The sequence below is a fragment of the Syntrophales bacterium genome (assembly GCA_023229765.1).
Lineage (GTDB): Bacteria > Desulfobacterota > Syntrophia > Syntrophales > UBA5619 > DYTH01.
Window position 1 is genome coordinate 115,343 of sequence record JALNYO010000001.1, and the last position, 111,302, is coordinate 226,644.

General features: G+C 52.8%; 131 protein-coding genes, 2 tRNA genes and 2 pseudogenes (2 of these 135 running past the window's edge). 88 read left to right on the forward strand and 47 right to left on the reverse strand.

From position 1 onward, the window contains the following. The 20 genes from tsf to M0P74_00595 form a co-directional block, all read left to right on the forward strand. A protein-coding gene (gene tsf / locus M0P74_00500; GenBank protein ID MCK9362074.1) for a translation elongation factor Ts crosses the window boundary here: on the forward strand, positions 1-69 show its final stretch. 531 nt of this gene lie to the left of the window's left edge; 69 of the gene's 600 nt are visible here — the last part of the coding sequence; its start codon lies beyond the left edge, outside the window; it ends in the stop codon at positions 67-69. Positions 70-79: 10 nt separating this feature from the next. After that, positions 80-796, forward strand: coding sequence for a UMP kinase (gene pyrH, locus M0P74_00505; GenBank protein ID MCK9362075.1), 717 nt, complete (start codon positions 80-82; stop codon positions 794-796). 4 nt (positions 797-800) lie between these two features. Further along, a complete protein-coding gene (gene frr / locus M0P74_00510; protein ID MCK9362076.1) occupies positions 801-1,358 on the forward strand; it encodes a ribosome recycling factor in 558 nt (185 codons plus the stop codon). Positions 1,359-1,484: 126 nt separating this feature from the next. After that, positions 1,485-2,222 carry an isoprenyl transferase gene (locus M0P74_00515; protein ID MCK9362077.1) on the forward strand — a complete coding sequence of 246 codons (738 nt, stop codon included), beginning with the start codon at positions 1,485-1,487 and terminating at the stop codon, positions 2,220-2,222. Beyond that, positions 2,222-3,070, forward strand: a complete 849-nt coding sequence (locus M0P74_00520; protein MCK9362078.1) for a phosphatidate cytidylyltransferase — start codon at positions 2,222-2,224, stop codon at positions 3,068-3,070. The genes M0P74_00515 and M0P74_00520 overlap by 1 nt, the downstream gene beginning before the upstream one ends. Then, positions 3,067-4,227: a 1-deoxy-D-xylulose-5-phosphate reductoisomerase gene (locus tag M0P74_00525; GenBank protein MCK9362079.1), complete on the forward strand. Its 1,161-nt coding sequence runs from the start codon at positions 3,067-3,069 to the stop codon at positions 4,225-4,227. The genes M0P74_00520 and M0P74_00525 overlap by 4 nt, the downstream gene beginning before the upstream one ends. After that, positions 4,224-5,324, forward strand: a complete 1,101-nt coding sequence (rseP, locus tag M0P74_00530; GenBank protein MCK9362080.1) for an RIP metalloprotease RseP — start codon at positions 4,224-4,226, stop codon at positions 5,322-5,324. The genes M0P74_00525 and rseP overlap by 4 nt, the downstream gene beginning before the upstream one ends. Before the next feature lies 1 nt (position 5,325). Next, positions 5,326-6,018 (forward strand): tRNA (adenosine(37)-N6)-threonylcarbamoyltransferase complex dimerization subunit type 1 TsaB, encoded by a 693-nt coding sequence (tsaB, locus tag M0P74_00535; GenBank protein MCK9362081.1) that lies wholly within the window; start codon positions 5,326-5,328, stop codon positions 6,016-6,018. Positions 6,019-6,284: 266 nt separating this feature from the next. Then, positions 6,285-6,938 carry a phosphatidylserine decarboxylase family protein gene (locus M0P74_00540; protein MCK9362082.1) on the forward strand — a complete coding sequence of 218 codons (654 nt, stop codon included), beginning with the start codon at positions 6,285-6,287 and terminating at the stop codon, positions 6,936-6,938. Continuing rightward, positions 6,935-7,720: a CDP-diacylglycerol--serine O-phosphatidyltransferase gene (gene pssA, locus M0P74_00545; protein MCK9362083.1), complete on the forward strand. Its 786-nt coding sequence runs from the start codon at positions 6,935-6,937 to the stop codon at positions 7,718-7,720. The genes M0P74_00540 and pssA overlap by 4 nt, the downstream gene beginning before the upstream one ends. 116 nt (positions 7,721-7,836) lie before the next feature. Then, on the forward strand, positions 7,837-8,853 hold the full coding sequence (locus tag M0P74_00550; GenBank protein MCK9362084.1) for an aspartate-semialdehyde dehydrogenase: 1,017 nt from the start codon (positions 7,837-7,839) through the stop codon (positions 8,851-8,853). Next, positions 8,850-9,443, forward strand: coding sequence for a 16S rRNA (guanine(966)-N(2))-methyltransferase RsmD (gene rsmD, locus M0P74_00555; GenBank protein ID MCK9362085.1), 594 nt, complete (start codon positions 8,850-8,852; stop codon positions 9,441-9,443). Before M0P74_00550 ends, rsmD begins: the two co-directional genes overlap by 4 nt. Before the next feature lie 64 nt (positions 9,444-9,507). Next, positions 9,508-9,990 (forward strand): pantetheine-phosphate adenylyltransferase, encoded by a 483-nt coding sequence (coaD, locus tag M0P74_00560; protein MCK9362086.1) that lies wholly within the window; start codon positions 9,508-9,510, stop codon positions 9,988-9,990. A gap of 2 nt (positions 9,991-9,992) precedes the next feature. Continuing rightward, a complete protein-coding gene (locus M0P74_00565) occupies positions 9,993-11,204 on the forward strand; it encodes a pyridoxal phosphate-dependent aminotransferase (protein MCK9362087.1) in 1,212 nt (403 codons plus the stop codon). A 44-nt stretch (positions 11,205-11,248) separates the two neighbouring features. After that, positions 11,249-12,382, forward strand: coding sequence for a flavodoxin-dependent (E)-4-hydroxy-3-methylbut-2-enyl-diphosphate synthase (gene ispG, locus M0P74_00570; GenBank protein ID MCK9362088.1), 1,134 nt, complete (start codon positions 11,249-11,251; stop codon positions 12,380-12,382). Positions 12,383-12,397: 15 nt separating this feature from the next. After that, positions 12,398-14,113 (forward strand): proline--tRNA ligase, encoded by a 1,716-nt coding sequence (locus M0P74_00575; GenBank protein ID MCK9362089.1) that lies wholly within the window; start codon positions 12,398-12,400, stop codon positions 14,111-14,113. 141 nt (positions 14,114-14,254) lie between these two features. Then, positions 14,255-16,396, forward strand: a complete 2,142-nt coding sequence (locus M0P74_00580; GenBank protein ID MCK9362090.1) for a bifunctional (p)ppGpp synthetase/guanosine-3',5'-bis(diphosphate) 3'-pyrophosphohydrolase — start codon at positions 14,255-14,257, stop codon at positions 16,394-16,396. A 154-nt stretch (positions 16,397-16,550) separates the two neighbouring features. Then, complete coding sequence (locus tag M0P74_00585; protein MCK9362091.1) at positions 16,551-17,240, forward strand: N-acetylmuramoyl-L-alanine amidase; 690 nt, start codon at positions 16,551-16,553, stop codon at positions 17,238-17,240. A gap of 10 nt (positions 17,241-17,250) precedes the next feature. Next, positions 17,251-17,862, forward strand: coding sequence for an XTP/dITP diphosphatase (locus tag M0P74_00590; GenBank protein ID MCK9362092.1), 612 nt, complete (start codon positions 17,251-17,253; stop codon positions 17,860-17,862). After that, a tRNA-Pro gene (locus tag M0P74_00595) sits at positions 17,853-17,929 on the forward strand. Before M0P74_00590 ends, M0P74_00595 begins: the two co-directional genes overlap by 10 nt. 6 nt (positions 17,930-17,935) lie before the next feature. On the opposite strand, the gene M0P74_00600 is transcribed toward M0P74_00595, so the two are convergent. The 5 genes from M0P74_00600 to M0P74_00620 form a co-directional block, all read right to left on the reverse strand. Continuing rightward, a complete protein-coding gene (locus M0P74_00600) occupies positions 17,936-19,117 on the reverse strand; it encodes a site-specific integrase (protein ID MCK9362093.1) in 1,182 nt (393 codons plus the stop codon). A gap of 9 nt (positions 19,118-19,126) precedes the next feature. Then, positions 19,127-19,750 carry an NYN domain-containing protein gene (locus tag M0P74_00605; GenBank protein ID MCK9362094.1) on the reverse strand — a complete coding sequence of 208 codons (624 nt, stop codon included), beginning with the start codon at positions 19,748-19,750 and terminating at the stop codon, positions 19,127-19,129. A 326-nt stretch (positions 19,751-20,076) separates the two neighbouring features. Continuing rightward, positions 20,077-20,589, reverse strand: coding sequence for an OB-fold putative lipoprotein (locus M0P74_00610; protein MCK9362095.1), 513 nt, complete (start codon positions 20,587-20,589; stop codon positions 20,077-20,079). Positions 20,590-20,592: 3 nt separating this feature from the next. Next, positions 20,593-21,243 carry a BRCT domain-containing protein gene (locus M0P74_00615; protein MCK9362096.1) on the reverse strand — a complete coding sequence of 217 codons (651 nt, stop codon included), beginning with the start codon at positions 21,241-21,243 and terminating at the stop codon, positions 20,593-20,595. Between the two features lie 22 nt (positions 21,244-21,265). Further along, on the reverse strand, positions 21,266-21,820 hold the full coding sequence (locus M0P74_00620) for a helix-turn-helix domain-containing protein (GenBank protein ID MCK9362097.1): 555 nt from the start codon (positions 21,818-21,820) through the stop codon (positions 21,266-21,268). 398 nt (positions 21,821-22,218) lie between these two features. Between M0P74_00620 and M0P74_00625 the strand changes: the two genes are divergently transcribed. The 10 genes from M0P74_00625 to M0P74_00670 all read left to right on the forward strand — a co-directional run bounded on the left by M0P74_00625 (position 22,219) and on the right by M0P74_00670 (position 29,317). Next, a complete protein-coding gene (locus M0P74_00625) occupies positions 22,219-22,545 on the forward strand; it encodes a hypothetical protein (GenBank protein MCK9362098.1) in 327 nt (108 codons plus the stop codon). A 71-nt stretch (positions 22,546-22,616) separates the two neighbouring features. Then, positions 22,617-23,078 (forward strand): hypothetical protein, encoded by a 462-nt coding sequence (locus M0P74_00630; protein ID MCK9362099.1) that lies wholly within the window; start codon positions 22,617-22,619, stop codon positions 23,076-23,078. Positions 23,079-23,106: 28 nt separating this feature from the next. Beyond that, on the forward strand, positions 23,107-23,454 hold the full coding sequence (locus tag M0P74_00635; protein MCK9362100.1) for a helix-turn-helix domain-containing protein: 348 nt from the start codon (positions 23,107-23,109) through the stop codon (positions 23,452-23,454). A 26-nt stretch (positions 23,455-23,480) separates the two neighbouring features. Continuing rightward, the gene (locus M0P74_00640) at positions 23,481-23,687 is read left to right on the forward strand and encodes a hypothetical protein (protein ID MCK9362101.1); all 207 of its coding nucleotides are present in this window, start codon (positions 23,481-23,483) and stop codon (positions 23,685-23,687) included. A 28-nt stretch (positions 23,688-23,715) separates the two neighbouring features. After that, on the forward strand, positions 23,716-23,952 hold the full coding sequence (locus M0P74_00645) for a hypothetical protein (GenBank protein ID MCK9362102.1): 237 nt from the start codon (positions 23,716-23,718) through the stop codon (positions 23,950-23,952). A 1-nt stretch (position 23,953) separates the two neighbouring features. Continuing rightward, entirely contained in the window at positions 23,954-26,377 is a 2,424-nt protein-coding gene (locus tag M0P74_00650) for a phage/plasmid primase, P4 family (GenBank protein ID MCK9362103.1), read from the forward strand. A gap of 458 nt (positions 26,378-26,835) precedes the next feature. Beyond that, positions 26,836-27,219: a hypothetical protein gene (locus M0P74_00655; GenBank protein MCK9362104.1), complete on the forward strand. Its 384-nt coding sequence runs from the start codon at positions 26,836-26,838 to the stop codon at positions 27,217-27,219. 70 nt (positions 27,220-27,289) lie between these two features. Next, positions 27,290-27,742 carry a hypothetical protein gene (locus M0P74_00660; protein MCK9362105.1) on the forward strand — a complete coding sequence of 151 codons (453 nt, stop codon included), beginning with the start codon at positions 27,290-27,292 and terminating at the stop codon, positions 27,740-27,742. Continuing rightward, on the forward strand, positions 27,735-28,439 hold the full coding sequence (locus M0P74_00665) for a ParB N-terminal domain-containing protein (GenBank protein MCK9362106.1): 705 nt from the start codon (positions 27,735-27,737) through the stop codon (positions 28,437-28,439). The genes M0P74_00660 and M0P74_00665 overlap by 8 nt, the downstream gene beginning before the upstream one ends. Before the next feature lie 107 nt (positions 28,440-28,546). Further along, positions 28,547-29,317, forward strand: a complete 771-nt coding sequence (locus tag M0P74_00670) for a phosphoadenosine phosphosulfate reductase family protein (GenBank protein MCK9362107.1) — start codon at positions 28,547-28,549, stop codon at positions 29,315-29,317. A gap of 21 nt (positions 29,318-29,338) precedes the next feature. On the opposite strand, the gene M0P74_00675 is transcribed toward M0P74_00670, so the two are convergent. Further along, on the reverse strand, positions 29,339-29,962 hold the full coding sequence (locus tag M0P74_00675; GenBank protein ID MCK9362108.1) for an NYN domain-containing protein: 624 nt from the start codon (positions 29,960-29,962) through the stop codon (positions 29,339-29,341). 207 nt (positions 29,963-30,169) lie between these two features. Between M0P74_00675 and M0P74_00680 the strand changes: the two genes are divergently transcribed. The 9 genes from M0P74_00680 (at position 30,170) to M0P74_00720 (ending at position 36,681) form a co-directional block, all read left to right on the forward strand. Continuing rightward, positions 30,170-30,466, forward strand: a complete 297-nt coding sequence (locus tag M0P74_00680; protein MCK9362109.1) for a hypothetical protein — start codon at positions 30,170-30,172, stop codon at positions 30,464-30,466. After that, positions 30,463-30,600 carry a hypothetical protein gene (locus M0P74_00685; GenBank protein MCK9362110.1) on the forward strand — a complete coding sequence of 46 codons (138 nt, stop codon included), beginning with the start codon at positions 30,463-30,465 and terminating at the stop codon, positions 30,598-30,600. The genes M0P74_00680 and M0P74_00685 overlap by 4 nt, the downstream gene beginning before the upstream one ends. A 10-nt stretch (positions 30,601-30,610) precedes the next feature. Continuing rightward, positions 30,611-31,972: a site-specific DNA-methyltransferase gene (locus tag M0P74_00690; protein ID MCK9362111.1), complete on the forward strand. Its 1,362-nt coding sequence runs from the start codon at positions 30,611-30,613 to the stop codon at positions 31,970-31,972. 316 nt (positions 31,973-32,288) lie between these two features. After that, entirely contained in the window at positions 32,289-33,176 is an 888-nt protein-coding gene (locus tag M0P74_00695; GenBank protein MCK9362112.1) for a hypothetical protein, read from the forward strand. Beyond that, a complete protein-coding gene (locus M0P74_00700) occupies positions 33,173-35,134 on the forward strand; it encodes a phage terminase large subunit family protein (protein ID MCK9362113.1) in 1,962 nt (653 codons plus the stop codon). The genes M0P74_00695 and M0P74_00700 overlap by 4 nt, the downstream gene beginning before the upstream one ends. Beyond that, complete coding sequence (locus M0P74_00705; protein MCK9362114.1) at positions 35,131-35,415, forward strand: helix-turn-helix domain-containing protein; 285 nt, start codon at positions 35,131-35,133, stop codon at positions 35,413-35,415. Before M0P74_00700 ends, M0P74_00705 begins: the two co-directional genes overlap by 4 nt. A gap of 150 nt (positions 35,416-35,565) precedes the next feature. Next, a complete protein-coding gene (locus M0P74_00710; GenBank protein ID MCK9362115.1) occupies positions 35,566-35,859 on the forward strand; it encodes a DUF4258 domain-containing protein in 294 nt (97 codons plus the stop codon). Further along, entirely contained in the window at positions 35,856-36,404 is a 549-nt protein-coding gene (locus M0P74_00715; protein ID MCK9362116.1) for a hypothetical protein, read from the forward strand. The genes M0P74_00710 and M0P74_00715 overlap by 4 nt, the downstream gene beginning before the upstream one ends. Before the next feature lie 28 nt (positions 36,405-36,432). Beyond that, positions 36,433-36,681, forward strand: coding sequence for a hypothetical protein (locus M0P74_00720; protein MCK9362117.1), 249 nt, complete (start codon positions 36,433-36,435; stop codon positions 36,679-36,681). Positions 36,682-36,888: 207 nt separating this feature from the next. On the opposite strand, the gene M0P74_00725 is transcribed toward M0P74_00720, so the two are convergent. Beyond that, entirely contained in the window at positions 36,889-37,350 is a 462-nt protein-coding gene (locus M0P74_00725) for an IS110 family transposase (protein ID MCK9362118.1), read from the reverse strand. 17 nt (positions 37,351-37,367) lie between these two features. On the opposite strand from M0P74_00725, the gene M0P74_00730 reads away from it, so the two are divergent. The 27 genes from M0P74_00730 (at position 37,368) to M0P74_00860 (ending at position 58,349) form a co-directional block, all read left to right on the forward strand. After that, positions 37,368-38,717, forward strand: a complete 1,350-nt coding sequence (locus M0P74_00730) for a hypothetical protein (GenBank protein ID MCK9362119.1) — start codon at positions 37,368-37,370, stop codon at positions 38,715-38,717. Next, on the forward strand, positions 38,718-40,460 hold the full coding sequence (locus tag M0P74_00735) for a hypothetical protein (protein MCK9362120.1): 1,743 nt from the start codon (positions 38,718-38,720) through the stop codon (positions 40,458-40,460). A gap of 18 nt (positions 40,461-40,478) precedes the next feature. Further along, a complete protein-coding gene (locus M0P74_00740; GenBank protein ID MCK9362121.1) occupies positions 40,479-41,651 on the forward strand; it encodes a hypothetical protein in 1,173 nt (390 codons plus the stop codon). 352 nt (positions 41,652-42,003) lie between these two features. Beyond that, positions 42,004-42,915 carry a TIR domain-containing protein gene (locus M0P74_00745; GenBank protein MCK9362122.1) on the forward strand — a complete coding sequence of 304 codons (912 nt, stop codon included), beginning with the start codon at positions 42,004-42,006 and terminating at the stop codon, positions 42,913-42,915. 194 nt (positions 42,916-43,109) lie between these two features. Next, positions 43,110-43,658 (forward strand): hypothetical protein, encoded by a 549-nt coding sequence (locus tag M0P74_00750; protein MCK9362123.1) that lies wholly within the window; start codon positions 43,110-43,112, stop codon positions 43,656-43,658. Between the two features lie 533 nt (positions 43,659-44,191). After that, positions 44,192-44,404 (forward strand): hypothetical protein, encoded by a 213-nt coding sequence (locus tag M0P74_00755; GenBank protein MCK9362124.1) that lies wholly within the window; start codon positions 44,192-44,194, stop codon positions 44,402-44,404. After that, positions 44,401-45,924 carry a phage portal protein gene (locus M0P74_00760; protein MCK9362125.1) on the forward strand — a complete coding sequence of 508 codons (1,524 nt, stop codon included), beginning with the start codon at positions 44,401-44,403 and terminating at the stop codon, positions 45,922-45,924. Before M0P74_00755 ends, M0P74_00760 begins: the two co-directional genes overlap by 4 nt. A 12-nt stretch (positions 45,925-45,936) precedes the next feature. After that, a complete protein-coding gene (locus tag M0P74_00765) occupies positions 45,937-47,229 on the forward strand; it encodes a S49 family peptidase (GenBank protein MCK9362126.1) in 1,293 nt (430 codons plus the stop codon). 58 nt (positions 47,230-47,287) lie between these two features. Beyond that, a complete protein-coding gene (locus M0P74_00770; protein MCK9362127.1) occupies positions 47,288-48,112 on the forward strand; it encodes a head decoration protein in 825 nt (274 codons plus the stop codon). A gap of 69 nt (positions 48,113-48,181) precedes the next feature. Then, positions 48,182-49,351, forward strand: coding sequence for a major capsid protein (locus M0P74_00775; protein MCK9362128.1), 1,170 nt, complete (start codon positions 48,182-48,184; stop codon positions 49,349-49,351). A gap of 35 nt (positions 49,352-49,386) precedes the next feature. Continuing rightward, positions 49,387-49,701 (forward strand): hypothetical protein, encoded by a 315-nt coding sequence (locus M0P74_00780; protein ID MCK9362129.1) that lies wholly within the window; start codon positions 49,387-49,389, stop codon positions 49,699-49,701. Next, the gene (locus tag M0P74_00785) at positions 49,701-49,853 is read left to right on the forward strand and encodes a hypothetical protein (protein ID MCK9362130.1); all 153 of its coding nucleotides are present in this window, start codon (positions 49,701-49,703) and stop codon (positions 49,851-49,853) included. Before M0P74_00780 ends, M0P74_00785 begins: the two co-directional genes overlap by 1 nt. Then, the gene (locus M0P74_00790; GenBank protein MCK9362131.1) at positions 49,843-50,151 is read left to right on the forward strand and encodes a hypothetical protein; all 309 of its coding nucleotides are present in this window, start codon (positions 49,843-49,845) and stop codon (positions 50,149-50,151) included. Before M0P74_00785 ends, M0P74_00790 begins: the two co-directional genes overlap by 11 nt. Further along, complete coding sequence (locus M0P74_00795; GenBank protein MCK9362132.1) at positions 50,148-50,765, forward strand: hypothetical protein; 618 nt, start codon at positions 50,148-50,150, stop codon at positions 50,763-50,765. The genes M0P74_00790 and M0P74_00795 overlap by 4 nt, the downstream gene beginning before the upstream one ends. 1 nt (position 50,766) lies before the next feature. Then, positions 50,767-51,300: a hypothetical protein gene (locus M0P74_00800; protein MCK9362133.1), complete on the forward strand. Its 534-nt coding sequence runs from the start codon at positions 50,767-50,769 to the stop codon at positions 51,298-51,300. After that, a complete protein-coding gene (locus M0P74_00805; GenBank protein ID MCK9362134.1) occupies positions 51,297-51,830 on the forward strand; it encodes a hypothetical protein in 534 nt (177 codons plus the stop codon). The genes M0P74_00800 and M0P74_00805 overlap by 4 nt, the downstream gene beginning before the upstream one ends. Beyond that, positions 51,818-52,384, forward strand: a complete 567-nt coding sequence (locus M0P74_00810; protein MCK9362135.1) for a hypothetical protein — start codon at positions 51,818-51,820, stop codon at positions 52,382-52,384. Before M0P74_00805 ends, M0P74_00810 begins: the two co-directional genes overlap by 13 nt. Continuing rightward, the gene (locus M0P74_00815) at positions 52,377-52,856 is read left to right on the forward strand and encodes a hypothetical protein (protein ID MCK9362136.1); all 480 of its coding nucleotides are present in this window, start codon (positions 52,377-52,379) and stop codon (positions 52,854-52,856) included. Before M0P74_00810 ends, M0P74_00815 begins: the two co-directional genes overlap by 8 nt. Beyond that, positions 52,853-53,374: a hypothetical protein gene (locus M0P74_00820; GenBank protein MCK9362137.1), complete on the forward strand. Its 522-nt coding sequence runs from the start codon at positions 52,853-52,855 to the stop codon at positions 53,372-53,374. The genes M0P74_00815 and M0P74_00820 overlap by 4 nt, the downstream gene beginning before the upstream one ends. Then, a complete protein-coding gene (locus tag M0P74_00825; protein ID MCK9362138.1) occupies positions 53,371-54,042 on the forward strand; it encodes a hypothetical protein in 672 nt (223 codons plus the stop codon). The genes M0P74_00820 and M0P74_00825 overlap by 4 nt, the downstream gene beginning before the upstream one ends. Before the next feature lie 37 nt (positions 54,043-54,079). Continuing rightward, entirely contained in the window at positions 54,080-54,598 is a 519-nt protein-coding gene (locus tag M0P74_00830) for a class I SAM-dependent methyltransferase (GenBank protein MCK9362139.1), read from the forward strand. A gap of 89 nt (positions 54,599-54,687) precedes the next feature. Continuing rightward, entirely contained in the window at positions 54,688-55,704 is a 1,017-nt protein-coding gene (locus M0P74_00835; GenBank protein MCK9362140.1) for a hypothetical protein, read from the forward strand. Positions 55,705-55,806: 102 nt separating this feature from the next. Further along, on the forward strand, positions 55,807-56,319 hold the full coding sequence (locus M0P74_00840; GenBank protein ID MCK9362141.1) for a hypothetical protein: 513 nt from the start codon (positions 55,807-55,809) through the stop codon (positions 56,317-56,319). A gap of 85 nt (positions 56,320-56,404) precedes the next feature. Next, the gene (locus M0P74_00845; GenBank protein ID MCK9362142.1) at positions 56,405-56,755 is read left to right on the forward strand and encodes a hypothetical protein; all 351 of its coding nucleotides are present in this window, start codon (positions 56,405-56,407) and stop codon (positions 56,753-56,755) included. A gap of 94 nt (positions 56,756-56,849) precedes the next feature. After that, on the forward strand, positions 56,850-57,164 hold the full coding sequence (locus M0P74_00850; GenBank protein ID MCK9362143.1) for a hypothetical protein: 315 nt from the start codon (positions 56,850-56,852) through the stop codon (positions 57,162-57,164). Further along, complete coding sequence (locus M0P74_00855) at positions 57,088-57,696, forward strand: transglycosylase SLT domain-containing protein (GenBank protein ID MCK9362144.1); 609 nt, start codon at positions 57,088-57,090, stop codon at positions 57,694-57,696. Before M0P74_00850 ends, M0P74_00855 begins: the two co-directional genes overlap by 77 nt. Next, entirely contained in the window at positions 57,693-58,349 is a 657-nt protein-coding gene (locus M0P74_00860; protein MCK9362145.1) for a hypothetical protein, read from the forward strand. Before M0P74_00855 ends, M0P74_00860 begins: the two co-directional genes overlap by 4 nt. A 66-nt stretch (positions 58,350-58,415) precedes the next feature. Here the strand turns inward: M0P74_00860 and M0P74_00865 are convergent, their stop codons facing one another. After that, positions 58,416-58,685, reverse strand: a complete 270-nt coding sequence (locus tag M0P74_00865) for a hypothetical protein (protein MCK9362146.1) — start codon at positions 58,683-58,685, stop codon at positions 58,416-58,418. A 23-nt stretch (positions 58,686-58,708) separates the two neighbouring features. Between M0P74_00865 and M0P74_00870 the strand changes: the two genes are divergently transcribed. The 7 genes from M0P74_00870 to M0P74_00900 all read left to right on the forward strand — a co-directional run bounded on the left by M0P74_00870 (position 58,709) and on the right by M0P74_00900 (position 66,315). Continuing rightward, on the forward strand, positions 58,709-61,387 hold the full coding sequence (locus tag M0P74_00870; protein ID MCK9362147.1) for a phage tail tape measure protein: 2,679 nt from the start codon (positions 58,709-58,711) through the stop codon (positions 61,385-61,387). A 1-nt stretch (position 61,388) separates the two neighbouring features. Further along, positions 61,389-61,748, forward strand: a complete 360-nt coding sequence (locus M0P74_00875) for a hypothetical protein (protein MCK9362148.1) — start codon at positions 61,389-61,391, stop codon at positions 61,746-61,748. A 156-nt stretch (positions 61,749-61,904) separates the two neighbouring features. Beyond that, positions 61,905-62,222: a hypothetical protein gene (locus M0P74_00880; protein MCK9362149.1), complete on the forward strand. Its 318-nt coding sequence runs from the start codon at positions 61,905-61,907 to the stop codon at positions 62,220-62,222. Positions 62,223-62,231: 9 nt separating this feature from the next. Then, complete coding sequence (locus M0P74_00885) at positions 62,232-63,476, forward strand: hypothetical protein (GenBank protein MCK9362150.1); 1,245 nt, start codon at positions 62,232-62,234, stop codon at positions 63,474-63,476. Further along, positions 63,477-65,438 carry a transglutaminase-like cysteine peptidase gene (locus M0P74_00890; protein MCK9362151.1) on the forward strand — a complete coding sequence of 654 codons (1,962 nt, stop codon included), beginning with the start codon at positions 63,477-63,479 and terminating at the stop codon, positions 65,436-65,438. It abuts the gene before it with no gap. An 11-nt stretch (positions 65,439-65,449) separates the two neighbouring features. Beyond that, complete coding sequence (locus tag M0P74_00895; protein ID MCK9362152.1) at positions 65,450-65,686, forward strand: hypothetical protein; 237 nt, start codon at positions 65,450-65,452, stop codon at positions 65,684-65,686. Positions 65,687-65,688: 2 nt separating this feature from the next. Further along, positions 65,689-66,315, forward strand: a complete 627-nt coding sequence (locus tag M0P74_00900) for a hypothetical protein (GenBank protein MCK9362153.1) — start codon at positions 65,689-65,691, stop codon at positions 66,313-66,315. Positions 66,316-66,529: 214 nt separating this feature from the next. Here the strand turns inward: M0P74_00900 and M0P74_00905 are convergent, their stop codons facing one another. The 9 genes from M0P74_00905 to M0P74_00945 all read right to left on the reverse strand — a co-directional run bounded on the left by M0P74_00905 (position 66,530) and on the right by M0P74_00945 (position 74,031). Further along, positions 66,530-67,351 carry an IS1 family transposase gene (locus M0P74_00905; protein ID MCK9362154.1) on the reverse strand — a complete coding sequence of 274 codons (822 nt, stop codon included), beginning with the start codon at positions 67,349-67,351 and terminating at the stop codon, positions 66,530-66,532. Positions 67,352-67,429: 78 nt separating this feature from the next. After that, the gene (locus M0P74_00910; protein MCK9362155.1) at positions 67,430-68,536 is read right to left on the reverse strand and encodes an XRE family transcriptional regulator; all 1,107 of its coding nucleotides are present in this window, start codon (positions 68,534-68,536) and stop codon (positions 67,430-67,432) included. Continuing rightward, entirely contained in the window at positions 68,529-69,191 is a 663-nt protein-coding gene (locus M0P74_00915; GenBank protein MCK9362156.1) for a hypothetical protein, read from the reverse strand. The genes M0P74_00910 and M0P74_00915 overlap by 8 nt, the downstream gene beginning before the upstream one ends. 948 nt (positions 69,192-70,139) lie before the next feature. After that, complete coding sequence (locus M0P74_00920) at positions 70,140-70,706, reverse strand: hypothetical protein (protein ID MCK9362157.1); 567 nt, start codon at positions 70,704-70,706, stop codon at positions 70,140-70,142. 254 nt (positions 70,707-70,960) lie between these two features. Beyond that, positions 70,961-71,344: a hypothetical protein gene (locus M0P74_00925; protein ID MCK9362158.1), complete on the reverse strand. Its 384-nt coding sequence runs from the start codon at positions 71,342-71,344 to the stop codon at positions 70,961-70,963. Positions 71,345-71,408: 64 nt separating this feature from the next. Continuing rightward, positions 71,409-71,864 carry a hypothetical protein gene (locus M0P74_00930; protein ID MCK9362159.1) on the reverse strand — a complete coding sequence of 152 codons (456 nt, stop codon included), beginning with the start codon at positions 71,862-71,864 and terminating at the stop codon, positions 71,409-71,411. 243 nt (positions 71,865-72,107) lie between these two features. Further along, positions 72,108-72,611: a hypothetical protein gene (locus M0P74_00935; protein MCK9362160.1), complete on the reverse strand. Its 504-nt coding sequence runs from the start codon at positions 72,609-72,611 to the stop codon at positions 72,108-72,110. 39 nt (positions 72,612-72,650) lie between these two features. Further along, the gene (locus M0P74_00940) at positions 72,651-73,013 is read right to left on the reverse strand and encodes a hypothetical protein (protein MCK9362161.1); all 363 of its coding nucleotides are present in this window, start codon (positions 73,011-73,013) and stop codon (positions 72,651-72,653) included. A 508-nt stretch (positions 73,014-73,521) separates the two neighbouring features. Continuing rightward, positions 73,522-74,031 (reverse strand): hypothetical protein, encoded by a 510-nt coding sequence (locus tag M0P74_00945; GenBank protein MCK9362162.1) that lies wholly within the window; start codon positions 74,029-74,031, stop codon positions 73,522-73,524. Positions 74,032-74,527: 496 nt separating this feature from the next. On the opposite strand from M0P74_00945, the gene M0P74_00950 reads away from it, so the two are divergent. Further along, positions 74,528-74,785, forward strand: coding sequence for a helix-turn-helix domain-containing protein (locus M0P74_00950; protein MCK9362163.1), 258 nt, complete (start codon positions 74,528-74,530; stop codon positions 74,783-74,785). 257 nt (positions 74,786-75,042) lie between these two features. After that, complete coding sequence (locus M0P74_00955; GenBank protein ID MCK9362164.1) at positions 75,043-75,291, forward strand: hypothetical protein; 249 nt, start codon at positions 75,043-75,045, stop codon at positions 75,289-75,291. A 672-nt stretch (positions 75,292-75,963) separates the two neighbouring features. Here M0P74_00955 and M0P74_00960 read toward each other — a convergent pair. From M0P74_00960 to M0P74_01005, 10 genes are all read right to left on the reverse strand, one after another. Then, a complete protein-coding gene (locus M0P74_00960) occupies positions 75,964-76,248 on the reverse strand; it encodes a hypothetical protein (protein MCK9362165.1) in 285 nt (94 codons plus the stop codon). Beyond that, positions 76,235-76,483, reverse strand: coding sequence for a hypothetical protein (locus tag M0P74_00965; GenBank protein MCK9362166.1), 249 nt, complete (start codon positions 76,481-76,483; stop codon positions 76,235-76,237). Before M0P74_00965 ends, M0P74_00960 begins: the two co-directional genes overlap by 14 nt. Before the next feature lie 179 nt (positions 76,484-76,662). Continuing rightward, a complete protein-coding gene (locus M0P74_00970; protein ID MCK9362167.1) occupies positions 76,663-76,971 on the reverse strand; it encodes a P27 family phage terminase small subunit in 309 nt (102 codons plus the stop codon). Between the two features lie 127 nt (positions 76,972-77,098). Continuing rightward, positions 77,099-77,278, reverse strand: a complete 180-nt coding sequence (locus tag M0P74_00975; GenBank protein MCK9362168.1) for a hypothetical protein — start codon at positions 77,276-77,278, stop codon at positions 77,099-77,101. Positions 77,279-77,388: 110 nt separating this feature from the next. Next, complete coding sequence (locus M0P74_00980) at positions 77,389-77,763, reverse strand: hypothetical protein (protein ID MCK9362169.1); 375 nt, start codon at positions 77,761-77,763, stop codon at positions 77,389-77,391. Positions 77,764-77,886: 123 nt separating this feature from the next. After that, positions 77,887-78,090, reverse strand: a complete 204-nt coding sequence (locus tag M0P74_00985) for a hypothetical protein (GenBank protein ID MCK9362170.1) — start codon at positions 78,088-78,090, stop codon at positions 77,887-77,889. A gap of 32 nt (positions 78,091-78,122) precedes the next feature. Beyond that, positions 78,123-78,557, reverse strand: a complete 435-nt coding sequence (locus M0P74_00990) for a hypothetical protein (protein MCK9362171.1) — start codon at positions 78,555-78,557, stop codon at positions 78,123-78,125. Positions 78,558-78,864: 307 nt separating this feature from the next. Further along, on the reverse strand, positions 78,865-80,550 hold the full coding sequence (locus M0P74_00995; protein MCK9362172.1) for a DUF5906 domain-containing protein: 1,686 nt from the start codon (positions 80,548-80,550) through the stop codon (positions 78,865-78,867). Between the two features lie 244 nt (positions 80,551-80,794). After that, on the reverse strand, positions 80,795-81,490 hold the full coding sequence (locus M0P74_01000; protein MCK9362173.1) for a hypothetical protein: 696 nt from the start codon (positions 81,488-81,490) through the stop codon (positions 80,795-80,797). After that, positions 81,483-82,745, reverse strand: a complete 1,263-nt coding sequence (locus tag M0P74_01005) for a tyrosine-type recombinase/integrase (GenBank protein ID MCK9362174.1) — start codon at positions 82,743-82,745, stop codon at positions 81,483-81,485. The genes M0P74_01000 and M0P74_01005 overlap by 8 nt, the downstream gene beginning before the upstream one ends. Before the next feature lie 156 nt (positions 82,746-82,901). Here M0P74_01005 and M0P74_01010 point away from each other — a divergent pair. From M0P74_01010 to M0P74_01035, 6 genes are all read left to right on the forward strand, one after another. Beyond that, positions 82,902-82,981 (forward strand) — tRNA-Pro (locus M0P74_01010). A gap of 217 nt (positions 82,982-83,198) precedes the next feature. Then, positions 83,199-84,173, forward strand: coding sequence for an ABC transporter permease (locus M0P74_01015; protein ID MCK9362175.1), 975 nt, complete (start codon positions 83,199-83,201; stop codon positions 84,171-84,173). Positions 84,174-84,182: 9 nt separating this feature from the next. After that, entirely contained in the window at positions 84,183-85,016 is an 834-nt protein-coding gene (locus M0P74_01020; GenBank protein MCK9362176.1) for an ABC transporter permease, read from the forward strand. Continuing rightward, positions 84,994-86,349: a DUF401 family protein gene (locus M0P74_01025; GenBank protein ID MCK9362177.1), complete on the forward strand. Its 1,356-nt coding sequence runs from the start codon at positions 84,994-84,996 to the stop codon at positions 86,347-86,349. Before M0P74_01020 ends, M0P74_01025 begins: the two co-directional genes overlap by 23 nt. Positions 86,350-86,677: 328 nt before the next feature. Next, positions 86,678-86,998, forward strand: coding sequence for a hypothetical protein (locus tag M0P74_01030; GenBank protein ID MCK9362178.1), 321 nt, complete (start codon positions 86,678-86,680; stop codon positions 86,996-86,998). A 30-nt stretch (positions 86,999-87,028) separates the two neighbouring features. After that, entirely contained in the window at positions 87,029-89,311 is a 2,283-nt protein-coding gene (locus M0P74_01035) for a GAF domain-containing protein (protein ID MCK9362179.1), read from the forward strand. 13 nt (positions 89,312-89,324) lie between these two features. Here M0P74_01035 and M0P74_01040 read toward each other — a convergent pair whose 3' ends face one another. Next, the gene (locus tag M0P74_01040) at positions 89,325-90,686 is read right to left on the reverse strand and encodes a hemolysin family protein (protein MCK9362180.1); all 1,362 of its coding nucleotides are present in this window, start codon (positions 90,684-90,686) and stop codon (positions 89,325-89,327) included. Positions 90,687-90,834: 148 nt separating this feature from the next. Beyond that, entirely contained in the window at positions 90,835-91,509 is a 675-nt protein-coding gene (locus M0P74_01045; GenBank protein ID MCK9362181.1) for a TVP38/TMEM64 family protein, read from the reverse strand. Between the two features lie 337 nt (positions 91,510-91,846). Here M0P74_01045 and M0P74_01050 point away from each other — a divergent pair, with 337 nt between their 5' ends. Continuing rightward, positions 91,847-92,611, forward strand: coding sequence for a sulfite exporter TauE/SafE family protein (locus M0P74_01050; protein MCK9362182.1), 765 nt, complete (start codon positions 91,847-91,849; stop codon positions 92,609-92,611). A gap of 113 nt (positions 92,612-92,724) precedes the next feature. Here the strand turns inward: M0P74_01050 and atpB are convergent, their stop codons facing one another. The 7 genes from atpB to hemL all read right to left on the reverse strand — a co-directional run bounded on the left by atpB (position 92,725) and on the right by hemL (position 98,590). Continuing rightward, positions 92,725-93,390: a F0F1 ATP synthase subunit A gene (gene atpB / locus M0P74_01055; GenBank protein MCK9362183.1), complete on the reverse strand. Its 666-nt coding sequence runs from the start codon at positions 93,388-93,390 to the stop codon at positions 92,725-92,727. A gap of 2 nt (positions 93,391-93,392) precedes the next feature. Continuing rightward, the gene (locus M0P74_01060; protein ID MCK9362184.1) at positions 93,393-93,809 is read right to left on the reverse strand and encodes an ATP synthase subunit I; all 417 of its coding nucleotides are present in this window, start codon (positions 93,807-93,809) and stop codon (positions 93,393-93,395) included. Further along, positions 93,745-94,035 carry an AtpZ/AtpI family protein gene (locus tag M0P74_01065; protein MCK9362185.1) on the reverse strand — a complete coding sequence of 97 codons (291 nt, stop codon included), beginning with the start codon at positions 94,033-94,035 and terminating at the stop codon, positions 93,745-93,747. Before M0P74_01065 ends, M0P74_01060 begins: the two co-directional genes overlap by 65 nt. A 76-nt stretch (positions 94,036-94,111) precedes the next feature. After that, positions 94,112-95,056: a GDP-L-fucose synthase gene (locus M0P74_01070; GenBank protein MCK9362186.1), complete on the reverse strand. Its 945-nt coding sequence runs from the start codon at positions 95,054-95,056 to the stop codon at positions 94,112-94,114. A gap of 75 nt (positions 95,057-95,131) precedes the next feature. Next, complete coding sequence (gene gmd, locus M0P74_01075; GenBank protein ID MCK9362187.1) at positions 95,132-96,160, reverse strand: GDP-mannose 4,6-dehydratase; 1,029 nt, start codon at positions 96,158-96,160, stop codon at positions 95,132-95,134. Between the two features lie 51 nt (positions 96,161-96,211). Then, the gene (locus M0P74_01080; GenBank protein ID MCK9362188.1) at positions 96,212-97,219 is read right to left on the reverse strand and encodes an NAD-dependent epimerase; all 1,008 of its coding nucleotides are present in this window, start codon (positions 97,217-97,219) and stop codon (positions 96,212-96,214) included. Between the two features lie 99 nt (positions 97,220-97,318). Continuing rightward, complete coding sequence (gene hemL / locus M0P74_01085; protein MCK9362189.1) at positions 97,319-98,590, reverse strand: glutamate-1-semialdehyde 2,1-aminomutase; 1,272 nt, start codon at positions 98,588-98,590, stop codon at positions 97,319-97,321. Between the two features lie 264 nt (positions 98,591-98,854). On the opposite strand from hemL, the gene M0P74_01090 reads away from it, so the two are divergent. Then, positions 98,855-99,241, forward strand: coding sequence for an ATP synthase F0 subunit C (locus M0P74_01090; GenBank protein ID MCK9362190.1), 387 nt, complete (start codon positions 98,855-98,857; stop codon positions 99,239-99,241). 61 nt (positions 99,242-99,302) lie between these two features. Here M0P74_01090 and M0P74_01095 read toward each other — a convergent pair. From M0P74_01095 to M0P74_01130, 8 genes and pseudogenes are all read right to left on the reverse strand, one after another. Continuing rightward, positions 99,303-99,623: pseudogene (locus M0P74_01095) on the reverse strand (peptide chain release factor-like protein). 120 nt (positions 99,624-99,743) lie between these two features. Beyond that, the gene (locus M0P74_01100; protein MCK9362191.1) at positions 99,744-100,172 is read right to left on the reverse strand and encodes a hypothetical protein; all 429 of its coding nucleotides are present in this window, start codon (positions 100,170-100,172) and stop codon (positions 99,744-99,746) included. Between the two features lie 45 nt (positions 100,173-100,217). Beyond that, positions 100,218-100,754 carry a 2-oxoacid:acceptor oxidoreductase family protein gene (locus M0P74_01105; GenBank protein ID MCK9362192.1) on the reverse strand — a complete coding sequence of 179 codons (537 nt, stop codon included), beginning with the start codon at positions 100,752-100,754 and terminating at the stop codon, positions 100,218-100,220. A gap of 4 nt (positions 100,755-100,758) precedes the next feature. After that, positions 100,759-101,529: a thiamine pyrophosphate-dependent enzyme gene (locus M0P74_01110; protein ID MCK9362193.1), complete on the reverse strand. Its 771-nt coding sequence runs from the start codon at positions 101,527-101,529 to the stop codon at positions 100,759-100,761. A 39-nt stretch (positions 101,530-101,568) separates the two neighbouring features. Next, positions 101,569-102,648 carry a 3-methyl-2-oxobutanoate dehydrogenase subunit VorB gene (gene vorB, locus M0P74_01115; GenBank protein ID MCK9362194.1) on the reverse strand — a complete coding sequence of 360 codons (1,080 nt, stop codon included), beginning with the start codon at positions 102,646-102,648 and terminating at the stop codon, positions 101,569-101,571. Then, the gene (locus tag M0P74_01120) at positions 102,641-102,853 is read right to left on the reverse strand and encodes a 4Fe-4S binding protein (protein ID MCK9362195.1); all 213 of its coding nucleotides are present in this window, start codon (positions 102,851-102,853) and stop codon (positions 102,641-102,643) included. The genes vorB and M0P74_01120 overlap by 8 nt, the downstream gene beginning before the upstream one ends. Positions 102,854-103,089: 236 nt before the next feature. Continuing rightward, the gene (locus M0P74_01125; GenBank protein MCK9362196.1) at positions 103,090-104,763 is read right to left on the reverse strand and encodes a diguanylate cyclase; all 1,674 of its coding nucleotides are present in this window, start codon (positions 104,761-104,763) and stop codon (positions 103,090-103,092) included. Between the two features lie 72 nt (positions 104,764-104,835). Further along, positions 104,836-105,339 (reverse strand): UpxY family transcription antiterminator, encoded by a 504-nt coding sequence (locus M0P74_01130; protein MCK9362197.1) that lies wholly within the window; start codon positions 105,337-105,339, stop codon positions 104,836-104,838. Between the two features lie 149 nt (positions 105,340-105,488). On the opposite strand from M0P74_01130, the gene M0P74_01135 reads away from it, so the two are divergent. Further along, on the forward strand, positions 105,489-107,117 hold the full coding sequence (locus tag M0P74_01135; protein ID MCK9362198.1) for an FAD-binding protein: 1,629 nt from the start codon (positions 105,489-105,491) through the stop codon (positions 107,115-107,117). Between the two features lie 206 nt (positions 107,118-107,323). Here M0P74_01135 and ribD read toward each other — a convergent pair whose 3' ends face one another. The 3 genes from ribD to M0P74_01150 are packed head-to-tail and all read right to left on the reverse strand — an operon-like array spanning position 107,324 to position 109,459. Then, a complete protein-coding gene (ribD, locus tag M0P74_01140) occupies positions 107,324-108,442 on the reverse strand; it encodes a bifunctional diaminohydroxyphosphoribosylaminopyrimidine deaminase/5-amino-6-(5-phosphoribosylamino)uracil reductase RibD (GenBank protein MCK9362199.1) in 1,119 nt (372 codons plus the stop codon). Between the two features lie 40 nt (positions 108,443-108,482). Beyond that, the gene (locus tag M0P74_01145; protein ID MCK9362200.1) at positions 108,483-109,163 is read right to left on the reverse strand and encodes a nucleotidyl transferase AbiEii/AbiGii toxin family protein; all 681 of its coding nucleotides are present in this window, start codon (positions 109,161-109,163) and stop codon (positions 108,483-108,485) included. Continuing rightward, positions 109,163-109,459, reverse strand: coding sequence for a hypothetical protein (locus tag M0P74_01150; GenBank protein MCK9362201.1), 297 nt, complete (start codon positions 109,457-109,459; stop codon positions 109,163-109,165). Before M0P74_01150 ends, M0P74_01145 begins: the two co-directional genes overlap by 1 nt. A gap of 273 nt (positions 109,460-109,732) precedes the next feature. On the opposite strand from M0P74_01150, the gene M0P74_01155 reads away from it, so the two are divergent. The 4 genes and pseudogenes from M0P74_01155 to M0P74_01170 all read left to right on the forward strand — a co-directional run. Next, positions 109,733-110,515, forward strand: coding sequence for a prepilin peptidase (locus M0P74_01155; protein ID MCK9362202.1), 783 nt, complete (start codon positions 109,733-109,735; stop codon positions 110,513-110,515). 154 nt (positions 110,516-110,669) lie between these two features. Next, positions 110,670-110,789 (forward strand): annotated as a pseudogene (locus tag M0P74_01160) (prepilin-type N-terminal cleavage/methylation domain-containing protein). 51 nt (positions 110,790-110,840) lie between these two features. After that, a complete protein-coding gene (locus M0P74_01165) occupies positions 110,841-111,119 on the forward strand; it encodes a hypothetical protein (protein MCK9362203.1) in 279 nt (92 codons plus the stop codon). A gap of 17 nt (positions 111,120-111,136) precedes the next feature. Further along, on the forward strand, positions 111,137-111,302 hold the start of the coding sequence (locus M0P74_01170; GenBank protein MCK9362204.1) for a prepilin-type N-terminal cleavage/methylation domain-containing protein. The gene runs 263 nt beyond the window's last position; only the first 166 of its 429 coding nucleotides appear in the window; the start codon lies at positions 111,137-111,139; its stop codon lies off the right edge, out of view.

Genomic DNA, 111,302 nt, shown 5'->3' on the forward strand with positions numbered 1-111,302 from the left:
ATTGCCAAGACCGGAGAAAATATTGTGATCCGAAGATTTTCAAGGTTCCAGTTAGGTGAAGAACTGTAATAGGAAGACTATGGAACAGGCTGTTTACAAAAGGGTTTTGCTTAAACTGAGCGGCGAGACCTTCATGGGTAAGCTTTCCGCCGGCATAGACCCTGGTGTTGTTGACGCCCTGGCCGCTGAAATACGAGATGTTGTGGCCCTTGGCGTGCAGTTGGGCATTGTCATTGGGGGCGGCAACATTTTTCGCGGCATGTCGGAAAGCGCCAAGGGGCTGGACAGAACCACGGCGGACTATATGGGGATGCTTGCCACCGTTATCAACGGCCTCGCCCTGCAAAGCGCCCTCGAACATGCGGACGTCATTACCCGCGTGCAGACGGCCATTGAGATGAGGGCCGTCGCCGAACCGTTCATCCAGAGACGCGCCATGCGTCATCTCGAAAAGGGGCGGGTGGTCATTTTTGCCGCCGGGACCGGAAACCCCTATTTCACGACCGACACGGCGGCGGTGCTGCGGGCGGTGGAAATAAAGGCTGATATCATCATGAAGGCCACGAAGGTAGATGGCATTTATGACTGCGATCCGGTAAAAAACCCGGACGCGGTCATGTATAAGAAAATAAGCTATACCGATGTGTTGACAAAAGATCTTAAAGTAATGGATGCAACCGCCATCTCCCTTTGCCGGGCCAACAAATTGCCGCTGAATGTTTTCAACCTGCAGAAACCAGGCAACATCAAAAAAGTGATCTGTGGTCAGACGGTGGGCACAATTGTCGGAGGTTAGGGCTATGAAAGAAGAAATTTTTGGGGAACTTCACGAAAATATGGGCAAGATGATCCAGTCTTTGGAGAAGTCCTTCAGCAAGGTAAGGACGGGCAGGGCGTCATTGTCGCTGCTGGATGGAATTCGCGTTGAATACTACGGCACGGTGACGCCTCTTAATCAGTTGGCTTCTCTTTCCACGCCGGAAAGCCGGATGATCCTTATTTCTCCCTGGGACAGTTCCGTTCTGGGAGCCATAGAAAAGGCGATTCAAAAATCGGATTTGGGGCTGATGCCGAGCAATGACGGCAAGCTTATCCGTCTGGCGATTCCTGTCCTGACCGAGGAGAGACGCAAGGAGCTGGTCAAGGTTGTCCGCAAGGCGGCAGAGGAGTGCAAGATCAAGCAGCGCAACTTGCGGCGGGATGCCAATGAGGAGATTAAAAAGCTGAAAAAAGACAGCGCCATCTCAGAAGACGAGCAATTTGCCATCCAGGAGGAAGTGCAGAAGATTACCGATGGCTACATAGCGCAAACAGACAAGCTCCTGGCCGTAAAAGAAAAAGAGATCATGGAGATATAGGCTGATTCTTCAGTAAAACCTTTACTGGGGAGCCTGCCGGCTCCCCGTTTTATTTGGCGACATATAGACAAACAGGGTTGAATTAAAAAGTTCAATTCTGTTTTGACAATTAGCATCAGGTGGATAATGAGCAGTATTGATTCGGGGAAGCTGCCGCAGCATATCGCGATTATCATGGACGGAAATGGTCGCTGGGCGAAAAGCCACGCGCTGGGAAGGGTTCTGGGGCACCGAAAAGGGGCCGAGTCCGTCCGTGTCGCGGTGAAGACCTGCCGCCGGATTGGGATCAAATTCCTGACGCTGTACGCATTTTCCATGGAAAACTGGTTTCGTCCGCAAGAGGAGGTTAGTGCCCTGATGAAGCTCCTTGAGGAGTATCTGGAGGGCGAAGCCGAGGAGATGATGGAGCAGGATATTCGTCTCATGGCGATTGGCCGCATCGATTCCCTCGATAAAGGGGTTCTCGAAAAACTCCGGGAGACAATGGAGAAAACCGCCGGAAACGGCGGGATGGTCCTTAATCTGGCGTTGAGTTACGGCGGCCGTGAAGAAATTGCAATGGCGGCAAGAAGAATGCTTAATGAAGGTCTGGCGGGGAAGTTCAGGCCGGAGGAGGTAACCGAGCAGCTCTTCCAACGTTATCTCTATACAAGTGAGCTTCCTGATCCTGACCTGCTGATTCGCACCGGGGGAGAGCATCGCATCAGCAACTTTCTGCTGTTTCAGGCGGCATACACGGAGTTCTATTTTTCCAATGTTCTGTGGCCCGATTTTCGCGAGCCGGAACTGCTGGAGGCCATTGCCGAATTCCAGAAAAGGGAACGGCGTTTTGGCCGTATAAGCGAGCAGTTAGAGAAACGGTGATGGCGGAAAAACTGCCGCTGATAACCGATAAAAAGGGAAATATGTTGTCACACGCCAAAAGATGGATAACCGCCCTGATTGCCGTTCCGGTTCTGTTCTGGACGATTGCCTGGGGCGGGATGACTGCCTTTGCCGTTTTAATTATAGCCGCCGCGCTTGCGGGGATGTTTGAATACAACCGGATGGCTTTCAGTCGCGGGTTTTCTGTCGAAAAGATCGTTACAACCGCCTGTGCCCTGTTATTTCCGCTGGCAGCCTGGGGGGGGGACAGGGAACTGCTTTTGGCTCTTGCCGCCCTTTCGGTCATAGCTGTGTTTGTTTTAAACCTGCTTCAGACTAAAAAGGGCAGGCTGGAGATGAATTGCCCCGCCCGCGCCGTTCTGGGAATAATGTACATTCCCCTGTTGCTTTCGCACTTGCTTTTGATCCGCGCGCTGCCTGCCGGCGAATTATGGGTTTTTTATGTCCTCGTTGTTGCCTTTGCCGGTGACGTTGCCGCCTATTATGTCGGGCGATCGCTCGGAAAACGAAAGCTCCTTATCGAGGTTAGCCCCGGCAAGACCGTTGCCGGTACCGTTGGCCTGATTGTCGGCAGCACTATCGGCAGCATTGTTTTTATGAAATATTTTTTCCCCTCTCTGTCGCTCTGGCATGCGGTCTTTCTTGGTTTGACCGGTGGAGTGATCGGCCAACTGGGGGATCTTACCGAATCAGCCTTGAAACGCGAGGCCGGGATCAAGGATTCGAGCGCCCTGCTTCCCGGGCACGGAGGGATTCTCGATCGTCTGGATTGCCTGCTGTTCATTGCCCCGTTCGTATTTTATTACAAGGAGTTCATTATAAAGTGAAGAATATTTCGCTTCTCGGCGCTACGGGCTCGATCGGGGTGAGCACGCTGGATGTGGTCGCTTCCCATCCGGCGGAGTTTGCAGTTTCGGCCTTGGCGGGGGGGCGCAATATCAATTTGCTGAAGGAGCAGATCGAACGCTTCCGGCCGCGGTTGGCGGTAGTTATTGACGAAGAACATGCGGTGGAATTAAAAAACATTTTAAATAATTCCCGCACTGCCATTTTATCAGGGGTGGAAGGCTACCGTGAGGCAGCGTCTTTTTCGGAGGCAGATATCGTTGTCTCCGCGATTGTCGGCGCTGCCGGTCTAATCCCCACGCTGGACGCAATTGACGCCGGTAAGGATGTCGCTTTGGCCAACAAGGAAACGCTGGTTATGGCGGGGGGGCTTGTACTGGGCAAGGCTGCTGTCAAGGGGGTCAGAATTATCCCGGTTGACAGCGAACACAGCGCCATTTTTCAGTGTCTGCAGGGAAACGATCCCCGCTCGGTGCGGCGGATAATCCTGACGGCGTCGGGGGGGCCATTCCTCCACGCAACCCGGAAAGAGCTGGAAGCCGTCACCCCATGGCAGGCGCTGAAGCATCCCAACTGGAAGATGGGGAGGAAGATCTCCATCGATTCGGCGACGATGATGAACAAGGGGCTCGAGGTCATCGAGGCAAGCTGGCTCTTCGGGCTTGCGGCAACGAAAATCGACGTGCTGGTTCACCCGCAAAGCATCGTCCATTCGCTGGTTGAATATTGCGATGGAAGCGTGATTGCCCAGTTGGGGATTCCGGATATGAGGATCCCGATTGCGTACGCCCTGTCCTATCCGCAGCGTCTGAACCGGTACGGAGGCCGTCTTGACCTTGCCGCGGCCGGCGGGCTCACCTTTTTAAAGCCCGATTTCGAGCGATTCCCGGCGCTTGGGCTTTCTTTCCGGGCGGCAGAAGCCGGAGGGACGCTGCCGGCCGTTCTCAACGCGGCCAATGAGATTGCGGTAACGGCTTTTCTGGAAGAGCAGGTCGGCTTTTATGGTATAAGTCGTGTTGTGGAAATGGTTCTTGCCAGGCATGAGCGGAAGGAGGAACCGTCCTTGGCGGAGATTCTGGAAGCTGACCGGTGGGCCAGAGTTGAGGCCTTAAATATTATTAAAGGAATGACAAAGTGATTGGAACAAGTATTGTATCGGTAGTAGTTCTGTTGGGTGCGCTGATCTTCATCCACGAATTTGGCCACTTTTTAGTTGCAAAATGGTCGGGGGTTGGGGTGTTGAAATTTTCCCTGGGCTTTGGCCCTCGCCTGATCGGCAGGAAAGTTGGGGAGACCGAATATATGCTCTCCCTTATTCCGCTCGGCGGCTATGTAAAACTTCTCGGGGAGGAGCAGGGCGAGGAATTGTCGCCCGAGGAAGAAAAAAGATCCTTTGCAGTGCAGAAAGTCTGGAAGCGAATTGCTATTGTGGCGGCGGGGCCGATTTTCAACCTGCTTCTGGCCGTTTTGATCTTCACCGTCGTCAACATATATGGCATGCCGGCGCTGACGTCGGAAGTGGGGACCATCCAGCCTGATTCCGCCGCATTTGAAGCAGGGATGCAGGTAGGCGATAAGATAACCGCAATTGATCAGAGGGCTGTGAAAAAATGGGATGATATTGCTGTCATTGTTACCAAAAGCAACGGGAAGACCCTGCTTGTGGCCGTCCAGAGAGGCTCAGCCCTGCTGAAGATTCCCATTACTCCGAAACGGATGAAGGCCAGCAATATCTTTGGGGAAGCAGTTGAATCCTACAAAATAGGGATATCGCCGGCAGCGAGCACCCAAATTGAGAGACTGAACCCAGCCCTGGCCTTTGTCGAAGGCCTGAAGCAGACTGGACGAATCAGCAAGCTGACTGTTTTGAGCATTGTCAAGATGTTTGAAGGGGTAGTTTCTCCCAAGACCATGGGCGGGCCGATCTTCATTGCGCAGATTGCCGGAGCTCAGGCAAAACAGGGGGTTGCCGCATTTCTGCTTTTTATGGCCCTGCTGAGCATCAATCTGGGGATATTGAATCTGCTGCCGATTCCGGTGCTGGATGGAGGTCATCTCTTTTTTATGACAATCGAACTTATAACCGGCAAAGAGGTAAAGCAGCGCTGGCGGGAAATGGCCCAGCAGGTCGGTTTTACGCTGCTTATTCTGCTGATGATTTTTGTCTTTCTGATGGATATAGAGAGGCTTGACATCAGATTCATAAGCGATTTCATCAGAAAAATTACCGGTTAAGATGATTACTCTGGCAATCGAGTGCGCGACAAAAGCGGCAAGCGCGGCCCTCTTGGCGGATGAAGAGGTGACAGGCGAGGTATATCTGGATGCAAGGAGTCATCATTCCGAGGTTGTGCTTCCGGCCTTAGAGAGCCTTTTGGCGCTAGCAGGGTTGACAATCAAAAATGTCGATCTTTTCGCCTGCACCACAGGGCCGGGTTCCTTTACCGGCGTGCGCATCGGGATCGCCACTGTCAAGGGGCTGGCTCTTGCCACCGGACGACCGATAGTTGGCGTTTCCACCCTCGAAGCGCTGGCCATGAACATCAACTTTTCTAAACGACTGATATGCCCCTTGCTGGATGCCCGGAAAAACCAGGTTTATGCCGGTCTTTACCGCATCGGCGAGGACGGGTTGCTCCAATCCGTAGTTGCCGATTACCTCGGCGATCTGGAAACAGTTCTGAAGAATCTGCCCCGGGAAGATATAGATTTTATTGGCGAGGGGGCCCTCCGGTATCGGGACAATATCCGCGCAGAGTTCCCCGCGGCAAACATCAGCAAGTTTGCGAAGATTAACAACCCCAATGCCGCGTCATTGGGGATTGCCGCAATTGGCCGCTATAAGCGCGATGGCGTGGTGGAGGATGCGCTGTCGCTGCTGCCGACTTATCTGCGCTTATCCGAAGCTGAACAAAAAAAAGGCCTCTGAAAAATTTTGCATGGAAAACTGCGCGCCTTCCCTTAAATCCGGGATTGACATAGCTTCAAAACTGATATAGTTTAACGCCTCGATGGGTTATTCTTCCTGCGGGGCTGTTTTTGGTGGGGGGAGGCTTTTCAAAGGCCTTTATTCCGTTATCTTTTATTTAAAAATGTCCTGCCGCTGTCCCTTCCTCTCAGCGGGAGAGGATAGGGAGGAGTTACATCCTTCCATATTCCCGTTGCGGGTATGGGGTTTATAAAGGGAGGCAGTAATTGTCTAAAGAGGATCAGCACAGCAGTTACATAATCGGGGAAGGGCTCCCCTTTGTCTTTGCTTCATTTCTTGCTGCCATTCTGATCTATTGGGCCGGTTTCCGGTTTGTTTCCCTGTTTTTCTTCTGTCTTGCCTTTTTCATAACCTGGTTTTTTCGTAATCCGGAGAGGGAAACCCCTGAAAAAGAGGGGTTGATCATTTCTCCGGCCGATGGCCTGGTAATAAAGATTGAGGAGGTCCAAAGCGGGGAGATCCCGGGGCAAATCATGCGTAAAGTAAGCATCTTCATGAACGTTTTCAATGTCCATGTCAACAGGTTCCCCTGTTCGGGAGAAATCCGGACGATAAGTTACAGGCCGGGGAAGTTCCTTTCCGCCAACCTGGATAAGGCATCGGAAGCAAATGAAAGAAATACAGTTGTCATCAGAATGGCCGACGGCCGCGAGATCGTAACGATCCAGATTGCCGGTCTTATTGCCAGACGAATCGTCTGGTGGATCAGGGAACATGATACTGCTCAAAAGGGGAAACGGTTCGGAATGATCCGTTTCGGTTCACGGCTCGAGGTTTTCATGCCTTTGAGTTCTGCCGTTCTCGTCAATATTGGCGACAAGGTCAGGGCCGGGGAAACGCCCATAGGAGAATTGACATGAAAAATAACAGACAACACGAGGAGAATAGAAGGAATCTGGTCGTTTATGTGCTTCCCAACCTCTTCACGACGGCCAACCTGTTTTGCGGTTTTTATTCAGTAATTGCTGCCATGAAGGGTATGTATGAAGTTGCGGCTATTGCTATTCTGGTTGCCGTAGTTCTGGACAGCCTGGATGGCCGGATCGCGCGCATGACCCATACGACCAGCCGGTTCGGCGGCGAATATGACTCTTTATGCGACCTTGTGAGTTTCGGCGTGGCGCCGGCGCTCATGATTTACAACTGGTCCTTGTTTTCTTTCGGAAAATGGGGCTGGCTGGTGGCTTTTCTGTTCGTTGTCTGCGGCGCTCTGCGGCTGGCCAGGTTCAATGTGCAGGTGGGGATTATCAACAGTCGGGTCTTCAATGGCTTGCCGATTCCCGGCGGCGCGGCGGTGTTGGCTACGTTCATACTGCTTTTTTATTATCTGGGAGGAGAAGGGCGCTACCCGAGTTTACCGATCATGATTGGTGTGGCCGCGACATCGATTTTTATGGTAAGCAGCATAAAATATTACAGTTTCAAGGACCTTAATTATTTTTCCCGCAAGCCTTTTATGTGTTTTGTGTTGATTGTCTTAATCCTCGTTATCATTGCCGCGGAGCCGCAGATTATGCTCTTTACGTTCGCCTTTGGTTACAGTCTAACCGGCCCGGTATGGGCTTTGCTGAAACTTCTCAGGCGAAAGCAGGAGAATGTTGAGGTGGAGAAGCAGGCTCAATCTCACGACCTCCCCGTTTAATATGAAAAAGATGGATAAAGATATAAGTTTTCGGGTTTGAGTTCTTGTATGTCGTTTAGCGGTGCTGCGGGGCGTGCTTAAAAAAATTACAAAATTACAAATCAAGGAGCGTTTAAATGAGAAGCTACAATGTGGCGGTTGTCGGGGCAACGGGAGCAGTCGGCAACGAGATGATCAAGGTTTTGGAACAGCGCAACTTTCCTGTTAAGGAATTGACGCTTCTTGCCTCGGACCGATCGCTGGGCAAGGAACTCACCTTTCATGGCAAATCCATACCGGTTGAGGTGCTGACGGAAAACTCCTTCAGGGGAATTGAGATAGGGCTTTTTTCCGCCGGGGGGAGTATCAGCGAAAAGTTTGCCCCGCTTGCCGCTGCCGCCGGTTGTGTGGTTATCGACAATACAAGCGCCTTCCGAATGGTCCCGGAGATTCCGCTGGTCGTCCCAGAGGTTAATCCCGAGGCGATCGCCCTGTACAAGAACCGCGGAATTATCGCCAACCCCAACTGTTCCACGATACAGATGGTTGTAGCACTGAAACCGATTCACGACGCGGCGCGGATAAAAAGGATCGTGGTTTCGACCTACCAGGCTGTTTCGGGAACGGGCAAGAGGGCAATCGAGGAACTTTCTCTGCAGACGCAGGCGCTCTTGAGCTTCAATGACCCAGTTGTCAAGGTATATCCGCACCGGATAGCCTTCAACTGTCTGCCGCATATCGACGTCTTTCTGGAAAACGGCTACACGAAAGAAGAGATGAAAATGGTCAATGAGACCAAGAAGATATTTAACGATCAATCGATCAGGGTAACCGCCACAGCCGTGCGGGTTCCCGTTTTTTACAGCCATTCTGAGGCGGTAAATATTGAAACAGAAAAAAAGCTCACGGCCGAACAGGTCCGCGAACTGCTTTCCGGGGCGCCGGGCGTTGTGGTTGTCGATAACCCGGGCTTCAACGAGTATCCGCTGGCAATTGACGCCGCCGGCAGGGATGAAACGTTTGTCGGCAGAATACGGGAAGACGAGTCCATTCCCAATGGAATAAATCTCTGGGTTGTGTCGGATAATATAAGAAAAGGCGCCGCCCTGAACGCCGTCCAGATCGCCGAGATTTTGAGCAGCAAGTATCTATGAGAATAAGCGGAGGGGAGGCGAAGGGAAGGCTGATCCGCATTCCGGCGGGGGGGCATGTCCGGCCTACAACCGATCGCGTCAGGGAATCGCTTTTTAATATACTCTCTACAGTAGCGGAAACATCATTCCTGGATTTATTTGCAGGCAGCGGGATTGTCGGCATAGAGGCGCTGAGCCGCGGCGCTGCTCATGCCGTCTTTGTGGAAAAGGATTTAAAGGTTGCCGACGCTCTGAAGGAAAGGATCAGCGGGTTCGGATTTACAGGCCGGGCCAATGTGATTTCCGCCCCTGTGCATAAGGCGCTGGATATTCTCCGTCGCAGTGGGAAAAGATTTGACATAATTTTTGCAGATCCTCCCTATAACGAAGGTCAGGCTGTTGAAACCATGCATTTTCTGGAGAATGGGGAGTTGATGGCTCCCGCTGGCGTTTTGGTCCTGCAGCATTCCGCAAGAGAAAAAACCGGGGAGCTGAAGGCCGTCTCGCTGTTTTTGACCGACAAGAGACAATATGGGGAGACAGTTTTATCTTTTTTCCGAAAAGAAGATTCCGGCGGGGAGGGCGGACAAGGAGCGCAAGCAGGGGACTGATGGCGGCGCGGTTGGTTAATCCTTAATGGCATAAAAAACGCGAGGGGGAGTAGCTGTGAAAAAAATGGCTGTATATCCAGGCTCTTTTGATCCTATTACCAATGGCCATGTCGATATTATCAGGCGCAGCCTGCATATGTTTGATGAATTGACTGTTTTGATAGCGCATAATCCGACAAAGAAAACGCACTTTTCCCTGGAGGAGCGCCTGGAGATGATCCGGGAGGTCACCCAGGACTGCAAAAATATCCGTGTGGACAGTTTTGACGGACTGCTGGTCGATTATCTAAAGGAAATGGGCGCGGACGTTATTATTCGTGGGCTCCGGGCTCTTTCCGATTTTGAATACGAGTTTCAGCTTGCCCTGATGAACCGTCGGCTGAACCGCGATATCGAGACGTTATTTCTTATGACCGGGTACCAGTGGTTCTACACCAGCTCAACAATTATTAATGAGGCGGCCAGTATGGGCGGTTCCGTCGAGGGGCTGGTCCCGGATATAGTGAACAGGAAGCTGATAGAGAAATATTCAAACAAAGGAGTATAGGTATGGAAAAGAACGTAGCTTTGCATAAACTGGCAAAAAGGATTGGGCTGATCAAGCCCTCGCCGACGTTGGAGATTCAGGCAAAGGCCAACGCCCTGAAAGCGGCAGGACGCGATATCATCAGTTTCGGGGCGGGGGAGCCCGATTTTGACACGCCGGATAACATCAAGGAAGCGGCCATTGCCTCGATAAAGGCGGGGTTTACCAAATACACGCCCGTCGGGGGAATCGATGATCTCAAGGATGCGGTCATCGCCAAGCTGGAGCGGGACAGCCAGTTGCGATACGGGCGTTCCCAGATTGTCGTCTCCTGCGGCGCCAAGCACTCCCTTTTCAACATTGCCCATGTGCTCTTCGAGGAGGGCGACGAGGTGCTTATTCCCTCGCCCTATTGGGTCTCCTACACCGACATCGTCTATCTGACCGGGGCCAAACCGGTGGTGATAAAAACCAGCATTGAAGATGGCTTCAAGCTTCAGCCGGCGCAACTGGAAGCGGCGATAACGCCGCGCACCCGGGCCATGATCATCAACTGCCCGTCAAACCCCGCCGGGGTCTGTTACAGCCGGCAGGAATTGGAGAAACTTGCCGAGATACTTCTTGCCAGGGGCGTCATGATCATATCGGATGACATCTACGAAAAGATAATCTACGACGATAACAGATTTTATTCGCTGGCATCGTTCAGCGAAGAGCTTAAGAACAATACGCTTGTCGTCAATGGCGTATCCAAGAGCTATGCGATGACCGGCTGGCGCATTGGCTACACGGCCGGCCCCGAAGAGATAATTGCGGCGATTACGAAATACCAGAGTCAGAACACCTCCAATCCGACCTCGATAGCTCAGAAGGCGGCGGTGGCAGCGCTCAATGGTCCGCAGGAGGGGGTGCTGGCGATGAGTCGGGCATTCCAGCAGCGCCGGGACGTTATTGTCCGCAGGCTCAACGAGATACCGGGGATCGACTGCCTGAACCCGCAGGGCGCCTTTTATGTGTTTCCCCGTGTCTCGTCTTTCTACGGCAAATCTTTCGGGGGAAGGGTCATCGGCAATTCATCGGAAATGGCGGCTTATCTGCTGGAAGAGGCGAACGTGGCCCTGGTCCCAGGGGTGGATTTTGGCCATGACGACCATCTGCGCCTCTCCTATGCCACATCGCTTGCGAAGATTGAAATGGGGGTTGAGAGAATGCGGGCGGCCCTGCTGAAGAGTTAGCTTAACCTTCAGCAACCTCGCTGATTTTAACTGTTCATAATCAGATGCTGGCAAAGAAGGTGAAGGCGCTCAGTCTGCCGCCGTCAGAAAATAGAGGTCTGAATTTGAGTTTGCCGAGAAAAAAAACAAAGGTTCTCGATGTGGGGGGGGTAAAGATCGGCGGGGACTTTCAGGTAGTTGTCCAGTCCATGACTTCCTGCGATACCCGCGATGTCGCCTCCACGCTGAAACAGATCAAGATTCTGGCAGATGCCGGTTGTGAAATCGTCCGGGTGGCGGTACCGGATGAAACAGCCGCCGCAGCGATCAGAGAAATACGTTCGCAAATAACCATTCCGCTGATTGCCGACATCCATTTCCGCGCCGACCTTGCGGTTATGGCGCTGAATAATGGCGCCGACGCGATCCGTATCAACCCGGGCAATATTCCGGTTGAGGACATTCGCCGGATTGTCAAGGAGGCGAAAAAGAACAAAAAGGTCATCCGGATCGGAGTGAATTCAGGTTCTCTGGAGAAGGACATAGCCTTCCGTCATCGCGGAGCGACGGCCCCCGCCCTCGTGGAAAGCGCCCTGCGGAATATCCGCCTCTTGGAAGAGATGGACTTTACCGACATGAAGCTTTCGCTTAAGTCGTCGGATGTGGCAACCACCATTGAGGCCTATCGTTCGATCTCCGCCTTGACCGACTACCCACTGCATCTCGGCGTTACGGAGGCGGGTACCCTTCTGCAGTCGGCTATAAAATCGGCGCTGGGCATCGGCGCCCTGCTTTATGATGGGATTGGCGATACGATAAGGGTTTCCATCACCGGCGACCCGTTGCAGGAAATCGGGGTTGCCTTCGGCATTCTGCGGGCGCTGAAGTTGCGCAATGTCGGCCCGGAAATCATCTCCTGCCCTACCTGCGGTCGTTGCGAAATAGACCTCGTATCGCTGACTTCGCAGGTGGAAGAGAAACTCAAAGGGATGAAGGCCCCGCTCAAGATAGCGTTGATGGGTTGTGTCGTGAACGGGCCGGGCGAGGCCGGCGAGGCCGATATCGGGATTGCCGGGGGAAAGGGCGCTGGCATGCTGTTTAAAAAGGGAGAGGTGGTTCGAAAACTGCGTGAAGATGAATTCGTCTCGGTGCTGCTGGAAGAGATTCGCCTGATGACCGGGGATTGCGCCGGAAGTTAAAAGTGAGGAGATTTAATGCGTTATTCTGAAATGTTTCTGCCTACGGCGCGGGAGATTCCGTCCGATGCGGAGTTGATCAGCCATCAGTTGATGGTGCGGGCCGGGATGATAAGAAAACTGACCAGCGGGGTCTATTCCTGGCTGCCGCTCGGTTACCGGGTTCTTCGCAAGTTTGAAGAGATAGTTAGAGAGGAGATGAACCGGGCGGGCGCCCAGGAGGTGTTTTTGCCGATGGTGCAGCCGGCGGAGTTATGGCAGGAGTCGGGCCGTTGGGTTCATTATGGCAAGGAGCTCCTGCGTTTTCGGGACCGGCATGACCGTGAGTGTTGCCTCGGCCCGACCCATGAAGAGGTCATCACCGACCTGGTCAGGAACGAAATAAAGACCTACCGGCAGCTTCCGAAAAATCTCTACCAGATCCAGACAAAATTCCGTGACGAAATCAGGCCGCGGTTTGGGGTTATGCGCTCCCGGGAATTTGGGATGAAGGACGCGTACAGCTTTGACGCGGATGAAGCGGGAAGCGAGATCAGCTACAGAAAAATGTTTGAGGCGTATAAACGGATATTTTCCCGCTGCGGATTGAATTTCCGGCCGGTCGAGGCGGATTCTGGCAGTATCGGAGGACATTATTCCCATGAATTCATGGTGATGGCTGATTCAGGGGAGGATGCCGTCTGCTATTGCAGCACCTGCGACTATGCGGCCAATCTGGAAAAGGCGGAGGTTGCGCGTCCTGAAGTTAATGCCCCGGCGACAGAGGTTGCCCCGATTGCCGAGGTTCATACCCCCTCAGTGAGAACTATCGAAGATGTTTGTGTTTTTCTTGAAGTCAAGCCGTCTGATGTTGTAAAAACGCTGATTTTTTCCGCCGATGATATCCCGGTGGCGGTGCTGGTTAGAGGAGACCATGAGGTAAACGAGATCAAGGTTAAGAATTACCTCCACTGCAATTCAATAGCTTTGGCCGATGAGGCGACGATCAGGATGGTTACTGGAGCGGCAAGAGGGTTTGCCGGCGCCGTCGGAATCAAATGCCGGATAATCGCCGATTATTCGCTTTTGGGAAGGAACGACCTGGTTATGGGCGCCAATCGTGATGATTTTCACCTGCGTCACGTCAAGCCCGGCAGGGATTTTCCACTGGAGGAATTTGCCGATCTGCGCCTGATCAGGGAAAATGATTCTTGTCCCCGCTGCGGCGGCGCCATCAACATCGCCCGGGGAATCGAGGTCGGTCATGTCTTCAAATTGGGATTAAAGTACAGCCAGGCGATGAAAGCGGTTTTTCTCGATCGGAACGGCAAGGAACAGTTTATGTTCATGGGGTGCTACGGCATCGGCATCGGCAGGACCGTTGCTGCCGCAATCGAGCAGAATAATGACAAGGATGGGATTGTCTGGCCGCCGGCCCTTGCCCCCTATCAAGTCATTATTACCCCGGTCAACGTCAACGAAAGCGCCCTTGCTGAAGCCGCGGAAAAGCTCTATCAAGCGCTGCTCGCAAGGGGGGTTGAGACCATTCTCGACGATCGCGACGAGCGGGTCGGCGTCAAGTTTAAAGACGCTGATTTGATAGGCATTCCCTGGCGGGTGACAATCGGCCCGAAAAAGCTGGCGGAGGGGAATGTCGAAATCAAAGACAGACGCACCGGTGAGATCAAAATCCTCCCCCTTGCCGAGGCGACGGCTTTTCTGGCTGAAAAAGTTCAGATTAATGTTAATAAATAGTCAATAACAGTGAGGAATAAATTATAATCTTGCACTCCCGGAATCCCTTTTCAATCTTTACCCGGCTGCCATTCCCGCATGTTTCCTGCGGGAAGCAGGCCGGAAGGCCGATAAATTGTTGTGGATAAGGGATCAGTCCCCATGCTTCGCATAAACGACATTCTGGATAAAGTCCAAACCTATCTTTCCGCTGAGCAGATGGGGATGATCGAAAAGGCATATATCTTTTCGGCCTCCGTTCATCAGGGGCAGATCCGTCTCTCCGGCGAGCCCTACCTGACTCACCCGATGGAAGTATGCGGTATTCTTGCCGATATGAAACTCGATACGGCAACGCTTGTCACCGGACTTCTGCACGACACCGTCGAAGACACCCTCACCACGATCGAACAGATTGAAGAATACTTCGGCAAAGAGGTGGCGTTTCTGGTTGCCGGCATGACAAAGATCGGGAAGATCACCTTTGGCAGCAAAGAAAAACGCCAGGCGGAAAATTACCGGAAGATGATCTTGGCGATGTCAACCGATATTCGCATCCTGCTTGTCAAGCTGGCCGACCGGGTCCATAATATGCGGACAATGCAGTTTCAATCCCCCGAGAAGCAGTTGCAGATCTCGCAGGAGACCCTCGATCTGTACGCGCCCCTGGCAAATCGCCTCGGGATAAACTGGATGAAGACGGAACTGGAAGACCTGTCATTCCGCTATATCGATTTTGCCGCTTATAACGAGCTGGCGACAAGGATTGAAAAAAAGCAGGATAAAAGAAGCGAATACACCAATGAGATCAAGCAGGTAATTTCCCGGGAGATGGAGCGGTTCAACATCAAGGGCGAGCTTGAGGGGAGGGCCAAACACCTCTACAGCATCTATAAAAAAATGAAGGAACAGAAGATCGACTTCGACGAGGTGTACGATCTGATCGCCTTCCGCATCATCCTCGATTCCGACGCCGTCAAGGACTGCTACGAGGCGCTCAGCATGGTTCACGCACTCTGGAAGCCGGTTCAGGGAAGGTTCAAGGATTATATCGCGATGCCGAAGGCCAATCATTATCAGTCGCTGCATACGACGGTGATCGGTCCTTACGGGGAGAGGGTGGAAATCCAGATCCGGACGAGGGCGATGCACGAATGGGCGGAAGGGGGAATTGCCGCCCACTGGCGCTACAAAGAGGGGAAGGATGCCTCGAAAGACGATGAGGAGATAAAAAAGCTCCGGGATCTTCTGGAGGCGCAGCAGGAGGTGAAAGATCCCCGTGAGTTTATGTCCAACCTGAGGATCGCCCTTTTCCCCGAGGATGTTTATGTTTTTACTCCCCAGGGGGAGGTAAAGGCCTTTCCGAAAGGCGCCACGCCGATCGATTTTGCCTACAGCGTGCACACGGATGTGGGGCATCAGTGCATCGGCGCCAAGGTTAACAGGAGCATTGTCCCCCTGAAATATCAACTGCAAAATGGCGATACGGTTGAAATTATTACCCAGGCCGGGCACCACCCCGGCAAGGACTGGCTGAAATATGCCGTTACCTCGCGCGCCTTGGCGAAGATTAGAAACTGGGTCAAGGCAGAAGAACGGGAAAAGAGTCTTGCGCTCGGACAGGATCTTCTCGACAAGGAGTTCAGGAAACATAATCTCAAACTCGGGCAGGTGGCTAAATCTCCAGAAATGCAGGAGCTGTTCAAAGAACTGCACGTTGATTCCCTCGACGATCTGCTCTCCTTGATCGGTTTTGGGAGGGTTTCTGCCAAGCATGTCGCTCACAAATTTTTGCCCGAAGAGGAAATAAAAAAAGAGGAACTTCCTGAAAAGAAAAAGAAAAAAGGGGCGGGCAGCGAAGCAATCGGCGTTTCGTTAACCGGAGTGGACGACATCATGGTGAGCTTTGGCAAGTGCTGCCATCCGATACCGGGGGACGAAATCATCGGGTACATCTCCCGCGGACGGGGGATCATTGTCCATACAACGTCGTGTCCCCATGTCCGCGATATGGATCCGGAGCGGTTGGTGAGCGTACACTGGGATGCCGCTGACAAGAAGGAATACCAGGTTGAGATGACGGTTGTCTGCCACGACAGCAAAGGGGTGCTTGCGGAAATCAGCTCGGCAATTTCCGCAATGGATATCAACATTGCCCACGCCGAGGTAAATACGGATACCGGAGGGCGCGTTACCTGCAATTTCGGCGTAAATGTTGAAAGCCTGAAGCAATTTAACGAACTGACGGTTGCAGTTCGGAAGTTGCGGGGGGTGATTTCGGCTGACAGGATAAAGCCCTCATAACTGACTTTGAGGGATAAGAGCGGCTGAAACGATAACAAAACGGCGAAGCTGCCAATTTTAACTTTGACGTTAGCGCCGGTTTGCTGTATGAAGCGTCTGGCTTTCAGGGACTGAGGCCGGAAGGGAAGAGTGAACAATGCGTGGGCATTTGCTGATGTATAGATTATGGTTGTCCTTTGTCGTTGCTGTAATGTTTTTGTTCCCGATGGCCGAAATGGGGATGGCGCAGACAAGAGAATTCGTTGTCCTGCTTGACCCGGCGCATGGGGGTGAAGACAAGGGCGTGGTTAATGATTCCTTCCAGGAGAAGGATCTGACGCTAAAGCTTGCGCTGCTGATTCGCGAAGAGGCGCGGAAGACCCCGGGGCTGCAAATCATCTTGACCCGTTCGCTTGACAAAAAGGAATCTGCGGCCGAAAGGCGCAATGCCATAGGGACGGGAAAGGCCGATTGCCTGTTGAGTCTGCATGTAAACGCAGGATTTGGAAACAAGGCGAGCGGTTATGAAATCTATTTCCCAGGGTTCGATTATATGCAAACGGGAAAAGGAGATTCCAAAGCAATCATCAAGGATATGGTTAAAAACAGGTCTCTCAACGATTCCGTTTTATTTTCGCAGTATATGCAGGCCGCCCTGGAGACGGTTTTTCCGAGAAAAGGCCGCGGCCTTCGGGATGCCCCTTATCCTTTGTTAACAGGGTTGGACATTCCCGGTTTGGCGCTCGAGTTAGGTTTTGCCACAAATCCGGATGAGCGCAAACTTGTAACCGACGAGGGCAAGCAGCAGGCCATAGCGAAGGCTGTAGTCAAGGGACTCAGGGAATATTCCCTGAAGGCAAGATAGGAAACCCTCGGTGAGAAGGATCGTAATTGCTTCGAAAAACAGCGGCAAGATAAGGGAGCTTCAGGCCATGTTTGCCGGTGCGGAGATGCAGATACTTTCCCTTAATGATTTTCCTGATTTGCCCGAGATCATTGAAGACGGAAAGAGCTTTTACGAAAACGCCCTTAAAAAGGCCCAAGCGGTAGCGGCGGCGACCGGAGAAACGGTGCTTGCCGATGATTCCGGACTGGAAGTGGCAGCGCTGGGAGGCGCCCCGGGGATATATTCAGCCCGTTACGGGGGCGAAGGCGCAAATGACCGGCAAAACGTATTGAAGCTTTTGGGCGAAATGAGGGGGGTGCCGGCTGAAAAAAGGGCCGCCGCCTTCCGGTGCGTTTTGGTGCTTTATCACAAGGACAATCGCCACGAGGTTTTTGAAGGCCGCTGGGAAGGCGTAATTGCGGAGAATTGTGCAGGCTTGGGGGGATTCGGGTATGATCCAGTTTTTTATCTGCCGGAGCAGGGGATGACCGTCGCCCAACTATCGCCGGAGTTAAAGAACAGGATCAGCCACCGCGCCCAGGCCTTTATAAAACTTAAAGAAAGACTGGAGCAGAAAATCGATAAATCAAACGGGGCGTAGCGCAGCTCGGTAGCGCGCCTGCTTTGGGAGCAGGATGTCGTGTGTTCAAATCACACCGCCCCGACCAATAATATCAAGATATTAGCGAAGCATCGTTAGCCTCTTTTTTTGTCTGGTCAATACGGTTGGTCAATATGTTTGAGTTGTCAACAGCGCCATCAACTGAGTTCTCAACATATAATGAGGGCAGCGCCAAGGCATTTTTGCTTTTCATTTCGTCCACCAGGTGAGAATAAACATTGACGATCATGTTGGCGTTTTTGTGGCCTACCCGGTGGGCGAGATCTTGCATGTCCGCCCCGTTGGCCAGGGCGTGGCTGATGTAGTAGTGCCGCAAGTCGTACAGGCGCAGCCTCTTTTCTATCCCGGCCTTGGCTTTTGCCTCCTTCCAGCTCTTGGCGACCTGGCTTGTGATCCGTTCTCCCTGGAAGGAAATCACATAAGGGCACTCGGGCAGCACCTTTCCCCGGCGGCCAGCCAATCTTTGCGCCTCCTGGCGATACCATTTTCGTTTTTTTTTCAGCCGGTCAATAAATTCCGGGCTGACATATTGAACATGGGCGCTGTCCGTTTTGGATGAGTACACGCGGATCGCGCCGGTCTCGAAGTCGATATCATCCCATTTCATGTTGAAGAGTTCCGTTTTTCCGGGCCTCAATCCGGTGTGATATTCCACCTCTATCGCCCATTGCAGATGTTCCGGGGCATGTTCGATAATGTTCCGCAGATCATCGAGCGAGGGCAGCTCCACCCGAAAACGCTTGACGATCCGGAGCGGTTCCCGGCGCGTCCAGGGATGGGGCATGGCGCCGAGCTCGTCGAGGTTATTTATCCCCCAGGCCAAGACCTTCGAGATGTACTGAAAGTATTTATTCACCGATCGGTTGGAGATTTTGCGGTCCGTCATGGCCTTCTGGATGGCGTTCCAGTCGTTCATCGTGATGCTGTGGCACATTCTCTGGCCGATCACCGGCAGGGCGTAGAGGGCGACCGTGGCGCAGATCTCGTCAACGGTTTTGTCGGAAAGCTCAACGTTCCGGGCGGCGATGTACTGCTGGAAAAGTTCGGCGAAGGTCAGATCGTCCGAATGGAAGTGATGCACCCGGCCCTGGCGCTTCTCGTTCTTGATCCAGACATCCCGCTCCGTGGCCTTCAACAGGGCGTCCCGGCCCCGCCCAAACGGTTCCCTGACCTGTTTGCCGGCGATCCAGTAGATGCACTCCACGCGGCCATCTTTGCGAGTGTGAACGGACATGCGGCATCCTTAAATGAAAGATTCTATAAAATCTACATGCTCTGATAATTCCGGTCGAATATGGTTTTTTAATGGGTCAAGGCATACTTGCATACCTTCACGGCGCGCAAATTTTAGAGCAGGAACAATATCCGCGTCTCCGGTTATAATAATTAATAAATCTGCCAAGTGTTTTGTAGCGATGTATGAAATGTCTAGGCCGAGCTTCATATCGACAGCTTTCTGCTCAATTAACGGCTTAAAGTCATCTTCCTTGAGATCATCTATAGTAATTTTTTTCTTTATCAATCCTTCGAGTTTTTCCGGGGATAATATCCACTCATTATTTCTCCAAACAGTCTTTCCCAGGCGGAGCGCGAAATTAGGCGTTGATTTTATGCTGTCAAGAAGTTCTCTCTGTGCAATAGCCACGCTTGTAGTGTTAAAATCAATAGATTTTTTTGTCAAAGGATTATGTCCTTTTTTATCAAGAGGCTCAGTGTCGTAATAAAATATCCTGTATAAATAATCTTCGCTCCTGAGATGCCGGCAACAATACTTTCTGATTTCCTTGCCGCAGTAATAGAAATTCTTTGATCTATAAATGGCTTTCCTCATGAACCAACCATCAATCATAAAAACAACCTTACGCATGATTATTCCCTTCCCTGAAACAGCAAAGCCCCTTGGTCGGCTTCAGCGTTTTTATATGTGTGCTGAAACGTTGCAAGGGGCGCTTTTTATTTCTCTCATGCACAAACCCGCATCCATTACGAACGTGTGCGTCAATACACTGCGGTTGATTAGTGAACTACAGGAGGCAATTTTATTTGTCAAGATATTTTTTTTACACCGCCCTTACTCTTTTCATGAAAAACGGAAAAGCTTTTTCTATTGTTCTGAATGTATTTACGATATTGATACGGTAGTCATCCACTCTCCAGGGACGTTCGCGACATTTGACGATCAGAGCCAAAGCGTCATTGCCTCAAACTAATGCCTACCATGCCCAATGTTTTGCCTGTACATGTTCCCGTGACTTCAATCGCATCCCCTTTTTTATAGGCCGCCAACTGATTGTTATATGTGTCGGCCGGAAACATCACCATGACCTGGTGCGAGAAAGGCCCCGTCGACAGGTTCACGTATGGCTTATCGCCAATGGTTTTGCCAATGGCCCTTATAGTTCCGCTTACCTTGAGCGTCTTGTCCTTGTATTTCGGATCGGCGGCGACCTCATTTGCTTCATATTCCTTGTAGAGCTGTTCGGATGTAATGGATATGATCTCTGTGGGTTTTGCAGCGGGCTTTGGCGCTTGCGGTGTCTCCCTGCTGTTTTTCCCCATAAATGAACCGATCACTCCGAGAACGATAAGTCCCACAACGATCTTCACCGGCCATGTCCATCCGAACTTCTTTCTGCAATGAGGGCAAATCTTGGCATCCTTCGGGATCATCATCGCGCAATAGCGGCATTTTTTTTCCATGGCCATCGTTTATACCCCGCGACCATTAACGGCAAACTTAACGAAATCGAGTTCTGAAACTATAAAGGTTTTTGCTTCCCCTCTGGATTTTGCGTTCATACATGCCTCAATTTTTGTTCCATATCTACCATATTTCCATGAATCCTGGCCCAATTCTCCCACGACGAGATAATCCACCTTGGATGAATAACTACTGCAGCAATATCCCCCATTCTCGGTAACCACCCTTTCCGCCTTGTTGCGCTTTCCGAATTGCAGAATTCCGGTGAACAGGAACGATCGGTTTGAGAATTGAATAACCGGATTTGCATCAAAGATCGACGTCGCGACCTCTTCCGAATTAGGGTCTGCAGCAATTCCTGAAAGAAAGGCAAGGAGCTCCTTTCGTTCCTCCAGAGTGACGACATTGTCTTCAAGGATGGCTTGTAACACGCAAATAAGTCTTGATATCGGCCAATCGTCCCGGGCAAAAGCGTTTTTTACAAGCCATTCACCAATCAGCTTTATCTCATCGTCGGACAAAACTCCATCATAGATCACGGCGGCGGAAATGCCCTGCAATTCCTGTATGGCCCTTTTTTTCATCAGCGGGAGGTTGTAAAGAATTAGTAAATCTTGATGTTCATCGACGTTCAATTTGCGATTAGGAGATATATTCATTAACCGGATCCTCACAAATAGATCACGTTTCCCGCTTGCCGGTATTCGATGACGCGGCCACGTCGGTACCGGTAGGTTGGCCCACCGACAGGGCCGCTCTTAACTGCCGCATTTCCGTTAGCGCGCCGTTCAATTCGGCTCTCAAATCATCTATATTTTCGTCCTGCCGCTTAATCTTCTCATCCTGTTCTTTTTCTTTGTTGATGCTGTAATTAAACGCCTTGAGATTAGATAAAAAAGCATCCCTTATAACCTTGTTGTCGGAAAGGAGGACGTTCTTAAACTGCGAGCAATACTCCTCCAGCCCGGCGCAGGGGTGGGGCGGACTGGGATCAGTGGAATTATTCACCTTAATTTTCACAGTGGTGGGATTCTCGTCGGAGAGAAGCCAATCAAGATATTCAGCATAGTGAAAATAAAGACCCGCAATCATGTCGGCTGACGGCCCGCTCTTCTCGTTCAGAACCATCGAAAGGTAACTTTCCTCGACGTTTATTTGCTTGGCGAACGCCTTCTGGCTGATTTTGAGATGATATTTTATTAATAATTTTAGTTTACTAGAAAATATATTCAGCATAATGAATTTTTTACTTGACATATAATTCAGTACTGTGTATTTCGTCACCCAACAGGGGAATTAATCTTAAGCCCCCAAACCTTAACGAGGACCACTCGCGTGAACCAAACGATCAAAGTCGGAATCATGACCCCTGATCACTACTGCCCCTTAGCGGCGGTCCCATTAACCGAACCTCTGTCGGCGTGTTATGAGGGCGCGCTTTCTTTGGCCACACTTGAAAGTCAGCGGCGATTCCTTCCCGGACAGCTTTCTCGTGCAGCAACTGTAGTTCATTTTCCAACTGAGCAATTATGTCGAGAGATGGTTGAGCAAAGGATTCAACCTCTTCTGCAATCCATGCATAATCCATTAGATAGGAGCGAGCCTTTGCCTCAGCCTCCTGAAGCGAGTCAGCAATGACGAATACGGATGCAATTCCACCCGCAATATCTTCCGCCTTCGGAGTCGCCGGCGTCGGCTTCACCTCTATTGAAAAGAAGAACGGAAGCACAATGTCACCTCAAGAAATAGACACACTCCGCAAGGAGGTTAAACACAAGATGGTTGAACTTGGACTCGACCGACGTGGGTCTTATGCTGTTTTGTTACCACGCCTGCTTCGTCCCACGCACAACAGCAGCCTGATAATGGCCCTGTCCGGGTATCGTTCCGGGCCGGGAAGCCAGGCGATCCTGGAAGACCTGCTGGCGGTATTGTCCACATGGCCGCCGGAGAATGCGTAAATGCTTCCTTGTGTGAGCATATACACACAAGGAAAAAGCAAAAGCAATTAAATTTTTGAGGGGAAATGTTTATGACCACATTAAAAGATTGCTTGTACTCAACGATCCACCGGAACCGTAAACCCCTGAAACTCATCGCCGAAGAGATCGGCATGAGTGAAAACTACCTCCTCCGCGCTGCCCTTCCCGACACAGAAGAATCAGATACAGGCACCGGCTGCCGATTCCCGCTGAAAAAACTCGTTCCTCTGATCCGCGAAACCGACGATTTCTCGGTTTTGGATCACATCGAGCAGTCCCTCGGACGGATCGCGATCAAGGCACCGCTCGCCGCCGCCACAAATTCCGGATTGCCGCGTCTCACCATGCAGGCGGTGAAAGAGTTCGGAGAGTTGTGCGGAGACCTGGACGCATCGATTGCCGACGGGACTTTGACGGACAACGAGATTGCACACATAAAAGCGGAGGGGTACGAGGCCTGCCAGGCAATTATGACCCTCTTGCATAACATCGGAATTGGTAAACTTAAATAAGAACCCGCACCTTAATAGGTTAGACGCTATGAGAACAATAACAACAAACAAAGACGGGAAAATAAAGGAAATAACCTCGCCCTGGTATCGGGTGGAAGAAGCCGCGGCCTATTGCGGCATCTCCCGCACCGAGTTCGACGAACGGGCGCGCGAGCTGCCGCACGCCGGGAAGTATCGCCTGCGCCTCTACCATCAATCCGTGCTGGATGCCTGGCTGAACGATACGCTGGGAATACCATTCGACCCCGAAGACAAGCCCGTCAGAAGGCCGCTGCGAAGAAGAAACCGGCCTCCACTGGAGGGAATCACAAACCCGAGGACCGGGAAGTTTTATCCTTGCCCGGCCGCGAACCGCGGAGAGACGGCAACTTTTTAACGTCAAATAACCGTAAGGAGGTAATCATGACATCAACCGTCATAGGCGCACGTCTCAGAACACACCGGCGGACGATGCTGGTCAGGGTCGCACGGTATTTCATCAACCTCGACATGCCCAATCCCGAAACAAACTGGCGGCAGATGCTCGCCTCCATCGGGTTCGTCGTCCTGGTGGGTGTGGCGTTTGTCCTGCTGTTTTTTGCCTTACAAATATCCATAGTACCTCTGTAGAACGCTCCATCGAAAGCGAGAGCCCTAAATGCTGAAACTGACCATTGAAGAGAGCCTTACTGGTCCGCTGGCCCATCCGCCGACAAGGAGGGCCCTTGAGGAATTGGTGGACCGATCAAAAACCCTGGAGGATGTTTCTGCCGGCGTCGATGCCATTCCCGGCCTGACGTTCTACAAGGGCAGCATGCACGTCGCCATACACACAAAATCGTTGGGACGATTCAGCCCCACCCGCTGGGCGATCATCACGGGAGGGGAGGGCTGACGTGGGGCTTGCTGCTAAACATCTTGGGGAATCGCGCTGCGCGGAGATTGCCCGCACCCTGTTCACCGTCACCTTGACCGAAGAGGCCAAAGGCGAGATCCACGGTCTCTGCCCGATCCACGGCGAGAAAAACCCCTCCTTTGCCTACAACTTCAAAAAGGACGTCTACCACTGCCTCGCCTGCGGGGCCGACGGCGATCTGCTTCGCCTCTGGAGCGAGGTCAAGGGCCTCGGTCAAAAGGAAGGTTTCAAGGCCTTTTGCGAGGAATTCGGCATTTCTCTTGGGCAGGGGGATACAGAAGCTGGGAACCGGCGCCGGGGGGGTGTGGGTGCGGCGGATGAGGTTGTACTGGATCCGGTACTGGTGCACCGTCGGATGCTTGAAGCATGGGAGAAGTTTCTCCCGCTGCCCGACACGTACCAGGAACGCCTGGCCAGGACGCGCGGCTGGAGCCGTGAGATTATGGCCTTGATGGATCTGCGTCTGCAGACGCAGGGAATGGACCGTAAAACGGGCGATCTTTTCAACCTCAAGACTGCGGAGCGGATCGCGATTCCGATCCGGGACTCCGCCGGCGACCTCGTGAACATTCGCCGCTACCTGCCAGGTGCGCAGAAATTCAAGATTCTCTCCTGGGCAAAATCAACGGGTAGCGCGCGTTTGTATCCCGCGGCGCCGGATCCGGATGGAATCGTTCTTTTGTGCGAGGGGGAATCGGATACGCTGTGCGCGATATCGCACGGTTTTAACGCCATCACTCAGACATCCAAGCTTAAGAACTGGCCTCCGAATCAGTTGGCGGATTTCCAGGATCGGGACGTCGTGATCGCATACGACGCCGATCAGCCCGGTCAGAAGTATGCCCGGTTCGCCGGCGACTCCCTGGCCATAGCGGCAAAGTCGATTCGCATGCTCCAATGGCCTTCCTTCATGGGCGTCGATGAATCCGGAGGGGTTTCGAAGGATCACGGACAGGATCTGACTGATTATTTCGTTCAACACAAGCGGACGATCGATGATTTCCGCAAACTCCTCGACAAAGCCACCCCCTGGCCCCCGGCCCCCGTTCCCCTTTCAGCGGAGCCCGCCGAAGACGGCACTCTGCAGGATGAAAACGATGTCCTCCAATTCTTCGATCACGGCGTCAATAAACGATTCTCCTTCAAACCCCGCCTGCTGGCGGAACGGATCATAAATGACATTCCGCTGCTCTTTTGTGAGGAAACAGGGGAAACGTATCGCTGGAACGGCAAGTTTTGGGAGGAGTACTCCGAAACACATGTTAAGAATGCGGCGATAAAGCTGCTCAGGAAGGAATCACAGAAGGGGCGCATCGAGGATGCCGTCTTTCAGGTAAAAACCCTCGTGACAATCCCGCATGGGAGAAAGCTGAACGATCAGGAGGACTGGATCTGCCTGCAGAACGGCATCCTGAATCTGGTCAGCTATGAACTGCGTCCCCATGACCGTGACGCCTTTTTTACGAGCGCCCTGCCTGTTTCATTCAACCCCGATTCCGACGATCGATGCGAACGGTGGGAGAGTTTTCTCCTGGAGACCATTGAAACGGCCGGGCCGATCGCACAGCTACAAGAGTTTTTTGGCTACTGCCTGGTGCGGCACGTGAAATATGAAAAGTGCCTCTTCCTACTCGGCCCTGGTGAAGACGGGAAGAGCAAGTGCCTGAACGTCCTGAAAGAGATGCTCGGGGAAATCAACTGCGCCGCGGTTGCGTTCGCCGATCTGGAGAAGGAATTCCACCGATCGAGCCTCTATCATAAGATGCTCAACATCTCGACGGAGATCGGCGCCCAAGCGATCGAAAGCCCCTATTTCAAGGCCATCACGAGCGGCGATCCCATAAGCGCCGCTTTCAAGAACGTCGATAACTTCACCTTTTCGCCATACGTGAAACTGGCCTTCGCGGGAAATAGCCTTCCCCGGGTCAGAGACAACAGCCACGGATATTTCCGCCGCTTTATGCCCATCAAATTCAAGAATCAATTCCTCGAGGATGATCCCCGCCGCGATCCGGATCTGATGGATAAGCTGAAAGGCAAGCTATCGGAGATCTTTATCTGGTCCCTGTGCGGGCTGAAAAGACTGACCGATCAGAAGCGGTTCACCAACTGCGATGAAACCAAATTGCTGATGCAGCAGTACCGCCGGTCCAACAATCCCATCCTCTGCTACATCGAGGACGAGTGCGTCTTGGGGCCGGATGAGGTGTGTACGACCGACGATCTGTATTCCGATTATAAGACCTACTGTGGCAGGAATGGGTATAGCCCTTTGAATAAGGAAAACTTCTTCCGGGAGCTCTACGTGGCCCAGGCGAGCCTTAAACGATACCGGCCGAACAATCACGGCGAACGTGAAAACAAGGTGCGCGGCATCGGAATCGTGGGGAAATTTAATGAATAGAAATAGAGTACCGCATATTTCCTGCCGGCTTCCCGGATCTCCCCGGCCGGCCGGACGATTCCCCGAGCGTGTCGTCCGTCTCGCCCATGAGCGAGACCTTGAAGAACGCATCGTAGTGCTCTCCGCCATGCCTCCCCCCCTTTCCCCCTTGTGGTGTACCCGCTACCAATCATCTTCTCCGGAGCCGTTCCGGTCAGGGCAGGTCAGGGCAAAAGTACCCCGCCTTGACCAAACGACCCGCGCCAGTGCTGGTTTGGTCAGGGCGGTCAGGGCGGTCAGGGCAAAATTCATCATCTACACACATGCACGCGCGCGTGTGTTCCCTTCTTTTTATCATTTCCTTTTCACTATTAAAGAAAGTGCCCTGACCGCCCTGACCCGCTCAATAAAAACAAGTACTTTCACCCTGACCGGGCGCCCTGACCTGCCCTGACCGCCCTGACCGAAGGAGGAGAAGCATGGATTTCAACAAATACGACCCGCTGAAAGAACAGAACCAAGGGGAAAAAGCCATGACGTGCGGGGTTGATGTCACGAAGGATGACCCGGTTTGCTTCCCACCCTGGATGTCCAGCGCGTCGGTGATCCTCCTGATCGAATACCTGAAGAAATATCCAGACAAGGGGGTGATTTTGTACGAGCGCTTCGGAACGGTCGGCCTGAAGTTTAAACCAGGAATCAACGGAGCCGACATAAAGAATGGGAGAGCTGAGATCGCGATGAACACGCTCGGTCTCCTGCAGGATGCGACGGCCGGTCTGAAGGAGATGATCTCCAGAGGGATAGAGATCCCAATGCTGATACGTACAGATGGTCCGTCATTATCGGCGGGTCCTTCCTGAAGCTCTTGAATCATACGGAACGCAGAACCCCGAAAAGTCACTACTTCGGAAGAAAAAAGGGAGTGGAAAAATGGAAGTTATGGGAATTGAAGCAATAAATTATGAGACGCCTCCAGCGCATGTTTTCATCCCGGCGGATGTCACCACAGACTTTCGGGCCGGGTTTTTGGATGAGGTGGCCTGCAGGCGATGGATCCTGACCACGATTCACAGCACCGTCCCGATCACCTGCCCGGAATGCCGTAACCCCTTAACCGACATAGCCTTGCAGCGATTCTGGGAAGGGCGCCGGATCTGCTGCCGCGCCTGCGGGAAGTTTTTCACCGCCCTGACCGGGACCTTCCTCGCTGGATGCCACATGAATTTTCAGGAGGTCATGCTCCTTGCCGTCTTTTTGCACTTCAATATTCCTGCCCGCGAGATTGCGCGCATTTTGCGGATCAGCTCCGAGACGGTCCGCCTCTGGGAAATCAAGTTTGCCACGCTCGAACGAATGAAAGGGATGGAGGGCTCCCATGCCTGAAGTTCATTGCGCGCATGACAAGATGGTGGCGATCGGAGAGCTGAAGCCGAACCCACGGAACCCGAATATCCACCCCGAGAAGCAGATCATTCTTCTGGCCAGGATCATCGAGGCCCAGGGATGGCGATCGCCGATCACGGTCAGCAACCTGACGGGGTTGATCGTCCGCGGCCATGGCCGTTATGAAGCCGCCCGCTGGCTTGAATGCGCTGAGGTTCCTGTCGATTTTCAGGATTACGCGAGCGAGGCCGAAGAGTGGCAGGACCTCCTCGCCGACAACCGGATCGCCGAGCTTTCCCAGGTTGATGACGACCTCCTCTGTTCGATCCTGCAGGACATCGATCTGGACGTCGAGCTCGCCGGGTACGACACCAAGTTCGTCGCCGAGCTGCTCGCCCGGAAGGAAGTCGGCGAACTGAGACGGGAGATCCTCGCCGAGGAGGAATACCAGGAGGCGCGCAACACGGCTGACCGGATCATCGAGGCGATGACCGAGAAGGTCCGCCGCCTGGCCGATACCGATCCCGAGCGCCTGAACTCCGCGGTCGCGGTCGTCATCCAAAAAGGCCGCGGCAACCAGACCCTCTTCTTCCTGGCCGATCCGAACACCGCCGACGCCGTGACTGAGCTCCGCCGCTTGGCCGACGCAGAGGAGCATTCACCACTTGAATCCCTGATGGAGGCGGCCGCCCCATGAAAACAATCCTCGCGATCATCGACGCCGCCATGAAGGAGCACCCCCGCGCCGCCCTGGCCTTCTCCGGCGGGACCGACAGCATGATCCTCCTTGACATCATCTACCGAATGACCTCCCACCGCCCCCTGGTCGTCTTCTCCGACTCCGGCCTGGAGTATCCGGAGACGCTTCCGTTCGTCGAAGAGGTCTGCCGGTCTTACGGCGCCGAGCTCCACGTCGCCCCCGCGCCACGCACCCCCGAAGATCAGTGGCGCCGGCAGGGATGGCCGATGCTTGGCAAACTCGCCGCCCGGATCTGGATGCAGAAGCACCGCGGCCGCGGCTTCGGCTTCAAGCTGGACGTCTCCTCCTGCTGCAGGAACATGAAGATCGTACCATGCCGCCGCCTCACCAGGAAGCTTGGTTGCACGCTTCAGTTCACCGGCCAGCGCGGCGGCCAGGATGACATACTTCGAGGCCTCCGGGCGATCAAAGACGGCGCCACCCACTATGTAAAGGCTGACAAACTTGCCATCTGCAATCCGCTCCTTGGATGGACCGACATGATGGGCCGCCGCTATATCCGCTGCCAGGGCCTGCCCGTACACCCGGCCAAAGCCCGCGGCGCCGTCACGATCGGCTGCGTCTGCTGCGGGGGAGGCTCCCAGTTCACCGCGAGCGCCTTCCGGATCCTCCGCCGTGTCTGGCCGGAGGCATGGCGGCGCTACATCGTCGAGGATGCCATGGGCGAGATCATCCTGGCAGTCAAATATGACAGACCGCTGGCCATCGTCCGGCAGGCGATCGAGGGCCTCGGGGGACTAAAGGCCCTCGCAACCGAGCGTCCCTGGGTGTTCGACTTCACCTCCCGGTCGCCGCTGCCCGGATATGAAAAGTAAATGAAGGCTATAGAATTATTTTTACCAGGAGGTCGGCTTATGGATCGATGTATTGGGAATCGGATCGGGCAATTGCGATATGCTCAGGACGCCTTTTCTGATGGTTTTCATAAAAGTGGCATGCTGGCAGAGTTCATGCGACGCCCTGCTGACAGGGCTTATGATTCCAACCGTTTTGTGAAGTTGCTGTTTGACGATTCTCATGGCTTCCGCCAGATCGCTATCATTGGAAATGACCACGGCACAATCATATTGATCCAGCCATGCATCATTCAAAAGATGAACGGAAAGATTGACGTCGGAGCCCTTTTCTTCCGTTTTTATGATCCTGGCAAACTTGAGGGGGTTGGAATTGGCAATAGGCGCGCTGACCTCATGGCTGAGAAAGTGCCCGTAGTGAACGCTTATCTCGGGGATATATGTCTCCAGCGCTCTGATGTAGGTCTTTTGGCGTATGGGTTGGTGTGGATCCAGGCGACCGCTGACCAGGGCGGTATAGTATTTAATGGCCGTGATGTTGTGCTGAGGTCCCAAGAGATGGGCAATCATGGTCTTCAGATCGAGCCATTTGTACGGCGTGCCCTTCACCGCGCGGTAGTAAAGGTTGAAGCCATCGATATAGACGTATGTACGGCAAGGTGTCATAGAAAAAAGCAGGGGCCGCTTTCGCAGCCCCGCACCCCGGGTCGAAACCACGGGGGAAGTAGTGATGAGTTGAAAGATTTCTTAAATGAGCACAGGGGAATCATAATGTGCCGGCGAGTCTACATCAAAGGAAAGTTTTGTCAAGTGAATTTATTCACGGTGAATTTATTCACGGCAGCCCTTAACGAAATGGAAACGGAAGTTTGAATGATCGATACCGCCTACTTCGAGAACCTGACCCCGCGGCAGCAACTCAACGACCTGATGCACAAGTTCGCCCAGGTCAACGGCCTGCCATACGGCGAAAGCTGGCGGGAGTTCGAGCGGCGGTTTTACATCTACCACCGAATCAAGGTCTCCTACATGAGATGGAGCTATTGCCAGGACCACCAGGTATGGCTGACGATGCCCGCCTTTCTGGAGGCGACCGAGCGCCTCGACCAGGCCCTGGCGATCGCCCACGAGATGACGGGAAACATACTGCGCGGAGGTACAATCCAGTGAGCGTTAAACTCTTTCCGACCATTCTGATCATTCTCGATGTCTTGGCCGCCGTTGCCTACATTCCCGAAGGGGACTGGCGGCATGTTGTTTATTGGCTGTCCGCCGCCGTATTAACCGTGACTGTGACCTATTAAAGGAGGCCCCATGCAATTCCGAACCATGAAGTTTGCCGATCTGATCCCCGCGGATTACAACCCGCGCAAGGCGCTCAAGCCAGGCGACAGGGAATACGAGAAGCTCCGCCGCTCCCTCGAGGAGTTCGGCTGCGTCGATCCACTGGTCTGGAATCTCCGCACCGGCCGGATCGTCGGCGGCCATCAGCGGCTGACCGTCATGCTGGATCTCGGCTGGACCGAAGGGGATGTCTCCGTCGTCGATCTCCCCGAGGAAAAGGAGAAGGCCCTCAACATTGCCCTAAACAAGATCTCCGGCGAGTGGGACATGGACCGTCTCCGGGAGCTTCTTGTCGATCTCGAGGCCTCCGATCTCGACGTCACGCTGACCGGCTTCGATACCGAGGAGCTCGCCGACATCATGCCGAAGGATCAGGACAGGGAACCGGAAGAGGACGGCTTTGATGGCGAGGCGGAGGCCGCAAAGATCGTCGACCCCGTCACGCGCCCCGGCGACCTCTACCTCCTGGGCGACCATCGCCTCCTTTGTGGAGAGACCGAAGACACCCGGGCGATGCAATACCTCATGGACGGCCGCTTGGCGGATCTGGTCTGGACGGATCCTCCCTATAACGTCGACTACCACAACGACAAAGGTGAGGGACTGGAGAACGACAACCTCCCGCCGGAGGTATTCCAGAAGATGATCGACTCAGCTTTCCAGAACCTCTACCTTTATACCCGGCAGGGCGGCTGCTTTTATGTCTCCCATTCCGACGTCGGCGGCCTGACCTTCCGGTCCGCCCTGGTTGCCTCGGGCTTCATCATGAAGCAGTGCCTGATCTGGGTGAAAAGCGGCGCCGTCCTCGGCCGGCAGGACTACAACTGGAAGCACGAGCCAATCCTCTACGGCTGGAAACCGGGCCGGGCGCACTATTTCTGCATGGACTACACGCTGACGACGGTGATCGACGAGGATGTCGATGTCTCGAAGATGAAGCGGGAGGATCTGGTCGCCTTGGTCAAGGAGCTGAGAAAGTGCCAGGCCACGACGGTGATCCGTGAAGACCGACCGTCCCGCAATGCCCTCCATCCGACGCAAAAACCCATCCCCCTCGTCGGCCGGATGATCCGCAACAGCACGCCGAACCGTCAGGGCGTTCTGATCCTGGACGGCTTCGGTGGATCAGGCACGACGCTGATGTCCTGTGAGCAGATGGGGCGCGAATGCTTCACCATGGAGAAGGACCCCGTCTACTGCGATGTGATCGTGAAACGATGGGAGCAGTTCACCGGGAGGAAGGTTTGCTTAATTTCGGCCGGGGTAGGGGAGGGCGCTGCCGTCCAGGCGGAAGACCTTGGTGGGGTGGTACCAGTTCAGCCTCCGGGCTGATTCATAGGTGATGACGCGGCAAGGCTCGACGGCGAGGATGGTTTCGATATGGCCATAGAGGGTGATGACTTTTTGATCCTTTTCCATTTTGTTTCTCCTTTTGGACGTTTTGGAAAAGGTAACTCCTAAAGGGGGCTTAGTCAAGTTATATCATTAATATTGTTGATTATTAATTGAATAAAGGCAGCAAGTAAAAGGAAGAGCGGATAGCATTCAAGGGGAGTGGCAACTCCCGAAGAACCTATGCGATGGGCATAGGGCGCCGAAGCGCTACCATCCGCGTGAGAGCCGATATCACGAAAGGGGCCTCATGTAAATGGTAAAGGATCGTAAAAAGACCATAGCGGCAGATGATTGGGATCGCGCGAGCAACGCGCAGCGCGCCTGGATGATCTGCCGTGCGATCTCGGAAGGGAAGATGGATCAGGAAAAGATCAAGCGCCTGCTCGACGTCGCCGATCAACAGGACCAGATCAAACTGAAGGTCCTCCATAACGCCGTCGTCAAGTGCATCAAAGACTACCAGACGGAATCCACCTCCGCCCGCCTGAACGACTGGCAAAAGGCCGAGGGGGCATTGGAGACGTTTGTCGTCGATCTCTGGGAAAAACATTTTCAGGACGAAAAGACCCTGTCCAACATCCTGGCTGTGGTCGATTATCTGTCCGGACAGGGATGGAAGGTCCACAAGAGCGCCGTCTACAACCACAAAAAAGAGGGAAGGATCCGCCCGCAGGCAGACGGCTCCTTCCGAATCTCCGACGTCGAACGCTATGCAGAGACCTACCTCAAGCGCAAGGATGGCAGCGAGTCCGGGAAACTCGACAAGCTGCAGGAGCGGAAGCTGACCGCTGAGATCGCGAAGACCGAGGCTCAGACCGAGCACTGGGTGAACAGGGCTCGAGCGTCCTCCGGATCGTACGTCCCAAAAGAACAGCACGAGCGGGATCTCGCTCGCCGCGCCGCTGTCTTCCGGTCCGACCTGGAGACCTTCGCCCGATCGGAGGCATCCGAGATCGTCAGCCTCGTCGTCGGCGACGCTGGGAAAATCCCGGAACTGGTCACCTGGCTCCTTGGCCGCTTCGATGGATTCCTCTCCGCCTACGCTGAAGAGCGGGAATTTACGGTTCCTCTTCTGCCGGCGGAGAAGGAGACGGATGTCGATCCTGATGACGATGAGGCTGAAGACAATGAGGAATCATGAATATAGCCGCTAACTCAGCCCCCGCTCTCCGTCCCCCGGCATTACCTCCGCCGGATCCGGAGACGTTTGTCTTTACGCCTGGCGAGCGGCGGGTCTTCCGCCGGCGGGAGAATCTCTCCACCGCGCAGTGGGCGGCGAGGTACCGGGTTGTTACGTCTGGAAATATGCCCGGCCGCTGGCGGAACGATGCCGTGCCGTACGCCGTCGAACCGATGGACACGCTCGACCTGCCCCACGTCCGCCGGGTTATTCTGATGTGGGCGCCGCAAACCGCAAAGACCCAGGTAGCCTTCAATTTCCTTGGCCGACGGATCGACCAGGAACCGGGCTCCTGCATGTATGTCGGCCCCGACGAAAAGGTCACGAAAAGGATCGCCCGCAAGCGCCTGATCCCGATGTTCCGCCGGACCCCCCGCTTGAGCGAGCTTCTGGGTGAGGGGATCTCCGACACGACCACACTGGCCATCAATTTCATCAACGGCGCCGATCTGCTGCTGGCCTGGGCGACCTCCGCGGCGGAGATATCCTCAGAATCGATTGAAGTCCTGATCCGCGACGAGCTGGATAAATGGCCCGCTTACGCCGGCCGCGAGGCGGACCCGATCTCGCTGACCGACGTCCGGACCAATACCTATCCATATACCAAAAAGATCCTCGATCTCTCCACCCCCGCCGACGAAAGCAAGTACATCGGCAAGGAGGTCGAAAACGAGGCGGACGAACTGCGCAGATACCGTGCCGTCTGTCCGGTCTGCGGCGAGGCCCAGATCATGCATTTCGGCCAGTTCGACTGGCCCAAAAACATCAAAGAGCCCCGCAAGATCGTCCGGGAACGCCTGGCATTCTATCAATGCGAGGCCTGCGGTATGGCCTGGGACGACCATATGCGCGACATGGCGGTCCGCAAGGGCTTCTGGAAGACCGACAACCCAGTCGATCGCCCCCAGGTCGTTGCCTTCCACCTGCCGTCCTGGTACTCGCCATCCGTCTCACTCTCCTCCGTCGTTGCCGCCTACCTGCGCGGCCTTGAGGATCCGGCGAAGCTGATGGTCTTCATCACTCAGCACAAGGCCGAGGTCTGGAAAGAAACGGTAGCCCCGAAAAAGGAAGACAAGATCCTCGAACATCGGACCGATCTCCCGCCGCTGGTCGTCCCCGCGGAAGCCGTCGCCCTGACGTGCGGGATCGATGTCCAGAAGTTTGGCTTCTGGTTTGTTGTGCGCGCCTGGGCGGAGGACCTTACCTCTTGGTTGATCCAGTATGGCTTTCTGACCGACTGGGCCGGCGTCGAAACGCTCCTCTTCCAGACCGCCTACCGTGTCCATAATTCACAGAATACAATGGAGATCTGGCGAGCCGCGATGGATACCGGCGGCGGGCTCACGGAAGATAATATCTGGACGCGAACAGAGGAGATCTATCAGTGGATCCGTGCAAACGGCCGTGGCCGGGTTTTCGGGACAAAGGGCGCATCCCGCCCCCAGCTCCAGCGGATCCGCCCGACCGTGATCGACAAACTACCCCGGAGCAATATGATCATCCCGGGCGGACTGGAACTCCGCCTCGTGGATTCCGCAGCCTTCAAGGAACTCATCCATTGGCGGCTGGAGCGCGGAATGGAGCCCGTCGTCAACGCCACCGGTGCAAAGGTAGGTGAGAAGCCCCAATCGCAGCGCTTCTTTCTTCACGCCGACACGGAGCAGGATTATGCGTCCCAGCTCCTTGCCGAGGAACTTTGCAAGGATCGCCGCGGCAGGAAGTACTGGAAACGCGTCCGGACGGCGAACCATCTACTCGATGCAGAATGCCTTGCCGCCGCCTGTGCCGACAGTTCCTGGCTGCCGTCGCTTAAGATGCTGGCCACCTGGATAAAATCGCAGGAACGGCCCGCCGGAGACTCCGCCCGGCAGACAGCGCCTGCCCCAAAGGTCGCTCGGTCCAACTGGATGAACCGATGAAGGAAAATACAGCCGACAGATACCTTACTATCCAGAGTGTCGCGAAGACTCTCTCCTGTACCGACCAATATATCTACGGATTGGTACGGGAGGGGAACCTCACCGCGATCAAGATCGGCGAGCGGGCGTTGCGGGTCTCCGAGCAGTCACTGCATGCATTCCTTGCCGCCCGCATCGTTAATCCTGAGGATTACTTCGCCCCAAAGGAAGGGCTCAGGGAAGAGTCGCCCAGAGAAACGCAAAATCCGAACATTGCCCGCTCCAACTGGATGAACCGCTGAGAGGGAATCTTTCAGTTCCCATATATTTTTATAAAAATTAACTTGAAATTAAAAAAATGATCATCTATAAGGGATTTGTCGAAGAAATATTAATTAATGATTAACTTTTTTATTGCAATGGCTTTAAGAGCGTGTTAGTGGGTAATCCGAATGGAAGCGCTTTCAGAGGAAGAACTCAAAAAAATTATTCTTGAAATATTCGACCACGGCTCTGTCATCCCATCTAAGCACGCCAGAGAAAGGATGCGGGAGAGGGGTTACAGTATGGCCGATGTCAGAAATATCTTGAAACATGGTGCGTTAAAAAAGATAGAATTTATTATGAATAGCCATTGTTACCATTTGTATGGTGAAGATTTGGAAGGCCATCCCGGTGCCGTCGTTACGGCGCTTATTAGCAATCTGAAGATCGTGATCGTCACAGTGATGGGAGGGGTAAAATGAAAACCTGTTGGGAATGCGGCGCGAAGCTGCAAATCATAAAAGGGGAGCCTTATCATTATACGGAGTGCGGACTGGATAACGTCTATCTGCATGGAATTATCCAGTACAAGTGCCCGAAGTGTATGGAAGGCGGTCCGGAGATCCCCAATATACAGGAACTGCATCTTTTGATCGGAAGCCTGGTTATTTGCAAGCGCTTGCCGCTGACGGCTCAGGAGATTATATATCTTAGAAAAGAGCTTGGTCAGAAGAGTAAGGACATGGCCGGATTGCTGGCGGTTACCCCACAGGAGTATTCCAAATGGGAGAACGCTCATGATATAATCTCCCGCAATTATGATAAGATACTTCGCATGCTGTACATTTTGAATGCAGAGAGCAAAACGGGGAAAGTGCTTCACGACGGTATCCGCTTCGCAAAAGGGATGGCGTCGATCAAGCAGCCCGTTAAAAAACCGGAAGATATAAAAATTGAAATAACCGCATCTGAATGGATCAGACCGTTCGAGGAACCGATTTTCAGTGAGGAATGCGTTCGGGTATAGAAGCTATCTTTTAATGGAGGTCAATCATATGAATAAAAACACAAAGAGAACATCCTCGCAAATTTCATCACTGGCTGCTTCGACATTACAAGATTCAAAAGCGTCTAAAGTGGCAAAAAGTCTCGCAGCATCACTGCTTTCCCAAAGTGGTACCGATAAACAGACCGGATCCGAGATGGAGGATAAAGCATCCATGGTCCTGAAAAGCGAAAAGTTCAGCGAAAATACTAAAAGCCTGGCTGCGTCGGTACTTTCGCAGTCAAACAAAGAGCGCTAAATCCGGTAGGGACTCATTTTGAAAAAGCAGGATTAGGGTAGAAATATTTATTATTGGAACACCGATTCTCAAGCTGGCGGGAGCGATGCAGGAGACTTTTCTGGATGCCCAAGAGGTTCAAGTTATTGAAACCGAAAAAGTTCCAATTTCTGTCTCGAACATGGGTATCGCAGCCATTGTACCCGCTCACAAACTTCATGAGCTTCTTTATAGCGATGAGCTTAAAAAGACGAGGGGCTTTTGATACGGCAGTGAAAGCCTGATACGGCCAACAATCGCTTGCACCTGATCGCCGCATTTGCAGCTCCAGGTGAAGCAAGCGTTATCCATAGGACAAGATTGAGAACCGATGATGACATCCCTCAGATGATGTTTCGCTTTAAGCCCTTCTATCATTTCACTAAACTTCTCAAATCCTTCCCGGCTGTTATATAGTTTTGCACAGCTACCCAATACGTTTCCATTCTTGTCCATGAATCCCAAAGCATTGAATGTTTTGCCAATGTCAACCCCGACTATCAGGGTTGCTTTGCTAATTCCTTCCCCAACGGAATCCCTATCCCCTGCTTTTTGATGCAAAACAGATGTAAAATATCCCTTGACAAGCAAAAACGGCCACCCTATACTTCCACCCCAAAAAAGGAAGTTCTTATCAAGGGCGATGTACATTTTAAGGGCAATCACGAATGAATGGCTTAGTCGCTCCAGTGACGGCGGTCATGGTGGGTAGTACACATACTCCAGTCGAGGTCTCATTTCCTGTAGCCGCGACGATAAAAGCGGCCGAACGATGCGTTGATGACGTACTCGCGCGTCATTTCGAATGTATTCATAGTCTTGTGCTGGACTTTTCCGAGAGTACATTCATTGAAATCGCGACCCTTCAATACATTACCGCGCTTGTAGCTTCGCGTCAGCGGCAAAATTTCGAAACGAGACTGCGACTCCCGGCTGGAGAAAAAGGATTTCGTGCGCGAGCTATGTTACGCAGATGGGGGTACCCAGCGGCTCTCAAAGAGGCCACCGGATTGCGGTTTGAAAGCTTTGTGGTTGAGAGTGACCTAGGATACTTTCACGGGAAAGGTGGCGATCAGAATGACACCCCATACGCGGGAGGTCAAGTTACTTACTACCTTAATTCGGGACCGATTAGTTTCACGATTGAGGCCCATCGCTTCTTTGAGTGCGTTACTTGGCACATTAAAAAGTACGATGATCCTAAGCGACTGGTCATCGATGCGTATGACGATTGGAACGTTGCGCCCGTCATGGCGGTGCTCAATCGCCAGCTTCGGCTTGAAAATCCTACGCTATCGGCGAAAGCCGGTGCTGGACTGCCCGACATCTACGTAGCAAGTCGGGTGTTCTATGAAGCGATGATTAATGCAGTTCGACACCCGAGTGCCACGGTAATACAGACTTCTTCTCACCTTGGCAGCTTCAAGGCAAGTGACACTAGTTCCGATCCAGATACCCGAAAGGTTCCTTCGGCGAAATTCTTTACCATGGTTTTTTGGGATGACGGAAAAAGCATGGTCAGCACTCTTTCGGATGCTTTGACAAACGGACAGCAAATCCGGAGACCTTATCCCCGCGAATTTGATGTAAACTTCGCGCTAACACGCGAATCGGCGGAAGGTGAAAAAAGCGACATCGTAATTGTCAATTCGAAGGCGACACCGGTAGATCCGACAGATGAAGGCTATATGTTTTTATCCACACTCTTTCCGGGAACCACCTGCAATTTCGAAGGGCAGGGACATTCTGTCCGGAAAGAGTTGCTCGATGCGGACCCCCGACTCGGAGAACCTGGAATGGGCCTCTTCGTGCTCATCAGTACCGCAATAGACATGTTCGGCGGGAGCGTGGCCTTCCGGACAAATCGGTATTTTATGAATGTCACGTCAGCGTCCCGCAAAAAAAGCGCTAAGCTCCATGATGCTAAATACGCAGTGAAGATCAAACGGTATCCAGAGACGACGCCTCCATTTTTAGGAAATATGGTGACGGTCAGGCTGCCGTTAGAGGAACGCTGAGTGGCCGTCGTTTCTATTCTGCCTCTGCGGCTCTATCGTGTTGCAGCAGAGTCGCTCACCAAACTCGACTGTGATTTTTACGAAACGGTTGCACGGCTTTTATTTTCGCACGATCCCCTTACTAGCCTCATCGGCGTTCCCGATCAAACTATCCCCCTTGACCACAGCAGTTGTGGGAGTAGTGATCTAATTGCGGCTGCCATTTTACGTGGATATCGGCGTCCCGCCCAAGAGATCGATTGTCTAGTCATTGACCTGACTAATCCCCCGTACCGACTATTGCCAGACCATCACGTTATTGGTGGACTGCTCACATTTATTGAAGGCCTTAGAAAGGAACTACCAGAAATCTCAATAGCCCTTCTCATGCCCGTAATCTTGGCGGAAACCGACATCACTATGAGGGCGCTAAGGCCGTACCTTGTTGACGGAAGAATCGGCCTAATCTCTGACGATGGATCGGTAAGTGGCACCTGGCCGCCCTTAGCGACCTTCGATGGCACGACATATGCCGGCGCGTTGCAGGCCATTCGGCAAACCGCAGTCTGGCTATTTAAGAAAAAGATGATTCGTCGACCGGGACATTTCAGGCGAATCAAAGGAAAAAGTTACAACCATTGCCTCCCATTTTTCTTTGATGGCCACTTTTGCCAGCACGAGTTGATTGCGCTTATTGCGCACCACGCTTCAGCCATAATAGGAAATATTCAGTCACCAACCATCTTTTACCACTGCCCCGAGTCCCGATGGCTATACGATGCAGTGATCTCCGTGTGCTACACTCATGAATTTAGGGCTATTGACGCCGAATCTACACTGCGCCGTTCTGAAGAGGAAGTTGATGTTCCAGATACGTGCCTCCTCGTCGTGCCCCTCGTCGACACACGCGATACAATTCGCGAATTGCTGGGTGCCCTACTAGCTCGCAACGCGTCATGCCGAATACATATTCTTACGATAATTACGACCCAGCGCTTCCAAGGAGTGGAGGGAAACGAGGTCTTTGAAACAGGCGGTCGCAAGTTTCCAATCACATACTTTTTGCATGCAGATCGTCCGCGAATATCCCCTAGTGATTGCCCCGCCTGCCGCATCGGACTGGAAGAGATGAATCCTGGCCAGGCGGATCGATATTTGAAACTTACGGCTTACGCTATGTGGAACATGTTTCTCGAGTCGGGCATGAAAATGGAGGAGAACGTCCCTGAACTTAGAAAATCGATAGGGCCCGTCCCAGATCTACCCAAAATGGTCCAAGATAACAGTCCATACCTCGCGCTCAAAATCGATACGATGCTCAGAACGCGCCCTGGAGGACTGCCAGTAGATCCAGTAATTCTTTATCCTGATGAGACGGGTGCGCAAACTATCGCCGATTGCCTCGCAAGCTTGTATGACTACACATTGATCGGAATTCCACGAGACGTCTTAAAACGCTTGCCCAAAGACGGCAATTTTACACTCCAGTGGTTCGATGACCGCAAGCATGAAGCCACCAAGAACGGCTGGCGATATTTTGTGGAGTTGTCATCTCTCCAAACAGCAAATCGCGTTCACGTAATTCTTATGGACGAGTTCAATAAGACTGGGGACACACGAGCACGTCTGGAACAACTAGCACACGGCTTTGACTTAGATGTATGGTGTTACTTTTGTCTAATCGACTTTCTTCCCAGTAGCCGACGACAGAAAGGGCTCTCAAGCCTTTCTCTTTACGATCTTGAGCTTGAGCTAGCAGAATAGCGAGGTTCTTTTTTGGCAATGCAATCACATCCTGAAATCTCGGAACCCTATACAGTTGCGTGCGATGTCTTGATCGACGTGTTCGACAGACTAAACGTGTTGCCTTTGACTTCGAATGATCGGGACGCTTTTCGCAGATACGCTCGCGCTGACTTGGCAACCAAATCGGAAAGAGCGCACCCGGACTTCCAGCGCAGTATTTGGCAAAAGGCCTTCGATGCTCAACTTCCTGATTTAGTGAGGCGGCATCTCGGTACTACATCATTCCCGGAACCGGACTCAACGCATATCCATCAATCGACACGATACGGTCATGTTGGAAAAAGTGCCACGACGTATGAAAAGATCGTCGCAGACATATTTATTGTTACAGTTATTCAAGAGGAGTTTGAAGCAGTTCTGAACGCTTTTGGGATTGACTCCTCGGCTGCGGCAACTCACACTATTCGTGGCGGCAAGTTTTACACAACGCGCTTGCAGAGACAGGCCGGAGATGAACTTGTTGTCTACATAACGATGATCGGTGAAGCAAGGAACGTACCCTGCGTGAATGTGTGTAGAGATATCTTTGAACGATTCAGCGTCGGAGTGTGCATTCTAGTTGGAATCGCGGGCGGGAACCACCAAGCGAAAGTTAAGTTAGGTGACGTTGTAGCATCTCTCCAGATATTTGACTTGGAGGGTGGTAAATCTGAGCGCTATTTTTGGAATTTGCTTCAGAGGGTGCAGCCCCGACTCGAAGGCTACGATCCGCCAACTGATATTAAGCGAAATATTCAGAACCTTAACCCGACCAAGCATCAGTGGCAACAGCGCTTTGAAGAATGCATGGGCCATTATCGGGAGAAATTGTTTCCAAAGCCGATTAACGAAAATGCTTGGAAAGCAAAACCGACATTTCATCGCGGTATCATTGTGGTGGGTGAGAAGGTGCTTGCGGACGGTAGCCTCCCAAAGACGGCTAAACGACTTAGCGATCAAGTTTATGCGGTCGAAATGGAAGGGAGTGGCTTTGCGTCTGCATGTAAGCATTGCGGAATTCCTTGGCTCGACATTCGAGGAATCTCTGATTTTGCGAATCCCGTAAAAGAGGACGGTTGGCATATTCCAGCGTCGGCGGCAGCCGCAACCCTTACGCGAATTTTTCTTGAAAAAGAGTATCGAACAAAGACGGACGAGCTCGAGTATTAGAGGGGGGGCGTGCCTGAAACGAAATGGGCCCAGCGGACGCTGGCGTAGCGAAGCATTTGAGCAAATCAAACAGCCGATGCAGTGCAGATTGGATATAACCGAAGAATTGGGGTCAGAGTAAGGTTAATATTACTCTGACCCCAATTCACTCCAATTCACTTAGCGGGAAGTAGAGGCTTTCTGCTATACTTTGGAAAAGCGACCCAATTCACTTAACGAGGCAAATTTCTGTTAAACCTATAAAGTTGTAATATATATTTGACACATTCAGCGTGAAGGTGTAGGTTCCTCGTGGGTCTTTTTATGCAACTAAATCAGCACGCTATCTTCAATATGTATTGGAGTTTCGTATATGGATATATTCATAAGTTGGTCAGGGGAACGCAGCCTTAAAGTTGCCACGGCCCTTCGCGACTGGCTTCCTCTCGTTATGCAGTCTGTAGCACCGTGGTTTTCGCCAGAGGACATTGATAAAGGTGCACGCTGGATGGCTGAACTAAGCAAGAAACTCGAAAAGCTTAAGATGGGCATTATATGCGTTACCCCTGAGAATATGCTTGCTCCATGGCTTCTATTTGAAGCAGGGGCATTATCAAAAGTTCTCGATACGTCTTTCGTCTGTCCGTTTCTCTTTGCTTTGGAGCCGGCAGATCTTCAGGGACCTCTCGCTCAATTTCAAGCGACACGCGCTACGAAAGATGAAGTCCGCAAACTCTTGGGAACCATCAGTAAGATTTCAGATTTTTCCCCTACCGAAGCCCAAATTGACCGCCTGTTGTCCCTCACATGGTCTGATTTTGAAGAAAAGCTTTCTATGATTCAGACCACTTTAGTTGACCAGACAGTAAGGCCACGGCAGGTGCCCGAATTACTAGGTGAGGTACTAGAGAGAATTCGGTCAATCGAAAGGCAACTTGCAGAAAGGACTGCCAAAGAACACTCAGAAAAGAGGGAAAAAAGGGGCGGCTTTGGGGTGGGGGTAAGGCTATCACCATCTAACGAGGTACGCCCGTCACTTTTATCTGTGGAAGAATTGAAGGCCCTTAAAAATAAATTGGATATGTGTCTTCATAGCCTTAATCAACGTAAAGCTATAAATATTGGCGATATTGAGGATAATGAAAAAAGAAATGTGCTGGTTGCTGAAATGGATTTTTTAAAGGCTGAAATTGAAGAAATCAAAAATATAATCGCCGCAAATATGGGTGAATCGGTAGGTATTCTCTACCCAGATAACCGTGATAAATATTCTCTACCAGGATAACGAGGGCAACTACCTTAGACAAAGGTTGGGGAAATAAAGGGAAAAAAGAGGGGGCAGACACCATACTTAATTCCCAAGACCTATCCAAAATTTAGTATGGTGTCCCTAAATTACCTAGGATGATCGGAGCACCAACGTCGTCATTGTCCGTACGCGCTGCCGCGCGCTGGACACGCCGCCGTTGGATGATAAGAATGAAGAAGAACTACACATTGAAGCCAATTGATCGTTTCGCCTTCCGGTTTAAGAACTACACCTATCGTCCTATTCGTCTGTGCCTTGAAGACGGGCAAGCTTTAGCCGCGACGATCCTCCTGTGTTGCGCTATTGACTTGCTTGCGAAATTCAGCTCTGGCAACCCGAAGAGCTCTGGAAATCGCCTAAAGTACATCGCATTCCTGAAGCAATATTTCTCATTGGCATATGGTCCAGACACATTCTATGAATTCGTGCGCTGCGGGCTTGTCCATAGCTATTCCATGGAAGGCCAATATACAATCCTTTGCCGTGACGAACCTTGGGCGCGTCAGGTTCACCTTTGCAAGGATACAAAAACCGGTAAGACAGTAATAAACCCTTTCCAAATCCTTGCGGACCTTCAAGCGGCGGTGCGGAACTACGTCGAAGATGTCAAAACCAGTGAAGTCAAAGCCGCGGCGTTTCTCGCTGTACACAAAGCAATTCCTTTGCGGCAGCAGGTTTCGAGATGGAAGAAACTAAAATACCTTGCGGTTGATAAATGAAAATTATCCAACGAGTCGCTGCACCGGATCGGCAGTAAACGGCGCCTGCCACCCGGTGAGATTTTTGTTCCTTTCGAATAAGCGTCATTCTGTAACTCCGCTATAAAATCAAAAAGACCGCCGTCGTTTACTTCAATAAAGAATTCCTATATTCAAATAGCTTGAATATTATCTCGTCATACCCATCTCACCTCTTTCAATTAACAAAAATCATCCCGATCTTAAAAATTCTCTAAACAGAGCTATATGGAGCCATATGGAGGCTCTGGAAGTCTTCATTCCTCTGTGAGATTCTACAGGCAACTGATCCACCTCTTTCACATGGGCGCTTCCGGAACATCGACCGTCCGTCGGCGCCCGCGAATTTTCTGAGCACCCGGCTCGGGGGCCGGACCAAGACGCCCGCGCCGGGGTAAGACTCTGCGAATGGCCGGTCTTCCCGGACGGCCGAAAAGGTTCCCGGCATTCCGGAAACCGGCAGCGAAAGCCCGGCGGGGCGCGCAAAACCCCGCCGGCACAAAACGGAGATCGAAATGGCTTTTACCGCCGCCAATTTGACCGCAGTCGAAAACGCCCTGATCGCCCTGGCATCGGGCACGCGCAAGGTGCGCCTCTCCATGGGCGACAAGTCGATCGAGTACAGCAACACGGACATCCCGGTATTGACGGCGCTGCGCGACAAGATCGCCGCGGAAGTTTCCACGGTGCCGCGCTGCATTCTCTTCTCAACGAGCAAGGGACTATGAACGAGCCGTATCTCAAGATCGTGGACAACAGGGGCCGGAAGATTCCGGTCACCGCGCTGACCGATTCCATCTACGAGGGCTCCGCAACGGGACGCCGGATGTCCACCTGGGGCACGAACACCGCCGGCCCCAGCGCCAGTCTCTACGGATCGCTGAACCGCCTGCGCTCCCGGACCCGGGAGTTGATCCGGAACAACCCCCTGATCCAGGGCGCCTCCATCGACAACACCGCAAACGCCATCAGCTCCGGAATCTTCCCCAGATGGGATATGGAGGACAAAATCCTCAAGAAGGACATCCAGGACCTCTGGAAAGAGTTCGTGAAGACCGCCGACTACTACGGCGTAAGCAGCCTCTACGGGATACAGGCTCTGGAATGGCAGGGCCTTCTCGACGCCGGGGAAATGCTCTGCAGGAAAATTCCCCGTAGCGCCTCCCTGGGCCTTCCCGTCCCGTTGCAGTTTCAGCTCCTCGAAGCGGATCATCTCGACGAGACCTACAACACCGTAAGCCCCTCCGGAAACGAGATCCGCATGGGCATCGAGATCAACCGCGACAACCAGCGCGTCGCCTACTGGATCTGGTCGGAGCACCCCGGAGAATCTTATATCACGCAGCGCGCCATTGCCCAGCGGGTTTCGATCCCCGCTTACGACATCGAACACATTTACCTCCCGATCCGCGCCGGCCAGATGCGGGGCCGTCCCTGGATGAGCGCGATCATCGTCAAGTGCCACGAGTATGACCAATACGACGACGCCGAGCTCGTTCGGAAGAAGGGCGCGGCGATGTTCGGCGGCTATTTCGAGGAGGAAGGCGGCCTTCCCGCCGGCGACCCTTCCGCCTTCTTCGGCCGTTCGACAACGACCGACGACGCCAACCGGGAGATCGCCCCCCTCGAACCTGGGTCATGGCTGCGGCTTCCCAGGGGCGTCAAGGTTAACTACTCAAAACCCGCCGACGTGGGCGAAAATTACGATGTCTACAACAAGCAGCAGCTCCGGCAGATCTCCCGCGGGATCCCCGGCGAAACCTACGAGCAGTTGACCGGCGACCTCTCCGGCGTGAACTATTCCTCGATCCGGGCCGGCTCCCTGAGTGCGCGGCGGATCATCGAATTCCTGCAACGGGAGGTGATGATCTTCAAATCCTGTCAGAGCAAGGCCGCCGCCTTCATGGATGCGGCCGTGATCTCCGGGATCCTCCCCATCCGCGACTATTATGACAACCGCGGCAAATACCTGAAGATCGACTGGCGTCCGGATGGCTGGCCCTGGGTCGATCCGGTGAAAGATCAGCTCGCCGACCAGATGGCGGTGCGGAACGGATTCAAATCCCGGTCCGCGATCATCGCCAAATCAGGCGGCGACGCCGAGACCGTGGACCGTGAGATCTCCGAGGACAACTCCCGGGCAGACGCCCTCGGCCTGATCTACGACAGCGACCCCCGGCAAACCCAGAAATCGGGCGCCATCCAGGCGGCGGCCGATCAAACGGTGGTCGATTCGACCAAGACCTAAACGAGGTGAACGATGGACAAGAGAGCATATCCCCATCAACTGATCAACGGCGTGTTCAATAAGCCCCTGCTGATCTCTCCCTATTTCGTCTCCACACTGGGCAACGCGCTCCGTGCCTGGGAGTCGATCGGTGCGACCACCGATCTGGGCGCGAAGATGATCGAAATGGAGGCCGCCGCGGAATCGCGCCTGAAACTGAACATCGTGAACGGCGCCGCGGTAATCGGCGTTTACAACTACCTCACCTACCGGGCCGATTTCTGCGCGTGGATGATGTTCGGGAACACCTCCTACGAGGAGATCCGCGCCCAGCACCAGGCCGCGCTTGCCGATCCAAACGTGAAGAGCATCGTCTTTCGCATCGCGAGCCCGGGCGGCGAGGTGGCCGGATGTTTCGACTTGGCTGACGACATCTACCAGGCCCGCGGTCAGAAGCCCACCTATGCGGTCTTCGACGACTACGGATACTCCGCGGCTTACGCGATCGCCTCCGCGGCGGACAAACGCTACATCGCCCGCACCGGATCGGCCGGATCCATCGGCGTGATCCTGATGCACATCGACCAGAGCGAGCGGGACAAAAACACTGGCCTTTCCTTCACGCCGATTTATGCGGGCAGCCACAAGGTCGATTTTTCAAGCCACGCCCCGCTCTCTCCGGAGGCCAAGGCGGTCGGTCAAGAAATGGTCAACACCACCTGCGATCTTTTTGTAAACACGGTCGCTCGCAATCTGGGCATCGCTCCGGCGGCCGTCCGCGGGACGGAAGCGATGATTTACGACGGCAAGAAGGCAGTGGACATCGGTTTCGCCGATTCGGTCCTTTCCTGGGATCAGTTCCTGGCGAAGCTCAACAACCGAAAATATGGAGGGGTTATGAAAGCGGAAATTGAAAAGTTGTTCAATTCTTTTAGGGATTCGCTGGCGGCATTGGTTTCGAAGGACGCCTCGGCCGCGAATCAGGAAGTGGTGACCAAGGCCGACGCGGAAAAACTGGTCGCGGCAGCGGAGGCGCTCGCCCGCTCCGAGGGCCTGGCCGCCGGCAAAACAGAAGGCAAGAATGAGGCCCAGGCGCGCTCGGCTACAATCATGGAGGCCTGCGAGCTGGCCCATATCCCGCTAAAGGACGCGCTCGCCTATGTCAAGGACGAGACGCTTTCGACGGAGTCGGCCAGGGCAAAAATCGTCGAGGCCCAGGCGTCCGAGGCAGACAGGAAAAAGGTCACCTCGACGGTCGGAGCGCTTTCGACCGGGGACGTCAACCCACTCCTGGCCGAGGTGGGTAAGAGGGCCGGCGCGAAATAGTGCGAATCCGCATTGTCCGAAGTTGTACGAAAACGACGAATTTAAGGAGGAAAAAAACATGAAGAACATTTTTTCGGGAAAGATTTTCGGGATTCGCGCCACGTTCGTGCTTATGACGATTGTGGTTCTGGCCGCCTTTGCGCGCAAGCTGCTCGGCTGGGAATCCGGAGGGCATGAGCTTCCGCTGGTGATGTTCGGCGTAACCGCGCTCTCGGAAGGGAACTATTTCAGGGACGTTGTCCGCTACGAGGACGACAACGCGGGCCGGCTCTCCCGGGAGGTGGTCACCGTGGCCGTCGGGCAGAATCTCTCTATGGGCGCGGTCATCGGCAAGATCACCAAATCCACGCCGACGACCGGAACCGCCGACGGCAACAACACCGGGGCCGGCACGGTCGCCTCGGTCACCGCCGACGCAAAGACGAAGCTGGGAACCTATAAGATCAAATGCCTGACCTATACGGCAAGCCCCCTTGACGCGACCTTTGAGGTCACCGATCCGGATGGTCTCCGGCTGCCCGATGCCGCACTCGGCGCCTACACCAGCGAGGCGGTAAATTTCACGATCTCCGACGCCAGCCCCGCGATCACCGTGGGCGACATCTGGACCATCGCCGTGGCCGTGGGCTCCGGGCAGGTCAAGGAGATACAGGTCGGTGCATCCACCGCGGTGGACGGATCGCAAAACGCCTATGGGATACTCACCGACGACTGCGACGCATCGACCGCCGCGACCGCCGCGGTGGCCATCGTCCGAAACGCGGTCATCGTGAGTGACAACCTGGTCTGGCCCGACGGCTCTCCGGCGGTTTCCGCCGCGGAGAAGGCGACGGCACTGGCCGAACTTGCCGCAAAGGGAATTGTGGAAAGGGAAGAGGCGTAAGCGCCTTCATGAAGTATTCATACGAATCAGGGGAATGATTGCCCCATCCAAATAAGGAGGAATTTCAAAATGAAAAAGATTTTCAAGGATTACGGGACCGGCAGGGCGCTGACAGTCATTTTCCTGTTCGTCGTGGGGATCCTCTGCCGGATCATGGAATGGTCGATCCCGGGAGTCGAACTCCTGGCCGGGGCATCCCTGGCCATCGTGCTGAACCCCTTCGACCAGGACGCCTTCAACATGGTTTCGATGACCCAGTCGATCAACATCCTGCCCAACAAATACGGACGCGTGGGCCAGCTCGGCATCTTCCCCGACAAGGGGGTCCGCACCCGGACGATCATCGTGGAGGAGAAGAACGGCGTCCTGAACCTTCTTCCGACCCTTCCAGTCGGCGCTCCCGGAACGCAGAACAAGATGGGCAAACGCAAGGTCAGAACCCTGAGCGTCCCTCATATCCCGCTCGACGACGCGATCCTTCCCTCTGAATACGAGGGTATCCGCGCCTTCGGCTCGGAGAACGAGATGGCGTCCCTCGTCTCGGTGATGGCCGACCATCTCCAGAGTGGGCGGGATAAGTTTGACATCACCCTGGAGCACCTCCGCATGGGGGCCCTGAAGGGGATCATCCTCGACTCCGACGGCTCCACCCTATACAACCTCTACACGGAGTTCGGCATCACGGCGAAGACCGTTCCCTTCATCCTCGGCACCTCGACCACAGATGTGAAAAAGAAGTGCATGGCCGTTATCCGCCACATTGAGGACAACCTGCAGGGCGAGATCTATACCGGCGTCCGCTGCCTCTGCTCGGCGAATTTCTTTGACATGCTGGTCAGCCATCCCGAGGTGGAGAAGTTCTACCTCAACCACGCCGCGGCGATGGAACTGCTGGCAGCCGACCCGCGCAAGGGCTTCAAGTTCGGCGGCATCACCTTCGAGGAGTACCGCGGTACGGCCACGGACATGGACGGCACGGCGCATCCCTTCATCTCCTCCACGGCAAGCCCGCTGATGGGCGAGGGGCACTGCTATCCCGAAGGGACCAGCCAGAGTTTCAACACGATCTACGCGCCGGGCGATTTTGTGGAGACGGTCAACACGATCGGCATCCCGCTCTACGCCAAGCAGGAGCTGCGCAAATTCGGCCGCGGGATCGATCTGCATATCCAGAGCAACCCGCTGCCGATCTGCTACCGGCCCGGTCTGCTGGTGAAGGTAACCTCGGCTGCATCGTAGCGCGGCCTTTCGATAAAGCGCGGAGGTGAGACATCATGTTCAACCAAGCCGTAACGGGAAAGACCCAAGCGGGCGGCGCGTTTACCGTTCTCCTGGGCGCATCCGACAAGTTTAGCCGCCACCAGATACAGGCGGAGGTGAGCGCGACTCCCTCCGCCGGGACCATGGCGGTGGCGGTGCGCTCACCCGGCGCCACGGATTTCGTGACGCTCGACGGGAGCTTCGATCTGACCGGGACCGATCTTCTCAAGACCTTCGGCCCCTGCTTCGCGGCAGAGATCCGGTTCACCCCGGCCAGCTTCGACGCGGACAAAACCTACAACGTCATCGTGACGAGCGGGGCTGATTGATGAGCAACTTTAACCCGTCCATGGCATCGACCATTCTGGAACCGGTCCGGCTGACGCCCCCCGTCCTCGACGACGCGGCGGCCGAGCCGATCCTGGATGAATCGGGCAACCCGGTCCGGGACGAAGAGGGGAACGTCATCCATGGGACTTAGAGCCGTATTCGCCGAAGCGTTGCCGGACGTGTTTTCCGAGGCAGGGGAAGAGGCCCTCTTCACCCCGGCGATCGGCGCCGCGATTCCCTGCCATGTCTTCATTGACTTCAACGTCAAACTGCAACCGGGAGGGACCACGGGCCAGATTTTTGCCCAGGGAACCACCATCGAGGCGCTGCTCTCCGAGATCGGCCGCGAGCCGAACCGGGACGAGACGTTCACCGTCGACGGCATCGTCTACAAGGTCAAGTCTCCTCTCGAAAACGACAAGCTGACGGTCAAGGTGGTGGTGACATGACGGAACCCGCGATCTACATCAACCCTCGCGACGTCGAGAGCATCCGTGCAATGCTCAGGGGGCTGAACCGCGACGAGGTAGACAAGGCGAATGCCCGCGGGATCAACTTGACGTTGACCGGCGTTCGCACGGACGGCACGAAGATCCTCTCCGACCACTATGCGCTGACCGCGTCGGCGATCCGCGACTCTTGGAAGATTGGAAAAGCCAAATTCAGAGATCCGACGGGAGTCGTTTCGAGCCAGGGGACGTTCATCCGCCTGATCAAGTTCGGGGCGCGTCAGAACAATACCGGCGTCTCCGTGAAAGTCCTGAAGCAGAATCCCCGGGCGACGATCGCCCACGCCTTCATCGCGCGTATCAGAGGCGATCAGCGAGCCGACCAGGTCTACTGGCGAAAATGGAAGGGAACTCACAAGAAACCGGTTCCCGGTCGCGGTTATAAGAACCTCCCGTTTCAATACCGTTTTCCCGTGAAGGCGCTCTATGGTCCGCGCATCCAGGATTATCTGGGCGATCCCGGCATCATCGCCACGCTCATGGAGCTGGCCGGGGAACGTCTGGAAAAGAACATGCGGCATGAAGTGGATTATCTGTTGAGTCAGGTGAAGTGAAATGGAAACCATCCGCGAGTTAATCATCCGGGAGATCGTGACGCGCCTCGGCGCGATCCGGATCGTCGCGTCTCCGGAAAGCCGCTATTACACGGATTGCGGAGCGCAGGTCTTTCGCGCGCGTCTCCGGATCGACCCGGACGAGGTCCCCTGCATTGATGTCTGGCCTCTCCCCGAGGAGACCGAGCAGATCCATGGCCAGGACAAAAATGTGATGACCATCCACGTGGAAGGATTCCATTTCTTTGGCATGGAGGCGGTCAACCGTGGCCTTGCGACCACGGAAGAAGATGCGTCCGTGGTCGCCGAACGGATCCTCGGCGACCTGAAATTCTGTCTGACGGATCCCGCATGGGACCGCCGCCGTCCGGGCGCCGGATCGCCCATAATCTATTCCCCTCCCCTGGCCGAAGCGATCCGCTACAAGGGAGGCGGCACGGAAGAATATCCAGAGGAAGGGACCTCCTCTGTTCCTGCCGTCGCGAAATTCGAGGTCACCTACTACACGGAGATCGGAGACCCGTACAAGCAATGAACGAGCAGACAAACCCCCTGATCATCACCGGTTCTCACGCGGACGTCCTCTTGGACATCGCCGCGGTTCCGCGCTGTTGCAACTACGATTTCATGGCGATTGGCCTGGACGCCGTGGACAAATACGCCTGGCCAGTCAAATGGTGCGCGACCTATCATCTCGCCGACATCCCTCAGATCATCGAGCGCCGGACCAAGCTGATCGGCCGCGTGGATTTCGAGATCATCTGCCACGAGAAAAACGAAAACGTGGCCATGGCTATCGCCGATTGGTGGAAGCCTTCCGGGTCTTCGGCCCTCCTCGGTGTGCAGGCCGCGCTGCTGCTCGGCTACGAACGGATTATCCTTTGCGGATGCCCTTTGACCGGCAGGAACGAAAAATCGACCGACTATTCGACATTCCGCGACGGCTGGAAGGAGCGGACAAAGGAGCTCGCTGGCTGCGTTCGCTCCATGTCCGGCTGGACCCGCGATTTTCTGGGATCCCCGGACGAGCAATGGCTGATCGGAGGTGTGCCATGTCCCAGGTAAAACGGTTTCTGATCATCGCCGGGGCCGCCCCCTGCGTTTTGGAGGACCTCGAAAAGATCTCCAGCCGGGAGCGGTTCGATTTCATGCTGATCGGCGCGGGGTCGCCCGCTGCGGAGACCATCCCGGTACTGAAGTGCCACGTCAGCCATGAGAACGACTTCCCGGCGATCCGCGAGCTCCGGAAACTCCGGGGGCTCAATACGGATTACCTGGCCATTTCGAACAACGTCTATGAGGGCGTCGATTGCGTTTACCCGGAATTCACCCCGCCGACCTGCGCGCGCGAATGCCGCCCCCGGCTCGGCTCCCGCGATCCCCGGAACCACCACCACTATTCCGGATCGTCCGCGATGCTGGGATTGAAGGTCGCTCTTCGCCTCGGCTACCGGAAGATCGTCCTCGCCGGCGTCCCGATCGACGAAGGCCGTTACGCCGCCTTCCAGGTCGGATGGTGCTGGATCGCCGATCTGCTCCGCTGCTGCCCGGTCCGCTCCATGTCCGGATTCACCCGCGAGCTCCTCGGCCCCTATACGGAGGATTGGCTGAATGAATAGGGAAACCGTCCCCATCCATTTGATCCACTACGACAGCGAACCGGAGATGCCGGTACTGGGCGGCCCGCTTTGCCTCGGCTACCAGGCCTACATGGCCGGCCGTCCGGAGCGCTGCCGGGAGATGATCGCCGCGTTTCTCGCGCAGGTCTATGCCTCTCCGGCACGACAGCGCGAGCGTTCGACAGAGATATTCGTCCGGGATATCTATCAAAAGCGGCGCATCGTGATGCCGGCGTTAAAACGGGATGCAGATCCGTGGATCGTTCTCGAGGCGGCCGGGATGCGCTGCGACGCCTACCATATCCCCCTCGTGCAGAGCATTGTGCTCTGCGGCTACGATCCCACCATGGGCACGGCGATCACCATGATTGAGCGGGACGGCCTCTATCTGGTCGGCGACGGAAAGAACCGCTGCTCGATCCTCGCCGCGCTGGGACACGAAACCGTCCCGAATGTCGAGGTGAGGAAATGAGCCTCGAACTTCTCGACTATCGGGCTTACTTAGCGAATGTCGCCGGACACCCGCTCTGGAAAAGCTACCGCGCCCGCTGGCAGTACCACGCGGCCGCGATCGACTGGATCCGCGAACTCGGCATCTCCGATCCGAAACAGGTACTGGAGATCGGCACCTTCGGCGCCGGCCTGGTCAACGGCAGCGACCGGATGGATCTGCCCTCCGGGGAGTGGCAGGAGGAGTCTCCGGGGATCATCCGTCACGATGCCCGGATCCTGCCCTGGCCATTCGCCTCCCGGAGATACAAGCTCCTGATCGCGCTCCGCGTCTGGCATCACCTTTTTCCGGTCCAGGGGGAGTGCTTTCGCGAGGCGAAACGGATTGCGAAGCAGCTCATCATCGAGTGCCCGGAAGTTGAGGCCGTCGGCCAGGGGATCTCACGAGACAAATTCATCGAATGGAACGGCGCTCCGCCGGCAGCCGAGAAAGATTTCGGACCATGGGGCCGCCTCTATCTCTTTGGAGGTGCGGCATGATTCCGGAAATCACCGTCTGCTGCATCAAATGGGGAGACAAATACGGACCGGAATACGTCAACATTCTGGCTTCGATGGTCCGCCGCCACGTTTCCGCGGTGCCCTATGAGTTCGTCTGCTTCACCGACGATCCGAAGGGAATCGATCTCTGCGTCCGGACGGAGCCGATGCCCTATGACGGCAAAGGATGGTGGGGCAAGATGGGTCTCTACATGAACTCCCTGCCGGGCATCTTGACATCCAGGATCCTCTATCTGGATCTCGATGTGGTGATCACCGGTGCGTTGGACGATCTCCTGCGCTACCCATCAGATTTTGCCATGGCCAGGGATTGGCCGACCGGAACGTGGTGCAAACGGGACCGGCGCGAGCATGACGGGAATTCGTCGGTCGTCCTGCTCAGGGTAGGCTCGGCCGTCCGGATCTGGGACCGATATGTCCTGGCAGGGCAGCCGACCAACGCGAACGACGGCGATCAGGAGTGGGTCAATAGGACGTTTCCCAACCTGGCCGGCCTGCTCCCCGAGCGCTTCGTGCAATCCTACAAACTGCACCATCTCGCGGGGAAAAACCCGCCCGACTGCGCCGTCGTGATGTTCCACGGCAAGCCGAAACCGCCCGACTGCGACGGTTGGGTAAAGGAGTATTGGATCGATGACCACGCCTGAACTGTTCAACGATGTTTGGAATCGCGGCCACTACCGCTTGGGTTCCACGGCGTTCCGGCTCCTGCCGTTCCTGCGGCAGCACATTCCCGCCGGCAGCGTCGTCAATGACTACGGCGCCGGAACCGGACGCGCCGAACCGGGCCTCTTGGAGTTCTGCTCCCGGGTCAACATGATCGATTTCGCCGACGCGGCACTGGAACCCAATATCCGGGCGATGATCGGCGACCGCCTGACCTACGTGGTCTCGCCCCTGGAGGCCCTTCCGACGGAGTTCCCCGTCGCCGATTGGGGGATCTGCATCAACGTTCTGATGACCTGCGACCCGGCCAAACTGGGCCGGATTATGTCCGAGATGCGGCGCACCTGCCGGAACCTGATCATCGAGAATTACGACTGGCCGGATATCCGCCTCGGGGGGGACATGACGCAGATCAAGGGCGACGCGGCCTTCTGGACGGACGTCATGCGGGATCACTGGCCGGTCGTCGAGTCGCGCAAAAGTCCGGAGCATGCGCGGAGATATATCACCATTGGGAGAAGCGAAGCGGCAGGGTAAAGTGGTCAAGCATAAACGTCAGTTTGCCAAATTGCGCAAATTACTGAACCGGGTCTCCCCGGTAACCGACAACAAGGAGGAAATGAACCATGGATGCAAGCAATGCAAAGGTACAATATGAGAGCGGTCAGGACCTGGTCGCGTTTGTCGCCCTGACCGACCAGGGGGACCACAAGGATTTCCGGAGCGCCGATGCGCTCTGGTCGAACCGGGCGGGATACGAGCCGGACGTCAAGCCCAACGGCCTGGCCACCGGCGGTGTCGTCTCCATCGCCACCTCCGGATCCAGTGACGTGGTGGACGTGGCGGCCCTCACCTGCTACCTGGCCGGGGTGCTGACCTCCGTCAACGCCTCCGCGGATCTCTCAATCGCGAGACCGACGGCTTCCCACGTCAAATATTCGATCACCGTCACCTCCGCCGGCGCGATCTCCGCGGTGAAGGGCGAGGAATCGACCTCACTCTCTACCACGCGCGGCGCCGCGGGCGGCCCCCCGCTGATTCTGCCCACCTCGATCGAGCTCGCGCAGATCTGGCTCTCCGCGGCGGCCTCGGCGGCGATCGCCGCGACCGAGATCAAGCAGGTGGTGGGCACCCACTGCGAGCGCTACGACTATCCGACCTGGGAAGAGTCGCGCTTCAACATCTCCGGTGGCGTCATCGGCAATGCCGGGATCGTCTTCTCCTCGGCCCTCCCGCTGATCCACTCCCTGGTCTCCCCGGAAGTCCCCGTGCCGAAGGCGGTCTATGCGCAGTATTATGAGCCCGCCTTCACGGATGTGCCCAAGTCGAGCGATTTCGTGCCCCCGGAGACAACCCACAGCGTCAGCTCCAAGCAGATCTACGGGACGACTCTCGGCGCCTCCAGTTCCTCGCTCAATCAGGGGTCGTTCACCGCCTTCATGCAGGATGGGATCTCCGACGGCATCCTGGGTCTGAAGAACCTGGTTCTTTTTTTCAAGTTCTTCCAGAACCGGCTGAACTCCACGCCCTACATCCTCACCCAGGGCAAGCTCGGCATCGCGCGGACCTTCCCCGCCGGCGACCAGATATCCGCGGCCTGTACGATCTCCGCGGAAGCCGCGGCGGTGGAAGTGACGGGGTAGAAAAACCGGGGTAGCTCAGGAGCGAGAGCCCGCCGATGGTACGGCGGCGACGGCGGTTGAAATCCGCCCCCCCCCCTAAAAAAACCGAATGAGGGAACATAGATGAGTTTCGATGCCAAGAAATTTTTGAAGACAAAATTCACGCTCCGGACCGACGAGGTCGCCGTCCCCGCCCTGGCCGCGTTTTTTCCGGAAGAGGCGAAGCCCCTCTGGAAGGTACGCGGGCTGACAGGGCAGGAGCTCGGCGTTGCGAACGAGGCCCCGGAGCGGATGAGGAACATGGCCGCGATCATGGAGGGGCTCGCCTCCGGAGCGGCCAAGGAACAGGCGGACGCGGTCAAAGAACTCCTGGGAATCGGAGGAACGACTCCGCAGGACGTGGCCAAGCGGCTGGAGCACCTGGTCGTCGGCAGCGTCGATCCGAAATGCACCCAGGAACTGGCCGTCCGGCTCTGCGAGGTCTTTCCGGTGGAGTTCTTCCAACTCACCAATAAGATCGCCGCATTGACGGGCCAGGGCCAGATGCCGGGAAAACAGCCGCCCTCTGGCGAGACGCCGAAGTCCGCGCCTGCCTCGCCCTCGGCTACGCCAGGGGGCGATTCCTCTACGAGCTGAGGCCGGACCTCTTCCCGCAGGGGTTCCTGACACGGACCGAGATCGAACTTTGGGAACGATACTACGAGACCATGAGGAAACAAAAATGAGACGATACCCGATCCTCGCGTTGATCCTGTTGACCATGGCGGCAATGTTCTTAGCGAGCATGTCCGCCGCCGCGGTACCCTCCCCCTTTCCGGCGGCGAGTCCATCCTGGAATGAGCACGCCGATCTGATGACGATCTTGATCGGCGTGCTCATCACACTGGTCTGCTTTTTCATGGTCCGAACCCTGGCCAAGATCGACCGCAATCAGGGGCGATTGTTCGAGAAACTCGATGTGGTCTGCAAACAGGTGGATACCCTACAGGGAGAACACAACGTCATGAAGAATTTCTGTTCTGGTGGCATCCCCGGCGACCGAGCCATATCGCGCAGAGAGAGGCCGGACTGAGATGAAAACCGGCGTCGTATCGCTGAAGGAAGAGGCCCGGAAGCTGAAGAAGCGGAAGGCCCGCAAGAAGCATCGTAAAACGAGGAGGTAGCCCATGAACCCTTTACGTCCCAGACCGTATGACCGCCGCAGCGACACGCTGAAATACCTCTCGCGCTTCGGCCTCGTGCTTGCGATCGTCGCCCCGATCCTCCTCTTCACCCACGGCGTCGAGAAGATCCGGATCATGACCTACAAGGTCTGCCTGGTTACGCTTGCCGTCGGTCTGGCGGAGTTGATCTGGGCAATCTTTTTCAAGCCGGTGTTCGGCAGATCGGAGTGGCTTTTACCCGATGAAAAACGTTCGATTCTCCTTTTTCGCGGCATTCTGTACGGCGCTGTTATTCTGGCCCTTACCCTGGGTCTATAGCGGAAACGCTCCGGACAGATGCCTGAAATACCTTCCGCAGGTGATCCGCGAGGCCCGCTACCACGCCGGCATGGACGCCCCCGCGGATGAGTTCATGGCCCAGATTGAAACCGAGAGCCGGTGCGACGAGGGGGTGACGGCCTTTGACGGCGGTGCGGGTCTCGGACAGTTCATGCCGGCGACGGCGGCCGAGATGCAGGAACGGGAGGAGTCCCTCCACGAGTTTGGCGACCAGGCCGCCCCCTATGATCCCCGTTGGGCGATCCGGGCTCTCATCCTCTACAACGTCCGCCTCCTGTCGGGCGTCTCCTGCAGGGAGTGGCATTACGCCTACCGGGCCTACAACGGCGGGCTGTCCCGGATCAACCGGGAGATCAAGGCGGCAAGGAGCTGCGACCGCGCGGCGGTCGACGCCTGCTGTGACCGGAAGAAGATCCGGATGAAATGGGGCGTCCTGGATATGTGCGTGGTGAACTGCACCTACCCGGACAAAATCAAGGCCGCGGCCAGGAAGTATCGGAGATACCTATGATCCAGTCCATCCTCGCCCTTTTGGGCAATGCAAAGGCCACGGCGATCGCCGCGGCGGTGATCCTCCTCCTCGGCCTGGCCGCCGGCGGCGGCGCGGTCTGGAAGATCCAGAATTGGCGGATGGCAAACCTCCGCTCTCAGATTTCAACCCTGGAGTCGCAACGCGACGCCTGCCAGGCCGCAAACAAGGAGAATCTGGCAACGATCGAGCGCGTCCGGAAGGAAGTGGCTTCGGTCGGCAGCTCCTGGGCGGCCAGGGTGAAGGCGAAGGATACATTGATCGCCAAGCTGCGGCGCATCGATGAGATTCCCCCCTATTCGGTGACTCCGTCCGGTCCCGATCTTCCGGACACCTCCGGGACCGTGATCGAAGGGCAGCGGAACGCGATCGCAACGCTGAGCAGGATCAACCGGGCTCTCTGCGCCCGCCTGCAGGCGCTGGGAGAGACCTGCGACGATGAAACGAATGAGGCATTCCATGAAACGACTATTTATCGCGGCCCTGATCCTCTGCTTGATTTTTTTAATGGCATGTTCCCCGCGCCAGGTGGTGCGGACAGAATACATCCCAGCCCAGGTGCCGGAGCTTCCGGCGGAACCGCAATACTGGCCGGTCGCATGGACCAGGGCGGAAACGGGCCTGCTTTGTGTTGACGACGCAAACGCGAAAAACCTGGCCAAGGACATCGAGGTCCTGAAGGCGAGCCGGGGCGAGCTCCTTCAGATCCTCCGGGAGCTGAAAAAGACGGCGGTGCAAAAATAATCCGGAACCAACGAGAGGTGCCTGTGATGGGAGACATCATCGATCGTGCACAGCAGTACGACGAACAGTATCGTGAGATCGCAATCGCGTCCCATTTTTCCTCCCGGATCGCCCAGAGGCATCAACCGCGCGCCGCCGACTGCATCGACTGCGGGGAGGAGATCCCCGCGGACCGCCGAGAGGCCGTCCCGGACGCGACGCGCTGCATCGGCTGCCAGGAGAAACATGAACGGATCTACGGGAGGAACGGATGGCTGACCTGAAAAAGACCGTCGAGATCATCTTCGGCGGAAAAAATGAGCTTTCACAGACCATCGGCGCCATCGAGAAGGATTTCTCCGTCCTGAACAGTACGGTCTCAAGTATTACCTCTCCGCTGGCCGGCATCGCCGATTCCGTCGTCAAGACCGACGCGGCGCTGGCGGCCCTGGCCATAGGCGGTCTCGCCTACGCGGTCAAGACGGCCGGGGAGTTCAATGGCAAATTCGGCGAGATATCCACCCTGATCAAGGACAGCGGCGCTCCGATCGACCAATTCCGGAAAGATATCCTTGACTATTCGACCAGTTCCGTCAAGTCGATCTCTGACATCAACCAGGCCATCTACAACGCCATTTCCGCCGGCGTGGACTACAAGAGCTCGATCGCCTTCGTCAACGAGGCGGAAAAACTCTCCGTGGCCGGCCGGGCCGGGCTTGATGCGACCACCAAGGTCTTGATCTCGACCCTGAACGCCTACGGAGAATCGACCAACAAGGCGGGCAAGTACTCGGACATCATGTTCACCACGGTGCGCCTCGGCCAGACCACCTTGGAAGAGCTCTCCTCCAGCCTGGCCATGGTCACCGGACTGGCGGCCACCTCCAACATCCCCTTTGAAACCCTCTCTGCCGCCATCGCCGCGCTGACCGTGGCGGGGCTCCCCACCTCCCAGGCGATCACCGGGATCCGGCAGGCAATCCAGAACATCATCAAGCCCACGGCTGAAGCGGAGAAGACTGCCGCGTCGCTCGGGTTACAGTTCAACGACACGGCCCTGAAGACCAGAGGCTTCGAGGGAGTCCTGAACGACGCCTACAAGGCGACCGGCGGCAACATCGGCAAGATGGGCGAGCTTTTCGGCTCCGTCGAATCCCTGAACGCGGTGATGATCCTCGGCGCCGACAAGACCGGGAAGTTCAAGGACGCGCTCAAGGAAATGGGCGATTCCGCAGGCGCAACCAAGATCGCTTACGACAAGGTCGCCCAGGAGTTCGACAACATCAACCAGCGCCTGGCCAACTCGTTCAAGGTCACCCTGATCGAGATCGGCCAGAAGTTCATGCCCGAATATGGCCAGATCGCCGGCGGGCTTTCGGACCTGATGAAGGGGATCAAGGTCGGCGTCGATTCCGGCGCCTTCGACCCGCTCTTTAACTACCTGGACAGCGTCGCCGGATCCATCGCAATATGGCTGAAGGGCGTAGCCGAGGCCTTCCCCGAGGCGCTGTCCGCGCTCGATTTCAACGGCCTGATCGCGGCCCTCAAGGATCTGGGCGAGGCGATGGGCGGCTACCTGGGAGATCTGGATATTACCAAGGCCGACGATCTGGCCGCGGTGCTGCAGCTTGTGGTGGACATCATCACTGGCCTGATCAACGTGACCACCGGGATGGTTGACGCCTTCCGGCCCTTCGCCTCAACGATCGTCGATTTCTTTACCACCATGGCCAAAGGAGGGCCGGAGACCCAGGAGACGATCGGCAAGATCCTCGCCTTCTCCAAGGCGATCGAGGGCGCGGGTCTCGGCGTCGTCGGAGCGATTATGGCCATCGACGAGTTCGGCGTCTCGATGCGCGGTCTTTTCGATACCATCGCCGGCGGAACCACGGTCTTGTGGAACGGCTTTGAGATCCTGCTGACGGCGATCAAAGGAATGACAATTATTGTTGGCGGCTTATTTGTCAATCTTCTTGACAATCTCACGTTTGGAATGCTCCCGGGCCTCGATACGATGAAGGCCAAACTTACCTCCTGGGGCGAAACCATTGGCGACTCGTTCGTCAAGAACGGGACGGAGGCCGCGGCAGGGCTTTCCCGCCTCGGCGACGGCCTGATGCGCCTCGGATCTGAAACCGGAACCAGCCGCGACCGGGTGGCCGAGCTGAAGAGGAATCTCACCGAGCTCCCCTCCGAAAAGACCACCTCCATCAAAATGAAGGACATGGAGGAGACCACCGCGAAGGTCGCCGCGATCAATAAAGAAATTACCGAGCTTCCCGATCTGCGCACTGTGGGGGTGAAGGTCCTGGCCGACGGCACCTCCATCGAGAAGGCGAACAACATGATCATCGAACGCTTCCCCGACGGGCGCATCCTCCTGACCAACGTCGGAGTGGAAGCCGACGCGGCCGGCATATCGAAGGTCCAGAAGACGCTCGACGCGGCCATTCCAAAAGACAAGCAGGTCGATATCCAGACGAAACTCGACGTGGAGAAGATCAAGGGGCAGGCCGACATCATCCAGAAATCCATCGAATGGAAGGCCAAACTGGACATTGCTCAGGTTGAAGCGGCGGCGAAGGCCCTGGAGGCCACCTTTAAGTCGATTGACACGTCTATCGTCAGCACCGGGGACACACTGTCAGCTATGCTGGGGTCATACGTGACTGCTCTGGGACAGCAAAAGGGTGGAACCGGGGTTATTGAGCAGGCGATCAAGGATGAGAACGACCGCCGCAACGAGACGTTCGAACTGCAAAAGGGATTGGTGATGGCCGAGGCTGACAATCTGAAGGCTCGTACCGAATCTATGCGATCCGGCAATGCCATGATCACGATTAATGGAGCGGGATTGCAGCCTCATCTGGAGGCATTCATGTTCGAAATCCTAAGTGCGATCCAAGTACAGGCGACAGCCGAGGGTCAGAAGTTTTTAGTGGGGATATGAGATGATTGGGATAGCAACGAGGACTTATGATCTGATCGGAGCGAGGGTTTTCCGTGATATGCCACGAAGCAAGGATCAGGAGAACCGCTCAGGCGCTCGTCGCGTCTCTCGTACTGGCACGCTTGATGGCGGCTGCGTGATCGCCGACATGGGGTTTTCTGACGGAGACCGGGGCATCTACATTGAGGAACCATCAGCGACCATTGAATCTGTGAATTTCGCTCGGTACATTGTCGAAGAGTATGCTCTGGTCATCGTGGCGATGGAAGACGGCGCATATGAAGCGGCGCCGGAATCGTATGCGGTAAAGGACGGAATCCTGTCCATTAGATTATTGGTATCTGAAAAGGTATCTGAATAAGGGGGGAGTATCATGGCAAGTTCATTCACACTATACAGTTCGTTTCGGAAATACATAATGGACGGTACCATCGACCTGAGCGCAGATACCATCAAACTCGCGCTCGTCACGTCTGATTATACTCCGAGTATCGCTCATGCAGTCCTCACGGATGTGATGTCATCGCCATCTCCGGAGGTCGTGGCGGTGGCCAGTCCCAGCAATGGCTATACTGCCGGTGGGCAGGCATTGAGTGGGCAGGCAGTCACGAAGACCGATTCTCCCTCAGGAGGAAAGTTCGACGCTAATGACGTCATCTTCTCGGCGCTCGCGGCTACATTCCGATACGGAATTCTATATGCGGATAAGACAGTCGGGTCTATCGTAGATCCGCTCATTGGATATATCCTCTACGACACGACTCCCGCCGATGTGACTGTCTCCGGAGTTGATTGGACAAATAAGTGGAGTGCATCTGGCATAGTCACGGATTAGGACACTGATATGGGAAGCGCGACTTTTTATCCGGCAGCGGTTGGAGATGACGGCTCGGTCTTTGACGATCCTGAACTCTATCTCGACGAGGATCTCTACATAGGGGATGATTCCGGATGGTACGCCCACAGTTTTATCCGATTTCCTGTCGTCTCTATCCCTGCTGGATCAGTCATCTCCTCATGCGTTGTACGCCTTGTACAATTCAATGATCCTCAGTGGTATCGCGATGCGACGGGCGCGGTCGTCCGGCTGAACGTGTTTTTTAACGCAGCCAATGATGCCGTGGCTCCCACGATCACTTCTGAATATACTTCTTTAGCGAAGACTACAGGCATCGCTTGGGATGGATTGGCTGGATGGACTCACGGAGTAGCCTACGATACACCCGACATTTCAGCGATATTGCAAGAGGTCATAGACCGTCCGGGATGGTCAGACGGTAATGCGGTCATGGTGATGATAGAGAATGATGGGAGTGATACGAGCGCTAATCGGAGCCCAGACTCTTATGATGCTGGCCGGGTGTCTCCTGCTCTGATCGTTACGTGGTCTGCCGGATCTGACGGTATCGAGGTTCCAGTCGCAGATGCCCATCTAATGGAGCATAACCCCGACTTTGGCGTGATGTCATCTCAGGTTCCCGTCGCTACAGCGACGTTGCTGGCGCGTAATCCGGCGTATATCTGGAACGTCCCACTTTCGCAGCAAGGGCAGGCGAAAGTAATCTATTATTGCATTCTTACTGGGGCTAACGATGGCGTCGATGATGTCATCTTGCCAATTTCATCATTTCAGGCGCGTGCTCGAGACGGAGAGCCGTCCTATTTGTCGTGCGTTGTCCCGGACTCGCTCTCCAACGAGGCGGCTATTCTGGCAAGAACGAATGGGGAGATTATCATACAAAAGGGCGTCCGGTTACACGATGGAACGGAGCAGATGGAGGAACTCATGCGGGTGGACTATGAGGATGTCCAGATTCATCGAGGAGCCTACAGCGATTCGGCTATCATCGGCGGTCATAAAACCGTGACGTCCAGCGCACCGAAGGAGTGGGCTGTCAGCGGGGTCTCGTTTTATGGTTTGCAGTCGGACGGCAAGCGGAGTATCCGAGCCAACATGGATCTGTTCCTGCGTCCCGGAGATACTTGTATCTATGGAAATGGGGGTAATGATTATTTCACAGTTGGAATGATTACGTATTGGGTGTCTGCGGTTCCAGCGACGTTTTACATGGAGGTTCAAGAGGCGTAGATGGGTCAGGCTAAGGTCATAAGTGGAGGCGCATCAGGGCTTTACGATGTTCAGATCGTTAAGCATGCGGGAGCCTCTGCGGCTCGTTTGGTCTCCATTGCGGCTCGTCTGACTGCTCTGGCAACTCGGATTGTTACCGCTACTTCCGCAGTAGACTCAGCGGAGACTGATCTGGGAGTAGCCCAGAGTGCTCTTGATGCTCTGATTCTACAGCCGGAGAGCCCGACTAAGAGTGAGCAGTTGATCTCAGCGAGGAAGGCTGTTCTGGATAAGCAGCGAATTCTGACGACGAAGCGTGGGGATCTTAGTACGCTCAATTATGAGCGAGCGTCCCTGATCAGAGATCAGACGTTGATCGCTGTGGCTATGGCCACGGAGATTCGGACTGGAGTCTGGTGTACTGATTTGACGGAAGATCTCGCCGTGGGAACTACAGTTGGTACGATGGAGATGAATGGAGTCGATGACCAGATCATTCTTGCTGCCGGGGGGTCTGTGAGCAAATCAGTCGGTCTTCTCCAGCATGCGGGGGTTAGTACTCCGTCTGCGGTTTTCTTGAACAAAGTTTTGCTTCCCTGTTGGCAGAAGTGGAAGCCGACCTATCGCGTCGGGACTATTCTCACCATCGACTCTGCTCTTGATCAGTGTGACGTGGCGATCGCGCAGCAGTATAGCGAGGAGCAGGGCCTGCCTATCAATCAGGCGGGGATCGAATGCGTCATAACGAAAGACGCAGTCCTGGGATGGGAGGACTACATCAACGAAGATCCAACTTTCGAACTGGCTACTAATACGGATGATACCGATCTTGAGATGTCAGAGCAGTTGAAGGCAGATCTTGCGAGAATCAATGCGGAAGTGAACAGCCGGTTCAAATATAAGTTAGATATAGAACAATATGGCGAGCTGGAGAATTGGACGCAGATGGCTGAAGGTGGGTCGGGTGACTGCGAGGATTTTGCGTTGACTAAGGCTCAGAAACTTCTTGATCTTGGCTATGCTGCGTCAGCGATCCACATCGAGGTTGGAGTTGCTCCGAATGGCAAGGGTCATGCGTGGCTCGTGATCCAGACGAGTGAGGGAGATCTTGCTCTTGATAATAATTATCAAGAGGTCATGAATAATAATGTGACTCCATATACCAATCGGAGACGTCAGACAGGGATGATCTGGTCTGTCCCCGGCGTGAAACTCTTAGCTGTCCCAGTCGAGTATATGACTTGTAATAGCTCCGCCTTCATTGTGGGTGATGAGGTAGTTGTGGAATTCACGGGTCAGAACTGGTTAACTCCGAAGGTGATCGGCTTTACGAAGAACCCGAGAGCGTGCTGCACCATGCTGGCTGATTTCAAGCAACTCGATCCATTAAATTTGGTAAATGATGAACCGGATTTTGGCGGAGACTATAATTTGGGCTACGGGGATAAATGCTATGTCATGCATTGCGATGACCTGGTCGAGATCGGAGCGATGGGGGTAGACATCCCGTCAAACATAATCTCCTATAGCGTCCCTAAAAGCATCCCGGCGCTTCCGCCCGCGACTCCACGGGAATCATGGTATGTCGGGATTCATGGTTGGTCGTATACCTTGGTTAATCAATATTTTGTTTGGGTGCGTGTTCCATCCGGACATCAGGCACGGAATAAAGAATACCGATTGATTATGGATATCGAAATTCAGTCCGGGACGGTGCTTGAATCGGTGAATTTGAATATATGGAATGGGGCTTATGATGAAGACAATTGGTGGAGACCTCCAGTTGCATTGCCAAAAACTCGCGGATGGATGTATGCAGGCGGAGTTCCCGATGGAGGGATCAAATATACAAAGGTAGGTTTTTCTATGGGTGTCCAGCGGATTACGTATGATTTCACCTGCGTGGGAGAATTGCGCATAAAGTTGCAATCATATGATTCCAGATTCTATTGGAAAATATACTCAATCTTGCCGAAAATTTAAGGAGGTACACCATGCCTAAAATCAGCAAATACAAAGCGGTCACGGCGCCTGCGGATTCCGACGTCTATATTGTCGTCCAGGGTGGGGTTACGAAGAGAGTCACCTACGCGCAGATCAAGGAAGGTTTAGTCATCGAGGGAAGTGTTATTTCCGATGATATTGGCCACATTGTAAAACTGACACAGGCGCAGTACGATGCGCTCAGCCCTGTCGATTTGGATACGCTCTATCTCATAGTGGAGGCATGATCATGAAGTTGAGCGACGCGGTGAAGATATGTGCAGGATCGGACGGTATCGCTAAAGTAATGCTCGGAGCGAGCGAGTTGTGGACGAGTGGCGGAGGAAGCGGTAGCGGAACATTTTATCCGCTTGTAAGCGGCGACGATGGGATGTGGTCGAAGGATACACTTCAGTTTAATTCTGGCGCGACTACGGTGGGTATAGGTCGCGGCACAGACATGTATTTTGGAGGTGATGTTGATTATAACACCTTCATTCGTATCCCTGTTACAATTCCGCGAGGGGCGACCATTGTTACATGCATTCTCACGCTGGTACCACGTGATCAGATAACCGGTGCAGGTGATTGTCCTGTTAATATTTATTTTAATAATGTTGATGACGCGGTTGCTCCAACAGATGCCCCCACATCTGAAGCCTTGGCCTTAACCGCAGCAGTGCCATGGAATATCACGGGGACGCCAACAATTTCACCAGAGCTAAAGACGATACTGCAAACGGTAGTTAACCGTGATGAATTTACAGACGCAACTGCGGTGATGCTTCTCATTAAAAATAATGAGTCAGAACATGCTTGGCGGATATGGAGTTTGGATTCAGGAAACGCAGCATTACTTTATGTGGAGTGGTCCTGATGAAGAGGAAGAGTCCTGGCGACTAACGCCTCCTGCGGAAGGCCAACGTCCGTCGCACAAAGCGCAAATTCCGCAAGCAGGCGCGTCTCTACCGCCGGGGCCTTCTCTGCATGGCCTCCACCCACCCCGACATAGCCTCATGGCTGGGCCACGCGAAGCACGCCGACACATGGAAACTCCGCCGGAGAATATTTGAGAATCTGAGGCAGTGGGGTCATAATGTGTTGACGCTGATTAATTCTTGAATCGTCCAAATGTGATCTGCAATCTTTGCTTCCATCGCCGGGGTCACTCTCAACGTCTTGTGGACTCGGCAAAAATTATAGTATGCAAATTGTAAAGCATAAGACCATTTCAAGTTAACCCATTTTTTACTGAAACCATTCGTTAAGCGCGTCATTCTCCGCATTCCCATACGAACCGTGAGGTTCTGGCGTTCAATGTGAGACGTTGAAGCCTTCTTTAAATCCGGATTACCAAAAACGGCACCCTTATCGCAACCGACATACGCAGCAGGAGAATAGCGAGTTTCGTTTTCTTGGCTTTTCCCATAAACTTTAATGACTTGAGCAAAATCAACAAACTGCGCACCTAAACTATAAACAACGGCATCCTTGTAAGCCGAGAAACCGTCTGTATTGATTTGGAAGCCGCCCCTTGTCGCATGTCCCAATTTCTCAGTGAAAGCGACCGTATCTACTACGTTCCTGTGACCAAGGTGCCATGCAAGAATCAACTTATTATGGCGCTCCATAGCGATAAAGCACCACGCATCACCTTTTTCGTTATCAGTCGGTGCTTTTGCTTTCTTGGTACGAGACTTCATGCCGACATAGCCCCATATCTCATCGCAGGAGCATTCCTTGATTGTTAACGCCTTGGTCCTATCCTGCATTAAATTTTCGCAACGCGGCCCAACCAGCTCCAGCAGAGAAAGAATAGTGCGCTTTTCAACACCCGTAATCCGCTCAGTACTCTGGATCGAACATCCCTCCACAAGATGCTGAATGACAGAGACAGCCTTTTCTACCGGCAAGCGCATGTCATCAAGGGGCCTTTCGTGAGGTTCAAGGAAAGTTTTCTTGCAGGCAGGGCAACGAAAACACGGAATATTTTATTTTATGAGTCTTAAGTTTCCCGGTTTCTTTGGTGATCCAGGAGCGGCACGGTTCATTGACCCGCCCGGTAAAGGGAGCAATGTCAAATTAAAAATTAAGGAATCAATATCCTTAGAATAAATCTTCATATCTTTTGCTATGTTTTGTTTTGTAACGCCTTCCTGGCGTAATGCTTGGAAAAGCATCGGGAGTAATTTTGATGTTTCTCTTTGCAAAATAGGATTAGGTTCTTTTTTTCTATAGCCCCGCTTTGAAAGTCCAACACAAAAGCTACGATATTGCCACTCGGTTATTAAGGATAACTCTTTCAATCGTCTCGTATAGGCGAACGCAGCCACCTTCCATAGACATTTGTCTGCTATAATTTTGTCAAGCGTGGTGGGCATGCGAAAGTATGCCCTAACGCTACTTTCGGTCATCAGAAACGTTGCGGCAAACTCGTGTGCTTGAATCTCAGCAGCCTTACCTATCCCTCCATGCTTATGCAATACCAAATGTCCTAATTCATGAGCTGCGTCAAACCTGCTATGTTCAACAGATTTTTGAGTATTTAAAAAAATAAATGGACGATCAGCTTTCCAGAAAGAGCAGGCATCCATGTCGGTAGAATCCGCTGTTAATGAAAATACTCTAATACCTTTCGATTCAATGAGATGGACCATATTCCCAATAGGATTCTCACCAAGCGCCCACATGGATCGTAAAGTTTCTGCCGCCGCTGCTGGAGTAAGGTGCCTTAGGTCTGGAACTGCAACAGAAGGGGTATCAAATCTTTTGTCTAACCATTCCGACAAGTCCAAGGCAAGCTGTCCCTCATGCAGAACCGCATCGCGGACCTTGGCTGCCATTCTCGAAAGAGACCTAAAGCTAACAGCGCTATCATCCAGCGGCGAAATATCATCTGCAAAGAAAAACTCTTCGGGGAATTCAAGAATCGATACAAATTTATGAAGTGTAATAGATTGTGGTTCAGCGCGCCCATTTTCAAAATCCGATAACGTTCTGGTCGTGATGCACAGGCGATCACATAAGGCTTGGGCGGTGAGCCCCCTTAGTTTACGTGCAAACTTAAGACGCGTAGAATTAAAAATTAAATCATTCATTGGCTTTTCGCTTAATTTCAATATCGAAGTCTGAATATAACTCTGGTTGGGTAGCCTTGTTTATTGGCGTACCGCCCAAATTACCCGATGGCAAGAATATACGTTTCCTCCATTGGTTAATTCTAAAGGTGTAAAAATCAATACTTATCGGCAGGGATAATTCCATCCGGATTTCATTTTTTGCCAAATCTATATGGTACAGCAAAAACCAAGTTGGAGTTCTATCGGGATCATAAGGCGGATCGGCTAATACCATCTCTGGAAATAATTCACCTTGGTTTCTATTCTTAAAGACGAGATTGCTCGTCTGGCTGCCCTTATGATTCTTTGTTTTTGGTTCGATTCCATTCCGACCAGTATTATCGTCACCACTTGATGCGGTAATCGCAAACTGGCTTGACGGTCCCAATACCATTTCAATGTTCCCTTCTCTATGATGCTGCCACCCTTCCGGACAAAGGAAGTCCCGCAAAGCTCTTATTGCAGCAAAATAGGCATATGATCCAGCCGCAGCTTTCGCGTCATTAGGCGTGGCTTGATTGTATTCGCCTAATATTCTGTCGCCAATTTCCTGAAAAATAATCGGCGTAAGACCGAATAAGTCGAGTGCGTGCCTGTGTTCTTGCGTCCCCGGTTGAATGATTGATGCGGTCATTGTGCTCTCCTCTTAAAACGAATTTCCTATTTTAATACATCATTTGATGTCGAAAAACAAGAAGTATTTTGAGCCGCATCGAATATTGTTAGGAAATTTGGCATGTCTTGATAAAAAGTATCAATATTGTTGATTATTTCTTGGACCACCTGGACTTCGCCGCTTTTTGGGCTATCTCCTTACGCTGTTCAGGGGTCAACTTTTCTGACCGTGCTCTTCCGCTCTTCACCCCGCCCTTGCGCCCCGCTTCCACACGGCATGGCACCTTTCCAGGCACAGGCGGAGGTTCTTGAGAAACACCATCTCTTTCGGCATCACGTCTGAGGATTTCCTGAAGGGCGTCAAACGCTATTTCATTTTCGTCTTTTCGTTTTGGCATGCCTGCTGTATACCATATTCTGCCAAGGGATGCATTTGCTTTTTGAAACCATCAACACGCTATTACCCCACTACCGAATCTGATTTTTAGTTGATTAAACGCCCCGAAAAGGGTAGAGTCAAAAGCATCGCCGCGACTAAGGGTAATAATGTTCAATAATTGGTCAATAATGCCGTCAAAAAGCGGCATAAAACGGGATAACGTGAAGGTACAAACGCAGTAAATATAATTAGTTATAAGAAGGGCGATGACCTTGCACTGCTTTGGGAGCAGGATGTCGTGTGTTCAAATCACACCGCCCCGACCAATAATATCAAAAGGTTGCAACTTATTTTGCAGCCTTTTTTTATGCTGAAAATCGACCGGCTACAGAATTGGCTACAAGATTGTAGCCCCTATGGATGAAAAATATTTTCAATAAAAAAAGGTGGATACTCACCCGCCCATCAATCATAATATCCCACTTTCTCAGGATTGCTCCTGTCCCGCTTTTTTATTTCCTTCCCATAAAAAAAACCCCGGATTTCTCCAGGGTATTTTTGTGCTGCTTACCTATTCCAATTTTAAATTTATAATGCATCTAATCCTTTTCCAGTTTTCCGCATGCGGTATGAGACACCCTGAGATTGAAAATTAATTGAAGAGATTTCGGTATAAAAACATTCAATGATGGTCTCCGAGAAGTTCCACGTAGTTTTTAGATCTTTCATTCCATCAAGTGTGAGTGTTCTTGATATTCTTTCGGCTGGGGTGATGTCCTCTTTCTTATAAGACCACTTTCCATATTTCTCAACCAAAAGCTGTTCAATGGCATAGTAGTCTGTAATCCCGCCTTTCTTATTACTTAGGGTGACTTGTATTAGGGTATCGGTTGCTTTGCTCATAGCAAAGCGAACATCATACAGCATATTATTAATAGAATAATCGTTCAGACCTATTTTTGCGTAATCGTCTTTCCAATCCATAGCTTTATCAAAATACACAATTTTGTTTCCAAATACGCTCACTATCTCTTTCTCGGTCATCCCCCATTTTGTACCATTCCACCCCTTAACATCCGGTATTTCGTCTGCCATCACTGTGCACGCCAATAACAAGACTATTAATAAACCTGATAGAATCAATTTTTTCTGCATAGCATTACCTCCCACAAATAAATCATCTTTCCCGTTTTCCGGTATTCGATAACACGGCCACACGACATACCATCCCGGAAAAATATCAAGCGGGATTCCCCGGCCCATTGCCTACACCGTCCCTTGTGGTGATTTCCCCGCCTGGTGGCTCTGGTGAAGCCGTATGTGTGATTGTTTGCCCCGAATATCCTGCCGAGCCTCCCACATTTGCCCCAGGTTCAACGATCCGGGGTGCGCTTGCTGCTCCCTATTACCTAAAACAATTCGGCCAATATTTTATTAACCGTTTTACTGTCGGAAATTGCCATAAATTTCCGTCCATCTTTCAGGAAGGCGGCGAAAGCGACTTCTTTTTTGTTTCCCCCAGCCAAAACACCCGCAAGCAAACCGAGTGGACCAAAGACGGCAGCGCCTAATGCGCCCCATGCAGCAGTTCCTATAAATTTCTTTTTCGATTCTTCGTTGATAATTTCGATATGGTCAAAATCTTCCCGGATTGATAATGTTCCTTTTTTGTTTCCAAATGATCCGGAAAATGGAATTGATAGGTCCCTTATCCTTAAATTATTATCAAAACAGCTTGAGCATAATTCATATTTGCCATTCGTTAAATCTCCGGCGACAATCTTGATGCCCATAATAAGCCCCCCTATCAACCTTTTGAAGGTAAACTTTTCAGCTGTGCTTGCCTAGCACTATGTCCTACTTAATGTCATAATACATATATTCTTTCGCAAAATTACCCCAATCATGAAATTCAATCCTTTTGATACCAACTTTTTTTGCAGCATCCATCAATGATCTATCGTGAATTACCTTGTTGGCATTGTCAGCTTGAAAATTTACATTAATTTTCATTGTGCATTTATCATCGCCTATGAAAGTTATTTCTGTCGCAGTCCGAATATTTTTATCCGTAAGCCACTTATTTTCATAGTTAACAGTAAGTTGCTCCTTATGAAAAGCACCCTCATTAAAAACATCTTTACTTTGAGGCCGCTTAATCTCTTCGCGGTATTCCGGCTTTTGTTCTTTATTTGAAAAATGTAAAACCCCGTCATCCCCTTCTTTTGACTGTATATTATTGGCAGCATTAAGGTTGCTGGAAACGAAGAAAATTAAAATAACTAATAATATTGAGCAGAAATGCTTCAGCATAACCCCTCCCCACAAATAAATCACGTTCCCCGCTTCATCGCCATATTAGGCTTGCCATGTGTGACCGCATTTTGGACAAGCAGTTGGTTTTCTGCCCGCAAGTAATGACAGGAGACCGAAAGGAAAGAAGATAATTGAAACGATGATCTGCCAAGTATTAAAACCACCCTTGGTGGCCAGTCCGTTGCACTTCGGACAAGATAGTTGAGATGCCATTTTTTACCCCCTTTATTTCCATGCTCCCTACCTCATGCCGGAAATGATCTGCAACGCCCTGATTGCCTCCTCAAGACCGATCTTATTGTCACCATTGACGTCCCATCGGGCGCGTTCCTGCAAGGCACCGTTTATGGCGGACTGGTCTAATTCCTGTTTCGTATAATAATTATAAGGTATCGCCGCTGCTGTCGTGACGGTCGCAACCCACGCCCCTTGGTTGGCCCCTCCCAGGTCAATATCTAATAAATAGTAATCATCCTTGGTGATGGTCGCTGAAACGGTTACATGTGTACCGGCTACTATTAAATTCGTTAGATAATCTATGGTTGTGCCATCGCTCTTGATAAGGTGAACTATGAAATTAGATGAATTGGTGCGCGTGACCGTTAAATCGAATATATAAAGCCCAGGGCGCAATCGAAACAAACTTGTCACCGATTGGCCGCTGCCCGAAAAGCTCGCCATTGTTTCAGCGTAAAGTGGTGTAACGGTGAGAAGTAAAAGAAGAGCAATGATAATCTTTTTCATAATCCCTCCTTGTAAATAAATTACATGCCCCGCTTATCCTCAGAAGTCCCACGTCGAATTACAGTTCCCGCAATGGGCTTGCGTCAATCCTTCTTTCCTTGATAGCCCCGTGGCCAACATGGAAACACCAAAGGTCAGGAGCGCCCCTGTCACCTTCGCCCCGCTCACGCCCTTCTTTCGCTTAACAGGTCTGGTGTGGACAAATCCTTTCGTTTGGCAGTGGGGGCAGATATATTGGGGACTGATTGGGCCGTAAGCTTGCAGAAGTTTTTCGGCCTCGTATATTTCCTGTCTTTCCTGTAAGTGCCTTTCTTTTACCGGATCAGGTTTAATGTTTTTCTGGATAGCGTAAATAATCAAGACGATAATAACGCACCCAACAAAAGCAAGAGTATCTCGCATCTTATCCCCTTTTCTCCGCCAGATTTCCCGGTATGCCTACCTGCATTTATAGACTTCAAAGTTCACTTGCACCATATCTACCCCGATTGCTTTTGTGCTACTGGTAGATATAATCTTATAGGAATCTCCCCCGGCATTAAGTGTGTTCTGCTGGACACCCTGCATCATATTATAGGGCATTGCCTGCATATATTGACTCTTTATAAAGGAGCATTTAGTTGTATCTGATACCGACGACACCCTCCCCGATTCCGGGGTAATCTGTAACCCTCCGCACCCCATCAACCCCAACACCAAACAAACTACAACGATCTTTTTCATAAAAGCTCCTTTCTGGTATGTGGGCTCCGTTCCCTCCTCGCATATTTGCCCCAGGTTCAAAGATCATCATCGGCGTGACCATTCGGTTATTCGGTTGAGGGGGTTCCCGCTACAGTTACTCTTTTTATTTCTACTTGCAAAAACCCCGGATTTCTCCAGGGTCCTTTCCGGTATCACGGCTAAACTTTTACTGAACTACGAGATTTGTAATGCTACAACTTGTTTTCGCCGCCTGCGAATGGATGAAACCCATATTGAAGTCATGAACTCCTTTGCTTTTGCCTGGTTCAACGACCTCGTATATTACCCTGCTATTACTGTCTATTTTTGTGCCGCTATTGGAATAATGCTCGCATGTCAATTCTATATCCTTTACAGCCCGGTTGCTTTTGTTTTCAAAGGTTGCATTAACCAACATCACATTGTCAAACCCACTCTTGTGCCAGCTCAGTTTTTTGATTTTTACTTGTTCTTTTACTTGTCGTTCTATATCAGCGGCACTGGGCTTCGATGGTGTGGAAGATGGGGAATTGCTGTTTTGTGAGAACAACGCTCCGATGATTCCAATCACAATAAGCACCAGAATAAGTCCACCGCAGCCTATTGACTTAGCTTTTATCTTGGCCCCACACTTTGGGCAAGAATCTGCTTTTGCGCTAACATCGTTCCCGCATTCCTTGCATTTCATTAATGCCATTCGCGTCTCCTTTCGCTTATTATTGGAGGTATCCTTGAAGACCAAAGCATTGAAAATATAGCACATAAAGATTGGAATGATAAAAATAGGTAAAAATATATATAAGACAGCCACCATGAACCCAGGAATACGGGTAATACTGAATTCTAACGAGTCAAGTATTACGTAATAGACGATAATTGCCAGGATCGTGGTTATGGTGATTATGGCTTTCTTCATGCTCTTCCTTATTTTTGAGTCGAGTAGAGCGATTTCTTCCGATCAAACATCATAAACATAAAAACCCCGCACTCTTTTTATGAGCCACGGAGTTCGAGAATCAATCCATTCATGTCAGCCTCTTTGCCGCTTGAAGGTTTATGTTCTTTTCTGTAAACTGTAAAAAGAATTTTACACGCTTTATGCAGCGGATGCACCATTTATAAATCCTTTGTTGTCATTAGTCAACAGAATATCCCTCCCGCTTCTGTTAAGCTCCTTCTCGCGGGAGGCGAACTTGACGATCGAAGAGGCATTTGGGGAAGTAATCAGGGATATCAGGAAAGCAAAGCAAATCTCCCAAGAAACACTTGCTGATGCAAGCAATCTTGATAGGAGCTTTATTTCCCTCTTGGAATGCGGCCATAAGCAACCGTCCCTGGTCACGATTTTTCAGCTCGCAAAAGCTTTTAACGTTTCCGCATCAAATATTATGTTTCTTGTTGAAGAGAAAATAAAAAAAATAGGTGGGGACAATAAAGGCAGAAATATTTGATGGTCGTATTTGCCCTCTCCGTAGAAGGTTCCCGCAAATCAAGCCTATGCTGTTTCCGTTCTTCGTTCATTGCGCCGCGCCCATCAGCGAGTATGGTGCATCTTGCCACGGTGTCAAATGATCTACTTTGGATTTGTTTATGGTTGACGACTTAAATATAATATTCCCCCATCAAAAAGCGTACAGTCTTCACTATTACCAGCCATACTGTTCCGTTTCCTGATCCACAATAGTTCCTTAATAAAAGGAGATTGAAAATGAAAAAGGTTATAAAAAGAACTGTTGGTAATTTCAAAGCCAGAACTGCCGATGGGGAAATCATCACAATAATGATCATACAAGAATTTATCATCGGTGCTCTCGCATTTGGTGATACCATACGGCAGGAATCACCAGGGGATAAGCAATTTGTTACATCAAATGGTAGGCAAGTCAATGAGATTGACGAAAATACCTACGATGTATTTAGTGATACCGGCAGTAAATATAGGGTTACTCGGATATAACCCGTTTTACCGACTCTCCGTCCATATCAAATTCTGTATGCATAAGGCTATGCCTTCCGCATGTATGTATAGGCTCGCCATAATAATCCCATTTGAGTACGCCACCGTTCAATTCCGGGGCTTCTCCCAGAAAAAACAGATGAGTTGACGTTGCTTCTAAATCGCAAAAACTGCATTTCATAACCTCTAACCCTCCCTTAACTTTTCTCACCATCTATTTCACCAAATTCAGCGGAGGCCGGGAAGGTGCAAACTTTCCTGATCCCGCAGCCTTGGCCTTTTCTTCCGCGCCCGCCTTCTTGCCCGCCTCACCTGCTTTGGGATGACAATAAGGTGCCGCGCTTATGGCCATCCTTAAGCGCCTTCGCGGATCTTCTGCCGGATCGCGCATTATTCGCAGCATGAATTCTAAGGGTGTCAAGTTTTCGGCTGCCGCTGCCACCGCTATGTCCTCTTGAGGGTTTTTGTTCTTTGCTCCCCGTGGTCGTCCTGACCCCACTCGTAAACCTCCGTGTCCCATTTGATTGAACCTCCTACTTATTGATTTTGCAACTCACTAAAACTTGATTAAAAAAGCCGTGGCAGGAAAAAAATCTGCGCGTAATACCAGACGAGGTTTCACGGTTTTCGATGCCCCAGAGACTGAGGCCGTAGGGGTGGTCTCTTATTAATTCAATCACTTACATCATCAATCCGTGGTTCGGGTGCATCAAATCGCCACCAAGCAAACGGCATATCACCGGGGGGGTGCATCTTCATCCAATCAGTCGTGATTTCATCTTTCACGGTGTCCCATATAGCTTTTAAATCAGCATCCCTGCCAGAGAGTAAAAAAACATCACATCTATCCTCTTCAGGAAAAGGCCCGTCATAATTACCTGTTTCAAAGTAGAACCTAAGCGCCGGGGATATTGTCGGCATCATCGCCCGTTTTCGTCGTGTCCTATTTGTGGGCATTTTTCGCCTCCATTTCCCAGGCTTCAAGCAAACCCAGGCGTTTTAAATATTCATAATTACTCTCATAAATGTCGCTAATGTTAAGTTGCGGGGGTTCTGGGCTATATTTTGCACCCCACCATTCATGAGTGCCGATTTTCAAACGTGGTGACTTTTGCGCCAATTCTCCCCAGTATTGACGTGGCCGTTGGAAAGGTCTGTTGCGCTCCCGGTTCTGTTCCAAGTAAGTGGCCATGATCTCCTTATGGTGCGCCTTCCAGAATGCCAGCGAATCTTTCCCCACCCATGGCGATTGACTCCCGGTTCCAATAGTGCGCGGAATAAATTGCAATATTGTGCAATGCCACCTGATCCAAGAGATAATATCGCCACCTCCGATCCGTCCCCTTGTGCGTCGTGTTCGTGTCGTCGGCATTAGCTACCCCCTGGTGGCCGCCCAGCCTTGTCGCGGAGCGGCTCTAAATCCAAATTCAAGTGTTTCAGCGCCATCAAGAATTGACTGCGTGAATCTCTAATGACAGAAAGTAATGGATGAGCCTTGATCCCGCCCCGATCCCCTCCCACCGTAAGACCTTCTATATCAACTTGTGCCATGGCCTTTTCCATCTGGTCTTTGGCCTCCATTCCCGCCTGTAGGATCGCAATACCGTGATCATCGTAAATCCCATAATCTTTCTGGATTGAATTTTTAAGTTTTGCCGATTCTTTTGATAACTTTTTCACTGTTTTTTACCTCCTATTTTCTGGCAACCAAGAAAAAACTTGATTGCGCCGAAGCTACACGGCCAATCCGGTTGGTGGTTATGAAGCGTGAAAGAATACCTATGCCCCCGTTATCATTATGTATTTATCAATAACTTGCATCATCACCGCACCAAATTTTCCACCTGGTCAAGGTCGGCCATCGGTTCGCCTGAAGCCATCGCAATAGCTGGAGCTGGAGCTGTCGATTGATAAGGGCTTGGCGGCGTTCGTGCTCCTGCTGCTGCCTTCTGGCCTCTGCCTGGTCGTCGGTTATATCCTGGTTCATTATTGTGTTTCTCCTTGCCATTCTAAGCCGCCCCCCATTGCCTGAATTGCTTCGCCGTCCGTCAATCCGCCGTCAATCGTCATGATCGCCAAGCTCCCGCGTAGCTATTTTCATGGATCGAAGAGATACAAATAATCCTGATTGATTTCTTCAAGGACTTCCATGATTCTCTTTTCTACCGGATAGTTGATCAAATCGCTGACTTTACCTTGGATTTTTTGTATCATCAAGGCTACTTCGCCTTCGGCGTAACAGAGAGCATCCTCTTTGATGCGAACCATCTCCGGCGCGTATTTCTCGGCACATACAACACAAACTGATTTTCCCGTCTTTTCATCACGAAAATCAAAACGTATAGGATCACATTGCTCGTTACAATACGCGCATGGAGCTTTCGTTAAAAAATTGACACGTTGCAGAGTAATTCGCCGATTGTCATTTCCGTTGGTTGCCGTTTTCGCCGCTTCCATCAGTTCGTTTTCCATTGTCGTCTCCTTTAGAAAATTATTATTTCGGGTAAATTCCCGCCATCATCAGCCGTTCCCGTGGGTATCTCATTAGACAGTCCAGCAGATATCCACTCGGTGAAGCCGTCAGCCGTTATCAAATCAAAAAGTTTCATTGGCTTTTTCCGCTTCAGCATAGGACAGCGCCGCCTCGCGTATCGCTACCAAATCCGGCCTATATTTTGCCGCGCAAGAATCGCAGACAAGGCTCAGGCCGATCCCATAGTCCAGCCCCATAGGGTCGCATCGGGCACCGCAAAGGTCGCAGGGATCATTGGTTATGGTGTTATTTCTAAAGATTGTCATTTTTGATAAATTACCCCCGTTTTCCGTTGCCCTCATCGCTCACCTCCATCACTAAAATTCAGTTCACCCTGAAATCGTTCCCGCTGTTCCTTGTTAACCTGATCGGCGGAGAGCACCTTGACTTTTTTTGAACCGACAACAAAGTGCGCCACCCTGTCAAAATAATCATCGGGTAGCATCAAGACTTCACACCCAATGCCGCCTATGGTCGCGTAAGAATATTCACTTTCAAGCAAGCCGTGTTTAATACCGAGATACGCCGCCGCCTGAAATTCTTCGGCATTTTGAACGCCAGCGCGTCGGGAGCGTGTTCGTATATCATCACGCATTCTTTCAGTAAAAATTTCGGGGTAGTTCCGCCATGTCTTAGTGAATAACGGAAATGGCAACCATGCGGATATGTTCTGCATAACTCCGGCTATCTTTGAAACAGTCCCGGCGATTTCGATTTTTTCTTGCGTTTCCATTTTACTTTCCTCCTTTTTATAACCGTTAATAACCATCAACATTTTCTTCATGGTTATGGCTAAGTGGTTGTATTTATAATCATATAACCATCATAACTATCATAACTATCAATATTAATATTAGTATATAAATAAGCCTGTATAGTTGCTCTGTGTATTTTGTAGCAAAGTTGAAAAAGTGCCGTTTTCATAGTGATGATGGTTATCGTCAATATATTCAATAAGTTATCAATAACCATCACGGCATCCTCCATAGTTATGTCGGTTATATTATCGAAACATCTTGATATTACACGCTTATTCATAGTTATACCTCTTCATCCCAATCAATTGCTTTTTCCATTTTGAGCAGAGTTTCAAGTGCGCTTCGGCAATCAGACAAGGAGGGAAGAAAATAATACCACTTCCCATCACCTTTCTGTTTCCTCTGGACTGTGGGACATAGCTCCCTGAACTTCTTTCCGAATACTCGATCGGTAGATTTAAAACGGTCGCCCATGGCTGTCGAAAATTTCAAATAGAGTTCATACAGTGCGTTGCATTCAATAGCAGTAGGCCATGAAGTATCGAAAGATCCATGGTCAAAACACCCGGCCCGTAATGCCTCAAACCAAAATTGCTTTTCTGACGGCCATGTCTGAATAATCTGGTCAAGTAGCGCCTCTCGTCGCGGGAATGCTCTAAGGTCAATACCTGTGATGTCATGGTGCAGGAGGTCGTACAGCATCGCCTCCCTACCGCCATTCTCCATCTCATCGACTATATCCCCGAAATAAGCAGCATCATCCATGTGGACATCAGAGACATCCAAAACAAACATTCTCCGCTCTTCGGTGTCTGCCGGTACAACCCAGGCGTTGTTTGAGGCGAAGATAAAATTACAATGATTCTTAATTCTGAAAGCCTCTTTCCCTTTTGGTTCAACCATTATAAAATCTTCAGTTATCATGCCTTTTAACGCGCCTTCAGCCTCCTTATTGCCACCCCAAAACGCCTCATCAATGAATACAAAAAGTGCATCCTTAAAATGGCTGTTGAATCGTCCGGAAAGCAGGGTATGGCTAATTATGTGCTTAAAGTGCTGCCCGAAAATCTTTCCAAAGTTATTGACAAATATTCCTTTTCCTGTTCCCTGCTTCCCTCGCAATACAGGAACTACCCCTGGCCTCTTGCCTCCAGGGTCTTGAACTAACCGCGCCAGCCATGCCATAAGGTAATTGAATACCTCCCTGTCGTTGCTACAGATGATCTCCAGGAGGTGGCGCTCCATACGTCGCCATTGTCCCTTGACAGGCTTAAGAGCAAATCCCTGCCAGAGGTTGTAAACACCATCCTTCTCATTTCCTGAAGGGTCGAAGACGATACGGCTGTATTCCTTCCTGTTAGGATGGTTCAACCAGTATTCCGCAATAGTCATTTTTCGCTTCCGGTCTCCGTCTTCGACCAGTACCTTTCGATTTTGGTATCGGTTTTTAATGTCCTGAATGGTGGAAAAATCGACATCTGGCCGATTCGTCGTCGGGTCAATGACGTGATTCAAGATAAGGCACTTCCCGGCAAGCATGATGACGGCGTGCTTTTTATTCAGTGACTCAATAATACCTTTGTTGCTGGTATCGGATTCAATAGCCTGTGGCACAGCGTCCACAACCTTTTCCTGTTGATGCTTTGGGGTATCCGGCAGAGGATCGTCAAGTGGTCCCGGTTCGGGTGGGATAGGGTTTGCGTAAGTTGAATGGATGATATTTAACAACTCATCGTCCGTGATCTTGAAATTTAGCGAGTGACATTGTTCCCGTACATCTTCATAGAGGTCTTGAATAGGCATTCCCCGCTGAAACCCCAGGTGAACCAATGCCGGAATTTTAGACACACAGAGGATGCCGCGTTCAGCATTATATTGTTCGGCGAGGGGAGGGGAGGTCATCGGCTTTTCCTTCCAATGGCCCGCACCCGGTTTTCTGTTCTGTCGACTGCTTTCTTTGCTAACCATTCATCAACCTCATTGACGAACCATCCAACGGAATTTCCGCCCAGGCTGATTCGCCGGGGGAATTTATCTGCCTTTTCCATCCGCCATATAGTCGCGTCGCTCAGGCTGAGTTTACTGAAAAGTTCCGGTTTTCTGATAATTCGCGTTTCCATGCCTTTCACCTCAAAAAAAATGCCAGTCAAGTTTCCTTGATTGGCAATATAATGTAGTGAAATGGAATGCGTAAGTCACGAAAGGGAAATAATTATTCCAATTTCGTGACCTCTTTTTTTAAGGCTGCGTGGATTTTTCTTTTCGGGTATTCGTATTTAAGATTAAGGCCCTCAAGTGCAATTTTCACCACGTCCACGAAAAGGCCCTCAAGATATTTAGTCGGTTTTTTATAAAAACATCGTTCCCATGTCTTCGCTATTTCCGCTACAATACCTTTACTATCAGCAGTTGGCCTTCCCTTGAAACGCTGCCCCATTGAATCATCAAGACGCTTGATTTTTTTTATCAATATACTCAACAGATTCCCTGCGGTAACAGCTAATTCTTGGCATTCTCCGTATTCTGGATTGTGCACGTCAAATGCGGAAAAGCTGGAAAGTTGGCGAATTAATCGGCCTTCATTTATCTCATTTAGCAGGGCATAGCTCTTTTCCAAAAGAGTGACCATGGATTTTCTATCATTTTTATAGGTTCTGTAATCCGGTTGGTCAAGCAAACAGGCTGCGCCTTCGCAACAGTCACGAAGTTCAACAATAAACCGCATGACTTGTGCGGGCTCAAATTTATTTAATAGCAATAAATCCTTAATATCGTATGCCTGTCGATGTGTGAAAGGGTAACAATCATAATAACCAGGAATTTCTAAGAGTTCCTTTTGCATTTCTTTTAATTCCATCTCCGTAAGAAATTCTGTTTCTTCTATTTCCGTCTTAATATCTTTATCCATGACGCACCTCGTTTAATTGAATGACGTTTGAAACAGATTCAGAAAGGCCCAGGATTTCACTCAATCGCCGTTCCCATAGGGCAAGCGCTTGACGCTTCTCTGCATCGTAACTGTGGCGGTTATAGATCCCCAGGACGCCTTGAAGCTTGTGTCCCAGGACGCGCTCGGCAACGATATCCGATATGCCTATCTCTGCCAGCCGGGTTCGTAGCGTCCTGCGTAAGTCGTGGGGGGTGAATCGTTCATTGATTCCCATTTCCGCACTGTGTCGTCGGATCGCATTGGCCATCGTGCCGACGCTAATAGGGATGTCGGATTCCTTTGGTTTGGCAATGTCCGGTTTCTTGTGTTGGTAAAGCGGCGACCGTGGAGACACAAAGACGAACCTGCTCCCGGTGCTATATGGTCGCGCCTGTTCGATGATCTCCGCGAGCATCGGGGTTATCGGGACCCGATTTTCCTCGCGGGTCTTGGATCGATCAGCAGGGATAATCCACCAATCGCCTTCGATTTCGTTCCAGCTCATCCCGGCGACCTCTCCCGGCCTCTGGCCCGTTAGCAGGATCGCCTTGAGTGCCAGTTTGGTCAGTCGATAAATGTCGATGTCGGTCTGTTCCAGTTCAAGACAATTCCAGAGAGCCTTAATTTCTGCATCTGTAAGAACTCTCGAACGGCTGTTTTCTTTTCCCCGTCGCATCCCGGCAAGAGGGGAGAAGTCGATAATGCCCCTCTCGCTCGCAAAATTGAACATGCGGATCAAGACCCCTTGTAAGCGGTTTGCAGTAATAGGAGCTCGCTTTCGAACCTTATCAAGAAGCAGGACCGCATCCCGGCGGGTTATTGATGAAACCTTGCGTTTTTTCCATGTTGGGATTGCGTCCTTATCGACAAGTCGTTTCCGCTCGTTGCCTGACGGGGTCTTGCCCAGCTCTTCTTCCCAAAATTCGTCAAGAAGGTCTTGAACGGTCGGTGCCGCCTTCCGCTTGGCTTTTGCTTCTATTGCCTTCTTTCCCGGATCAATGCCTTGCTGCACATCCATTATTGCCTGATTGTGGCGCTTCCGTGCCTCCTCCAACGGGATACCGGGATATTCGCCCAGCGTCATTATACGGGGTGCCCCCTCGAACATGTAGCGAAAAAACCACGATTTGCCGCCGGTAGGCTTGATCCTGATTGATAATCCCTTTGCGTCTGTTACTTCGTAGCGCTTCTCCATCGGTTTCAATTTTTTGATTTGCAGATCTGTGAGACCCATGATATAACCTCTCGAAGCTTTTGGAAGAGTGCATTTCCTGGCTACAAGATTGGCTACAAGAAATGCCTTGTTAAGGGTGAAAAATGATGCAATGTCTTGCAAAGGAATATAGACACTTTTAATTGTAGTGTCAAGGGTTTTTGAATAGGCATGAAGCGGTTTGATGAAGGGTGAAAAACGTCCTTTTTTGCTTTGGGAGCAGGATGTCGTGTGTTCAAATCACACCGCCCCGACCAATAATATCAAGAGGTTGCTGGTTTACAGTGGCCTCTTTTGTTTTTATGGGTGTGACTTCGGGGCGGGGACGGGGCGGATTTTGGCTTGCCTGCCGGTTGTTAAAACAGGCGCGCTATGGTAAAGGGCAACTTCCGCCGGCGGCCAGAGAAAAATGCCGATAGGAGAATGTCCGCGCACCTGGAATGCCGGAGAAAACGAGAGGGAAAGCAGAAAATAATGCTGCGCTATGTTGCCAAACGCCTGATCTTCATGATCCCGCTTTTATTGGGGATTACCATTATCTGCTTTGCCGTGATGCATCTTGCGCCCGGGTCTCCTACCGATTTGCAGACGCAGATGAACCCGCGCGCCTCGGTTGAGATGAAGCAGCGGCTGAAGGCGCTGTACGATCTCGATAAACCGCTTCCGGTTCAGTATTTCCTTTGGCTGAAAAAGATTGCCGTCTTCGATTTGGGGACCTCTTTTTCAACGGATCGCCGGCCGGTTTCCGACAAGATAAAAGAACGGCTGCCGATTACGATTCTCCTGAACGTGCTTTCGCTGTCCCTGATCATGATCGTGGCGATTCCGCTGGGGGTCTTGTCGGCGCTGCATAAGGATTCGCTATTCGACAGAATTTCCGGGGTTTTTGTCTTTATCGGCTTTGCCGTGCCTACCTTCTGGCTGGCGCTGCTTTTGATGATCCTTTTCGGCATCCACCTCGGCTGGCTGCCGATTTCCGGAATACGGTCGCTGAATTACGAATACCTCCCGCCGGGGATGGCGCTCTGGGATTTTGTGAAACATCTGATTATGCCGGTTTTACTTTCCGCCTTCGGGGGGCTGGCCGGTCTTTCGCGCTACATGCGGGCGAATATGCTGGAGGTGATACGGCAGGACTATATTCTGACGGCCCGGGCGAAGGGGCTTTCGGAAAGAAATGTCATCTACCGGCATGCCCTCCGAAATGCGCTGCTGCCGGTGATTACGATTCTCGGCCTCTCGGTGCCGGGGCTGATCGGGGGGAGTGTTATTTTTGAGACGGTCTTTGCGATTCCCGGCATGGGACAGCTTTTTTATATGGCGGTTATGGCAAGAGATTACCCGGTGGTGATGGGGATTCTTTTCATCGGCGCCGCGCTTACGCTTCTGGGGAATCTGCTTGCCGACGTCTCCTACGCGCTTGCCGACCCCAGAATCCGGGTATCGTGAGGCAAGCTGATGGGGAATGATTTCTGGAAGAGATTCCGTAAAAACAGGATGGCCATGGCGGGGGGGCTCATAGTTGTCTTTTTGTTTATAGTGTCCCTACTGGCGCCGTGGATCGCCACCTGCGATCCGAATGCGATCGACCTGAGAGATGTGCTGGCGCCGCCTTCAATCGGTCACCCCTTCGGCACCGATCAGCTCGGCAGGGACGTTTTTTCCCGGATGATCCATGGGGCGGGGATTTCTCTGAAGGTCGGCTTTGTGGCGACGGGGATCGCCATCCTCATCGGGACAATTCTCGGGGCGCTTGCCGGATATTACGGCCGCTGGGTTGATGCCGTTATCATGCGGTTTGTTGATATCATGCTCTGCTTTCCGACTTTTTTTCTGATTCTGGCCGTGATCGCCTTTCTGGAGCCGTCGATCTGGAACATCATGATCGTCATCGGACTGACCGGCTGGATGGGGGTAACCAGGCTCGTTCGAGCCGATTTCATCTCGCTGAAAGAACGGGATTTTGTGCAGGCTGCCCGGGTTATAGGCGCGGGCGATCTGCGGATTATTTTCCTGCACATCCTGCCGAACGCGATGGCCTCGGTGATCGTGACGGCGACCTTGGGGATAGCGGGGGCGATTCTCACCGAATCGGCGCTGAGCTTTCTGGGAATCGGGGTGCAGCCGCCGACCCCGAGCTGGGGAAACATTCTGACCGCAGGGAAGGACAATATCGACATCGCCTGGTGGCTTTCCCTTTTTCCGGGGCTGGCGATTCTGATCACCGTTTTGGGTTACAATCTGCTGGGGGAAGGGATTCGCGACGAGCTTGATCCGCGCCTGCGAGGTTAATGATAAGGATCTTTACGGGGTAGATATGGGGGAATGGCTTCTGGTTTTGCCGGCATGGCTGAAGGTGGGCGTATCATTTTTGGGGATATTGCTGTTAAACAGGTTCGGCTTTGCGCTCGGGTTTAGCATTTTGTTGTCTTCGATAGTTCTTTCCCTCTGGTCAGGCGCGGGGATGGCCGGTCTTTATTTCCAGTTGGACAACTTTGTCCTGCCAGGGAATTACCTGCTGCCTGTGGTTATCGTCCTTTTGCTCTTGCTGGTTGAAGTTCTCGGAAAGACCGGCCGCATGGAACGGACGATGAGCGCCCTGCAGGCGATGTTTAAAAACAGAAAAACGCTTTTGGCCGGGCTGCCCGCCCTGATCGGCATGCTGCCGATGCCCGGCGGCGCCCTTTTTTCCGCCCCTCTCGTGGCGGCAGTGGATGACAACAGTGAACTTGCGGCTCCGGAAAAAGCTGCCATTAATTACTGGTTTCGCCATATCTGGGAATACTGGTGGCCGATGTATCCTGGCACTATTCTGGCGGTGAAATTCTCGGGACTTTCTTTCACGAAATACATGCTGCTGCAGTTTCCCTTTACGATAGTTACGCTGGTGGGGGGATATTTTTTCCTTCTCCGGAAACTGCCCGCAAAAGAGTCAGTTGTTAAATCATCGTTGCACAGCAAAAAGGAAGATATCTTTTCCGCCCTTGGCCCAATTTCCCTGCTGGTTCTGACGACAATTCTGGGATCGTCCGTTCTTTCCGCCAACGGGGTTTCAAAAACAGTTGCGTCCCTGCTGGCGATGCTTGCCGGGATTATTCTGGCAATAACCGCCTCCCTGAGAGGCAACAGCCTCGCATTTCGGCAATCAATCGGCATCTTCAAACGGCGCAATTTGTGGCTGATGGTGCTTTTGATAATAAGTGTGCAGGTTTTTTCCATTGTTTTGAGATGTCCGCTGGATCAAGCCGGCAGCAGCATCGTTGCCGGCATGCGTGACGAGTTTGTCCGGGCGGGCATTCCCGTTTTTTTAATTATTATTATGGTGCCGTTCATTTCCGGATTGGTCACCGGGGTCGCCTTTGGCTTTGTGGGGGCGAGTTTTCCCATCGTTTTTGCCATTATCGGCGCCGCACCCGCCCCGGGAGTAGTTGCCTCAGCCATTGTGCTGGCTTATTCCAGCGGTTATATCGGGATGATGCTTTCTCCGCTGCATGTCTGTTTTGCCGTTACCTGCGAATACTTCGGCACCCGGATGTCGGGCGTTTACCGTTACCTGGCGGGGCCATCCCTGCTGATTTTCCTGACCGGACTTATTCTTGCAGGGCTTTATCTTACTTTTCTGTGATATTCCGGGGACATAATACCATTGACATAGCCCTTCTAAACTGCTAAACTTTCCAGCATGGTTCGCATTTCGAGAATTATAACTGTCGGTTATCCTCACCATATCACCCAACGCGGCGTCCGTTCTATGGATATTTTCCAAAGTGGTGCGGACCGGCATATCTATTTGCAGTATGTTAAAGAATAGACAGAGCGTTACGGTGTAGAAATTCTCTCCTGGTGCCTCATGACTGGGCGTACTCTTAAGCGAGGGAAACCGGGGAGGCCCGCGAAAAGCAGCTTGGAAATAGGCATTATGTCCCCCGAATAAAAAAGGTGAAAAAGGCTTCATGGTAACCTCGGAGCAGAATGAACTCGGCCTGCAGGCGGAAACCCGGCATCTGAAGGAGATGGTTGGTGCGCTGCGCGAACAGATGGAGAAGATCCGGATCGATGAGCAGGAGCGGCTTCAACGCGCCTTGGCGGCGGCCAACGAGGAAATCGGTCAGCTCAAGAGCATGATCTGCGCCCTGCGGGACGAATTGGAGCGCCGGAAGATCGAATCCGAAGAGCGATGTTCAGCCATTGAACAGGCCGCCCGCGACGAGACTAAGCAGCTTCAGGGGATGATCAGGACGCTTCGGGAGAAATTGGAGACGAAGAAACCATAGGGGCGCTATCCCCCTATTGCGTGGAGGGCCATGAAAATAGATAACCCCCAGAAAAAACAGGCCCCGGGGCCGGAGCAGCGCCGGAAGAGCGGCGAAGCGGAGCTTCTGCTCGACATCTCCAAGACGATCGCCGCGTTTGAGACGCTGGATGAGATCCTGACTTCGCTGGTTGAGATTACAACCCGGGAGCTCAAGGCCGACCGGGGCACCATCTTTCTCAACGACAGCGAAACGGGCGAACTTTACTCCCGCGTCGCCCAGGGCAATTTCCAGCGCGAGATCCGCATCCTGAACGACACCGGCGTCGCCGGTCACGTCTTTACCAGCGGAGAAGGGGTCATCGTGCACGATGCCCACGGGGACCCACACTTCAATCGCTCCATCGATGAACAGACCGGCTATGCAACAAAAATGATCCTCTGCGTCCCGATCCGGACGATCAAGGGGGAGATCATAGGCGTTGCCCAGGCCCTGAACAAGAAGAAAGGCCTTTTCACGAAGGCCGATCAGAAACTGCTGGAAGCGATGACCACGCAGGCCGCCATCGCGCTGCAGAGTACCCAGTTTGTCGAACGGATGAAACAATTCCGCCGGAAGGAGATGGAGTTTTTCAACGTCGTCTCCGAGGTGACCGCCGAGATCGATCTGGGCGCCCTTTTGCAGAAGGTGATGTCCGAGGCTACGCGGATGCTGAACGCCGAGCGGGCCACCCTCTTCCTCAACGACGAGAAGACGAACGAACTTTTCTCCAAGGTTGGGCTGGGACTGGCGGCGACGGAGATCCGTCTGCCGAACCACCTCGGGATTGCGGGGACCGTCTTCACCTCGCGGGAGACGGTTAACATCCCGTACGCCTACGCCGACCTGCGCTTCAACCCCGCCTTCGATAAAAAAACAGGATTCTTCACCCGCTCCATCCTCTGCGTTCCGGTCATCAACAAGGACGGGAAGATCATCGGGGTTACCCAGGTGCTGAACAAGCGGAGTGGCCCCTTCACCACGGAGGACGAATCGCGGTTGAAGGCTTTCACCGCGCAGGTCTCGATTTCGCTCGAGAACGCCAAGCTCTTCGACGACGTCCAGAACATGAAAAACTACAGCGATAGCATGCTGGAGAGCATGTCCAACGGCGTGATCACACTCAATGAAGACGGGAAGATCGTCACCTGCAACGCCGCCGGCCTCCGGATACTCCAGATGACATCCGAGGCGATCCTGAAGCGGAAGGCCACCGATTTCTTCACCGGCGCCAATGGCTGGATCATCGAAAAGATCCGGCATGTCGAGGAAAACGGGAAGCCGGACGTCATCATGGACGCGGAGGCGGAATTTGCGGGAACCCGGATCTCCGTCAACCTGACGCTGCTGCCTCTGGTCAACACCGAAAAGAAGAAGCTGGGTTCGATGATCATCATCGACGACATCACCAATGAAAAGCGGATGAAATCGACCATGTCCCGCTACATGGATCCGGGGCTGACCGATCAGATACTCGAGGGCGGCGAGGAAATCCTGGGCGGCAAGAGCACCCTGGCGACGGTTCTCTTCTCCGACATCCGGGGTTTCACGACGCTGACCGAGGAGTTGGGGGCGCAGGGGACGGTCTCGCTGCTGAACGAATACTTCACGATCATGGTGGACTGCATCCAGAAAGAGGGAGGGATGCTGGATAAGTTCATCGGGGACGCGATCATGGCCGCCTTCGGTGTTCCGATCCCGCATGAAGATGATGAAGACCGGGCCGTACGGGCGGCAATCAGCATGATCCGCGCGCTGCACATCTGGAACCGCCAGCGCGCGGTCGAGGGGAAAAAGCCGGTCGGGATGGGCATCGGCCTCAACACGGATACGATCGTTTCGGGTAACATCGGCTCGCCGAAACGGATGGACTACACACTGATCGGCGATGGCGTGAACCTCGCCTCCCGCCTGGAGAGTCTCTGCAAAACGTACCGTGCGAGCATCCTGATCAGCGAAAACGCCGTCCGGCGTCTGAAGGGGACCTACCGGATCCGCGAAGTGGATCGTGTGCAGGTCAAGGGAAAGACCAACAGCGTCGGAGTCTTCGAGGTACTCGACTACCATACCGAAGAGACCAGCCCCCACCTGATGGAGGTGGTCAACCACTTCCGGGACGGCCTGGCCCTCTACCGCCGGAGGGAGTGGGACAACGCTATTTCCAGATTCAACGATGCCCTCCGCCTGAATCCGGATGAGAATCTTTGCGGGATGTATATCGACCGCTGCATCCATTTCAGGGAGGAGCCGCCGGGCGACGACTGGGACGGCGGCTGGATCATGAAAACAAAATAGTGGGGTCAGGTTTTTAGTTGCTGTTTTCTTTTTGTTCGATAACAGGAGTGGCGACGGAGTCCTCTGGCGGTTCCTCGCGGCGGGAGATTCTCACCTTCAGGATGGCCGTTTCGGTGACCTCTTCGCAGGTCAGGATATAATCCCGCCATTCGACCTGCTCGCCTTTCTGGGGGAATCTGCCGAAGCGATCCAGGATCAGCCCGGCCAGCGTATCGAAGGGCAGACCCTCTTCAACGGCGATGCCTAGATTTTCCTCCATCTCGTTTACCGGAAGCAGCGCATCCACCATCATGCTGCCGTCGGGCAGCTTCTGGACGCGCCGCGTTTCGCCGACGTCATGTTCGTCCTCTATTTCCCCGACGAGTTCCTCGAGCAGATCCTCCGTTGTCACCAGACCGCTCATGATTCCGTATTCATCAACCACCAGCGCCATCTGGATGCGTTTTTTCTGCATCTCCCGCAGCAGGCTGCTCACCTTTTTCCCTTCCGGGACGAAAAGCGGGGTCCGCATTATTTTTGCGAGGTCAATTTCCTTGCCGGAGCAGAGGTTGCCAATAAGGATGTCTTTCGTGTGGACAAACCCGATCACATGGTCCATGTCGTCCTTGAAAACAGGGTAACGGGAGTACATGTTTTCGTGGACAACGCGGACAATCTCATCGCTGGGGAGCTCCCGGTCGATGGCGACGATACGCGTTCGCGGCACCATGACCTCTCTTACAGTGGTGTGGGAAAATTCGAAGACGTTTTCTATGTAGGTATGTTCCGTTTCGGTAAGGGCGCCGGTTTCACTCCCCTCGGACAGCACCTGCTGCACTTCCTCGCGGGTTACAAAGGCCTGTCCGTCTTTAGGCTTGATTCTCAAAAGCCGGAGGGCGGTCCGGTTGGAAAAGGTCAGGAAACGGACAATTATATTCGCCGCAAGCGAGATGAAATGAATCGGCCGGACGACGTTCAGGGCAATCTTTTCGGAATACTGCAAACCGATTGTCTTGGGCGCCAATTCACCGAACACCAGAAAAAGATAGGAAATTAAAACCACAACTATTGCGATCGAGAGAGGTTCTGCGGCATTGCTGATAAAAGGGACCGGCACGGATTGAAGCAGAGGCCGCAGATACTGGATTGCCGCCGAACCTCCCAGCGCAGAGGCGAGTGAACCGACGACGGTAACGCCGATCTGGATGGTGGCAAGAAAGCTGTGCGGCTCCTTCTGCACCTGCTCTACGAGTTTGGCGTTCTTGTTCCCAGTGGCGGCGATGCTGGAGATTTTACTCCTTCTGCTGGAAAGTACCGCCAGCTCCGCGGCGGCAAAAAAGCCGTTGATTATGATCAGGATAAAAATGACTGCAAGCTCGCTTAAAACTGGTTCCAAGGCTATGTCTCTCCCCACATGATCAAGACCGTATAAAGGCCAGGCTTTTTCCATGCTGCAATTAAAGTATTAACGATTTTTCTCCACGATTAATATGCTTTCCTTTAACATGATTAGCATTTTCATCCTTCTTTGTGATGGCGTAACGTCATGACTTTTTCTTTCCGCGCAACAGAAACAGAATTTTTTCATGATACCAGGAGCCAAGAATGGTAATAACTACTCCCACTGCGATTACTGTTGCCAGCGCGCCGGTATGGTTGCTTCTCGCGTAGCTGCCGCTTAATGAAAGCAGGATCGTGCCGGTAAGGCGGCCGGTTGCGCAGATAAGTATAAATGTCGATGCCTTAAGCCTGCTGAGGCCGATTATGTACGACAGGATATCTTTCGGAAAACCGGGGATAAAAAAGAGGATGAAAATGACCGGTATTCCCTTATGTTCAATAAAATAGTCATATTTTTGGATCGTGGCGGGACTGATTATTTTCTCGACGAAGGGCTGACCCAACCATCGGGCCAGGAAAAAGGCAAGCAGGGAGCCGATCGACAGGCCGATGATCGAGTAGAGCGTCCCCAGGAAGGGTCCGTATAGATATCCCCCGATGAAACCGCTGAGCTCGCCGGGGATCGGGGCAATCAGAACCTGGAGAATCTGCAACCCGATGAAAATGGCTACCGAAAGCGGACCGAACGAGTTTATGAATCCCGTTACTCGCTCGCGGTCTTTGAAGAAATTATACAGATCGAAGTGAATAAAAAAGAAAATGCAAAGTAAAATAAATATGATCAGTAGAAAGATTTTTATTAGGATGCCCCTGCTCATGGCGCTTGGCTCGATCTATCCTGCAATTGCGTTTCCTGTCAAATGGAGGTCCTTAAAATTATTGACCTTAACGAAATCAAGAGAGTGCATTTATGACCGGAAAATAACAAAAGCAGCGCCGATTGTAAAGCCCGATGTTTATAATTAAGATAACATCATTGTAATTAATAGTTTATACCTACATTGCGGTTGGCTGTCACTTAAATTCGAGTTGACGCAGCATCTTTTATATAGTAGCGCTCGGCGAGCCAAAAAAGGTGAATCCTCTTGATAAGTAGATTGTGCTGTAGTTATGATGGTCCGCTGAGGGGTTGATAAAGCTTAAGGGGGAGTTTTTATGGCGGGTCTATTGGTAGGGCTGGTGGCTGGGTTCATGGGCGGCCTCGTCGGTGTCGGCGGGGGGGTGGTCATGACTCCCCTGATGACGGAGATTCTAAAATTCAGGCAGCATGAGGCCCATGGCACCAGTCTGGTTGCCGTTGTTTTTACGGCCCTTGCGGCTTCAATCATTTATTACCTGCATGGCTCGGTGAACATTCCCTTTGCGATCCTGCTTGCCGGGTTGGCTCTTTTGACGGTTCGCCTCGGGGCGAGGTACTGCAATTTGCTCCCGGAATACAAATTGAAGAGGTATTACGGTGTGTTGCTGCTGTTTGTCGCGGTGCTGCTCTTTGCCAAGCCATATCTGCCCCACCTTGTCGATGACTCTTCACCGGTCTGGATTCGTTGGGGTTTGCTTGTGGTAATTGGTCTGCTGACGGGATTCATCTCGGGGATGATGGGAGTGGGGGGGGGAACCTTCATGGTGCCGATGATGGTTCTTTTCGTGGGCATCAGCCAGGTTACGGCCCAGGGGATATCGCTTCTTTCGATGATCCCGGCCTCCGCCCTCGGCGCCTGGACCCACTGGAAGATGGGAAATACGAGAACGGAAATCATTCCGGGACTCATTGCCGGGGTGCTTGTCGGCGCATACATGGGCGGCAACTTTGCGCACCGTCTTCCGGAGGGGGCGCTCAGGGTGGTCTTTGCGCTGCTGCTCATCTATACGGCTCTTCGGTATCTCCGGGCAAAAAAACCGGCGCCGGCGCAAGCCGAATAAAATATTAAAGGGGGCAGGATTGCCCCCTTTAAGTTATGTTTATCAAAAAACACCTTTTATTTATGTTAGCCTTTCGCAAGGCGCGAGGCGACAGGCAGCTCCCTTGCGCTTAATCAGTGGGCCTCTTCCATCGCCCCGGCTATGTACATCATGGTCAGGATCATAAAGACCACTGTCTGGATGAAAGAGGTGAAGATCATCAACACAAAAACCGGCAGCGGCACCAGAAGTGGAGTAAGCATGAGAATGACGGCAAGCACGATGTCTTCCCCCTTGATATTGCCAAAAAGCCGAATGGAAAGGGAGAGCGGACGGGCGATATGACTGATGATCTCTATCGGCATGATCAGCGGCGTCAGCCACCAGATGGGGCCCATGAATTGTTTTATGTATTTTACGCCATGCACCCTGACCCCGACGATGTGGGTTATGGCGAATACCGAAAGCGCCATTGAGGCGTTCGTGTTGACGCTTGACGTTGGAGACTCAAAACCGGGGATCAGGCCGATGAGGTTGGAAACGAGGATGTAGATGCCGAGCGTTGCCACAAGCGGGAAAAACCTGCGTCCTTGAGGACCCATCGTGTCGATCAGGAAGCCGTCAATCGTTTCGATGATCACCTCCATAAAATTCTGCAGTTTCCCGGGGATAATGGTCACACGGCGTGTGGCCAGCCAGGACAGGACGGCAAGCATAGCCATGATAAACCAGGTGTAGCAGACAATGACAAGGTGGTGTTCCTCAAGCCAGTGGTTCTCGAAAAACAGAAATGTTTCCATCTTCAAAGCTCCTCAAAAGTGTTTTTTCGAAAAATGGTCAGTACGGTTGTCAGTGTTATATCCAGAACAATCACCGAAAGGCCGATGACAAGGCCGATTACATCGGCGATATTGCCGGAGATAATCAAAAACAGCAAAATGGCGGTTATGGCCATCCGGATGTAGTAGCGACGGACGACCGCCCCTTTGATACGATTGACATCCGCAACCAGAAAGTTTTTTAAGCTTCCATAAAGCATACGAAAATTCATGACGCTGATAATACCGCCGAGGGCGATGCCCAAGGTCAGGCGATACGACCGGAACGGCAGGCTCCCCGCAATCAGCAGGAGCAGCAGCAGCCAGCCAGCGCGTTCAATCTTTATTGGAAAAGGTGTTGTTCTTTGCGCTTCCACTCTTACCTTTACCTGCCGAATCATCCGTCTTTTCGTCGTTTAAGGAGCGTCTGATCATAACGTATATGTTCCGGAAGCCGGCGGCTACGCCCATCAAGAGAAAAACCATGGTCAGCCAGGGCGCCGTTCCTAATTTTTTGTCGAGCCAGATCCCGAAATAAAGGGCGCCGAAGATCGAAATGACCATCGATATGCCGATGCTACTCGCATAGGCCAAGCGAAAAGCGGCTCTTTTTGTTTCTCTATCCACCGTCGTCCCGCTAACATAACCTGTTTTTAAAGTCAACCGGAAAGGCGCAGCCGCTTATCCCCGAAACGGTTTTTTTTCAAGACCTTTCCAACGCTTGACGAATTTCCCGATACCAGGCGATGGTCTTTGTCAGGCCTTCCCGGAAGCCGGTTTTGGCCTGGAATCCGAATTCCCTGTAGGCCCTGCTCGTATCGAGCATGCGGCGGGGCTGGCCGTCCGGTTTGGACTCGTCCCAGGCGATACGTCCCGTAAAGCCCGTGAGCTCTACTATCAGTTCGACCAGATCCTTTATCGATATCTCAAAACCGGCGCCGATGTTGACCGGGTCGGATTTGTTGTAGCGCTCCGTGGCAAGCAGGATCGCCTCCGCGGCATCCTCAACGTAAAAGAATTCCCGGGTCGCCTTGCCCGATCCCCAGACGACGATATCGTCGGCTCCGTCGGCGATTGCGTCCACGCATTTTTTGATCAGGGCGGGAATGACGTGCGAAGAGTGCGGATCGAAGTTGTCGCCGGGGCCGTACAGATTTACCGGGAGCAGGAAAATGGCGTTGAAGCCGTACTGCCGGCGGTAGGCCTCAGCCTGGACGAGAAGCATCTTCTTGGCGAGTCCATAGGGGGCGTTGGTCTCTTCCGGATAGCCGTTCCAGATATCGTCTTCCCGGAAGGGAACCGGGGTGAACTTCGGGTAGGCGCAGATTGTGCCGAGCGCGACGAATTTTTCTATCTTGTGGAGGAAGCCCTGATGGAGCAGCGGTACCCCCATCATGATGTTTTCATAAAACAGCGAACCGGGATTTTCGAGGTTGTAGCCGATGCCGCCGACCTTTGCGGCCAGATGGACGACGATGTCCGGTTTTTGTTCCTCATAAAGCCTGATTATGTCTTCGATTCTAATCAGGTCGTACTGGGGGCGATTGGCCTGCTGAATGTTAAAATAGCCCCGCTCGGCCAAGAGGCGGACCAGGTGCTTTCCGAGGAAGCCGTTGGCGCCGGTTACCGTTATTCTCTTTTCGTGCATGTTCTTTTGTCTCCTGTTTGAAATCTCTCGGCTGTCAGCTTCAGCCTTCACCCTACAGCCTATCTACCTAAACATTCAGACAGCTCCATGATTGCCGCAGGAGTAGCCGGCGTCAACAAGCGTCTTTTCCCGTTGGGCGGCCTCCATGTCCGCCGCAACCATGATATCGATCAGCGCCTCAAAGCCGACCTTCGGCTTCCAGCCCAGCGCCTTGACCGCCTTGCCCGGCTCCCCCAGCAAGACATCCACCTCTGTGGGACGGAAATAACGGGGGTCGATGGAGACATACTTCTGATAGTCGAGCCCCAGCCTGGCGAAGACCTTTTCTGCAAATTCCCGCACTGAATGGGTTTCTCCGGTCGCGATAACGTAGTCGTCGGGGTTTTCCTGCTGCATCATCAGCCACATCGCCTCGACATAATCACCGGCGAATCCCCAGTCGCGCTTTGCCTCAAGATTGCCGAGAAAGAGTTTTTCCTGGAGCCCCAGCTTGATCCTTGCCGCCGCGATGGTGATCTTCCTGGTGACGAAGGTTTCGCCGCGGCGCGGGGATTCGTGATTGAAGAGGATGCCGTTGCTGGCAAAAATTTTGTAGGCGTTCCGGTAATTGCGAACGATATAATAGGAGTAAACCTTGGCCGCGGCGTAGGGGCTCTGCGGCTGAAAGGGGGTCAACTCGCTCTGGGGAGGGGGCGCAGCGCCGAACATCTCGCTGGACGATGCCTGATAAAATCTTGTTTTTATGGCAGTTTTTCGGATAGCCTCCAGAAGGCGCAATGTTCCCAGGCCGGTTATGTCGCCGGTGTATTCCGGCATGTCAAAACTGACGCGAACGTGGCTTTGTGCGCCGAGGTTGTAAATCTCGTCAGGCTGGATATCGTGCAGAAGGTCAGTAAGTTGGCCGGAGACGGACAGATCGCCGTAGTGGAGAAACAATCTTGCCTGAGGGTCGTGGGCATCGCGGTAAAGGTGGTCGATCCGCCCCGTGTTAAAGGTGCTCGCCCGGCGGATCAGTCCATGAACCTCGTAGCCCTTGCAAAGCAGGAACTCGGCCAAGTAGGAGCCGTCCTGTCCGGTTATCCCGGTGATAAGTGCCTTTTTCATCGTTAATTCCCTCCTTCTGTAATATTTCCCTCCGCAAATAGAGGAAAGCATCTATCCGTAATATTCCCGATACCAGGCTACGAAACGTCTGATTCCTTCAGAAATCGGAGTTGCCGGCCGGAAGCCGACGTCGGCCATCAAATCGTCCACATCGGCGCGGGTCTCCGGCACATCGCCTGGCTGCATAGGCAGATAATTACGGACGGCGGTTTTTCCGAGCTGTTTTTCCAGCGTTTCAATAAAATCAAGCAGTCTTACCGGGTTGTTGTTCCCGATGTTGTATAGCCGGTAAGGGGCGAAACTGGACGATGGGTCGGGCTTATCCCCGCTCCAGGCTGGATTCGATTCCGGGGTTTTGTCCATGACCCGGACCAGCCCCTCGACTATGTCGTCTATGTAGGTGAAATCGCGCTTCATATTGCCATTGTTGAACACATCGATCTGCCGGTCTTCGAGGATCGCCCGGGTAAAAAGGAAAAGGGCCATGTCCGGTCTGCCCCAGGGGCCGTAAACGGTGAAGAAACGCAGCCCCGTGCAGGGGAGCTTGTAAAGCGCAGCGTAGGTGTGGGCCATCAGCTCGTTGGCCTTCTTCGTTGCCGCGTACAGGCTGAGCGGGTGATCGACGTTGTCGTGAACGGAAAACGGCATTCGCGTGTTGGCGCCGTAAACGGAGCTCGAAGAGGCGAAAAGGAGGTGTTTTACATGGCTATGACGGCACCCCTCGAGGATGTTCATGAAACCGACGAGGTTGCTTTCCACGTAGGAGTGCGGATTGGTCAGCGAGTAGCGAACCCCCGCCTGAGCGGCCAGATTGACGACAATGTCGAAGCTGTTTTCGGCGAACAGTTTTTCCATTGTTGCCCGGTCGGAAAGCTCGCCCCTGACAAAGTTAAAGGCAGCACGCTGTTCAACTATTTTGAGGCGGGCCTCTTTCAGCGTGACGTCGTAATAAGGATTAAGATTGTCAAGGCCGCATACGGCATTTCCCTCTGCCAAGAGGCGCCGGGAAAGGTGAAAACCGATAAAGCCGGCCGCCCCTGTCACCAATATTTTTCTCATATATCTCCGAAAGTTTAACTACATTTATTTTAATTATAATAAATATTTGTATGTATTTTTACAATAACCCGCCAGGATCGCCATAACCCAGTGGAGCGATTACAAAGTTTTTATCGTCTTTGCGCAAGCGGCGATTGTTCGGTCGATATCGTCGTCTGTATGGGCGAAGGAGACAAACCCCGCCTCAAACTGGGCGGGCGCGAGGTTAATACCCGCCGCCAGCATGCCATGAAAAAATTTGCCGAAGAGTGCGGTGTCGCTTTTCAGGGCGCTTTCGTAATCAACCACCGCTTCTTTGGTAAAAAAGATCGTGAAGAGAGAGCCTGTCTGATTGATTTGCACCGGTATTTTGTTACTTTGAAAGAGCTCGCGGAAGGCGTTGCCCAGCTTCGCGGTTTTTTTCTCGAGCGCGGCATAGTCTTTTTCCCGGAGGATATCGAGCGTCTTGATGCCGGCGCTCATTGCGAGCGGATTTCCCGAAAGGGTTCCCGCCTGATAAACCGGCCCAACCGGGGCAAGATGCTCCATAATCTCCCTTTTCCCCCCCATCGCCCCAACCGGCAGACCCCCGCCGATTATTTTGCCGAGACAGGTCAAGTCCGGACGAATTCCGGTCAAGGTCTGCCAGCCGCCATAGGAGACGCGAAAGCCGGTTATGACCTCGTCAAAAATAAGCAGGCTGCCGTTGGCGCTTGTTATTTCCCGCAGCCCCTCCAGGAAGCCGGGTTTGGGTATGACAACGCCCATATTGGCGGCAACCGGCTCGACAATGATGCAGGCAATCTCACTGCCGAATTTCGCGAACGTTTTGCGAACTGCTTCAAGATCGTTATAGGGCAGGCCGAGCGTCAGCTCGGCGAGCGCTTTCGGGATGCCGGGACTACCGGGAATGCCGAGCGTCGCCACCCCCGAGCCGGCCTTTACCAGCAGGGAGTCGGCATGTCCGTGATAGCAGCCGGTAAATTTGACGATTTTGTCTCTTCCAGTCCAGCCGCGCGCCAGGCGGATCGCGGTCATTGTCGCCTCTGTGCCCGAGCTGACCATCCGGACGGCCTCGATGGAGGGAAAAGCGGCGACAATCCTTTCCGCCATTTCTATCTCCAGTTCGGTCGGGGCGCCGAAACTTGTGCCTCTGCCGGCCGCAGCGCGAATGGCGGCGACAACCTCGGCATCGGCATGTCCCAGGATCATCGGCCCCCAGGAGCAGACGTAATCAAGATAGCTGTTGCCTTCCGTGTCCCGGATCGTTGCTCCGGAGGCTTCGCTGATGAAAAGCGGCGTTCCGCCTACAGCCCGGAAGGCGCGCACCGGGCTGTTGACACCCCCGGGGATGACCTTTCCGGCTCTCGAAAAAAGATCGCTATTTCCCATGTTTAAAATGCTCCATGTTATATTTTTGCTACGCAGACGCCGTCACATACCATAAAACGGGGGCTTTATGTCAAATATTTCTTGACAACAAATCGCCATGTCTATAGGAAACGACAGGGGTAATTACATTTGGGAAAAATTAATTACCGGAGTTTGCCGGTAATTTTCCGCAGAACTGTGGAAGCAATCAAGAAGGGGAGGGAGGGAGGCACGGCTGATTTGAGGTTTGCTGTTTTTAAAAAATAACATAAAAAGGAGAATAAGATGAAAAAAGTTTTTAAAATTAGCGCGTTGACAACATTTATGGTTATGGTTTACGCCGCTGTTACGGCGGCCGCCGAGACAGCAGCCCCCACCGTGGCAGCCGTTGCGGGTGGCGCTGCGGACAGCTCAAAGGCTATTGTGGTTGTGGCGAGCATCGTGGTTGCCGGCATGACAATGGCTATCGGAACGATAACCACCGCACTTGGCATGGGAAATGGATTAGCCGCCGCCGCCAATGCCGTTGGACGCAATCCCGAGGCGCAGGGCAAGGTTTTGATTACGATGATGGTTGGTCTGGCAATGATCGAATCGCTGGCGATTTATACGCTTGTCATAGCGCTGGTCTTGATTTACGCTAACCCGCTGGTGAAGTTGCTTGGTTTATAATAATACGTTTTTATAAAAATCAGGGGCAGGGAAACAAGCCCGCAAGGCTCCCGCCCCTTTTTTATGTTTCCTCCTGTTTGATTCCCGCCCGCAGTTCCTTCTTTTTCGAGATAATATGTTTTTCGGCCAGCATCTTTTCCTGCGCCCGGCGCGAGCGGCGGCGTTTCTGCCGTCGTATTTTTTCAGTTTTCATCTTCTGGGCGGCGACAATCCCGGTGCGGAGTCGTTCGATCCGATCAAGGAGCAGGCGGCGGGCGAGAAGACGATTCAGGGTCTGGGAGCGCTCCTGCTGGCATTTTACGGAAAGTCCGGTCGGCAGATGAACCAGATAGACGCAGGATGATGTTTTATTGACTTTTTGCCCTCCGGGGCCGGAGGAGCGGACGAAGGTTTCGCGAAATTCCTCCTCCGTGACAGCGAGGCTGGCCATCCTTGCGCGCAATTCTTCCAGCTTATCCATAAAAGCATTCCATTTTTCTTTTATGGCTTCGGAGCGGTAATTTCAGAGGCTGTATATTTCATCCTCGACTATGTGGATCCAGTTGCGCTGCAAGACATCCCGCGCCTCTTCGAGCTTGTCAACCCCAAGAATGACGATGGTTTCCGTGCCGATCCGGTTGATGGTGGTATAAAGGTAGTGAATGTTGATGTCGGCGCCGGAAAGCGGTTTCAAGATGGCGTTCATCCCCCCGTGATGGAGGGGCACCTCGGCGGCCAGCACCGGCGTCAGCTCGCAGTTAAGATTGAAACTTTCCAGGATGGCAACGGCGTGCTCAGGGTTGTTTACCACCAGCCGCACAGTGCTGCTTTCCGTGGCGCTCGCGGCCAGCATGGCTTTGGGGGTGATGTCGGATTTGTCGAGGATATTGGTAAGCCGGGAGAGGGAGCCGGGGATGTTGTCTAAAAGAACGGATATCTGTTTTACTGCCATTTTTACTGCTCCTTGACTGTTATTGCGTGCATATCGCATCTTGGCCTATTGCAGAAAATCGTATCCGACCTCAAAGGCCCGGCGATTCATCGCGACTACCTCTTTCTTTTTGCTTCCCATAACCGTTTCGATGCTTTTCAGAAAGATGTCGGGGGAAACGAGGCCGGTTGCCTTCATCAGGGCGCCCATCATCACGGTGTTTGCCATGCGCTTGTCTCCCAGTTTGTCGGCAAGCTCGGCGGTCGGGATTTTATAGACCCGGACGTCCTGGCGCGACGACTCGACGGCGATGATCGATGAGTTCAGAAAGATAGACCCTCCGGGGGCGGTGCGATTCTGAAAGGCGTAAAGGGAAGGGGTATTCAGGACGACAATATTTTCGGGATTGGAGGAGATAGGGGAGGCGATCTCCTCATCGGAGACGACGACCGTGCAATTGGCCGTGCCGCCGCGAACCTCGGCGCCGTAGGATGGGAGGTATGTGACGTTAAACCCGGCGTTCATCCCTCCATGGGCCAGTGAATATCCCATCATGAGCACTCCCTGACCGCCGAAACCGCAAAAAATGGTTTTGACCAACATGATTCTACTTTCCCTTCTGCTGTTTTTTCATCTCTTCCGCCGGCAGGTCCTTGATGACGCCCAGCGGAAACTCCTTGCTCATGGTCTGCTCAATCCAACGGCACGCCTCTACCGGGTTCATCTTCCAGTTGGTGGGACACGGCGAGAGTATTTCGATAAGGGAAAAACCCCTGCCGTCGATCTGGCATTGGAAGGCCTTGCGGATTGCCTTTTTGGTTTTGACGATGCTGGCAGGCGATGTTACCGTGCAGCGCTCGATATAGGCTGTCCCCGGAAGCAACGCAAAGATTTCGCTTATCTTGATCGGGTATCCGTCCAGAATATTGTTTCTGCCGACCGGCGAGGTGGTTGTCTTTTGTCCAAGGAGGGAGGTCGGCGCCATTTGTCCGCCGGTCATGCCGTAAACGGCGTTATTGATAAAGATGACGGTAATGTTTTCACCCCGGTTGGCCGCGTGAAAGCTCTCCGCGGTGCCGATTGCGGCAAGATCGCCGTCTCCCTGGTAAGAGAAAACGATCCGATCGGGCAAAACCCTCTTCAGGCCGGTGGCGGTCGCGGGACCTCTACCGTGCTGAGCCTCGATCATGTCAACATCGAAATAGTTGTAGGCAAGCACGGCGCATCCGGCGGGTGGGACGCCTATTGTCCGATCGCGAATGCCGAGCTCATCAATGACCTCTGCTATCAACCGGTGGGCGATGCTGTGTCCGCAACCCGCACAGTAATGAAAGGGGTTGCTCTTCATGCTTTTTGGTCTTCCAAAAACTTTTTTCATTGTTTACCGACCTGCAATTTTTGTATTTACCCGGCCGACTTACAGCTCTGTGTCGATCAGCCCCTCTTTACGATTGTATTTGCGCAGGATCACATTTGCCAGCTCAACCGGAGTCGGGACAACGCCGCCCGGGCGGCCGTGGAATCCGACATTGGCCTTTCCCTGCAAGGCCAGTAGAACATCCTCGAGCATCTGTCCGGCGCTCATCTCAAATACCATTAAATTACTAATCTTTTTTGCGAGATCGCGCAACTGCTGGGAAGGAAACGGCCAAAGGCTGATTGGGCGGAAGAGACCCACCTTCAAACCCTGCTTCCGCAGCCGTTTGATCGCGCCTTTGGCAATCCGGGAAGCCGTGCCGTAGGCGACGATGAGCAGTTCCGCGTCATCCGTCTGGTAGAGTTCGCAACGTGTTTCGCGCTCCGCGATCATCTTATATTTGCGCTGCAATTTCCAGATGTGCTCCTCCATATCGAGCGGGTCGAGTATCAAACCCCTGATGATCTTACTCTTTCCCCCACCAGCCCCCTTCATGATCAAACTTTCCGGATAGTTGCGGGGCTTCGGTTTTTTAAAGACAACCGGTTCCATCATCTGTCCCAGCATACCGTCGGCCAGGATCATTACCGGAGTGCGATACTCGTCGGCAATGTCGAAGGCGTCCATCGTCAAGTCGGCAATCTCCTGCAGGGAGGCCGGGCCGAGGACAACCATCCGGTAGTCGCCATGACCCCCTCCCTTGGTGGCTTGCAGGTAATCACCCTGCGCGGGGCTGATGTTTCCTAGTCCCGGACCGCCTCTCATCATGTTGACAATGACGGCGGGAAGCTCACACGCCGCAAGCGATGAGATGCCCTCCTGCTTCAGGGATATCCCCGGACTTGACGAAGAGGTCAGCGAGCGCGCGCCGCCGGCGCTGGCGCCGATTATCATGTGGATTGCGGCGATCTCGCTTTCCGACTGGATGAAAACGCCGCCTTCCACCTTGCGGAGGTTTTCCGCCATGTATTCAGGCAGTTCATTCTGGGGGGTTATCGGATAACCGGCGTAAAATCTGCAACCGGCGCGAATGGCGGCTTCGCCAATGATTTTGTTTCCCTGCATCAGTACTTTATTCACGGTAAACCTCGATGGCAATATCCGGACAAGTGATGGCGCACAGGGCGCAACCGATACACTTTTTCTCCTCATCCTGGAAGCGGACCGGGCGATATCCCTTGGAATTGAATTCATGGGACGGGACGATCAGCCCATTGCTGCAAGCCTGAATGCATAGATGACATTCCTTGCAAAGTTCCTTGTCTATTACGATGTACCCCTTCAAAGCCTTTGTCTCCCGATGATTATGCTGTTTCGCTGCAATCTTTATTGCGAGCGTCTGTATGCGCTCGCCCTGTTTCCTGTCCGAAATCCTGTTCTTGTGGAAATCAGGTTAGAACAGCGCTGCCCGAAGGCAGGCTTTTTGCTCATTTGAAAAAAGATGTCAAGATAAAAAAATTTTTTCCTGTCTGAACCGGAAAATTTTCAGGTAATGTTTTCCCCTCTGGACGGCGTTTGAAATTATGAATCAGCGCAAATTTGGTCTTTCCCGTTCTTCTTACCTTGGTACATGAGCTGGTCAACCCGATTAACGAAGCCCTTCATCTTCTCCTGCGTCTTGTACTGTCCAATCCCGATGCTTACTGTCAAATGTACTTCCTGTCCCGGCGCAGGCGAAAAAAGCTCTTTTTTGAATTCCTGCCGGAGCCTTTCTGCCAACAAACGGCCATCCCGGCTTTCAGTCATCGGCATCATGACTGTAAATTCTTCGCCGCCATAGCGATATGCGGAGTCGGTCTGACGGAGGCATTGTTTCATCATCTGTCCGAGCCGGGACAAAACCTGATCTCCCTCGATATGTCCATAAGCGTCGTTAAACTGCTTAAAATCGTCAATATCCAGCAGTAACATGGTCAACGGCTGATCGTAGCGATTTGCCCGATCGATTTCAATTTTAAGCTGGTGATAAAAATACCGGGAATTGTAAAGCTGGGTGAGGCCATCGACGATGCTTAATTCCCGGTACTTTTGTTCGCTCTTCCTCAACGCCTCCTCCGCCTCCTGGCGCTCGGTGATATCAACGGAAAAGCCGATAACGCCGGTAATGCGGCCGTTTGCTTCCCTGTACGGTATCTTGTCGGTTTGCAGCCATCTTTGGCCGATCGTGGTTGCGATCGGTTCAATGATTCCGGTTTTTGACTTGCCCGAGGCAATAACCTCCTGATCGTCTTCCCAGTAGCGGGCCGCCTGGGAGGGATAAATGTCCGAGGCATTCCTTCCTTCAATTTTTTCCTTGAGAAGACCGGTTGCGTCGGCCAGCGCCTTGTTGACGCGAATTAACCTGTTTTCGCGGTCCTTGTAAAAAATCATGATCGGCGCTGAGTCGATGATGACCTGCAGCTCTTCGCGGTTTTTCTGTAAATCGTAGAAAAGGAGGCGGTAAGGATTTTCCAGGCCGGTTACGATGATCGCCCGGTAAACGAGAAAGAATGCAAAGATTTTGAAGTAATGACCGATCAGGTTCGAAAGGCCGTAAACGCTTATGTAAAAAGTGAAGGCCAGTTCCGAGACGATCGTGAAGAGGAGCGACCAAAGCATCAATTGCAGGATTTTTGGATCGAACTTTTCGCGGCTGTGCAGCAAAAAAATCAGCGCCAGCAGCAGGATTGTGCAGATAAGGTATTCGCTGACTATTTTGAAGGGGGTCAAACCCCGACCTTCGACAAAGCAAGCGGGAAAGAGCGTGCCGGAGAATACCGCTGCCAGCAGCAGGATGGTCAGAGAAAGATAAAAACCGAAAACGGCATTTATCTTGAGCTTTCTGTCGATAAACCATGGCGCTGCAAGTAGCGACAGGCTCTGAAGATAACGGGCGATGATCCAGAGCTGCGTGGGCAGGTTGGCATCGAACCCCGGGAAAATTCCCATGCCCCTGTAGGTCAGCGTGTGAACAAGATCGATGAAGCCCGCAAACAGAAAGGCGATGCTGAGAAAGAGCACATAGTGGTTATTCGCCAAACGACGGGTGTTCCAGGCGGTCAAGAAAATGGAAAAGGCAATGACGACGGAAAACCATTCCGCGACGACATGAAAGAGTAGATAGTTGTACAAGCTCGTCAGGTAAAGCCCGCTGCACAGCAAGAGCCAAATGATGAAACTTTTTGAATGTTTAGTGATGATCTCTCGCAACGACATCACCCAAGTCTCCAGTTTTTCAGTTATCAATCAGGTTGAGTTTCGCAACCATGGACAATTTACCCCCTCCGCTTATAAACGGGCGACTGCAAATCCCTCCAGCTTGACGGCTATCGATCTTTGGAGAAGATCAATGGTGACAACAAACAGTTCCTTATTGTAGTCCGTTTCCACGACCAACCCTTCGATTCCCTTGAATGGACCGGCGACGATGCGGGCGCGCTCACCGACGTGGGGATACTGCAATTGCTGCACCTCGATCTTCGAATCTACAATTCGGTGAATCGCGTCGATTGTTGCGTCCGGCACCGGAATGGCCTCCGACCCGTACGGTTTTCCCAGGATGCGGACAACTCCGAAGGTTTTCAGAATATCAACTTTTATTTCATTATTGAGTATCGGTGTTTCCACGAAGATGTATCCCGGAAACATCGGGAGCATGATCCTTTTGCGCCGGTCTTTTCGCTTGCTCCACGTCTCCATTTTGGGTAGAAAGGCATTAAATGATTTCAGGAGCAGCAGGGCGTTAACACGGTCTTCATGTCGGCTTCTTGTATGAACGGCGTACCAGGGCATCGATTTTTCCTTTTTCTATTTTTGTGCGCAAGTGCGCAAGTTGTTTATAGCAAAGGATAATATTTTTCAATGGTCTTTTTTGTCTATCCGGAATTTCATAGGTTTCGGGTGATATTTTTTTAAGGAGATGTCGAGAAGGGAAATAAGTAATGTTCTTACAGATTAGTGGTTTATCTATTGATGTGGGGGAGCGGGAAGGAAGTCTCGCGAGTTGCGTTGCCTTGCTGCTGAGCATCCCGGAAGGGGCGATTTCTTCAGTGGAGGTGCTGCGGCGGTCGCTGGATGCGAGGCGCTCCCGGCCGCCCCGTTTTGTTTATTTCCTGAAGGTCCGGTTGGCTGAGGGTGTGGCTTGGCGTTTGGATAAAGAACGGGAAACTTTCGGGGCAACTGTTTCCGAAGAGCCTGAAGCCATTGCTTCGCAGAACTCCTGTCTGAAGACCGTCCCTGTTTTCAAGCGGAAACCGGTTGTTGTCGGCAGCGGGCCGGCAGGGCTTTTTGCAGCCCTTGCCCTTGCCGAAAGGGGGGCGCCCGTTATTTTGCTGGAGCGGGGCAGGCCAGTGCCGAAGCGCCTCCTTGACGTCGAAGAGTTCTGGGAAAAGGGGATGCTTAATTCCGAAAGCAATGTCTGTTTCGGAGAGGGAGGAGCGGGGACGTTTTCCGACGGCAAACTGACCAGCCGCGTAAAAAATCCCCTGGCGGCAAGGGTGAAAAGGATTTTTGTTGAGTGCGGCGCGCCTGCCGAAATTCTCGTTGACGCTCATCCTCACATTGGGACTGATCGTCTCCGGGTGGTTGTCGTGAATATGAGGGAACGCCTTATAGCACTGGGAGGCGAGGTTCGTTTTGATACGCGCCTGACCGATCTGCTCCTTCAGAAAGGGCAGGTAGCCGGAGTTGTTGTCAATGATTCCGAAGAGATAATGACAAGTCATGTGATACTTGCCATCGGCCAATCTGCGGACGACACCTATTGCAAGCTGGCAAACAGGGGCGTGGAGATGGCGCCGAAGGCTTTTGCCGTGGGGCTGCGCGTCGAACATCCGCAGTCGCTGATCAACTCCATCCAGTACGGACGCTGGGCGGGGCTTGCCGGCTTGCCGCCGGCGGAGTATTTTCTTACGGCAAAGATTGCCGAGCAAAACCGCTCAGTCTATTCCTTTTGCATGTGCCCCGGCGGGTCGGTGATCGGCAGCAGCGTCGCAGCGGGGGGAGTTGTGACAAACGGGATGAGTTTGCTGAAGCGTAACGGTCCCCTTGCCAACAGCGCGGTTGTCGTCAATATCAGGACGGAAGACTTAGGAAGCAACGGTCCGTTGGCCGGGCTGGCCTTTCGCCGCCACTGGGAGGTGGAGGCTTTTGCTGCCGGCGGGTCGGATTATCACGCCCCCGCCCAGCGTCTGACCGATTTTCTGACAACTGGAAAAACGTCGACGGTTGGGAGCTGTTCTTATCGGCCGGGTGTCCGGGATGCGGATCTCGCCCAAGTTTTGCCTCTGTTTGTCGTTGCTGCGCTTAAACGGGGGTTCGCGGATTTCGAACGAAAAATGCCGGGATTCGTAACCGCGGAGGCCGTGCTGGTGGGAGTCGAGACGAGAACGTCGTCTCCCGTCCGCATTCTCCGCGGAGATGATGGGCAAAGTATCAGCATTAAAGGGCTTTTCCCGTGCGGGGAGGGCGCCGGATACGCCGGCGGCATCGTTAGCTCCGCCCTCGACGGCATGAAGGCGGCGGCGCATCTGCTGGAGTCGGGCAATCACGTGGGGTGCCCCTACTTATAGGCACAACGAATGATGAAAATCCCCCCTTGCCCCCCCTTTGCCAAAGGGGGGCAAGGGGGGATTTTCATACAAAGACGCCCAAATTGGACGTCCCCCCCTTCTCATTCTCGGGATGCTGTGGGTTGCGCCTGACGAACCCGGCGCTGGCAATTTTTTGTGAGGGTGGGTCTGCTGTTCCAGGTGGTTTCCGCAACTTGTGCGCCTGTTTACGGGTTTTTCTGCCGGGGATTGAGGCGGATATCGATAATCAGGTCGTCGCCCCGACGGGAGATTTTATGAAAGGAAAAACTCAGCGCCTCCGCTATCTTCTCGATGCCCAGCCCGCCGATCGCGTTTATGCCCGTCCCGACAATCTTCGGCGCGACGACGACCAGCAGTTGGTCAACGAGGTCTTCCTGGAGAAACGCCGTCGCGACGCCGGCGCCGCCCTCGACCAGAACGGAGGATATCCCCCGCTTTCCCAAATTCTCCAGCAATTTTGAGAGGGATACATGGCCCCTGCTGTCTCCTTCGCATTCCAGAACGTCAACGCCCCTTTGCTGCATTAGTTTTTTCTTTTCGAGGGATGCCAAGCCGGTACAGGCCGCGAGGGTTCTGCCCCCGTCGCTGAAAATCTCCCTGTCGGGGGGAAGGGCCAAACGGGAATCAAGGACGATTCTCAGCGGATCGCGTCCTTTTACGAGGCGACAGGTAAGCTTCGGATTGTCCATCCTGACGGCGCCGGCGCCGACGAGGATTGCGTCGTGGATCGCCCGGAGCTGGTGGGCATAGCGCAGAGATGGGGGGGAGCTGATCCAGCAGGAATCTCCGGAGGATGTCGCGATGCGGCCATCGAGGGTCTGGGCAAACTTGAGCGTTACATAGGGCAGGCCGGTGCGGATATGTTTGAAGAAAAAGCGGTTGAGCTCGATGCATTCTGTTTCGAGAATCCCGATGCTGATTTCTATCTTGTTTTTACGCAGTATTTCCATTCCCCTGCCCGAGACCAGCGGATTGGGGTCGGGCGTTCCGATGACGACGCGGGCGGGATGGTGGGCGACGAGCGCCTCGGCGCAGGGAGGAGTCCTGCCGTGATGACTGCACGGTTCCAGCGTTACATAAAAGGTGGACCCCGCGATCGCCTCCGTCGCTCCCTGAATCGCGTTTATTTCCGCATGGTTTTCCCCGCAGCGCTGATGCCAGCCCTCCCCGATTATCCGTCCGTCCTTGACGATCACCGCGCCGACCAGCGGATTGGGGCTGACGCAGCCCGTCCCCTTTTTCGCCAGCCGCAATGCCCGGCGCATGAATTTTTCATCAATAATGAGTTGTTTTTGGGCATCCATAAATTGTAGTCCTGACGATTTAGTCACCTTACTATTGCAATTACCTCTCCATCAGGAATCTTGAGCGAATTGCGGAAAGCGGTATTTTTTTAACTTTTTTTACAGCGGATACGAGAATCGCCCGTTCCTCGCCGGATAGGGTGTCCATGTCTCCCCCCTCGAAATAGACCAGGGCCTTGAGGCTTTCGCTCGGCTGAAACGTTTTTCCAAAGAGTGCGCCCGCGCCGGCCAGGGCTTCGTCAAGCAGCATTCCATGTTTGAGCATGACGGCAATGTCTCGATAATCCTTCGCCTCAATCCTTTGCATAATGATTTTCAACTTGTGCGCCATCATGTCGGCAAGCGAGGCAACGACCATGACCCCATCTGCCGTAACCTCCGGTTCGCCGATTCGGCCAATAGCAATGTTCCCGAAAAAAGAAAGCTTTACATATTGTAAGGCAGCCGAAACATTAACCGGAACAAGGACGCCGAATGAATCAGGTGTATCTTGGATGACCGTGGCATCCTCCAGGATGGGAAGGCTTTTGTAAAGCCCGGCCCTATCAAGCTGCTGGTCGGAAAAAAAATCAAAATCAATGGATTGACGGTGACCAAGGCGCAGCGCAATAGCAGTGCCTCCATAAAGCACGAATCCGGACTTAAATGCGAACGCCAGAGAGGCCCAGATTGTTTGCTGGGAAGGGGGAAGTATCTGCATTTGTGGTACAAATGAATCCATCAGCATACCTTCCGTTTCGGCATCGGTGGTACGCCGCCTGTTTCGGCAAGCCCCAGGCGGTAATGCCAGTAGTGCCACGAGCGAGGAGAAAACTGACCCGCCTCAGCGTGGATGAGCAATTTACGGGCTTTATCTTCTCCGATAGTATCCAGAACCGCGTTTACATCCGCAAAATCTCCAAGGTTCATGACCTGAACAACAATTCGTTCCGGATGCCTGAGCGCCTCGTCTTGATCCAGCCACCAGAGATATTTGGCGGCGAAAGTTTTGAAAAGAACGATTTCAGAATTCATCATGCCGGCATCCCTTCAAGCTTGACAGTTCGGTAATGAAGCCTCCCCGTTTGTTCCCTTGATTTATGATATATTTTGCTAAGCATCTATTTTTACGTGATGTGTATAAGAAGAACGGTCTTGAGTGTCAAGAAAATAATTCCATCAAGGTGTAAATGAGTCCGTTGATTTGACCTTTTGAATACGCTTAATAATGTGCTATTAACAGATAAAAGTTAATATACACGAAAAGAGGCGGTTGGCGAGTTCTGGATGCTTCCTGGGAGATTGTAAATTATGGATTTTTTCTGGACGTTGTGGGTTACTGTTTTTGTTACACTTGCCGGCGCGGCGATCGGCAGCTTTCTCAATGTCTGCATCAGCCGCATCCCGGAGGGCGTCTCAATCGTTCATCCCCGTTCCCGCTGTCCCCAATGCGGCCACCCGATCCGCTTTTACGACAACATCCCCGTGCTCAGTTTTCTTTTGCTCAGTGGGAAGTGCCGGGACTGCGGCAAGCGGATATCCTTTCTTTATCCTGTCGTTGAGATATTGACTGCGGTTTTGGCGTTTATAACCTTGCAGAAGTTCGGGCTTACCCCCCTTTGGGGTGTGGCTTTCCTGTTTGTCTGCGTTCTTGTCGTGATCAGCTTTATTGACCTCGAACATCAGATAATCCCCCATGTTTTGACCTTGACCGGCATCCCCGTTTTTGCGATTCTGGCGGTTTTTTTCAGGGGGCTGGCGATAAGCGAGGTCTTTTTCGGGATTATGGTCGGCGCCGGCAGCCTCTACTTTGTCGCTGTTTATTACGAAGCGCTGACCGGCCGCGAAGGGATGGGGGGAGGGGATGTCAACCTGCTGGCGATGCTGGGGGCGTTTTTCGGATGGAAGGCGCTTTTATTAATACTTTTAGTTGCTTCCTTCTCTGGCGCCGTTGTGGGAATTGCCGTAATGCTGATAAAGGGCAAGGATATGAAGTATGCCGTTCCCTTCGGCCCATTTCTTTCCCTGGCTGCGGTGATTCATCTTTTCTGGGGAGAGGAATTAAGCCGGCTGTTATTTAATATCTATTGGTGAAGTGAAGATTATTACCGAAAATGTGTGATAATCTTCACACTTTAAGCGATTTTCTTATTGACAAAAATATATTTTCATTACTATTCTATAGCCAGAATCTGGTTTTTCATAAAAGGCAAAATGAGGTTATCGGAGGGAGGAAGATAGCATTCTGATGATCAACCGATCCGATAAAAGGGGTTTTACCCTTTTAGAACTGATAATCGTTGTCGCGATCATGGGGATTCTGGCCGCCGTTGCCGCTCCCAGCTTCAGAACCTACATGGCGCAGAGTCGTCTGAACGGCGCCGCCCGGCAGGTTATGTCTGACCTCATGAACGCGAGAATGCTGTCCGTTGCGCAAAACAGAAACGTGCAGGTAGTTTTTACGTCCTCCGCCGGTGCATCCTATAACTATGATGCAATGGGCACGGCAGTGACCCGCAATGTTCAGTCAGGTTTTGGGTATTTCGATGTGACGGTATCGGCCAACAATAACCCGACCTTCAGGCCGAGCGGACGTCTGAACGCCATTACCGCCTGTACCATAACCTTGACCAGCGCGACCTTGAGCCAGTCGAAAACGCTGACCGTGAGCAGTGCCGGACGGGTGGTGATAAATTGATGTTGAAGGATAGAAACATGAAAAAGCTCGACTTCGGGAAAGCATTGATGAGAACCGAAAATGGTTTCACCCTTATTGAAATTATGATTGCGATCATGCTGCTGGTTGTTGCGCTTTTGGGTATGGTTTCGGTAACCACGATGGTGATTAATGGGAATGCCCTGAGCAAGAGGATGACGACAG

Excerpts from the sequence above, each read along its gene's own strand:
- pyrH (MCK9362075.1), top strand. The coding sequence starts at position 80 with ATGGAACAGGCTGTTTACAAAAGGGTTTTGCTTAAACTGAGCGGCGAG.
- frr (MCK9362076.1), top strand. The coding sequence starts at position 801 with ATGAAAGAAGAAATTTTTGGGGAACTTCACGAAAATATGGGCAAGATG.
- M0P74_00515 (MCK9362077.1), top strand. The coding sequence starts at position 1,485 with ATGAGCAGTATTGATTCGGGGAAGCTGCCGCAGCATATCGCGATTATC.
- M0P74_00520 (MCK9362078.1), top strand. The coding sequence starts at position 2,222 with ATGGCGGAAAAACTGCCGCTGATAACCGATAAAAAGGGAAATATGTTG.
- tsaB (MCK9362081.1), top strand. The coding sequence starts at position 5,326 with ATGATTACTCTGGCAATCGAGTGCGCGACAAAAGCGGCAAGCGCGGCC.
- pssA (MCK9362083.1), top strand. The coding sequence starts at position 6,935 with ATGAAAAATAACAGACAACACGAGGAGAATAGAAGGAATCTGGTCGTT.
- M0P74_00550 (MCK9362084.1), top strand. The coding sequence starts at position 7,837 with ATGAGAAGCTACAATGTGGCGGTTGTCGGGGCAACGGGAGCAGTCGGC.
- rsmD (MCK9362085.1), top strand. The coding sequence starts at position 8,850 with ATGAGAATAAGCGGAGGGGAGGCGAAGGGAAGGCTGATCCGCATTCCG.
- coaD (MCK9362086.1), top strand. The coding sequence starts at position 9,508 with ATGGCTGTATATCCAGGCTCTTTTGATCCTATTACCAATGGCCATGTC.
- M0P74_00565 (MCK9362087.1), top strand. The coding sequence starts at position 9,993 with ATGGAAAAGAACGTAGCTTTGCATAAACTGGCAAAAAGGATTGGGCTG.
- ispG (MCK9362088.1), top strand. The coding sequence starts at position 11,249 with ATGCTGGCAAAGAAGGTGAAGGCGCTCAGTCTGCCGCCGTCAGAAAAT.
- M0P74_00575 (MCK9362089.1), top strand. The coding sequence starts at position 12,398 with ATGCGTTATTCTGAAATGTTTCTGCCTACGGCGCGGGAGATTCCGTCC.
- M0P74_00580 (MCK9362090.1), top strand. The coding sequence starts at position 14,255 with ATGCTTCGCATAAACGACATTCTGGATAAAGTCCAAACCTATCTTTCC.
- M0P74_00585 (MCK9362091.1), top strand. The coding sequence starts at position 16,551 with ATGTATAGATTATGGTTGTCCTTTGTCGTTGCTGTAATGTTTTTGTTC.
- M0P74_00600 (MCK9362093.1), bottom strand. The coding sequence starts at position 19,117 with ATGTCCGTTCACACTCGCAAAGATGGCCGCGTGGAGTGCATCTACTGG.
- M0P74_00605 (MCK9362094.1), bottom strand. The coding sequence starts at position 19,750 with ATGCGTAAGGTTGTTTTTATGATTGATGGTTGGTTCATGAGGAAAGCC.
- M0P74_00610 (MCK9362095.1), bottom strand. The coding sequence starts at position 20,589 with ATGGCCATGGAAAAAAAATGCCGCTATTGCGCGATGATGATCCCGAAG.
- M0P74_00615 (MCK9362096.1), bottom strand. The coding sequence starts at position 21,243 with ATGAATATATCTCCTAATCGCAAATTGAACGTCGATGAACATCAAGAT.
- M0P74_00620 (MCK9362097.1), bottom strand. The coding sequence starts at position 21,820 with ATGCTGAATATATTTTCTAGTAAACTAAAATTATTAATAAAATATCAT.
- M0P74_00625 (MCK9362098.1), top strand. The coding sequence starts at position 22,219 with ATGACGAATACGGATGCAATTCCACCCGCAATATCTTCCGCCTTCGGA.
- M0P74_00630 (MCK9362099.1), top strand. The coding sequence starts at position 22,617 with ATGACCACATTAAAAGATTGCTTGTACTCAACGATCCACCGGAACCGT.
- M0P74_00635 (MCK9362100.1), top strand. The coding sequence starts at position 23,107 with ATGAGAACAATAACAACAAACAAAGACGGGAAAATAAAGGAAATAACC.
- M0P74_00640 (MCK9362101.1), top strand. The coding sequence starts at position 23,481 with ATGACATCAACCGTCATAGGCGCACGTCTCAGAACACACCGGCGGACG.
- M0P74_00645 (MCK9362102.1), top strand. The coding sequence starts at position 23,716 with ATGCTGAAACTGACCATTGAAGAGAGCCTTACTGGTCCGCTGGCCCAT.
- M0P74_00655 (MCK9362104.1), top strand. The coding sequence starts at position 26,836 with ATGGATTTCAACAAATACGACCCGCTGAAAGAACAGAACCAAGGGGAA.
- M0P74_00660 (MCK9362105.1), top strand. The coding sequence starts at position 27,290 with ATGGAAGTTATGGGAATTGAAGCAATAAATTATGAGACGCCTCCAGCG.
- M0P74_00665 (MCK9362106.1), top strand. The coding sequence starts at position 27,735 with ATGCCTGAAGTTCATTGCGCGCATGACAAGATGGTGGCGATCGGAGAG.
- M0P74_00670 (MCK9362107.1), top strand. The coding sequence starts at position 28,547 with ATGACCTCCCACCGCCCCCTGGTCGTCTTCTCCGACTCCGGCCTGGAG.
- M0P74_00675 (MCK9362108.1), bottom strand. The coding sequence starts at position 29,962 with ATGACACCTTGCCGTACATACGTCTATATCGATGGCTTCAACCTTTAC.
- M0P74_00680 (MCK9362109.1), top strand. The coding sequence starts at position 30,170 with ATGATCGATACCGCCTACTTCGAGAACCTGACCCCGCGGCAGCAACTC.
- M0P74_00690 (MCK9362111.1), top strand. The coding sequence starts at position 30,611 with ATGCAATTCCGAACCATGAAGTTTGCCGATCTGATCCCCGCGGATTAC.
- M0P74_00695 (MCK9362112.1), top strand. The coding sequence starts at position 32,289 with ATGGTAAAGGATCGTAAAAAGACCATAGCGGCAGATGATTGGGATCGC.
- M0P74_00700 (MCK9362113.1), top strand. The coding sequence starts at position 33,173 with ATGAATATAGCCGCTAACTCAGCCCCCGCTCTCCGTCCCCCGGCATTA.
- M0P74_00705 (MCK9362114.1), top strand. The coding sequence starts at position 35,131 with ATGAAGGAAAATACAGCCGACAGATACCTTACTATCCAGAGTGTCGCG.
- M0P74_00710 (MCK9362115.1), top strand. The coding sequence starts at position 35,566 with ATGGAAGCGCTTTCAGAGGAAGAACTCAAAAAAATTATTCTTGAAATA.
- M0P74_00715 (MCK9362116.1), top strand. The coding sequence starts at position 35,856 with ATGAAAACCTGTTGGGAATGCGGCGCGAAGCTGCAAATCATAAAAGGG.
- M0P74_00720 (MCK9362117.1), top strand. The coding sequence starts at position 36,433 with ATGAATAAAAACACAAAGAGAACATCCTCGCAAATTTCATCACTGGCT.
- M0P74_00725 (MCK9362118.1), bottom strand. The coding sequence starts at position 37,350 with ATGTACATCGCCCTTGATAAGAACTTCCTTTTTTGGGGTGGAAGTATA.
- M0P74_00730 (MCK9362119.1), top strand. The coding sequence starts at position 37,368 with ATGAATGGCTTAGTCGCTCCAGTGACGGCGGTCATGGTGGGTAGTACA.
- M0P74_00740 (MCK9362121.1), top strand. The coding sequence starts at position 40,479 with ATGCAATCACATCCTGAAATCTCGGAACCCTATACAGTTGCGTGCGAT.
- M0P74_00745 (MCK9362122.1), top strand. The coding sequence starts at position 42,004 with ATGGATATATTCATAAGTTGGTCAGGGGAACGCAGCCTTAAAGTTGCC.
- M0P74_00750 (MCK9362123.1), top strand. The coding sequence starts at position 43,110 with ATGAAGAAGAACTACACATTGAAGCCAATTGATCGTTTCGCCTTCCGG.
- M0P74_00755 (MCK9362124.1), top strand. The coding sequence starts at position 44,192 with ATGGCTTTTACCGCCGCCAATTTGACCGCAGTCGAAAACGCCCTGATC.
- M0P74_00760 (MCK9362125.1), top strand. The coding sequence starts at position 44,401 with ATGAACGAGCCGTATCTCAAGATCGTGGACAACAGGGGCCGGAAGATT.
- M0P74_00765 (MCK9362126.1), top strand. The coding sequence starts at position 45,937 with ATGGACAAGAGAGCATATCCCCATCAACTGATCAACGGCGTGTTCAAT.
- M0P74_00770 (MCK9362127.1), top strand. The coding sequence starts at position 47,288 with ATGAAGAACATTTTTTCGGGAAAGATTTTCGGGATTCGCGCCACGTTC.
- M0P74_00775 (MCK9362128.1), top strand. The coding sequence starts at position 48,182 with ATGAAAAAGATTTTCAAGGATTACGGGACCGGCAGGGCGCTGACAGTC.
- M0P74_00780 (MCK9362129.1), top strand. The coding sequence starts at position 49,387 with ATGTTCAACCAAGCCGTAACGGGAAAGACCCAAGCGGGCGGCGCGTTT.
- M0P74_00785 (MCK9362130.1), top strand. The coding sequence starts at position 49,701 with ATGAGCAACTTTAACCCGTCCATGGCATCGACCATTCTGGAACCGGTC.
- M0P74_00790 (MCK9362131.1), top strand. The coding sequence starts at position 49,843 with ATGGGACTTAGAGCCGTATTCGCCGAAGCGTTGCCGGACGTGTTTTCC.
- M0P74_00795 (MCK9362132.1), top strand. The coding sequence starts at position 50,148 with ATGACGGAACCCGCGATCTACATCAACCCTCGCGACGTCGAGAGCATC.
- M0P74_00800 (MCK9362133.1), top strand. The coding sequence starts at position 50,767 with ATGGAAACCATCCGCGAGTTAATCATCCGGGAGATCGTGACGCGCCTC.
- M0P74_00805 (MCK9362134.1), top strand. The coding sequence starts at position 51,297 with ATGAACGAGCAGACAAACCCCCTGATCATCACCGGTTCTCACGCGGAC.
- M0P74_00810 (MCK9362135.1), top strand. The coding sequence starts at position 51,818 with ATGTCCCAGGTAAAACGGTTTCTGATCATCGCCGGGGCCGCCCCCTGC.
- M0P74_00815 (MCK9362136.1), top strand. The coding sequence starts at position 52,377 with ATGAATAGGGAAACCGTCCCCATCCATTTGATCCACTACGACAGCGAA.
- M0P74_00820 (MCK9362137.1), top strand. The coding sequence starts at position 52,853 with ATGAGCCTCGAACTTCTCGACTATCGGGCTTACTTAGCGAATGTCGCC.
- M0P74_00825 (MCK9362138.1), top strand. The coding sequence starts at position 53,371 with ATGATTCCGGAAATCACCGTCTGCTGCATCAAATGGGGAGACAAATAC.
- M0P74_00835 (MCK9362140.1), top strand. The coding sequence starts at position 54,688 with ATGGATGCAAGCAATGCAAAGGTACAATATGAGAGCGGTCAGGACCTG.
- M0P74_00840 (MCK9362141.1), top strand. The coding sequence starts at position 55,807 with ATGAGTTTCGATGCCAAGAAATTTTTGAAGACAAAATTCACGCTCCGG.
- M0P74_00845 (MCK9362142.1), top strand. The coding sequence starts at position 56,405 with ATGAGACGATACCCGATCCTCGCGTTGATCCTGTTGACCATGGCGGCA.
- M0P74_00850 (MCK9362143.1), top strand. The coding sequence starts at position 56,850 with ATGAACCCTTTACGTCCCAGACCGTATGACCGCCGCAGCGACACGCTG.
- M0P74_00855 (MCK9362144.1), top strand. The coding sequence starts at position 57,088 with ATGAAAAACGTTCGATTCTCCTTTTTCGCGGCATTCTGTACGGCGCTG.
- M0P74_00860 (MCK9362145.1), top strand. The coding sequence starts at position 57,693 with ATGATCCAGTCCATCCTCGCCCTTTTGGGCAATGCAAAGGCCACGGCG.
- M0P74_00865 (MCK9362146.1), bottom strand. The coding sequence starts at position 58,685 with ATGTTTCTCCTGGCAGCCGATGCAGCGCGTCGCGTCCGGGACGGCCTC.
- M0P74_00870 (MCK9362147.1), top strand. The coding sequence starts at position 58,709 with ATGGCTGACCTGAAAAAGACCGTCGAGATCATCTTCGGCGGAAAAAAT.
- M0P74_00875 (MCK9362148.1), top strand. The coding sequence starts at position 61,389 with ATGATTGGGATAGCAACGAGGACTTATGATCTGATCGGAGCGAGGGTT.
- M0P74_00880 (MCK9362149.1), top strand. The coding sequence starts at position 61,905 with ATGTCATCGCCATCTCCGGAGGTCGTGGCGGTGGCCAGTCCCAGCAAT.
- M0P74_00885 (MCK9362150.1), top strand. The coding sequence starts at position 62,232 with ATGGGAAGCGCGACTTTTTATCCGGCAGCGGTTGGAGATGACGGCTCG.
- M0P74_00890 (MCK9362151.1), top strand. The coding sequence starts at position 63,477 with ATGGGTCAGGCTAAGGTCATAAGTGGAGGCGCATCAGGGCTTTACGAT.
- M0P74_00895 (MCK9362152.1), top strand. The coding sequence starts at position 65,450 with ATGCCTAAAATCAGCAAATACAAAGCGGTCACGGCGCCTGCGGATTCC.
- M0P74_00900 (MCK9362153.1), top strand. The coding sequence starts at position 65,689 with ATGAAGTTGAGCGACGCGGTGAAGATATGTGCAGGATCGGACGGTATC.
- M0P74_00910 (MCK9362155.1), bottom strand. The coding sequence starts at position 68,536 with ATGAATGATTTAATTTTTAATTCTACGCGTCTTAAGTTTGCACGTAAA.
- M0P74_00915 (MCK9362156.1), bottom strand. The coding sequence starts at position 69,191 with ATGACCGCATCAATCATTCAACCGGGGACGCAAGAACACAGGCACGCA.
- M0P74_00920 (MCK9362157.1), bottom strand. The coding sequence starts at position 70,706 with ATGCAGAAAAAATTGATTCTATCAGGTTTATTAATAGTCTTGTTATTG.
- M0P74_00925 (MCK9362158.1), bottom strand. The coding sequence starts at position 71,344 with ATGGGCATCAAGATTGTCGCCGGAGATTTAACGAATGGCAAATATGAA.
- M0P74_00930 (MCK9362159.1), bottom strand. The coding sequence starts at position 71,864 with ATGCTGAAGCATTTCTGCTCAATATTATTAGTTATTTTAATTTTCTTC.
- M0P74_00935 (MCK9362160.1), bottom strand. The coding sequence starts at position 72,611 with ATGAAAAAGATTATCATTGCTCTTCTTTTACTTCTCACCGTTACACCA.
- M0P74_00940 (MCK9362161.1), bottom strand. The coding sequence starts at position 73,013 with ATGCGAGATACTCTTGCTTTTGTTGGGTGCGTTATTATCGTCTTGATT.
- M0P74_00945 (MCK9362162.1), bottom strand. The coding sequence starts at position 74,031 with ATGGCATTAATGAAATGCAAGGAATGCGGGAACGATGTTAGCGCAAAA.
- M0P74_00955 (MCK9362164.1), top strand. The coding sequence starts at position 75,043 with ATGAAAAAGGTTATAAAAAGAACTGTTGGTAATTTCAAAGCCAGAACT.
- M0P74_00960 (MCK9362165.1), bottom strand. The coding sequence starts at position 76,248 with ATGCCCACAAATAGGACACGACGAAAACGGGCGATGATGCCGACAATA.
- M0P74_00965 (MCK9362166.1), bottom strand. The coding sequence starts at position 76,483 with ATGGCCACTTACTTGGAACAGAACCGGGAGCGCAACAGACCTTTCCAA.
- M0P74_00975 (MCK9362168.1), bottom strand. The coding sequence starts at position 77,278 with ATGAACCAGGATATAACCGACGACCAGGCAGAGGCCAGAAGGCAGCAG.
- M0P74_00980 (MCK9362169.1), bottom strand. The coding sequence starts at position 77,763 with ATGGAAAACGAACTGATGGAAGCGGCGAAAACGGCAACCAACGGAAAT.
- M0P74_00985 (MCK9362170.1), bottom strand. The coding sequence starts at position 78,090 with ATGACAATCTTTAGAAATAACACCATAACCAATGATCCCTGCGACCTT.
- M0P74_00990 (MCK9362171.1), bottom strand. The coding sequence starts at position 78,557 with ATGGAAACGCAAGAAAAAATCGAAATCGCCGGGACTGTTTCAAAGATA.
- M0P74_00995 (MCK9362172.1), bottom strand. The coding sequence starts at position 80,550 with ATGGTTAGCAAAGAAAGCAGTCGACAGAACAGAAAACCGGGTGCGGGC.
- M0P74_01000 (MCK9362173.1), bottom strand. The coding sequence starts at position 81,490 with ATGGATAAAGATATTAAGACGGAAATAGAAGAAACAGAATTTCTTACG.
- M0P74_01005 (MCK9362174.1), bottom strand. The coding sequence starts at position 82,745 with ATGGGTCTCACAGATCTGCAAATCAAAAAATTGAAACCGATGGAGAAG.
- M0P74_01015 (MCK9362175.1), top strand. The coding sequence starts at position 83,199 with ATGCTGCGCTATGTTGCCAAACGCCTGATCTTCATGATCCCGCTTTTA.
- M0P74_01020 (MCK9362176.1), top strand. The coding sequence starts at position 84,183 with ATGGGGAATGATTTCTGGAAGAGATTCCGTAAAAACAGGATGGCCATG.
- M0P74_01030 (MCK9362178.1), top strand. The coding sequence starts at position 86,678 with ATGGTAACCTCGGAGCAGAATGAACTCGGCCTGCAGGCGGAAACCCGG.
- M0P74_01035 (MCK9362179.1), top strand. The coding sequence starts at position 87,029 with ATGAAAATAGATAACCCCCAGAAAAAACAGGCCCCGGGGCCGGAGCAG.
- M0P74_01045 (MCK9362181.1), bottom strand. The coding sequence starts at position 91,509 with ATGAGCAGGGGCATCCTAATAAAAATCTTTCTACTGATCATATTTATT.
- M0P74_01050 (MCK9362182.1), top strand. The coding sequence starts at position 91,847 with ATGGCGGGTCTATTGGTAGGGCTGGTGGCTGGGTTCATGGGCGGCCTC.
- atpB (MCK9362183.1), bottom strand. The coding sequence starts at position 93,390 with ATGGAAACATTTCTGTTTTTCGAGAACCACTGGCTTGAGGAACACCAC.
- M0P74_01060 (MCK9362184.1), bottom strand. The coding sequence starts at position 93,809 with ATGATTCGGCAGGTAAAGGTAAGAGTGGAAGCGCAAAGAACAACACCT.
- M0P74_01070 (MCK9362186.1), bottom strand. The coding sequence starts at position 95,056 with ATGCACGAAAAGAGAATAACGGTAACCGGCGCCAACGGCTTCCTCGGA.
- gmd (MCK9362187.1), bottom strand. The coding sequence starts at position 96,160 with ATGAAAAAGGCACTTATCACCGGGATAACCGGACAGGACGGCTCCTAC.
- M0P74_01080 (MCK9362188.1), bottom strand. The coding sequence starts at position 97,219 with ATGAGAAAAATATTGGTGACAGGGGCGGCCGGCTTTATCGGTTTTCAC.
- hemL (MCK9362189.1), bottom strand. The coding sequence starts at position 98,590 with ATGGGAAATAGCGATCTTTTTTCGAGAGCCGGAAAGGTCATCCCCGGG.
- M0P74_01090 (MCK9362190.1), top strand. The coding sequence starts at position 98,855 with ATGAAAAAAGTTTTTAAAATTAGCGCGTTGACAACATTTATGGTTATG.
- M0P74_01100 (MCK9362191.1), bottom strand. The coding sequence starts at position 100,172 with ATGGCAGTAAAACAGATATCCGTTCTTTTAGACAACATCCCCGGCTCC.
- M0P74_01105 (MCK9362192.1), bottom strand. The coding sequence starts at position 100,754 with ATGTTGGTCAAAACCATTTTTTGCGGTTTCGGCGGTCAGGGAGTGCTC.
- M0P74_01110 (MCK9362193.1), bottom strand. The coding sequence starts at position 101,529 with ATGAAAAAAGTTTTTGGAAGACCAAAAAGCATGAAGAGCAACCCCTTT.
- M0P74_01125 (MCK9362196.1), bottom strand. The coding sequence starts at position 104,763 with ATGTCGTTGCGAGAGATCATCACTAAACATTCAAAAAGTTTCATCATT.
- M0P74_01130 (MCK9362197.1), bottom strand. The coding sequence starts at position 105,339 with ATGCCCTGGTACGCCGTTCATACAAGAAGCCGACATGAAGACCGTGTT.
- M0P74_01135 (MCK9362198.1), top strand. The coding sequence starts at position 105,489 with ATGTTCTTACAGATTAGTGGTTTATCTATTGATGTGGGGGAGCGGGAA.
- ribD (MCK9362199.1), bottom strand. The coding sequence starts at position 108,442 with ATGGATGCCCAAAAACAACTCATTATTGATGAAAAATTCATGCGCCGG.
- M0P74_01145 (MCK9362200.1), bottom strand. The coding sequence starts at position 109,163 with ATGGATTCATTTGTACCACAAATGCAGATACTTCCCCCTTCCCAGCAA.
- M0P74_01150 (MCK9362201.1), bottom strand. The coding sequence starts at position 109,459 with ATGATGAATTCTGAAATCGTTCTTTTCAAAACTTTCGCCGCCAAATAT.
- M0P74_01155 (MCK9362202.1), top strand. The coding sequence starts at position 109,733 with ATGGATTTTTTCTGGACGTTGTGGGTTACTGTTTTTGTTACACTTGCC.
- M0P74_01165 (MCK9362203.1), top strand. The coding sequence starts at position 110,841 with ATGCTGTCCGTTGCGCAAAACAGAAACGTGCAGGTAGTTTTTACGTCC.